The organism is Klebsiella sp. D5A (genome assembly GCF_001620885.1).
In the GTDB taxonomy this organism is placed as follows: Bacteria; Pseudomonadota; Gammaproteobacteria; order Enterobacterales; family Enterobacteriaceae; genus Klebsiella; species Klebsiella variicola.
Genome location: NZ_LOAR01000005.1, coordinates 285,157 through 377,309, shown reverse-complemented (window position 1 = coordinate 377,309; position 92,153 = coordinate 285,157). Strand labels below are relative to the sequence as shown.

At 57.4% G+C, this 92,153-nt stretch carries 85 protein-coding genes and 2 pseudogenes (1 of these 87 running past the window's edge); 30 read left to right on the top strand and 57 right to left on the bottom strand.

The window, feature by feature from the left end; translation table 11 throughout:
* From AS136_RS26615 to fkpA, 9 genes are all read right to left on the bottom strand, one after another.
* Positions 1–136, bottom strand: a 136-nt coding sequence (locus AS136_RS26615) for a GTP-binding protein (protein ID WP_009484166.1), incomplete at its 3' end; no start/stop codon positions are given.
* 69 nt (positions 137–205) lie between these two features.
* Positions 206–2,320, bottom strand: coding sequence for an elongation factor G (gene fusA / locus AS136_RS09665; protein ID WP_008807045.1), 2,115 nt, complete (start codon positions 2,318–2,320; stop codon positions 206–208).
* A 96-nt stretch (positions 2,321–2,416) separates the two neighbouring features.
* On the bottom strand, positions 2,417–2,887 hold the full coding sequence (rpsG, locus tag AS136_RS09660; RefSeq protein ID WP_008807044.1) for a 30S ribosomal protein S7: 471 nt from the start codon (positions 2,885–2,887) through the stop codon (positions 2,417–2,419).
* Between the two features lie 96 nt (positions 2,888–2,983).
* On the bottom strand, positions 2,984–3,358 hold the full coding sequence (gene rpsL / locus AS136_RS09655) for a 30S ribosomal protein S12 (protein ID WP_002920115.1): 375 nt from the start codon (positions 3,356–3,358) through the stop codon (positions 2,984–2,986).
* Between the two features lie 124 nt (positions 3,359–3,482).
* Complete coding sequence (gene tusB, locus AS136_RS09650; protein ID WP_008807043.1) at positions 3,483–3,770, bottom strand: sulfurtransferase complex subunit TusB; 288 nt, start codon at positions 3,768–3,770, stop codon at positions 3,483–3,485.
* Between the two features lie 7 nt (positions 3,771–3,777).
* On the bottom strand, positions 3,778–4,137 hold the full coding sequence (tusC, locus tag AS136_RS09645; RefSeq protein WP_008807042.1) for a sulfurtransferase complex subunit TusC: 360 nt from the start codon (positions 4,135–4,137) through the stop codon (positions 3,778–3,780).
* Complete coding sequence (tusD, locus tag AS136_RS09640) at positions 4,137–4,523, bottom strand: sulfurtransferase complex subunit TusD (RefSeq protein WP_008807041.1); 387 nt, start codon at positions 4,521–4,523, stop codon at positions 4,137–4,139. The genes tusC and tusD overlap by 1 nt, the downstream gene beginning before the upstream one ends.
* The gene (locus AS136_RS09635; RefSeq protein ID WP_002920130.1) at positions 4,523–5,245 is read right to left on the bottom strand and encodes a helix-turn-helix transcriptional regulator; all 723 of its coding nucleotides are present in this window, start codon (positions 5,243–5,245) and stop codon (positions 4,523–4,525) included. The genes tusD and AS136_RS09635 overlap by 1 nt, the downstream gene beginning before the upstream one ends.
* A 168-nt stretch (positions 5,246–5,413) precedes the next feature.
* Positions 5,414–6,244 (bottom strand): FKBP-type peptidyl-prolyl cis-trans isomerase, encoded by an 831-nt coding sequence (gene fkpA / locus AS136_RS09630; protein WP_012540430.1) that lies wholly within the window; start codon positions 6,242–6,244, stop codon positions 5,414–5,416.
* A 222-nt stretch (positions 6,245–6,466) separates the two neighbouring features.
* Between fkpA and AS136_RS09625 the strand changes: the two genes are divergently transcribed.
* Positions 6,467–6,685: a protein SlyX gene (locus tag AS136_RS09625; protein ID WP_002920136.1), complete on the top strand. Its 219-nt coding sequence runs from the start codon at positions 6,467–6,469 to the stop codon at positions 6,683–6,685.
* 58 nt (positions 6,686–6,743) lie between these two features.
* Here the strand turns inward: AS136_RS09625 and slyD are convergent, their stop codons facing one another.
* From slyD to kefG, 4 genes are all read right to left on the bottom strand, one after another.
* Positions 6,744–7,334 carry a peptidylprolyl isomerase gene (gene slyD / locus AS136_RS09620; RefSeq protein ID WP_008807039.1) on the bottom strand — a complete coding sequence of 197 codons (591 nt, stop codon included), beginning with the start codon at positions 7,332–7,334 and terminating at the stop codon, positions 6,744–6,746.
* 93 nt (positions 7,335–7,427) lie between these two features.
* Positions 7,428–7,628, bottom strand: a complete 201-nt coding sequence (locus AS136_RS09615) for a YheV family putative zinc ribbon protein (RefSeq protein WP_002920143.1) — start codon at positions 7,626–7,628, stop codon at positions 7,428–7,430.
* Positions 7,629–7,639: 11 nt separating this feature from the next.
* Positions 7,640–9,445 carry a glutathione-regulated potassium-efflux system protein KefB gene (kefB, locus tag AS136_RS09610; protein WP_023323333.1) on the bottom strand — a complete coding sequence of 602 codons (1,806 nt, stop codon included), beginning with the start codon at positions 9,443–9,445 and terminating at the stop codon, positions 7,640–7,642.
* Complete coding sequence (kefG, locus tag AS136_RS09605) at positions 9,432–9,995, bottom strand: glutathione-regulated potassium-efflux system ancillary protein KefG (protein WP_008807037.1); 564 nt, start codon at positions 9,993–9,995, stop codon at positions 9,432–9,434. Before kefG ends, kefB begins: the two co-directional genes overlap by 14 nt.
* Positions 9,996–10,168: 173 nt before the next feature.
* On the opposite strand from kefG, the gene AS136_RS09600 reads away from it, so the two are divergent.
* The 4 genes from AS136_RS09600 (at position 10,169) to AS136_RS09585 (ending at position 14,418) form a co-directional block, all read left to right on the top strand.
* Positions 10,169–12,073, top strand: a complete 1,905-nt coding sequence (locus tag AS136_RS09600) for an ABC transporter ATP-binding protein (protein ID WP_023323334.1) — start codon at positions 10,169–10,171, stop codon at positions 12,071–12,073.
* A gap of 225 nt (positions 12,074–12,298) precedes the next feature.
* Positions 12,299–13,297 carry a hydrolase gene (locus AS136_RS09595; protein WP_162823400.1) on the top strand — a complete coding sequence of 333 codons (999 nt, stop codon included), beginning with the start codon at positions 12,299–12,301 and terminating at the stop codon, positions 13,295–13,297.
* A complete protein-coding gene (locus tag AS136_RS09590; protein ID WP_002920151.1) occupies positions 13,294–13,512 on the top strand; it encodes a YheU family protein in 219 nt (72 codons plus the stop codon). Before AS136_RS09595 ends, AS136_RS09590 begins: the two co-directional genes overlap by 4 nt.
* Positions 13,513–13,548: 36 nt before the next feature.
* Entirely contained in the window at positions 13,549–14,418 is an 870-nt protein-coding gene (locus tag AS136_RS09585; protein ID WP_008807033.1) for a phosphoribulokinase, read from the top strand.
* A 55-nt stretch (positions 14,419–14,473) separates the two neighbouring features.
* Here the strand turns inward: AS136_RS09585 and AS136_RS09580 are convergent, their stop codons facing one another.
* Positions 14,474–14,878 (bottom strand): OsmC family protein, encoded by a 405-nt coding sequence (locus AS136_RS09580; protein ID WP_004202200.1) that lies wholly within the window; start codon positions 14,876–14,878, stop codon positions 14,474–14,476.
* 306 nt (positions 14,879–15,184) lie between these two features.
* Between AS136_RS09580 and crp the strand changes: the two genes are divergently transcribed.
* Together crp and AS136_RS09570 are read left to right on the top strand one after the other, a co-directional pair.
* Positions 15,185–15,817 carry a cAMP-activated global transcriptional regulator CRP gene (gene crp / locus AS136_RS09575; protein ID WP_000242758.1) on the top strand — a complete coding sequence of 211 codons (633 nt, stop codon included), beginning with the start codon at positions 15,185–15,187 and terminating at the stop codon, positions 15,815–15,817.
* A gap of 51 nt (positions 15,818–15,868) precedes the next feature.
* Positions 15,869–17,947 (top strand): YccS/YhfK family putative transporter, encoded by a 2,079-nt coding sequence (locus AS136_RS09570; protein WP_012540426.1) that lies wholly within the window; start codon positions 15,869–15,871, stop codon positions 17,945–17,947.
* Here AS136_RS09570 and argD read toward each other — a convergent pair.
* From argD to ppiA, 5 genes are all read right to left on the bottom strand, one after another.
* The gene (gene argD / locus AS136_RS09565; protein WP_008807030.1) at positions 17,937–19,157 is read right to left on the bottom strand and encodes a bifunctional acetylornithine/succinyldiaminopimelate transaminase; all 1,221 of its coding nucleotides are present in this window, start codon (positions 19,155–19,157) and stop codon (positions 17,937–17,939) included. The two genes, AS136_RS09570 and argD, sit on opposite strands and share 11 nt — an antisense overlap.
* A 90-nt stretch (positions 19,158–19,247) precedes the next feature.
* Entirely contained in the window at positions 19,248–19,811 is a 564-nt protein-coding gene (pabA, locus tag AS136_RS09560; RefSeq protein WP_008807029.1) for an aminodeoxychorismate synthase component 2, read from the bottom strand.
* Positions 19,812–19,843: 32 nt separating this feature from the next.
* A complete protein-coding gene (locus AS136_RS09555) occupies positions 19,844–20,446 on the bottom strand; it encodes a putative adenosine monophosphate-protein transferase Fic (RefSeq protein ID WP_008807028.1) in 603 nt (200 codons plus the stop codon).
* The gene (locus tag AS136_RS25985; RefSeq protein ID WP_012540423.1) at positions 20,436–20,603 is read right to left on the bottom strand and encodes a YhfG family protein; all 168 of its coding nucleotides are present in this window, start codon (positions 20,601–20,603) and stop codon (positions 20,436–20,438) included. Before AS136_RS25985 ends, AS136_RS09555 begins: the two co-directional genes overlap by 11 nt.
* Positions 20,604–20,709: 106 nt before the next feature.
* A complete protein-coding gene (gene ppiA, locus AS136_RS09550; protein WP_002920238.1) occupies positions 20,710–21,279 on the bottom strand; it encodes a peptidylprolyl isomerase A in 570 nt (189 codons plus the stop codon).
* Positions 21,280–21,556: 277 nt separating this feature from the next.
* Between ppiA and tsgA the strand changes: the two genes are divergently transcribed.
* Positions 21,557–22,744 (top strand): MFS transporter TsgA, encoded by a 1,188-nt coding sequence (gene tsgA, locus AS136_RS09545; protein WP_002920240.1) that lies wholly within the window; start codon positions 21,557–21,559, stop codon positions 22,742–22,744.
* On the opposite strand, the gene AS136_RS09540 is transcribed toward tsgA, so the two are convergent.
* Positions 22,741–24,063, bottom strand: a complete 1,323-nt coding sequence (locus AS136_RS09540) for a cytosine deaminase (RefSeq protein ID WP_008807026.1) — start codon at positions 24,061–24,063, stop codon at positions 22,741–22,743. The two genes, tsgA and AS136_RS09540, sit on opposite strands and share 4 nt — an antisense overlap.
* A gap of 238 nt (positions 24,064–24,301) precedes the next feature.
* Here AS136_RS09540 and nirB point away from each other — a divergent pair, with 238 nt between their 5' ends.
* The 3 genes from nirB to cysG all read left to right on the top strand — a co-directional run bounded on the left by nirB (position 24,302) and on the right by cysG (position 28,694).
* A complete protein-coding gene (gene nirB, locus AS136_RS09535) occupies positions 24,302–26,845 on the top strand; it encodes a nitrite reductase large subunit NirB (RefSeq protein ID WP_063266755.1) in 2,544 nt (847 codons plus the stop codon).
* Positions 26,842–27,168, top strand: a complete 327-nt coding sequence (gene nirD / locus AS136_RS09530; protein WP_012540420.1) for a nitrite reductase small subunit NirD — start codon at positions 26,842–26,844, stop codon at positions 27,166–27,168. Before nirB ends, nirD begins: the two co-directional genes overlap by 4 nt.
* A 152-nt stretch (positions 27,169–27,320) precedes the next feature.
* A complete protein-coding gene (gene cysG / locus AS136_RS09525; RefSeq protein ID WP_012967144.1) occupies positions 27,321–28,694 on the top strand; it encodes a siroheme synthase CysG in 1,374 nt (457 codons plus the stop codon).
* A 75-nt stretch (positions 28,695–28,769) separates the two neighbouring features.
* Here cysG and trpS read toward each other — a convergent pair whose 3' ends face one another.
* The 12 genes from trpS to AS136_RS09465 form a co-directional block, all read right to left on the bottom strand.
* Complete coding sequence (trpS, locus tag AS136_RS09520; protein WP_008807022.1) at positions 28,770–29,774, bottom strand: tryptophan--tRNA ligase; 1,005 nt, start codon at positions 29,772–29,774, stop codon at positions 28,770–28,772.
* Complete coding sequence (gph, locus tag AS136_RS09515; RefSeq protein ID WP_012540418.1) at positions 29,767–30,528, bottom strand: phosphoglycolate phosphatase; 762 nt, start codon at positions 30,526–30,528, stop codon at positions 29,767–29,769. Before gph ends, trpS begins: the two co-directional genes overlap by 8 nt.
* Complete coding sequence (gene rpe, locus AS136_RS09510; RefSeq protein WP_008807020.1) at positions 30,521–31,198, bottom strand: ribulose-phosphate 3-epimerase; 678 nt, start codon at positions 31,196–31,198, stop codon at positions 30,521–30,523. The genes gph and rpe overlap by 8 nt, the downstream gene beginning before the upstream one ends.
* A 17-nt stretch (positions 31,199–31,215) precedes the next feature.
* Complete coding sequence (dam, locus tag AS136_RS09505) at positions 31,216–32,043, bottom strand: adenine-specific DNA-methyltransferase (protein ID WP_008807019.1); 828 nt, start codon at positions 32,041–32,043, stop codon at positions 31,216–31,218.
* Positions 32,044–32,121: 78 nt separating this feature from the next.
* Positions 32,122–33,411, bottom strand: a complete 1,290-nt coding sequence (gene damX / locus AS136_RS09500) for a cell division protein DamX (RefSeq protein WP_032739008.1) — start codon at positions 33,409–33,411, stop codon at positions 32,122–32,124.
* Between the two features lie 84 nt (positions 33,412–33,495).
* Complete coding sequence (gene aroB / locus AS136_RS09495) at positions 33,496–34,590, bottom strand: 3-dehydroquinate synthase (protein ID WP_008807017.1); 1,095 nt, start codon at positions 34,588–34,590, stop codon at positions 33,496–33,498.
* Between the two features lie 55 nt (positions 34,591–34,645).
* Positions 34,646–35,167: a shikimate kinase AroK gene (gene aroK / locus AS136_RS09490; protein WP_002920267.1), complete on the bottom strand. Its 522-nt coding sequence runs from the start codon at positions 35,165–35,167 to the stop codon at positions 34,646–34,648.
* A gap of 270 nt (positions 35,168–35,437) precedes the next feature.
* Positions 35,438–36,679 carry a DNA uptake porin HofQ gene (gene hofQ / locus AS136_RS09485; RefSeq protein WP_032739009.1) on the bottom strand — a complete coding sequence of 414 codons (1,242 nt, stop codon included), beginning with the start codon at positions 36,677–36,679 and terminating at the stop codon, positions 35,438–35,440.
* On the bottom strand, positions 36,615–36,995 hold the full coding sequence (locus tag AS136_RS09480) for a HofP DNA utilization family protein (RefSeq protein ID WP_023323338.1): 381 nt from the start codon (positions 36,993–36,995) through the stop codon (positions 36,615–36,617). The genes hofQ and AS136_RS09480 overlap by 65 nt, the downstream gene beginning before the upstream one ends.
* A complete protein-coding gene (locus AS136_RS09475) occupies positions 36,985–37,413 on the bottom strand; it encodes a HofO family protein (protein ID WP_023323339.1) in 429 nt (142 codons plus the stop codon). The genes AS136_RS09480 and AS136_RS09475 overlap by 11 nt, the downstream gene beginning before the upstream one ends.
* Positions 37,403–37,936 (bottom strand): PilN domain-containing protein, encoded by a 534-nt coding sequence (locus AS136_RS09470; RefSeq protein ID WP_012540413.1) that lies wholly within the window; start codon positions 37,934–37,936, stop codon positions 37,403–37,405. Before AS136_RS09470 ends, AS136_RS09475 begins: the two co-directional genes overlap by 11 nt.
* Positions 37,920–38,720 carry a type IV pilus biogenesis protein PilM gene (locus tag AS136_RS09465; protein ID WP_012967139.1) on the bottom strand — a complete coding sequence of 267 codons (801 nt, stop codon included), beginning with the start codon at positions 38,718–38,720 and terminating at the stop codon, positions 37,920–37,922. Before AS136_RS09465 ends, AS136_RS09470 begins: the two co-directional genes overlap by 17 nt.
* A 118-nt stretch (positions 38,721–38,838) precedes the next feature.
* Here AS136_RS09465 and mrcA point away from each other — a divergent pair, with 118 nt between their 5' ends.
* A complete protein-coding gene (gene mrcA, locus AS136_RS09460) occupies positions 38,839–41,397 on the top strand; it encodes a peptidoglycan glycosyltransferase/peptidoglycan DD-transpeptidase MrcA (protein WP_008807011.1) in 2,559 nt (852 codons plus the stop codon).
* 53 nt (positions 41,398–41,450) lie between these two features.
* Here the strand turns inward: mrcA and nudE are convergent, their stop codons facing one another.
* Complete coding sequence (gene nudE, locus AS136_RS09455) at positions 41,451–42,011, bottom strand: ADP compounds hydrolase NudE (RefSeq protein ID WP_012967138.1); 561 nt, start codon at positions 42,009–42,011, stop codon at positions 41,451–41,453.
* Between the two features lie 319 nt (positions 42,012–42,330).
* Here nudE and AS136_RS09450 point away from each other — a divergent pair, with 319 nt between their 5' ends.
* From AS136_RS09450 to pckA, 5 genes are all read left to right on the top strand, one after another.
* A complete protein-coding gene (locus AS136_RS09450; protein ID WP_016161902.1) occupies positions 42,331–44,460 on the top strand; it encodes an intracellular growth attenuator family protein in 2,130 nt (709 codons plus the stop codon).
* Positions 44,461–44,520: 60 nt separating this feature from the next.
* Positions 44,521–45,204 (top strand): GMP/IMP nucleotidase, encoded by a 684-nt coding sequence (gene yrfG, locus AS136_RS09445; RefSeq protein ID WP_004181456.1) that lies wholly within the window; start codon positions 44,521–44,523, stop codon positions 45,202–45,204.
* A complete protein-coding gene (gene hslR, locus AS136_RS09440; RefSeq protein WP_008807008.1) occupies positions 45,201–45,602 on the top strand; it encodes a ribosome-associated heat shock protein Hsp15 in 402 nt (133 codons plus the stop codon). Before yrfG ends, hslR begins: the two co-directional genes overlap by 4 nt.
* Before the next feature lie 18 nt (positions 45,603–45,620).
* Complete coding sequence (gene hslO, locus AS136_RS09435; protein WP_008807007.1) at positions 45,621–46,505, top strand: Hsp33 family molecular chaperone HslO; 885 nt, start codon at positions 45,621–45,623, stop codon at positions 46,503–46,505.
* A gap of 359 nt (positions 46,506–46,864) precedes the next feature.
* The gene (pckA, locus tag AS136_RS09430) at positions 46,865–48,487 is read left to right on the top strand and encodes a phosphoenolpyruvate carboxykinase (ATP) (RefSeq protein WP_016161903.1); all 1,623 of its coding nucleotides are present in this window, start codon (positions 46,865–46,867) and stop codon (positions 48,485–48,487) included.
* Between the two features lie 77 nt (positions 48,488–48,564).
* Here pckA and envZ read toward each other — a convergent pair whose 3' ends face one another.
* Together envZ and ompR are read right to left on the bottom strand one after the other, a co-directional pair.
* Complete coding sequence (envZ, locus tag AS136_RS09425; RefSeq protein WP_008807005.1) at positions 48,565–49,920, bottom strand: two-component system sensor histidine kinase EnvZ; 1,356 nt, start codon at positions 49,918–49,920, stop codon at positions 48,565–48,567.
* Positions 49,917–50,636 (bottom strand): osmolarity response regulator transcription factor OmpR, encoded by a 720-nt coding sequence (gene ompR / locus AS136_RS09420; RefSeq protein ID WP_001157751.1) that lies wholly within the window; start codon positions 50,634–50,636, stop codon positions 49,917–49,919. Before ompR ends, envZ begins: the two co-directional genes overlap by 4 nt.
* A 227-nt stretch (positions 50,637–50,863) precedes the next feature.
* Between ompR and greB the strand changes: the two genes are divergently transcribed.
* The 5 genes from greB (at position 50,864) to feoC (ending at position 57,012) form a co-directional block, all read left to right on the top strand.
* Positions 50,864–51,337: a transcription elongation factor GreB gene (gene greB, locus AS136_RS09415; protein ID WP_008807004.1), complete on the top strand. Its 474-nt coding sequence runs from the start codon at positions 50,864–50,866 to the stop codon at positions 51,335–51,337.
* 100 nt (positions 51,338–51,437) lie between these two features.
* Entirely contained in the window at positions 51,438–53,768 is a 2,331-nt protein-coding gene (locus tag AS136_RS09410; RefSeq protein ID WP_023323342.1) for a Tex family protein, read from the top strand.
* A 420-nt stretch (positions 53,769–54,188) separates the two neighbouring features.
* A complete protein-coding gene (feoA, locus tag AS136_RS09405; protein ID WP_002920506.1) occupies positions 54,189–54,416 on the top strand; it encodes a ferrous iron transporter A in 228 nt (75 codons plus the stop codon).
* 28 nt (positions 54,417–54,444) lie between these two features.
* The gene (gene feoB, locus AS136_RS09400) at positions 54,445–56,763 is read left to right on the top strand and encodes a Fe(2+) transporter permease subunit FeoB (RefSeq protein ID WP_008807002.1); all 2,319 of its coding nucleotides are present in this window, start codon (positions 54,445–54,447) and stop codon (positions 56,761–56,763) included.
* A 9-nt stretch (positions 56,764–56,772) separates the two neighbouring features.
* The gene (gene feoC / locus AS136_RS09395) at positions 56,773–57,012 is read left to right on the top strand and encodes a [Fe-S]-dependent transcriptional repressor FeoC (RefSeq protein WP_004202151.1); all 240 of its coding nucleotides are present in this window, start codon (positions 56,773–56,775) and stop codon (positions 57,010–57,012) included.
* Between the two features lie 86 nt (positions 57,013–57,098).
* Here feoC and AS136_RS09390 read toward each other — a convergent pair whose 3' ends face one another.
* Both AS136_RS09390 and bioH read right to left on the bottom strand, forming a co-directional pair.
* Positions 57,099–57,368, bottom strand: a complete 270-nt coding sequence (locus tag AS136_RS09390) for a YdgH/BhsA/McbA-like domain containing protein (protein ID WP_002920510.1) — start codon at positions 57,366–57,368, stop codon at positions 57,099–57,101.
* A gap of 120 nt (positions 57,369–57,488) precedes the next feature.
* Positions 57,489–58,262, bottom strand: coding sequence for a pimeloyl-ACP methyl ester esterase BioH (bioH, locus tag AS136_RS09385; protein ID WP_023323344.1), 774 nt, complete (start codon positions 58,260–58,262; stop codon positions 57,489–57,491).
* 39 nt (positions 58,263–58,301) lie between these two features.
* On the opposite strand from bioH, the gene gntX reads away from it, so the two are divergent.
* The 3 genes from gntX (at position 58,302) to gntT (ending at position 61,262) form a co-directional block, all read left to right on the top strand.
* Positions 58,302–58,976, top strand: coding sequence for a DNA utilization protein GntX (gene gntX, locus AS136_RS09380; protein WP_023323345.1), 675 nt, complete (start codon positions 58,302–58,304; stop codon positions 58,974–58,976).
* A gap of 58 nt (positions 58,977–59,034) precedes the next feature.
* On the top strand, positions 59,035–59,610 hold the full coding sequence (gene nfuA, locus AS136_RS09375) for a Fe-S biogenesis protein NfuA (protein WP_002920540.1): 576 nt from the start codon (positions 59,035–59,037) through the stop codon (positions 59,608–59,610).
* A gap of 335 nt (positions 59,611–59,945) precedes the next feature.
* Positions 59,946–61,262, top strand: coding sequence for a gluconate transporter (gene gntT / locus AS136_RS09370; protein ID WP_008806999.1), 1,317 nt, complete (start codon positions 59,946–59,948; stop codon positions 61,260–61,262).
* 99 nt (positions 61,263–61,361) lie between these two features.
* On the opposite strand, the gene malQ is transcribed toward gntT, so the two are convergent.
* The 3 genes from malQ to AS136_RS28465 form a co-directional block, all read right to left on the bottom strand.
* Positions 61,362–63,458 (bottom strand): 4-alpha-glucanotransferase, encoded by a 2,097-nt coding sequence (gene malQ, locus AS136_RS09365; protein ID WP_008806998.1) that lies wholly within the window; start codon positions 63,456–63,458, stop codon positions 61,362–61,364.
* A gap of 10 nt (positions 63,459–63,468) precedes the next feature.
* Positions 63,469–65,859 carry a maltodextrin phosphorylase gene (gene malP, locus AS136_RS09360; RefSeq protein WP_023323346.1) on the bottom strand — a complete coding sequence of 797 codons (2,391 nt, stop codon included), beginning with the start codon at positions 65,857–65,859 and terminating at the stop codon, positions 63,469–63,471.
* A 343-nt stretch (positions 65,860–66,202) separates the two neighbouring features.
* Positions 66,203–66,352, bottom strand: coding sequence for a hypothetical protein (locus AS136_RS28465; RefSeq protein WP_012540400.1), 150 nt, complete (start codon positions 66,350–66,352; stop codon positions 66,203–66,205).
* A 131-nt stretch (positions 66,353–66,483) separates the two neighbouring features.
* Here AS136_RS28465 and malT point away from each other — a divergent pair, with 131 nt between their 5' ends.
* Positions 66,484–69,189: an HTH-type transcriptional regulator MalT gene (gene malT, locus AS136_RS09355; RefSeq protein WP_012967130.1), complete on the top strand. Its 2,706-nt coding sequence runs from the start codon at positions 66,484–66,486 to the stop codon at positions 69,187–69,189.
* 15 nt (positions 69,190–69,204) lie between these two features.
* On the opposite strand, the gene AS136_RS09350 is transcribed toward malT, so the two are convergent.
* The 3 genes from AS136_RS09350 to glpE are packed head-to-tail and all read right to left on the bottom strand — an operon-like array spanning position 69,205 to position 71,223.
* Entirely contained in the window at positions 69,205–69,963 is a 759-nt protein-coding gene (locus AS136_RS09350) for a DeoR/GlpR family transcriptional regulator (RefSeq protein ID WP_008806995.1), read from the bottom strand.
* A gap of 49 nt (positions 69,964–70,012) precedes the next feature.
* A complete protein-coding gene (glpG, locus tag AS136_RS09345) occupies positions 70,013–70,843 on the bottom strand; it encodes a rhomboid family intramembrane serine protease GlpG (RefSeq protein WP_008806994.1) in 831 nt (276 codons plus the stop codon).
* Between the two features lie 50 nt (positions 70,844–70,893).
* The gene (gene glpE / locus AS136_RS09340; protein WP_004202138.1) at positions 70,894–71,223 is read right to left on the bottom strand and encodes a thiosulfate sulfurtransferase GlpE; all 330 of its coding nucleotides are present in this window, start codon (positions 71,221–71,223) and stop codon (positions 70,894–70,896) included.
* A gap of 204 nt (positions 71,224–71,427) precedes the next feature.
* Between glpE and glpD the strand changes: the two genes are divergently transcribed.
* Positions 71,428–72,936, top strand: a complete 1,509-nt coding sequence (glpD, locus tag AS136_RS09335) for a glycerol-3-phosphate dehydrogenase (RefSeq protein WP_023298298.1) — start codon at positions 71,428–71,430, stop codon at positions 72,934–72,936.
* A 62-nt stretch (positions 72,937–72,998) separates the two neighbouring features.
* On the opposite strand, the gene AS136_RS09330 is transcribed toward glpD, so the two are convergent.
* The 8 genes and pseudogenes from AS136_RS09330 to asd all read right to left on the bottom strand — a co-directional run bounded on the left by AS136_RS09330 (position 72,999) and on the right by asd (position 84,637).
* Positions 72,999–73,298: a helix-turn-helix domain-containing protein gene (locus AS136_RS09330; RefSeq protein ID WP_008806992.1), complete on the bottom strand. Its 300-nt coding sequence runs from the start codon at positions 73,296–73,298 to the stop codon at positions 72,999–73,001.
* Positions 73,298–73,644: pseudogene (locus AS136_RS09325) on the bottom strand (type II toxin-antitoxin system RelE/ParE family toxin). The gene AS136_RS09330 and the pseudogene AS136_RS09325 overlap by 1 nt, the downstream one beginning before the upstream one ends.
* Positions 73,645–73,858: 214 nt before the next feature.
* Complete coding sequence (glgP, locus tag AS136_RS09320; protein ID WP_048268278.1) at positions 73,859–76,306, bottom strand: glycogen phosphorylase; 2,448 nt, start codon at positions 76,304–76,306, stop codon at positions 73,859–73,861.
* Between the two features lie 17 nt (positions 76,307–76,323).
* Entirely contained in the window at positions 76,324–77,757 is a 1,434-nt protein-coding gene (gene glgA / locus AS136_RS09315) for a glycogen synthase GlgA (RefSeq protein WP_004202133.1), read from the bottom strand.
* Positions 77,757–79,052: a glucose-1-phosphate adenylyltransferase gene (gene glgC, locus AS136_RS09310; protein ID WP_008806989.1), complete on the bottom strand. Its 1,296-nt coding sequence runs from the start codon at positions 79,050–79,052 to the stop codon at positions 77,757–77,759. Before glgC ends, glgA begins: the two co-directional genes overlap by 1 nt.
* A gap of 80 nt (positions 79,053–79,132) precedes the next feature.
* On the bottom strand, positions 79,133–81,109 hold the full coding sequence (glgX, locus tag AS136_RS09305; RefSeq protein WP_012967127.1) for a glycogen debranching protein GlgX: 1,977 nt from the start codon (positions 81,107–81,109) through the stop codon (positions 79,133–79,135).
* Entirely contained in the window at positions 81,106–83,292 is a 2,187-nt protein-coding gene (gene glgB / locus AS136_RS09300; protein ID WP_008806987.1) for a 1,4-alpha-glucan branching enzyme, read from the bottom strand. Before glgB ends, glgX begins: the two co-directional genes overlap by 4 nt.
* Before the next feature lie 238 nt (positions 83,293–83,530).
* Complete coding sequence (gene asd, locus AS136_RS09295; RefSeq protein ID WP_012540397.1) at positions 83,531–84,637, bottom strand: aspartate-semialdehyde dehydrogenase; 1,107 nt, start codon at positions 84,635–84,637, stop codon at positions 83,531–83,533.
* 103 nt (positions 84,638–84,740) lie between these two features.
* Between asd and AS136_RS28980 the strand changes: the two are divergent.
* Positions 84,741–85,103 (top strand): annotated as a pseudogene (locus AS136_RS28980) (hypothetical protein).
* Here the strand turns inward: AS136_RS28980 and gntU are convergent.
* The 5 genes from gntU to AS136_RS09270 form a co-directional block, all read right to left on the bottom strand.
* Positions 85,100–86,440: a gluconate transporter gene (gene gntU / locus AS136_RS09290; RefSeq protein WP_008806984.1), complete on the bottom strand. Its 1,341-nt coding sequence runs from the start codon at positions 86,438–86,440 to the stop codon at positions 85,100–85,102. The pseudogene AS136_RS28980 and the gene gntU overlap by 4 nt on opposite strands.
* On the bottom strand, positions 86,440–86,970 hold the full coding sequence (gene gntK / locus AS136_RS09285) for a gluconokinase (RefSeq protein ID WP_012540395.1): 531 nt from the start codon (positions 86,968–86,970) through the stop codon (positions 86,440–86,442). Before gntK ends, gntU begins: the two co-directional genes overlap by 1 nt.
* A gap of 180 nt (positions 86,971–87,150) precedes the next feature.
* The gene (gene gntR / locus AS136_RS09280) at positions 87,151–88,146 is read right to left on the bottom strand and encodes a gluconate operon transcriptional repressor GntR (RefSeq protein ID WP_002920777.1); all 996 of its coding nucleotides are present in this window, start codon (positions 88,144–88,146) and stop codon (positions 87,151–87,153) included.
* 114 nt (positions 88,147–88,260) lie between these two features.
* Complete coding sequence (locus tag AS136_RS09275) at positions 88,261–88,956, bottom strand: pirin family protein (RefSeq protein ID WP_002920779.1); 696 nt, start codon at positions 88,954–88,956, stop codon at positions 88,261–88,263.
* Positions 88,957–89,077: 121 nt separating this feature from the next.
* Positions 89,078–90,115: an oxidoreductase gene (locus AS136_RS09270; RefSeq protein WP_023323350.1), complete on the bottom strand. Its 1,038-nt coding sequence runs from the start codon at positions 90,113–90,115 to the stop codon at positions 89,078–89,080.
* A gap of 264 nt (positions 90,116–90,379) precedes the next feature.
* Between AS136_RS09270 and AS136_RS09265 the strand changes: the two genes are divergently transcribed.
* Both AS136_RS09265 and yhhY read left to right on the top strand, forming a co-directional pair.
* A complete protein-coding gene (locus AS136_RS09265; RefSeq protein ID WP_008806981.1) occupies positions 90,380–91,033 on the top strand; it encodes a bactofilin family protein in 654 nt (217 codons plus the stop codon).
* A 227-nt stretch (positions 91,034–91,260) separates the two neighbouring features.
* A complete protein-coding gene (gene yhhY, locus AS136_RS09260) occupies positions 91,261–91,749 on the top strand; it encodes an N-acetyltransferase (protein ID WP_012967123.1) in 489 nt (162 codons plus the stop codon).
* Positions 91,750–91,956: 207 nt separating this feature from the next.
* On the opposite strand, the gene ggt is transcribed toward yhhY, so the two are convergent.
* Positions 91,957–92,153 carry the 3' portion of a gamma-glutamyltransferase gene (ggt, locus tag AS136_RS09255; RefSeq protein WP_023323351.1) on the bottom strand. 1,546 nt of this gene lie beyond the right edge of the window, so only the last 197 of its 1,743 coding nucleotides appear in the window; the start codon falls outside the window, past its right edge — the gene reads right to left on this strand; it ends in the stop codon at positions 91,957–91,959.

Genomic DNA, 92,153 nt, shown 5'->3' with positions numbered 1-92,153 from the left:
CACGAGCAGAACCACCGTAGGTTTTAGCCAGAACGGTAGTGATGGCAGCAGTCAGGGTAGTTTTACCATGGTCAACGTGGCCGATAGTACCAACGTTGACGTGCGGTTTTGTACGTTCAAATTTTTCTTTAGACACGGCTATATTCCTTACTATAGTGCTCTCCCCACCGGAGAGAGCACGGGACTTAGGTTTTAATCCTGTGGATTATTTACCACGGGCTTCAATAACGGCCTGAGCAACGTTGTTCGGCGCATCATCATACTTCAGGAATTCCATGGTGTATGATGCACGACCTTTGGTCAGAGAACGCAGCTGAGTTGCATAACCGAACATTTCGGACAGCGGTACTTCAGCGTGGATCTTAACGCCGGTTACTTCGGATTCCTGACCGCGCAGCATACCGCGACGACGGCTCAAGTCACCGATAACGTCACCCGTGTTCTCTTCCGGAGTTTCTACTTCAACCTTCATGATCGGCTCAAGCAGAACTGGTTTTGCTTTCTTAAAGCCTTCTTTAAAGGCAATAGACGCAGCCAGTTTAAACGCCAGCTCAGAGGAGTCAACGTCGTGGTAAGAACCGAAGTGCAGACGGATACCCATATCAACTACCGGGTAACCTGCCAGCGGACCAGCTTTCAGCTGTTCCTGGATGCCTTTATCAACGGCCGGGATGTATTCGCCAGGAATTACACCACCTTTGATGTCGTTGATGAACTCGTAACCTTTCGGGTTAGAGCCCGGCTCCAGCGGGTACATGTCGATCACAACGTGACCGTACTGACCACGACCACCAGACTGCTTGGCGTGTTTACCTTCGATATCGGTAACTTTCGCGCGAATCGCTTCACGGTAAGCAACCTGAGGTTTACCGACGTTCGCTTCAACGTTGAATTCACGCTTCATACGGTCAACGATGATGTCGAGGTGCAGCTCACCCATACCGGCGATGATGGTCTGGTTAGACTCTTCGTCAGTCCATACGCGGAATGACGGGTCTTCTTTAGCCAGACGACCCAGAGCCAGACCCATTTTTTCCTGGTCAGCTTTGGTTTTCGGCTCAACGGCGATGGAGATTACCGGCTCAGGGAATTCCATACGCTCCAGAATGATCGGCGCATCCGGGTCACACAGGGTGTCACCAGTGGTTACGTCTTTCAGACCGATAGCAGCAGCGATGTCGCCCGCGCGAACTTCTTTGATCTCTTCACGTTTGTTAGCGTGCATCTGTACGATACGACCGAAACGCTCACGTGCAGCTTTCACGGAGTTCAGTACGGTATCACCAGAGTTAACCACACCGGAGTACACACGGAAGAAGGTCAGGTTACCAACAAACGGGTCGGTAGCGATTTTGAACGCCAGTGCAGAGAACGGCTCTTCGTCGCTTGCGTGACGCTCAGCCGGGGTATCTTTACCGTCGTCCAGAATACCGTTGATTGCCGGAACATCAACCGGGGATGGCAGGTAATCAATTACCGCATCCAGCATCGCCTGAACACCTTTGTTCTTGAACGCAGAACCGCAGGTTACCAGGATGATTTCGTTGTTCAGAACACGCTGACGCAGAGCTTTTTTGATCTCTTCTTCAGTCAGTTCTTCACCACCCAGGTATTTCTCCATCAGCTCTTCGGAAGCTTCCGCAGCGGACTCGATCAGGTTCTGGTGCCATTCGTCAGCCAGGTCCTGCATGTCAGCCGGGATATCTTCGTATTCGAAGGTAACGCCCTGGTCTGCATCGTTCCAGTTGATGGCTTTCATTTTCACCAGGTCAACAACACCGGTGAAACCTTCTTCAGCACCAATCGCCAGCTGCAGCGGAACCGGGTTCGCGCCCAGACGGGTTTTGATCTGACCAACAACTTTCAGGAAGTTCGCACCCATGCGGTCCATTTTGTTAACGAACGCAATGCGCGGAACTTTATATTTGTTTGCCTGACGCCATACGGTTTCAGACTGTGGCTGAACACCACCAACTGCGCAGTAAACCATTACCGCACCATCAAGAACACGCATGGAACGTTCTACTTCGATAGTGAAGTCAACGTGCCCCGGGGTGTCGATGATGTTTACACGGTGCGGTTCATACTGCTTAGCCATACCAGACCAGAATGCAGTAGTCGCAGCGGAAGTGATGGTGATACCACGTTCCTGCTCCTGCTCCATCCAGTCCATGGTAGCGGCGCCGTCATGAACTTCACCGATTTTGTGGTTTACACCGGTGTAGAACAGAATACGTTCGGTAGTAGTGGTTTTACCGGCGTCGATGTGCGCACTGATACCGATGTTACGGTAGCGTGCGATGGGTGTTGTACGAGCCATTTGATTCCTCGTTTATTTCTTTAGGCGTTCAGTTAAGTTATCCAGAGCGGGCGACTCATCTGAAGCGCCCGCCTGGTGACTATGACTCCGAAGGGATTACCAACGGTAGTGTGCGAACGCCTTGTTGGCTTCGGCCATACGGTGAACGTCTTCACGTTTCTTAACTGCAGTACCTTTGTTGTCTGCAGCATCAGTGAGTTCGTTCGCCAGGCGCAGAGCCATGGATTTATCACCGCGTTTACGAGCAGCTTCAACGATCCAACGCATTGCCAGAGCATTACGACGAACCGGACGAACTTCAACTGGAACCTGATAAGTAGAACCACCAACGCGGCGAGACTTAACTTCTACAGTCGGGCGCACGTTGTCGAGAGCGACTTCGAAAGCTTCCAGTTCATTTTTACCAGAGCGCTGAGCCAGGGTCTCCAGCGCGCTGTATACGATTGCTTCTGCAGTAGATTTTTTACCATCTACCATCAGGATATTGACAAATTTAGCCAGCAGTTCTGATCCGAACTTCGGATCCGGCAGAATTTTACGCTGACCAATGACGCGACGACGTGGCATGGAAATACTCCGTTGTTAATTCAGGATTGTCCAAAACTCTAAGAGTTTAGTATGACATTAAGGTAAATCAGTTTGGCCTTACTTAACGGAGAACCATTAAGCCTTAGGACGCTTCACGCCGTACTTGGAGCGAGCCTGCTTACGGTCTTTAACGCCGGAGCAGTCAAGCGCACCACGAACGGTGTGGTAACGAACACCCGGAAGGTCTTTAACACGACCGCCACGGATCAGGATCACGGAGTGCTCCTGCAGGTTGTGACCTTCACCACCGATGTAGGAGGTGACTTCGAAACCGTTAGTCAGACGCACACGGCAAACTTTACGCAGTGCGGAGTTCGGTTTCTTAGGAGTGGTGGTATATACGCGAGTACATACGCCACGTTTCTGCGGGCAGGCTTCCAGCGCAGGCACGTTGCTCTTTGCAACTTTGCGTGCGCGTGGTTTGCGTACCAGCTGGTTAATTGTTGCCATTAAATAGCTCCTGGTTTTAGCTTTTGCTTCGTAAACACGTAATAAATCGCCTCATATAATATGAGGACGCAGAATTTTAGGGCGGTGCCGAAAAGGTGTCAAGAAATATACAACGATCCCGCCATCACCAGGCCAGCTGACCGGCATGTTTTACCGTGAGTCTGACGAAATCAGTATAGCTAACCCTACCGACACTGTCCGCAATTTGACCAGCCAGCCCGCGGGCGTCAACGTCGTCTTGCAGCACATAGAGGGTTATGGGGGCGGATTGCAGGATCTCAAGGAAGCGACCGCCGGCGATGGCCGCCGTGACGCCATCAGACAGCAATAACAGATCGTCGCCGTGATCCATCACGCGAAGCATTGCTGCGATATCGGCATGCCAGGGAGAAACACTGAGCGTATGGAGCATGGGGACCTCAGAAACGCAAAATCACATCAAATTCATGCAGACGGGCGCGCAGGGCATCCGGCGCCAGGCATTCGACATCCACCGCCCACGGAGTAGCGGGGTCCAGACCGCGCTCCCGCGCGGAGTCGGCACACAGCCAGCACTGATCGATGTCATACAGTGACAGCAGTTTAAAGGTGGCTATGTAGTCGCGAGCCAGCACTGCACCCGGCCGTTGATCGGGCAGCAGTTGAAAAACGCCGTCGCCTACAAAGAACACGCCAATCTCGTCGGTGAGCGCGGAGGTTGCTAATAAGGCGTCGAGCCCTTCCCTGCCGGCGGCGCTGCCGTGCGGCGCGGAGGAAAAAATAAAAGCCACACGTTTCATCAGAACTGCACCATCCGATCGCAAGTGAGCGCGGCTTCCGCCAGCGCGCCGAGCCCGCTCAGCGTGAAGCCGGGTTGCAAATTGTGGCTGGCCAGCGCGAGCTGTTGCGCCTCACGCTCGTCCGTTACGCCTCGACGCAAGGCAGCCGCCACGCAGATGTGTAGTGCCACACCTTGTTCATCGTGCAATGATTGCCACGCGCGCACCAGATCGAACTCATCGCTGGCGGGCGCCGTCAGTTGGTTAGCGTTGAGCACGCCTTCGCGATAGAAAAAAACGCATGCCAGTTCATGACCTTCCTGCAATACGGCCTGGGCAAACTGCCAGGCGCTGCTCGCCTGCTGGGTCCCATAGGCAGGGCCAGTCACCGTGAGGGCAAAACGCATTACTTATCCAGCCCCTGGAAATCGCCGCTCTTGAACTGGCGGATATAGAGGTAGACGGTATGCTTGGAGATATTCAGACGATCGGCCACCTGGTTAATGGCGTCTTTGATATCGAAGATCCCTTTTTCGTAGAGATTCAGCACGATTTGGCGGTTTTTCGCATTATTAGACACGCTGCGATCGGCGTTCACCTCTTCAATGGTGAATTCCAGCGTCTGCGCGACCAGATCGTCAACCGAGGAAGCAAAGTTCACCGGTGAGTTGACCTCCGGCGTTTCTGGCGGAATAAAGGTGCTCATGATCTGGGAAAAAGGCACATCCAGATTCATGTTGATGCACAGCAGACCGATCACCCGATGATCGCGATTGCGAATGGCTATCGTCACCGACTTCATCAGTACGCCGCTTTTGGCACGGGTGAAGTAGCATTTGGAAACGCTGCTATCGGCGCCCGTCATATCGTGCAGCATGCGCAGCGCAAGATCGGTAATCGGTGAACCGATTTGGCGGCCGGTATGTTCACCATTGGCGATACGGATGGCAGAGCATTTAAGATCCTGCAAAGAATGCAGCACGATTTCACAGTGCGAACCGATGAGCATCGCCAACCCGTCCACCACCGCTTCATAAGATTTAAGAATATCGAAATCGGTCTGGTCAAAGGGACGTTGATCCAGCAGGTCAAGCTCGCTGGTTTCGTTGGTTAAAAGCGACCTGGACATGAAAAAAAGCACTCCTTTTCAGGAGCCTGTCGTTATTGTCAGGGCAGGCTCATCATCATTATTAAGCTATCTAAAGTAATACAGCGCCTGAGGATCTTTCCAGTTTTAATTATATCTGCGCTCAATAAAAAAGCCGCCGCCTCTGACGAGACGGCGGCCTGAACCCGATTACTTCTTAGCGTCAGCGTTCGCGTCTGCGGCTTTCGCGTCGCCAGCGGCTTCCGGCTGTGCATCCGCCTTCGGCGCCGGTTTGATATCCAGCAGTTCTACGTCAAAGACCAGCGTAGAGTTGGCCGGGATCCCCGGAACGCCGGTTTTGCCGTAAGCCAGATCCGGTGGAATGACCAGCTTGATTTTACCGCCTTTCTTGATGTTCTTCAGGCCTTCCGTCCAGCCCGGGATCACGCCGTCCAGGCGGAAAGAGAGCGGCTCACCGCGGGTATAAGAGTTATCAAACTCTTTACCGTCGATCAGGGTGCCTTTGTAGTTAACCACCACGGTGTCGCTGTCTTTCGGCGCATCACCAGTGCCTTCTTTCTCGACTTTATACAGCAGGCCAGTTTTCGAGGTTTTCACGCCCTTCTCTTTAGCAAAGCTATCGCGGAAGGTTTTGCCTTTGGCTTCGTTCTCAGTCGCGTCTTTTTCCATTTTCTGCTGAGCCGCGGTCTTCACGCGCGTTTCAAAGGCCTGCAGAGTCTGTTCGATCTCCTGGTCGGACAGCTTGCTCTTATCGGCAAACGCGTCCTGTACGCCGGCGATCAGCTGGGCTTTGTCCAGCTTAATGCCCAGCTTTTCTTGTTCTTTCAGGGAGTTTTCCATGTAACGCCCGAGAGAAGCGCCCAGTGCATAGGCGGATTTCTGATCGTCATTTTTAAATGCCGATTTACTCTCAGCCGCTGGGGCTGCCTTCGCCGCCGCATCTGCAGCAAAGGTCAGCGGTGCATTCAGGGCGACGGCCATTGTGGTCGCCAGCAGCGTTACTTTAAACAGTGATTTCATCCATTTCTCCAGGGCCGGGGCCTCTCACCCCAGGGTTATCGTAAAAAGCAAAAAACGTACTATAGAACGTTGCCGTTAAAATCTACATACGGACGTTCCTGAATATCGCCTCTTTTAGGACTATTTTTGTATGAATAAGTTTCCTGTCAGACGCAGTGATGCTGCGCGAAAAGAGAAACTTAAGTAGAATCCGCTCGCAGGATCAGACTAAAGAGGTTACCCATGCACGATAGCACATTAGAAACGCGCCTTGCAGAGCTGGAAAGCCGGCTGGCGTTTCAGGAAATCACCATCGAAGACCTCAATAAAACCGTGACCGCCCACGAGATAGAGATGGCGAAGATGCGGGAGCATATGCGTCTGATGATCGAGAAACTGAAGGCGACCCAACCGTCCCATATCGCCTCTCAGGCAGAAGAGACGCCGCCCCCCCATTATTGAGACGTAAAAAAAGCGGGTTTCCCCGCTTTTTTTGGCTATCCGCGCGAACGCGACGCCATTAGTGGCAACCGCAACCGCCGTTACCGCAACCACCTTTGCCGTGTTCATGGTCGTGACCATGATCGTGGCCGTGGCCGCCGCAGCAACCGTCATGACCATGGTCATGATCGTGATCGTGGCCATGCGCGCCATGCACGTGACCATGCTCCAGCTCTTCAGCCGTTGCTTCACGAATAGCGACAACTTCCACATTGAACTTCAGGTTCTGGCCAGCCAGCATGTGGTTGCCATCAACCACAACGTGGTCGTCTTCAACTTCAGTGATTTCTACCGGTACTGGACCCTGATCGGTTTCCGCCAGGAAGCGCATGCCAACCTGCAGTTCATCAACGCCCATAAAGACGTCTTTCGGTACACGCTGCACCAGGTTTTCGTCATACTGGCCGTAAGCGTCGTTAGCGCCGACGGCTACGTCAAATTTGTCGCCCACTTCGTGGCCATCCAGCGCGTTTTCCAGGCCGGAAATCAGGGAGCCGTGACCGTGCAGGTAATCCAGCGGCGCGCTTACCGGAGACTCATCAACCAACACACCGTCTTCTGTACGTACCTGATAGGCCAGGCTGACCACCAGGTCTTTTGCTACTTTCATGATATCTCCTGAGATGGGAAGAATAGTGGCGCAGATTGTAGCGGAATTCTGCAGCCGTGTACCCTCTAGCTTAAAAAAAGCCGACGGATAACGCTAGTCGGGATGAAAAATGCCAATCACCTGCTCCTCTTTGCGTACATGCTCACGGGCCTCTTTATCCGCCTCACGCATCTGATGACCGCACTTAACGCATTCAACGACATCGACATTATTCTCACGCCACATCGCCAGCGAATCCTGCGCCTGGCACGCCGGACATTTCGCCCCGGCAATAAAACGTTTACGCACTGCCATATGATTTACCTTTATTCAAACTCGTCCCAGCCGTCCAGCTGCCGGCTTTCTTTCTGCATTTCACGCTGAAAAATCTCTTCCAGTTCGCGTCGGGCTTCCCGCACGCGAGATACCTGTACCGTATCAGTATGCACTGGCATTAACTCGCGCAGCATTCGCATATCGAGCCGTCGGAAGTGCAGTTGCGCGCGCTGGGCCTGGTGAGGATGCATCCCCAGGGTGATGAGCGCTTTGCGCCCCAGTTCCAGTGCACTGGAAAAGGTTTCACGAGAAAACTGCGTCACACCGGCCTGCAGCAGCTCATGCGCCTCAACGCGACCGCGAGCGCGGGCCAGAATATGCAGATGTGGAAAGTGTTGTTGACACATTTCCACCAGCCGCATGGTGTCTTCTGGCTCATTACAGGTGATGACGATCGACTGCGCCTCTTCCGCTCCCGCCGAGCGCAGCAGCTCCAGCTGGGTGGCATCGCCAAAATAGACTTTATAGCCATAGTTACGCATCAGATTCACCGCGCTGATGTCCCGCTCCAGCACCGTAATACGCATCTTATTGGCCATCAGCAGGCGACCGATAACCTGACCAAAGCGACCAAACCCGACAATAATCACCTGCGGCTTGTCATCCTCCACCCACGGCGCCTCATCGGTATCATCTGCCGGATTCAGCCGTCGCGACAATAGCTTATCTATCCCCTTCATCAGCAGCGGCGTCGTCATCATCGATAACGTCACCGCCACCAGCAGCAGCGCCATCTGGTCATGCTGGAACAACCGCTGAGAGGCGGGCAGCGAAAAGAGGACAAACGCGAACTCACCGCCCTGGCTTAATACGCCCGCAAACTGCATCCGCTCTGAACTTCGCAGGCCATAGAAGCGGGCCAGGAGATAGAGCACCAGCATTTTTACCGCCACCAGCACCGCCACGCTCACCGCCACCCACAGCAGATGGGTATACAGCACGCCAAGGTTCAGCGCCATGCCGACGGAGATAAAGAACAGCCCGAGCAGCAGCCCCTTGAACGGATCGATAGCGATTTCCAGTTCGTGGCGATACTCGCTTTCCGCCAGCAGCACGCCGGCGATAAAGGTACCCAGCGCCATCGACAACCCCAGCGCCTCCATAAACAGCGCCGACCCAAGGACCAGCAGTAGCGTGGCGGCAGTAAACACTTCCCTGACCCCCGAGCTGGCGATAAAGCGGAACACCGGCCGCAGCAGATAGCGTCCGCCAATCAGCATCCCGGCAAAGGCCAGGACCTTCATACCGACCGTCAGCCAGTTAACATGCTCATCCGCGGAACCGGCCAGCAGGGGAACCAGCGCCAGCGCCGGGATCACCGCCAGATCCTGAAACAGCAGCACCGAAAAGCCTAACTGCCCCGATTCGCTGCGGCTCATTCCCTTCTCACGCATCAGCTGCAGCGCCATGGCGGTGGAAGACATCGCCAGGCCGATCCCGCCGACCACCGCCGCCTGCCATGAAAACCCGGTCGTCATCAGCAATCCACCGAGGATCGCCGCGCTGAGCATCACCTGCGCCGCGCCAACGCCGAAGATGGAGCTTCGCAGCCGCCATAGCTTGGCCGGATTAAGCTCCAGGCCAATGATAAACATCAGAAACACTACACCGAGCTCAGAGAAATGGAGAATTTCATCCACATCGCTGATAAACCCAAGTCCCCACGGGCCAATCGCAATCCCGGCCAGCAGATAGCCCAGCACCGCGCCAATACCCAATCTTGAGGCCAGAGGTACGGCAATAACGGCGGCGAACAAAAAAAGAACGCCCGCCAGCAGCAAATCAGATCCCGCCATGTATACCTCCGGCGGTAAGGGGATTGGCCAGCCAGTCCCGGTAGGCCCGAGCGCGGCTACGCAATTCCTCTGGCTGTTGCCGCCGGGCCCAGTAGACAATAATGGGGCTCATCCAGTGCATACGGCACATGCCGGCGGTCAGTTCAAAAGGACGTAAAATATCGTTCATCGGATAGCGATTGGCATCGCGACGGTAGGCGCTCTCAGGTTCGCCGGTGGTGATCACACTACGCCAGTACTTTCCCGCCAGTTCGTTCCCCCCGGCACCGCTGGCGAAGCCGCGGCTTAACACACGATCCAGCCACTCCTTGAGCAGCGCCGGACAGCTCCAGGTATATAAAGGATGCTGGAAAACAATCACCTCATGCTGGCGCAGCAGGTCCTGTTCATGAGCGATATCGATAAAAAAATCCGGATAGTGCGCGTAAAGATCGTGCACGGTGACGTTCGGCAACTGTAAGGCCGGCTCTAATAAAACCCGGTTGGCCACGGAATCATGAGATTCTGGGTGGGCATACAGCAGCAACACTTTCGCTGTCTGAGACATCATTCCCCTCCCGTAGGTCTTCTGGCGGCCTGCGCAGCCCCGGTGTTCTGACACCGCCAGAATGACTTTGTGTATCGTCTTCGTTTTGGGCTACCATGGCGGCCCGGTGAAGCGATTCGCTTCCACACTACATTATCATAATGACAAATTAACATAGTCTGAACATACGGCGCCTTATGATTGTTTTCTCCTCGTTACAAATTCGTCGCGGCGTACGCGTCCTGCTGGACAACGCCACCGCTACCATCAACCCTGGCCAAAAGGTCGGTCTGGTGGGGAAAAACGGCTGCGGGAAATCGACGCTGCTATCGCTTTTGAAAAACGAGATAAGCGCTGACGGCGGCAGTATGACCTTTCCAGGCAGCTGGCAGCTGGCATGGGTGAATCAGGAAACCCCGGCGCTGCCTCAGCCGGCTATCGATTATGTTATTGATGGCGATCGTGAATACCGCCAGCTGGAAGCCGCGCTCCAGCAGGCAAATGAGCGCAACGACGGCCATGCCATCGCCACGGTCCACGGCAAGCTGGACGCCATCGACGCCTGGACCATCCGTTCGCGCGCTGCCAGCCTGCTGCACGGTCTGGGATTCAGCAACGAACAGCTGGAGCGGCCGGTCAGCGATTTTTCCGGCGGCTGGCGTATGCGCCTTAACCTCGCCCAGGCGCTGATTTGCCGCTCCGATCTGCTGCTGCTCGATGAACCGACTAACCACCTCGACCTCGATGCCGTCATCTGGCTCGAAAAATGGCTTAAGGGTTACACGGGGACGCTGATCCTGATCTCCCACGATCGCGATTTTCTCGATCCTATCGTCGACAAAATTATCCATATCGAACAGCAGACGATGTTTGAGTACACCGGTAACTACAGCTCGTTCGAAGTGCAGCGCGCTACCCGTCTCTCTCAGCAGCAGGCGATGTACGAAAGCCAGCAGCAGCGCGTTGCGCATCTGCAAAGCTATATCGACCGCTTCCGCGCTAAGGCCACCAAGGCCAAGCAGGCGCAAAGCCGTATCAAAATGCTCGAACGGATGGAGCTTATCGCCCCGGCGCACGTGGATAACCCGTTCCACTTCAGCTTCCGCCAGCCGGAGAGTCTGCCTAACCCGTTACTGAAAATGGAGAAAGTCAGCGCCGGTTACGGCGAGCGTATTATCCTCGACTCCATCAAGCTCAATCTGGTGCCGGGCTCGCGCATCGGCCTGCTGGGCCGCAACGGCGCCGGGAAGTCGACTCTGATTAAGCTGCTGGCGGGTGAACTCCAGCCGGTGAGCGGCGAGATCGGTCTCGCAAAAGGTATCAAGCTCGGCTACTTCGCCCAGCATCAACTGGAGTTCCTGCGTGCCGATGAGTCGCCGCTGCAGCACCTGGCGCGCCTGGCCCCGCAGGAACTGGAGCAGAAACTGCGTGATTATCTGGGCGGCTTTGGTTTCCAGGGCGATAAGGTCAGCGAAGAGACCCGCCGCTTCTCTGGTGGAGAAAAAGCGCGCCTGGTACTGGCCCTGATCGTCTGGCAGCGCCCTAACCTGCTGCTGCTCGATGAACCGACCAACCACCTTGACCTCGATATGCGTCAGGCCTTAACCGAAGCGCTGATCGACTTTGAAGGGGCGCTGGTTGTCGTGTCGCACGATCGTCACCTGATCCGTTCCACCACCGACGATCTGTACCTCGTTCATGACGGTAAAGTCGAGCCGTTCGACGGCGATCTGGAAGATTATCAGCAGTGGCTCAGCGACTCGCAAAAACAGGAATCACAGAGCAGCGACGCGCCAAAAGAGAGCGGCAACAGCGCGCAGGCGCGCAAGGACCAGAAGCGTCGGGAAGCGGAACTGCGCAGCCAGACCCAACCGCTGCGCAAAGAGATCGCCCGTCTGGAAAAAGAGATGGACAAGCTCAACGCGCAGTTGGCCAGTGCGGAAGAAAAACTTGGCGACAGTGAGCTTTATGACGCCTCACGTAAAGCCGAACTAACCGAATGCCTGCAGCAGCAGGCCAGCGCGAAGTCCGGGCTGGAGGAGTGTGAAATGGCCTGGCTGGAGGCCCAGGAGCAGCTGGAGCTGATGCTTCAGGAAGGCTAATATTGACTTCCTCATCCTGCCTGCGCGTACGATGCCGCTGGCAGGGTGGGTTTCTGCCCTCTCCATGGCCTGCCATCAGTGACATCAATGATTTGTTTTTGCTGTAACCTGGCGTCGCTGGCCACAAGACCACATATTGGCTAACCCCTGTGCGCCCTGCGCGGTATAGTCATCATCACGTTTATTAATTGTTCTGGTGCTATGGTTGAAATCATCCCCACAGACATGACGCCCCCCGAAAACGATTCGCGTGAGTTCCATCCGATGCGCGGCGTGGGCAATCGTCATCTGCAAACCATGCTGCCGCGGCTGATCCGCCGTAAATTGCGCTTTACCCCGCACTGGCAGCGCCTTGAGCTGCCGGACGGCGATTTTGTCGATCTGGCCTGGAGCGAAGACCCGCATCAGGCGCGCCATAAGCCGCGCCTCGTCGTCTTTCATGGTCTCGAAGGAAGCCTGCACAGCCCGTACGCCCATGGTCTGATCCACGCGGCGATGCAGCGCGACTGGCTGGGCGTGGTTATGCATTTCCGCGGCTGCAGCGGCGAACCTAACCGCAATAACCGCATCTATCACTCCGGCGAAACAGAAGATGGCACCTGGTTTCTGCACTGGCTACAGCGCGAGTTTGGTCCCGCGCCGACTGCGGCCGTCGGCTATTCACTGGGCGGCAATATGCTGGGCTGCCTGCTGGCAGAAGAAGGCGACCGCTGCCCGCTGGATGCGGCGGTGATCGTCTCCGCGCCTTTTATGCTGGAAGCCTGCAGCTATCATATGGATAAGGGCTTCTCGCGGGTTTATCAGCGCTATCTGCTCAATCTGTTAAAAGCCAATGCCTCACGCAAGCTGAAAGCGTATCCTGGCTCACTGCCTGTCGATTTACGCCAGCTTAAAGGGATGCGCCGCATCCGGGAATTTGACGATATGATCACCGCCAAAATCCATGGTTTCGCCGATGCGCTGGATTATTACCGGCAATGCAGCGCCATGCCGCGGCTCAGCGATATCACTAAGCCAACGCTCATCATTCACGCGAAAGACGATCCATTTATGGATCACCACTCCATACCACCGCAGGAGCAACTGCCGGCGAACGTTGAGTATCAATTAACTGAGCAAGGCGGCCACGTTGGTTTCGTCGGCGGCACCCTGCGTAAGCCGGAGATGTGGCTGGAAAGACGCATCCCGGACTGGTTAAACCGTTGGCTGGAGGCCCCCGTATGATTATTCCCTGGCAGGATCTGGATCCCGAAACGCTGGATAACCTGATTGAAAGCTTTGTGTTACGTGAAGGCACCGATTATGGTGAACATGAACGTTCACTTGCCGATAAAGTCGCCGATGTAAAACAGCAGTTGAAACGCGGAGAGGCGGTTCTTGTGTGGTCGGAACTGCATGAGACGGTCAATATTATGCCGCGTGCGCTGTTTAACGGCTAAGGCGACGCCACTACATCGTTTAACCAGGGAGTTGTTATGTCTGCCAAACATCCGGTGATCGCCGTCACGGGCTCCAGCGGCGCGGGCACTACCACCACCAGCCTTGCCTTTCGCAAAATCTTCGCGCAGCTAAACCTGCACGCCGCGGAGGTGGAAGGCGATAGCTTTCATCGCTACACCCGCCCGGAAATGGACATGGCGATCCGCAAGGCGCGGGATCAGGGCAAACATATCAGCTACTTTGGCCCGGAGGCGAACGACTTTGGCCTGCTGGAGCAGACCTTTGTCGACTATGGCCGCCACGGAAAAGGCCAGTCGCGGAAATACCTGCACACCTATGACGAAGCCGTACCGTGGAATCAGGTGCCAGGGACTTTCACCCCCTGGCAGCCGCTGCCGGAGCCGACAGACGTACTGTTCTATGAGGGGCTGCACGGCGGGGTTGTCACGCCGCATCATGATGTCGCCAGCCATGTCGACCTGCTGGTCGGCGTAGTGCCTATCGTTAACCTCGAGTGGATCCAAAAGCTTATTCGCGACACCAGCGAGCGCGGCCACTCCCGGGAGGCGGTGATGGACTCAGTCGTCCGCTCGATGGAAGACTACATCAACTTCATTACCCCGCAATTTTCCCGCACCCATATCAACTTTCAGCGCGTGCCGACGGTAGACACTTCCAACCCGTTTGCCGCGAAAACTATTCCCTCGCTGGACGAGAGCTTTGTGGTGATCCATTTCCGTAACCTGCAGAATATCGACTTCCCCTGGCTGCTGGCGATGCTGCAGGGGTCGTTTATCTCGCACATGAACACGCTGGTGGTGCCGGGCGGTAAAATGGGGCTGGCGATGGAGCTTATCATGACGCCGCTGGTCGAGCGCCTGATGGAAGGCCGCAAGATCGGCTAACAGAAAAAACCCCGGCCAGGCCGGGGTTGAGATGCTTCACAACGGCAGGCGAAGACTACGCCTCGATCACTTCATAGGAGTGGGTGATCTTCACCGCTTTTTCCAGCATCAGCGCCACCGAGCAGTATTTCTCTGCCGACAGATCCACCGCCCGGGAGACCGCGGCATCTTTCAGCGCCTTACCGGTGACGATAAAGTGCAGATTAATATGCGTAAACAGACGCGGCGCCTCTTCGCGGCGCTCCGACGTCAGCTTCACTTCGCAGTTGGTCACCTCATGGCGACCTTTTTGCAGAATAGAAACCACATCGATCGCACTGCAACCGCCCGCCGCCATCAGCACCATCTCCATCGGGCTGGGTGCCTTATCCCCGGAGTTGCCATCCATCAGAATCTGGTGTCCTGACGCGGACTCCCCGATAAAGGTTAACCCTTCAACCCATTTCACACGCGCTTGCATAAAATTTAACTCCAGTATCGCAATTTTCCTGTCAGATTACGCGCACATAACAATTCTCGCAACGGAAGGCGACCTGCGTCATGCTGAAGCGAGACACCAGGAGACATGCGGCGAAAGCTATGCTAAAACAGTCTGGATGCTACAGTATTACATTGATGTACTGCATGTATGCAGAGGAGTTCACATTACGGGCTGTCGAAAAATCATCAGCCAGCTTCCCAGGTATAGGGAAACAATACGATTGCATGCCCGGACGCCGTGTAGTGTCGGCGCCCGGAGATAGCTTATAACAGAGGATAACCGCGCATGGTGCTTGGCAAACCGCAAACAGACCCTACCCTTGAATGGTTCTTGTCTCATTGCCACATTCATAAGTACCCATCAAAGAGCACGCTGATCCACCAGGGTGAAAAAGCAGAAACGCTGTACTACATCGTTAAAGGCTCCGTGGCTGTACTCATCAAGGATGAAGAAGGTAAAGAGATGATCCTCTCCTACCTCAACCAGGGCGATTTCATCGGTGAATTAGGCCTGTTTGAAGAGGGTCAGGAGCGTAGCGCCTGGGTACGGGCGAAAACCGCATGTGAAGTGGCCGAAATCTCTTATAAGAAATTCCGTCAGCTGATCCAGGTTAACCCGGACATTCTGATGCGTCTCTCTTCGCAAATGGCTCGTCGTCTGCAGGTCACGTCTGAGAAAGTGGGCAACCTCGCCTTCCTCGACGTGACGGGCCGTATCGCCCAGACGCTGCTGAACCTGGCGAAGCAACCTGATGCCATGACCCACCCGGACGGTATGCAAATTAAAATTACCCGTCAGGAAATTGGTCAGATCGTCGGCTGCTCTCGTGAAACGGTTGGCCGTATTTTGAAAATGCTGGAAGATCAGAACCTGATTTCCGCACACGGTAAAACTATCGTCGTCTACGGCACCCGTTAAGTTGCTAAGCGGCGTATTGCTCCTGCAGTACGCCGTTTTTGTTTTTCCCTCATGTGGCGCAGGCTGATTTACCACCCGGAAGTCAACTATGCACTGCGGCAAACGCTGGTGCTGTGTCTGCCTGTGGCCATCGGTCTTCTGCTCGGCCATCTCCAGCAGGGGCTGTTGTTTTCCTTAGTGCCCGCCTGCTGCAACATTGCCGGTCTTGATACCCCACATAAGCGCTTTTTCAAACGTCTGATTATCGGCGGCTGTCTGTTTGCCGGATGCAGTCTGGTGGTGCAGTTGCTGCTCGCTCAGGCCATTCCCCTGCCGCTTATTCTCAGCGGCCTGGCGCTATTGCTCGGCGTCACCGCGGAGATCAGTTCGCTGCACGCGCGCCTGCTGCCCGCGTCACTGATCGCCGCTATCTTTACCCTGAGCCTGGCAGGCAATATGCCCATCTGGGAACCACTGCTGATCTACGCTTTCGGTACGCTGTGGTACGGCGTGTTTAACTGGCTCTGGTTCTGGCTGTGGCGCGAACAGCCGCTGCGGGAGTCGCTCAGCCTGCTTTACCGGGAACTGGCTGACTATTGTGAAGCCAAATACAGTCTGTTGACCCAGCATACCGATCCGTCGACCGCCCTGCCGCCGCTGCTCACCCGCCAGCAGAAGGTAGTCGACCTGATTACCCAGTGCTATCAGCAGATGCATATGCTGGCCGCCAACCAACGCAACGACCACAAGCGTCTGCTGCGGGCGTTCCAGGTTGGGCTGGATCTACAGGAACATATTTCGGTTAGCCTGCATCAGCCAGAAGAGGTACAAAAGCTGGTGGAACGCAGCCATGCCGAAGCGGTGATCCGCTGGAATGCGCAAACCGTCGCTGCCCGCCTGCGCGTGCTGGCGGATGATATTCTCTATCATCGCTTTCCGCAGCGTTTTCAGATGGATAAACAGATTGAGGCTCTGGAAAAGATCGCCCGCCAGCATCCGGACAACCCGGTCGGTCAGTTCTGCGCCTGGCACTTTAGCCGTATCGCCCGGGTGCTGCATACCCAGCGCCCCCTGTATGCCCGGGATCTGATGGCCGACAAAGAGCGTCGTTTACCGCTGTTTCCCGCGCTAAAGAACTATCTGTCGCTGAAATCACCCGCACTGCGCAATGCCGCGCGAATCAGCGTCATGCTGAGCGTCGCCAGCCTGATGGGCAACGCCCTGCATTTGCCGAAGCCCTACTGGATCCTGATGACGGTGCTCTTCGTCACGCAAAATGGCTATGGCGCCACGCGGGTGCGAATTGTTCACCGGGCGGCGGGAACGCTCGCCGGCCTGGTCATCGCCGGGCTAACCTTGCACTTTCACGTTCCGGAGAGCTATACCCTGAGCGGGATGCTGCTGATTACCCTGCTCAGCTATCTGATCATCCGTAAACACTATGGCTGGGCGATGGTAGGCTTTACGGTGACGGCGGTGTATACCCTGCAACTGCTGACGCTCAACGGCGAACAGTTTATTGTCGCCCGGCTTATCGACACGCTTATCGGCTGCCTGATCGCCTTCGGCGGGATGGTCTGGCTGTGGCCGCAGTGGCAGAGCGGCCTGCTGAAAAAAAACGCCCACGATGCGCTGGAGGCCGACCAGCAGGCGATTCGCCTGATCCTCAGCGCCGATCCAAAAGCCCCCGCGCTGGCCTATCAACGCATGCGCGTCAACCAGGCGCATAACGCGCTCTACAACTCCCTGAATCAGGCGATGCAGGAGCCCGGTTTTAATACCCACTACCTGGAAGATATGAAGCTGTGGGTGACGCACAGTCAGTTTATCGTCGAACACATCAACGCTATGACCACCCTGGCCCGGGAGCATACGATGCTCACCCCGGATCTTGCCCAGCGCTATCTCGAATCTTGTGAGATTGCCTTGCAACGCTGCCAGCAGCGGCTGGACAGCGATGGTCCCGGCAGCGCAGGGGATGCCAATATTCTGGAGTCGCCGGAAACAGAGGTGCCGAACGGTCCGTTAAGTACCCTGGAGCAGCACCTGCAACGCATTCTGGGCCATCTGAACACCATGCATACCATATCGTCAGTAGCATGGCGTCAGCGGCCGCATCATGGCATCTGGCTGCGGAAAATCAGCCGTTAATCACCTTTGCCACTGCCTGGGCAAAACGCGCCATCCCCTCGGCAATATCCTGCTCGTCGATGATCAGCGAGGGAACAAAACGCATCACGTCCGGCCCGGCGTTGAGCACCATGACGCCGGCTTGCGCAGCGGCATAGAGGAAATCACGCGCGCGGCCCTTGTGCTGCGGCTTGAGTTCGGCGCCAATCAGCAGGCCCATCCCGCGAATATCACTGAACAGATCAAATTCAGCATCCAGCTGCTGCAGGTGTTTGACGAACAGTTCGCGCTTCGCGCTCACGCCATCCAGCACCGCCGGGGTATTGATTAGATCGAAGGCGGCGTTGGCGACCGCGCAGGCCAGCGGGTTGCCGCCGTAGGTTGAGCCATGGGAACCCGCATGGAAGGCGCTGGCGATCTCATGGGTGGTCAGCATGGCGCTGACCGGGAAGCCGCCGCCGAGCGCTTTGGCGCTGGTCAGAATATCCGGCGTCACACCGTAATGCATATAGGCGAACAGCGATCCGGTACGTCCCATACCGCACTGCACTTCATCAAAGACTAACAACGCCTGGTGCTGATCGCACAGCTCACGCAGCCCCTGCAGGAAGGCCGGCGTCGCTGCCGTCACGCCGCCTTCGCCCTGAATCGGCTCCACCACCACTGCGCAAGTGTGGTCATCCATCACCGCTTTTACCGCCTGCAGGTCGTTGAAGGGAACATGGACAATATCCGCCGGTTTCGGGCCGAAACCATCGGAGTACTTCGGCTGCCCACCGACGGAAACGGTAAACAGGGAGCGGCCATGGAAGGCATTATGGAAGGCAATGATTTTGGTTTTATACGGGCTATGGCGGGTCACCGCATAGTGACGCGCCAGCTTAAAGGCCGTTTCATTGGCTTCCGTACCGGAGTTCATAAACACCACGCGCTCGGCGAAGGTGGCCTCGACAAGTTTACGTCCCAGACGCAGCGCTGGCTCATTGGTAAAGACGTTGCTGGTGTGCCACAGCGTTTCGCCCTGCTCGTGGAGCGCCGCTACCAGCGCCGGGTGGCAATGGCCGAGCGCCGTCACCGCGATACCGCCGGCAAAATCAACATACTCTTTGCCCTGCTGATCCCAGACGCGGCTGCCTTTCCCTTTCACCGGGATGAATTCTGCTGGTGCATAAATCGGCAAAATAACTTCATCGAATGTGGCGCGGGTGATTGCCGGTTGTTCAGTTGCCATGTCTTGCCCATCCCTCTTCGTTATGCAGATGTAATCATGAAAATATAATCACAAAATATGCATAAAAAATCAGTCAATGGCAACTGAAAATCACCGCTTCAGAAAGTTTTCCAGCAATTGATGGCCCTGCTCGCTGAGGATGCTTTCCGGATGAAACTGCACGCCCTCAAGATCCCAGTCGCGGTGGCGGATCCCCATAATCTCAGCGCTGGCGCTGCGGGCGGTGACGATAAACTCGGGCGGGAGCGTCGGCGGGTCAATCACCAGCGAGTGATAACGGGTCACCGTCAGGGGATTATTCAGCCCCTGAAACACCCCTTCGCCGTTATGCTCAATAAGCGAGGTTTTACCATGCATCACCTGTGCCGCCCGTACGATGGTCGCGCCAAACGCCTGGGCTATCGCCTGGTGCCCGAGACAGACGCCCAGTAGCGGCGTTTTCCCCGCATAGTGGCGGATAACCGCGAGGGAAATCCCCGCCTCATTCGGCGTGCAGGGGCCTGGCGAGATCACGATTTTCTCCGGCGCCAGCGCCGCTATCTCCTCCAGCGTCAACGCATCATTGCGCCTGACCAGTACTTCCGCACCCAGTTCGCAGAAGTACTGATACAGATTCCAGGTGAAAGAGTCATAGTTATCGATAAGCAGGATCATAGCGGCTCCGGAACAATCAAAACCGGGCTATTCTACTCAGATTCCCGCGCTTCGCTTACCACTTTGCGAAAGATCGCCACCAGCGGAGCCGGATCGCCCATCGCGCTCTGCTGGCAGGCCGCGCTCCAGCCGGCGGGGTCGACGTCACGCCAGTCAAGCAGGTAGCCGGCATGTATCGCCAGCTGTTCAAAGAAAATGCGCTGGGTCAGGCCATTGCCAAGACGAAAAGGATGCAGCACATTAATTTCGCCATAGAACCAGCTCAGGCGTTCGATAAAGGTCTCGCGCGGCAGGCCATTGAGATAATCCTCCTGCTCAAGGGCCTGCATCAGGGCGTTCCCCTCCTCCTCGATCCGGGCAAAGTGGCAGAACGGCGTATCGCCCAGATAGAGGTTCACTTCACGCAACCGGCCGGCCCAGTCAAACAGATCCTGATACAGCTGATGATGAATCGCGCACAGATAGGGTAAGCCACGCACCCGCGGCCCCAGCGGCAAGGTTGCCGCCCGCAACGCCGTCATCTCAAAGGCGGCCTGTTGCAGATTTTTAGCCTGCCGGATGCCGAGGCGGTTGCGCAGGACATTCAGCGCCGGGTAGAGGTAAGGATCGCGTTCATCGCCGAATTTATCGCTCATACTCCCTCCGCAGCGTCGCCAGACGCGCCAGCGCCTCTTCGGCAGTCAGCGTAACCAGCGGCACCGTCACACCTTCAAGGCGACGACTGGCCTGAAAATTGGTATTGCGTGTCTGTTCCCAGAGTCGGGATTTTTGCTTTTCGGTGAGTGGACGCATCGTCGCCCCCCTTATCGTCCCCTGTGTGCCACAAGTATAAGCAGCAATTTCAGGTTATGCCGGGAGGCAACCGGGCGCGGCGATAGCACACCGCGCCGTGGAAGGATTAGGGCAGCACTTTCGCAGAGAGGATAACAACCGGTTTGGTCGGCACATTCTGGTATGGGCCGACGTTATGGGTCTGGACCTGGGAGATCTTATCCGCGACGTCCATACCTTTCACTACCTTGCCAAACACCGCATAGCCAAAGTCGCGCTGACCATGGTCAAGGAAGGCGTTATCCGCCACGTTGATGAAGAACTGGCTGGTGGCGCTATCCTGGTCGGCGGTACGCGCCATCGCGATGGTCCCGCGGGTGTTGCGCAGGCCGTTGTCTGCTTCATTCTTGATCGGCGGGTTAGGCTGTTTCTGCTGCATCTGCTCGTTAAAGCCGCCGCCCTGCACCATGAAACCCGGGATCACGCGGTGGAAGGTGGTGTTGTTGTAGAAGCCGCTGTTGACGTACTTCAGGAAGTTATCCACGGAAATCGGGGCTTTCTGACTGTTTAACTCAAGCTCAATGTTCCCTGCCGAGGTGGTCAGCAGCACATGCGGATCGCCCTTTGCCGCCATGGCCGGGGAGAACGCTGAAATGGCGAAAACGGCAGCCATCGCCGCCAGTGTTGATTTGAGCATGGAAATTCCTTAACGGAGCAGAATAAAAGCGAGTGCCTTGATTCTAAAGAGCCTTTGCATCCTGGGCCAGCCTTTTACCAAATTTTACTTAGCTGTAATAATTGTAACCGCGCAAACGTTCTCCTGTGCGGCGAATAAAGTGTGATGCATGTCACATTAAACCATGCAAAAGATAACCACTTTCACAATAAACATTTGATTACATCACCTGAACGAATAAAATCTGTCCGCCCCGCGCAGCGTCAACGCGCTTTACCTTTCTATTCACAGGCCAGTCATGACTAACAGCAACCGTATTAAGCTCACATGGATCAGCTTCTTCTCCTACGCCCTGACCGGCGCGTTGGTGATCGTCACCGGGATGGTGATGGGTAACATTGCGGATTATTTCCATCTGCCCGTTTCCAGTATGAGCAACACCTTTACCTTTCTGAACGCCGGTATTCTGATCTCAATCTTCCTCAATGCCTGGCTGATGGAAATCGTGCCGCTGAAAACTCAGCTGCGCTTTGGCTTTATTCTGATGGTGCTGGCGGTGGCCGGCCTGATGCTCAGCCACAGCCTGGCGCTGTTTTCCGCGTCGATGTTCGTTCTCGGCCTGGTGAGCGGGATCACCATGTCGATCGGGACCTTCCTGATCACCCATATGTATGAAGGCCGTCAGCGCGGAGCGCGTCTGCTGTTTACCGACTCCTTCTTTAGCATGGCGGGAATGATTTTCCCGATGGTCGCCGCCGTCCTGCTGGCGCGCAGCATCGAGTGGTACTGGGTCTACGCCTGTATTGGTCTGGTGTATGTCGCCATTTTCGTCCTGACTTTCGGCTGTGATTTTCCGGTGTTGGGCAAAAAAGCGCAGAGCGAAAACAGCCAGCCGGTAGTGAAAGAGAAGTGGGGCATCGGCGTGCTGTTCCTCTCCGTTGCGGCGCTGTGCTACATCCTCGGTCAGCTGGGCTTTATCTCCTGGGTACCGGAATATGCGAAGAGCCTGGGCATGAGCCTCGGGGATGCCGGTAAACTGGTGAGCGATTTCTGGATGTCCTACATGATCGGCATGTGGTCATTCAGCTTCATCCTGCGCTTCTTCGACCTGCAGCGTATCTTAACCGTCCTCGCCGGGCTCGCGACGGTGCTGATGTATCTGTTTATCAATGGTTCCCCGGAGCATATGCCGTGGTTTATTCTGACCCTGGGCTTCTTCTCCAGCGCCATCTACACCTCGATCATTACGCTCGGCTCGCAGCAGACGCGGGTCGCTTCGCCGAAGCTGGTGAACTTTATCCTCACCTGCGGCACCATCGGCACCATGCTCACTTTCGTGGTCACCGGCCCGATTGTGGCTGCCAGCGGTCCACTGGCAGCGCTGCACACCGCTAACGGCCTCTATGCCGTGGTATTCGTGATGTGCTTTATCCTCGGCTTCGTCTCCCGTCACCGCCAGAACAACGCTCAGGCGGCGTCTCACTAAGCCTTCGGCCCCTTTGCGTCCGCAAGGGGGCTGTTCCTCATAAAAGAGAGCTCCTCGCCACCGCGGTCGGTCTGGATCCAGGTTTGCGCCAGCTGGGTGGTCGCGATCACCCTTCCCTGGCGAATTGACCAGCGCACAGGCACCTGGCAGCGGACGGCCTCAAAGCCATTCTCCGCCGGGAGAATGATCAGGTTAGCCGGGTTGCCGCTGACTATGCCGTAATCCTCCAGGCCAAATGTGCGGGCGCTGTTGTCGGTGATAAGCTTCAGGCCGTCGTTGATCTGCTGGTAGCCCATCAGCTGGCAGACGTGCAGCCCCATATGCAGGACCTGCAGCATATTGCCGGTCCCCAGCGGATACCACGGGTCAAAGACGTCATCATGACCAAAGCACACATTGATCCCCGCCGCCATCAGCTCCTTCACTCGGGTAATCCCCCGTCGCTTCGGATAGTCATCAAACCGGCCCTGCAGATGAATATTCACCAGCGGATTGGCGACAAAGTTGATACCGGAGAGCTTAAGCAGGCGGAACAGGCGCGAGGTATAAGCGCCATTATAGGAGTGCATGGCGGTGGTATGGCTGGCCGTCACCCGCGCCCCTATCCCCGCCTTTAACGCCAGCGCGGCAACGGTTTCAACAAAGCGCGACTGTTCATCGTCAATTTCATCGCAGTGAATATCCAGCGGGCGATCATATTTTTGCGCCAGCCGGAAGGCGATATGCAGCGACTCCACCCCATATTCACGGGTGAACTCAAAATGCGGGATGGCCCCAACAACATCCGCCCCCAGCTTGAGGGCCTCCTCCAGCAGCGCTTCGCCGTTGGGGTAAGAGAGGATCCCCTCCTGTGGAAAAGCAACTATCTGCAACTCGACCCATGGCGCGACCTCCCGTTTGACCTCCAGCATCGCCTTCAGCGCCGTTAATGTGGGATCGGAGACGTCGACATGAGTGCGGACAAACTGCACGCCATTGGCGATCTGCCACTTCAGGGTTTTCCACGCCCGGGCTTTGACGTCCTCATGGCTGAGCAGCGCTTTTCGCTCCGCCCAGCGCTCAATCCCCTCGAACAGGGTGCCGGACTGGTTCCAGTGCGGCTCGCCGGCCGTCTGGGTGGTATCCAGGTGGATATGCGGCTCAATAAAAGGCGGGATCGCCAGCCCGCCGCGAGCGTTCAACACCTCGTAGCTTTCGTCGCGCGCCTCGCCCATCGGCGTGATCTCGCCAAAGCGGCCCTTATCAATCGCTATTTGCCACAGGCCGTCGCGGTCTGCCAGGCGTACGTTCTGAATTAACCAAAGCGGCGCTGCTGTCATATCACCTTCTCCATTCAATATGGCTAGTTTTCTGCCCAACCCCAATCGCGGCCCATCCAATTCTTGTACACAAAATCAGCAAAAAGGAAAAGCCAGCGTTTTCCATAACTTAGAAAAATACAGACAAATCAATTATATACCCATTAAGTGGTAGGTGAAGTTGTCATTGATTTGCATCAATAAGCCTGATGGCTGAATCGTTAAGGTAGGCGGTAATAGAAAAGAAATCGAGGCAAAAATGAGCAAAGTCAGAATCGCTATCATCGGTAACGGCATGGTTGGCCATCGCTTTATCGAAGAGCTTCTCGATAAGGCGCCTGCCGGACAGTTCGACATTACCGTGTTCTGTGAAGAACCGCGTATCGCCTACGACCGTGTCCACCTGTCGTCTTATTTCTCCCACCATACCGCAGAAGAGCTGTCGCTGGTGCGCGAAGGTTTCTATGAGAAACACGGCGTCAAGGTGCTGGTCGGCGAACGGGCGATCACTATTAACCGCCAGGAGAAGGTGATCCACTCCAGCGCCGGGCGCACCGTGTTCTACGACAAGCTGATTATGGCGACCGGCTCATACCCCTGGATCCCGCCGATTAAAGGCGCGGAAACTCAGGATTGCTTCGTTTATCGCACCATTGAAGATCTTAACGCGATTGAATCCTGCGCCCGTCGCAGCAAACGCGGCGCGGTGGTCGGCGGCGGCCTCCTTGGCCTGGAAGCCGCAGGCGCCCTGAAAAACCTCGGCGTGGAAACCCACGTGATCGAGTTCGCGCCGATGCTGATGGCCGAGCAGCTCGACCAGATGGGCGGCGAGCAGCTGCGGCGCAAAATTGAAAGCATGGGCGTGAAAGTTCACACCAGTAAAAATACCAAAGAGATCGTCCAGCAGGGCACCGAGGCGCGTAAAACCATGCACTTCGCCGACGGTAGCGAGCTGCAGGTCGATTTCATCGTCTTCTCAACCGGGATCCGCCCGCGCGATAAGCTGGCCACCCAGTGCGGGCTGGCAGTCGCCCAGCGCGACGGCATCATGGTCAACGATAGTTGCCAGACTTCCGACCCGGACATCTACGCCATCGGGGAATGCGCCAGCTGGAACAACCGCGTGTATGGCCTCGTCGCGCCGGGCTACAAAATGGCCGAGGTGGCCGTCGACCATCTCCTCGGCAGTGAAAACAGCTTCACCGGCGCCGACCTCAGCGCCAAGCTGAAGCTGCTGGGCGTGGATGTGGGCGGGATCGGCGATGCCCACGGCCGTACGCCGGGCGCCCGCAGCTACGTCTATCTCGACGAAAGCAAAGAAGTCTACAAACGTCTTATCGTCAGCAAAGACAACAAGACCCTGCTCGGCGCGGTACTGGTCGGCGACACCAGCGATTACGGCAACCTGCTGCAGCTGGTGCTCAACGCTATTGAGTTGCCGGAAAATCCGGATTCGCTGATCCTCCCGGCCCACGCCGGCAGCGGCAAGCCGTCGATCGGCGTCGATAAACTGCCGGACAGCGCGCAGATTTGTTCCTGCTTTGACGTCAGCAAAGGCGACCTGATCGCCGCCATCAACAAAGGCTGCCACACCGTCGCGGCGCTGAAAGCGGAAACCAAAGCCGGTACCGGCTGCGGGGGGTGTATTCCGCTGGTCACCCAGGTGCTCAACGCCGAGCTGGCGAAACAGGGCATCGAGGTCAACAACAACCTGTGTGAACACTTCGCTTACTCCCGCCAGGAGCTGTTCCACCTGATCCGCGTGGAAGGCATTAAAACCTTCGACGAACTGCTGGAAAAACACGGTCAGGGTTATGGCTGCGAGATCTGTAAGCCGACCGTCGGCTCTCTACTGGCCTCCTGCTGGAATGAGTACATCCTCAAACCGCAGCACACGCCGCTGCAGGACACCAACGACAACTTCCTTGCCAACATTCAGAAAGATGGCACCTACTCGGTGATCCCGCGCTCCGCTGGCGGCGAAATCACGCCGGAAGGGCTGGTCGCCGTGGGCCGCATCGCGCGTGAATTCAATCTGTACACCAAAATCACCGGCTCCCAGCGCATCGGCCTGTTTGGCGCGCAGAAAGACGACCTGCCGGAGATCTGGCGTCAGCTGATTGAAGCGGGCTTCGAAACCGGCCACGCCTACGCCAAAGCGCTGCGGATGGCGAAAACCTGCGTCGGTAGCACCTGGTGCCGCTACGGGGTCGGCGACAGCGTCGGCTTCGGCGTGGAACTGGAAAACCGCTACAAAGGCATCCGCACCCCGCACAAAATGAAGTTCGGCGTCTCCGGCTGCACCCGCGAATGTGCGGAGGCCCAGGGCAAAGACGTGGGGATCATCGCCACCGAGAAAGGCTGGAACCTGTACGTGTGCGGTAATGGCGGGATGAAGCCGCGCCACGCCGATCTGCTGGCCGCGGACCTTGATCGCGAGACGCTGATTAAGTATCTCGACCGCTTTATGATGTTCTACATCCGCACCGCCGATAAGCTGACCCGCACCGCGCCGTGGCTGGACAACATGGAAGGCGGCATCGACTATCTGCGCAGCGTCATCATCGATGACAAGCTGGGCCTGAACGACCATCTGGAAGAGGAGCTGGCTCGCCTGCGCGCCGCCTTCGCCTGCGAGTGGACCGAAACCGTCAACAACCCGGCGGCGCAGACCCGCTTCAAACACTTTATCAACAGCGACCAGCGCGACCCGAACGTACAGGTGGTGCCGGAACGTGACCAGCACCGCCCGGCCACGCCCTATGAGCGCATCCCGGTCACGCTGGTGGAGGAAAACGTATGAGCCAGTGGGTAAACATCTGCAAAATTGACGACATCCTGCCGGCCACCGGCGTCTGCGCGCTGCTCGGCCAGCAGCAGGTGGCAGTCTTCCGTCCCTACCAGGACGACAGGGTATTCGCCATCAGCAACATTGACCCGTTCTTCAACGCCAGCGTGCTGTCTCGCGGGATTATCGCCGAACATGACGGCGCGCTATGGGTTGCCAGCCCGCTGAAAAAGCAGCGCTTCCGCCTGAGCGACGGCCTGTGCATGGAAGATGCCAGCCACTCCATCGCCCGCTTCGACGCCCGGGTGAAAGACGGCCAGGTGCAGCTTAAAGCGTAAGTCCTCTTCCTCCCCCCGGCTACGGGGGGAGACATAAGCAACACTTCTGACCGACAACGCATGAGTGCGGGATAAGTCGCATGTTTTGTATTACCTTTGCTGCTATTCTACGACCACGCATTTTCTACCCCTTATTTTCATGAGGTTATTCTGTGGATCACTTACCCATATTCTGCCAGTTGCGCCAGCGGGATTGTTTACTGGTTGGCGGCGGGGATGTCGCCGAACGCAAGGCCCGTCTGCTACTGGATGCTGGCGCAAACGTCACGGTCAATGCGCTCGACTTCACCCCGCAGTTTCAGGTGTGGGCCGATTCACAGATGCTAACCCTGGTGCAGGGGGAGTTTATCCCCTCGCTGCTGGACACCTGCTGGCTGGCCATTGCCGCTACCGATAATGAGACGGTGAACCAGCAGGTCAGCGATGCAGCCGAAGCGCGGCGTATCTTCTGTAACGTGGTGGATGCCCCGCGCCAGGCCAGCTTTATTATGCCGTCCATCATCGACCGCTCGCCGCTGATGGTCGCCGTCTCTTCGGGCGGGACATCGCCGGTGCTGGCGCGCCTGCTGCGCGAGAAGCTGGAGTCAGTCTTACCCCTGCATCTCGGCCAGCTGGCCCGCTATGCCGGCCATCTGCGCGCGCGCGTTAAGCAGCAGTTTGCCAGCGTGGGCGAACGCCGCCGCTTTTGGGAGAAGCTGTTTGTGAACGACCGGCTGGCGCAGTCGCTGGCCAATGACGATCGGCAGGCGGTGGCGGATACCACCGAGCAGCTACTGACGGAGCCGTTGGAGCATCGCGGCGAGGTCGTCCTGGTTGGCGCCGGTCCCGGTGACGCCGGGCTGCTCACGCTCAAAGGTCTGCAGCAGATCCAGCAGGCTGACGTGGTGGTTTATGACCGGCTGGTTTCCGACGACATCATGAATCTGGTGCGTCGCGATGCCGACCGGGTGTTCGTCGGCAAACGTTCTGGCTACCACTGCGTCCCGCAGGAGGAGATCAACCAGATCCTGCTGCGTGAAGCGCAAAAAGGAAAACGCGTGGTCCGGCTGAAAGGCGGCGATCCCTTTATCTTTGGCCGCGGAGGGGAAGAGCTGGAAACCCTTTGTGAGGCGGGCATCCCCTTCTCCGTTGTTCCAGGCATCACCGCCGCCTCCGGCTGCTCCGCCTACTCGGGGATCCCGTTAACACACCGCGATTTCGCCCAGGGCGTCCGCCTGGTCACCGGCCACCTGAAAACCGGCGGCGAGCTGGACTGGGCGAACCTGGCGGTGGAGAAGCAAACCCTGGTGTTCTACATGGGTCTGAACCAGGCGCCGGCGATCCGCGAGAAGCTCATTGCTCACGGCATGGCTGAAGATATGCCCGCCGCCATCGTCGAGAACGGCACCGCCGTGTCGCAAAAAGTGGTCAGCGGCACCTTAGGGCAACTGGATATCCTGGCGCAGCAGATGGCTAGTCCGGCGCTGATCATCGTCGGTCGCGTGGTTGGCCTGCGGGATAAACTGAACTGGTTCTCGAACCACTAACCTTCGCCTCCCCCGCGTGGACGACAGACATAAAAAAAGCGGGATAATATCCCGCCTTTTTAGCTGTTGCGTCGCTTACGGCCTGGCGACAAAACCAATCGCTTCGTATACCGCTTTCAGGGTCTGAGAAGCGCGCGCGCTGGCTTTCTCTGCGCCGTCTTTCATTACCTGGTTGAGAAACGCTTCGTCGTTACGGAAACGGTGATAGCGCTCCTGCAGCTCAGTCAGCATACCCGACACCGCTTCAGCGACTTCACCTTTCAGGTGGCCATACATTTTGCCTTCAAAATGCTGCTCCAGCTCAGGAATGGTTTTCCCGGTGACCGCGGAGAGGATATCCAGCAGGTTGGAGACACCCGCTTTTTCTTTCAGGTCGTAGCGTACCACCGGCGGCTCGTCGGAGTCGGTCACCGCGCGTTTGATCTTCTTGACCACCGATTTCGGATCTTCCAGCAGGCCGATGACGTTGTTGCGGTTGTCGTCGGACTTGGACATCTTTCTGGTCGGCTCCAGCAGCGACATCACGCGTGCGCCGGACTTCGGAATAAACGGCTCAGGCACTTTAAAGACATCGCCATAGATGGCGTTAAAACGCTGGGCGATATCGCGGCTCAGTTCCAGGTGCTGTTTCTGATCTTCCCCTACCGGAACCTGGTTGGTCTGATACAGCAGAATGTCAGCGGCCATCAGTACCGGGTAATCAAACAGACCGGCGTTGATGTTCTCCGCGTAGCGCGCGGACTTGTCTTTAAACTGGGTCATGCGGCTCAGTTCGCCGAAATAGGTGTAGCAGTTCAGCGCCCAGCCTAACTGGGCGTGTTCCGGCACGTGCGACTGAACGAAGATAGTGCTTTTCTGCGGATCGATGCCGCAGGCCAGATACAGCGCCAGGGTATCCAGCGTCGCCTTGCGCAGCTGCTGCGGATCCTGACGCACGGTAATGGCGTGCTGGTCCACGATGCAATAGATGCAGTGGTAATCGTCCTGCATGTTTACCCACTGACGCAGCGCACCCATGTAGTTGCCAATGGTCAGTTCACCTGAGGGCTGTGCGCCACTAAAAACGATGGGCTTAGTCATGTTTCAATTCCTGAGTTTCACTGTGCGGTAACCCGAGAGCGGGTAAGAGTTCATTAAACTGGTCGAAGAGATAGTCCGGCTCGCTCAGCGCAAGCGGTTCGCCATAGTTATAACCGTAGGTCAGGCCGACAGAGCAGCAGCCTGCCGCTTTGGCCGCCTGAATATCATTGCGCGAATCGCCGACGAACAGCAGCTCGGCAGGAGCCAGAGAGAGCTTTTCCGCTACCAGCAGCAGCGGTTCCGGATGCGGCTTTTTGTTCTGCACGTCATCGCCGCCAATCACCACGGTAAAATATTTCGCGATATCGAGCGCGTCCAGCAGCGGGGCGACAAACGGCGTCGGCTTATTGGTGACCAGCGCCAGCGGCAGGCCTTTGGCATGCAGCGCGCCGAGCGTATCGGCCACCGCCGGGAACAGGAAGCTACCCTCTTCCGCCGTTTCGGCGTAATAGCGATCAAACAGTTTACGCAAAATGCGCAGCTGTTCGTCTTGCGGAATATCATGATCGTCGACGGAAGGCTTACCCATCGCCGCCCGTAACGTCGCACGCTCCTGACGAGCCCAGGTCAGCGCCCGCTCCATCAGGACATCGGCGCCGTTGCCGATCCAGGTGACAACGCGTTCTTCTCCCGCCACCGGCAACTCCAGGGCGTAGAGGGCGTTATCAACCGCCGAGGTTAGACCCGGCGCACTGTCCACCAGCGTGCCGTCGAGATCAAACGCGATGCCGCGGATCGCCTGTAATTTATCCATGACTCACCTTCGCTAATTCACTACGCATTTGATCAATCACTTTCTTGTAGTCCGGCTGACCGAAGATCGCCGAACCGGCAACAAACATATCCGCACCCGCCGCGGCGATTTCGCCAATATTGCTGGCTTTCACGCCGCCATCCACTTCCAGGCGAATATCGTAGCCAGAAGCATCGATGCGCTGGCGTACTTCACGCAGTTTATCCAGCGTCTGGGGAATAAAGGACTGGCCGCCAAAGCCCGGGTTAACCGACATCAGCAGGATCACGTCCAGCTTATCCATCACGTAATCGAGGTAGCTCAGGGACGTCGCCGGGTTAAACACCAGGCCCGCTTTACAGCCGTGCTCTTTAATCAGCTGCAGGCTGCGATCGACGTGTTCGGAGGCTTCAGGATGGAAGGTGATGATGCTGGCGCCGGCTTCGGCAAAATCAGGAATGATGCGGTCGACCGGCTTTACCATCAGGTGGACGTCGATTGGCGCGGTAATACCGTAATTGCGCAGCGACTTCAGCACCATCGGGCCAATCGTCAGATTCGGCACGTAGTGGTTGTCCATGACGTCGAAGTGCACGACATCCGCACCCGCCGCCAGCGCCTTCGCGGTATCCTCACCCAGACGGGCAAAATCAGCTGACAGAATCGAAGGGGCAATCAAATACTGCTTCATCCGCATCTCCTTGAAATTTATTTGGTCTTAGGCGGACGGTAGAGCGCTAACAGCTCATCCACCTTTTTACGCGTACCACCGTTGCTGCTGATGCTGCGCCGAACCTTCACAATATGTGTTTCTGCCGCGTTTTTATACCATTCCTGCGTCAACGGTGTGCGGTGGTTGGAAATCAGCACCGGGATCCGCTTTTTCATCAGCGATTCCGCCTTTTGCGCCAGCAGTACCTGTTGTTCCAGATTGAAGCTGTTGGTGTGGTAGGCGGTAAAGTTCGCCGTCGCCGTCAGCGGCGCATAGGGTGGATCGCAATATACCACCGCGCGGCTATCTGCACGTTGCATGCACTCTTCATACGATTCGCAGTAAAACTCGGCGTTTTGCGCTTTCTCGGCGAAATGATAGAGCTCTGCCTCGGGGAAATAGGGCTTTTTATAGCGGCCAAACGGCACATTAAACTCGCCGCGCAGATTGTAGCGACACAGGCCGTTGTAGCCGTGGCGATTCAGATACAGGAACAGCACCGCGCGACGCAGCGGATCCTGGCTTTGGTTGAATTCATCACGATACTGGTAGTAGCGCTCAGCGACGTTGTTTTCCGGGACAAACATCTCACGCGCAGCGGCGACGTATTCGTCGGTACGCAATTTAACGATGTTGTACAGGCCAATTAAGTCACTGTTGATATCCGCGAGGATATAACGAGAAAAGTCGGTATTGAGAAATACCGACCCGGCGCCCACAAAGGGCTCGATTAAGCACTCGCCTTCCGGCAAATGCTTTTTAATATCGTCAAGCAGGGGGTACTTCCCCCCTGCCCACTTCAGAAAAGCGCGATTCTTTTTCATGCTGCCTAACTAATTACACGTTCTCCGGCTGTGGAGAAAGCTCCGACAGCATCCTGCGCTTAAGACTACCCCACGGCATTATTTCAGGTCAGCCTGTACCTGATGCAGTGGTTTTGCCCATGGATTTTTCGCCTGCACGTCCGCCGGCAGCGAGGTGACAGCGCGTTTCGCTTCTTCTTTCGAAGCATAGATACCGCTCACCAGCACGTACCACGGTTGGCCGTTACGCGACGTTTCATAGACAACATATCTATCCAGCTTCTCTTTCTTCGCCCAGTTGTTCAGGTTGTCGTAGTTAGAGGAGCTGCTGAGCTGCAGGGTATAGTTACCCGACGGCGCAGATTTCATTGAGCTCACGTCACCTGCCGTTTTACCGCTCTTCGCGGCTGGCGCTGCCGTTGCGGCTGGCGCGGCAGTGGTGGTGGACGCTGTTGCTACCGGTTTGCTCTGCGCTGTTGCCACCGGTTTGCTTTCGGTTACGGTGGTTTTCGCCGGGGCGGTAGTCGCCGCGCTTTCAACATGCTTCGGCTGAACCGGCTTCGTTTCTACCGGCGCTTTTGCCACGGCCTGAGGCTTCGTCTGCGGCTTCGCTTCGATAACGGTGTGCTTACGCTCTGCCGGACGCGGCGTTGCAGCCGTCTGACGCTCGGTCGCCTGGCGCGGCGCCGCAGTGCTATTGGCGCCATTACGGATCGGCGCGACGGTTGCCGGTTCAGTTGGCAGCGTCGAGTTAGCCACGGCGCCGTCCAGCTGGCCCTGCTGCTGGGTCAGCGCATTGTTCAGATCGCCCTGAACTTCAATACGCTGCTGGCCCTGCGGCTCTGATACTGCCTGGCCCTGCGTCGGGTTCGCGGCAATAGGCGGAACCGTTACGTCCTGCTGTGGGGTGGTGTTGACAGCAGCAGTCTGATCCTGACCGGCAGCAGGCGTGCTGGTGGACTGATCGTCAGACAAATTAATGCTCTTCTCGCCGGAAGCGGTCTGCTGGCTGGACGAGGATGGCGATTTCAGCGCAGAACCAATACCCACGATTAACAGCAGCAGCACCAGAATCCCCACGCCCATCATGATGTACTGACGGGAGGCAGGTTTGGCCGGCGCTTTTTTACGCTTGCGCGGACGACGCTCTACAGGCTGCTCTTCGAGCAGTTCCTCGTCTTCCGCATCCAGTTCTTCTTCGAACTCTTCCTCTTCACGCTCGCGACGGGCCTTACCGGCGCGCGTCGGACGGCCTTCATCGGCATCAAGATCGACGTCGTCAAAATTGATCTGCGGATCGGCATCACGCTCGGAAGACTGACGGGAACGACCAGCACGACGATCGTTGCGATCGGCTTTCATATCGTCTTCTGGTTTGAAATCATCCATTTAACACCCCACTAAAAGGCTTATGCTCACGATTATTGCACATCACCCGAAATGATAACGCCGCGCGAACGCGGCCAGACCTTCTTATTGTTGCGCCTGCTGAGTATCAGCAATCGCGCCAAGAACCACATCATGCGGCACTCCGCCGCGCAGCTCGCTGCTTCCTATTGCGAGCGGGAGCACCAGCCGCATGTCGCCCGCCAGTACTTTTTTATCGCGCATCATATGGGGCAAATACGCCTGCGCACTCATCTCCTGCGGGCCGCGTACCGGTAAGCCTGCACGCTTGAGCAGATCGATAATGCGCTGTGTATCCTGCGCGCGGAACTGCCCCAGCCGTTCGGACGTATGCGCCGCCATCACCATACCTGCCGCCACCGCTTCGCCGTGCAGCCAGTTACCGTAGCCCATTTCCGCCTCGATAGCATGGCCGAAGGTATGTCCAAGATTGAGTAAAGCACGTAACCCGGTTTCACGCTCGTCGGCAGCCACAACTTCCGCTTTCAGCTCACAGCAACGGCGAATACAGTACGCCATCGCTTTTTCATCCAGCGCCAGCAGCGCATCAATGTTGTTTTCCAGCCAGCTGAAGAATTCGCCGTCGAGGATCACACCGTACTTGATGACCTCAGCCAGTCCGGAAGCGAGTTCACGCGCCGGGAGGGTCTTCAGACAGTTAAGATCAACCACCACCGAAACCGGCTGCCAGAAGGCGCCAATCATATTTTTGCCGAGAGGATGGTTCACTGCGGTTTTGCCGCCGACCGACGAATCGACCTGTGACAGCAGAGTGGTAGGGACCTGGATAAAACGCACCCCGCGCTGATAGCTTGCCGCGGCGAAACCGGTTAAATCACCGATTACGCCACCGCCAAGCGCCACCAGCGTGGTGTCGCGGCCATGCGGTTTTTGCAACAGCGCGGTAAAAACAGTATCCATCACCGCCAGGCTTTTATACTGCTCGCCATCGGGCAGGATCACGCTGTCAACGTTGACCCCTGCCTGCTCCAGCACAGAGCGGACGGTATCCAGATAAAGCGGCGCCAGCGTTTCGTTGGTGACCAGCATAGCCTGGTCGCCCGACTTGAGTGGCAGGAAGGAAGCTGGATCGTTAAACAAACCAGCCGCGATGGTAATCGGGTAACTACGTTCCCCGAGGGTAACAGTAAGCCTCTCCATAACGCGACGTCCACCTCAGTGACTTTTACTCTGACGCACTTTTATTAAGCCAGAATCAATTGCTTTCCAGCATATGAATAATCTGGTTCGCGACGACTTTCGCACTCTGATCGTCTGTGCGGATAGTCACATCGGCGATCTCTTCATACAGCGGGTTACGCTCGTCAGCCAGCGCTTCCAGCACTTCACGAGGCGGCGCATCGACTTGTAGCAAAGGACGCTTTTTATCGCGCTGCGTACGGGCCAACTGCTTCTCGATTGTCGTTTCCAGGTAGACCACCACGCCGCGGGCGGAGAGACGGTTACGCGTTTCACGGGATTTTACAGAGCCGCCGCCAGTCGCCAGCACAATCCCCTGTTTTTCCGTCAACTCATTGATAATTTTTTCTTCACGGTCGCGGAAGCCTTCTTCGCCTTCAACATCGAAGACCCAGCCCACATCAGCGCCAGTGCGTTTCTCAATTTCTTGATCGGAATCGTAAAATTCCATGTTGAGCTGTTGGGCTAACTGGCGCCCAATAGTGCTTTTGCCGGCACCCATAGGCCCAACCAGAAAGATATTGCGTTTCTCTGCCATTTTTTCGGTACTACTAAGACTATTCGTTAATGATAAACCCGCTTCGCAGACACCCAGCGCCGCAGGGCATGAACTGAAACCTCATATGCAATAGAGCGAGAGTCAGACTAAAAATTATCTCAATACTCCGGCTGGTTTGGCAACTGAATAAAATCGCCGGACAATAAAGGGAGGATTGATGTCGTACCCGACTCTCAAATCGGTACCCCTTGTATGCTAAATCCGTCCTCACGTCAAACACCTGAAACGTGTTTAGCATGAAAAACCTGCTTAACGTACCGCCAGAATCCGTGGCGTAATAAAGACAACCAGTTCACGGCGTTCATTATCTTTCCCGTCGCGACGAAACAGACGCCCCAGCACCGGGATATCGCCAAGCAGCGGGACGCTGTCGCGGGCGGTTTTGTTTTTCTGCGAAAAGATGCCGCCCAACGCTAACGTCTCGCCGCTGCGAACTTCCACCAGGGTTTCTATCTCCTGTTTATCGATGGCCAGCGCCTCGCCATTATCCTGCTTCAGCACCTGACCCGGCGTATTTTCGCTGATCCTCAGCTTCAGCCGCACTCTTCCCTGCTGCAGCACCGTCGGCGTCACCTCCATGCCCAGCACGGCCTCTTTAAACTCCACCGACGTGGCGCCGCTTTCACCGCTGGAAACCTGATAGGGGATCTCGCTCCCCTGCTTGATGCTGGCGGGCTGCATATGCGAGGCCAGCAAACGAGGGCTGGCGATAATATCGACCTGCTGCTTGCGCTCCAGCGCGGAAAGTTCCAGTTCGAGTAAGCGACCGTTAATCTTACCGATGTTAAACCCCGCACGGGTGCTGGCATCGTTCACCGACATATCGCTGCTCAGGGTGGTGATTTGTCCTGATCCCGGCGAGCCTCCGGCCTCCGCCAGCCGCCACTTCACCCCCAGCTCGCGAAGGCTGGTTTCGCTCATCGACACGATATGAGCGGCCAGCTCCACCTGTCCGACGGGCAAATCCATCTCCTGCGCCCAGTCTTTCAATGCCGGCAGATGCCGGGCATCATCGCGGATCAGCAGCCGGTTGGTCCGTTTGTCCGCCATCAGGTGCCCCCTGGCGCTCAGCAACTTACCGCCCGTTTTAGCCAGCTCCTCGGCATCGGCATAGTGCAGGGTCACGTTCTCGGCCTGCAGGGGCAGGTTCTGCAGGCGTTTCTCCTGTTCCGCTTCACGCTGCGCCTGATTCGCCTTTTGCCAGGCCTGGGTATGCGCGTAGATGACCGTCCCCTGCTGTTGCAAAGAGAGGCCTGCGCTATCCGCCACCGCCCGCAGCGCCTGGGTCCAGGGGACCGTTTGCAGATGCAGGGAGAGCGTACCGCTAACGTCCGGCGCCACAACAAGGTTCTTGTGGTTCATTTCGGCCAGCGCTTGCAGCACATGAGCCACCGGCGCGTCATCAACCACTAGCGAAATTGTCTTTTCATTTCGGGCGGCGGGCGCCGCCAGCGGCAGCAGCAGAAGCAGTAGGCTTATCCATCGCATCATATTGTTTCCCTTCACGTTGCCAGCGCCACGCTGGCGGTTCACACCCCGCAGGCGTGACGATCTCCAGCTCGCCGGTCGTCAGCCGGCTCACCCGCCAGCCCGTGGGCAATTGATCATCCATGCGCACCCGCCGCCATTTGCCGCTCCCGTCCTGCAGAAACCCCGTCCAGCCTGCGCCATCCCCGGCCGCGCCGCCATAGCGCCATTGTGATAGTTGTGCCGTGCGGCAGGGATCCTCTACCGGCTGAAAAGGATCGCGCTCGGCCGCCAGCAGCGACAGCGGCAGCCACAGTAAAGCCCAGCGTTTACGTCCCATCTTCCGCCTCCAGTTGCAAACGCAGGCGGAGCACCTGCGCCTCACGCTCCAGCGAGAACGATCGCGGGTTCATCCCGCAGCGCGCCAGCCAGGAAAAAAACGCGGGCAGCGTCTGCCAGGGCAGGGTCAGCTCCATCTCGCCCCCGCTTCCCTGAGGTCGCCAGGCGATAAGCTTCACCCCGGCAAGCGGAATGGCTATCGGCGAAAACGGCTGCTTGTCGATGCCCTCCACTGGGATTTCACCGGCGGGTATGCGCAATGCCATCACCCGACGCCATTGCATCTGCAGGACGGGGTCGCGGGACACTGCCGCCAGCGGCGGCCCGTCAGCGCACCAGAGCGTAACGCCGAAGCCCAGCCCCCCCATCGCGAACAGGGTCAGCAGCACCGCCTGGCTGCGCCGGCTGCTAATCCACATCGGCACGCTCTTCTGCAAGGGTAAAACTGAACTGCCAGCGTCCCTCGGCGTCGCGCTGCGTTCCGCCCGCTTTTGCCGGCGCGAATCCCGCCACATTGGTCAGAATGCGCTCCAGTCCGGCCAGCGCCTGAAGGTTGAGGGCCAGGCCGTTCACGGTCAGAACCGCGCCCTGGTAATCCAGCCGCGTCAGCCACGCCTGCGCGGGCAGATCTGCCGCCAGCGCCAGCAGCCTGGGTTGCCAGGCGGCGATCGCCGCTCTACGCCGTTGCTGTTGACGATGACGCTGGTGCTGCTGCCACGCCTCGCGCATTGGAAGCTCGCGCTGTTTAAGCGAGGCGAGCAACTGCGCGTCGGCCGTCGCGTGGAGTGTCGCCAGGGCGAGATGCTGCAGACGGACCGTGCGACATACCTGCAGGATCATCAATCCCAGCAGCATAATGCCGGTAGCAATCAGCAGGATGAAGCGCAGGCGCTGGCGCCGCCGCAGGTCGCGCCAGGGGAGAAGATTAACGGCATGCGTCATGGTGTTCACTCCCCAGCGCCAGCCCAAGGGCGATAGCGTAGCGATCGCCATCGACCGGCAGAGGAGGCTGCCGGCGGTGAATGACCTGCCAGACATCTAAGTTGCTGGCCTCGTCGCCAGCGTCAGCGCACAGACGCAAAGGAACCTGAAGCTGCTCCGCCAGCTGGCTTAACGACTTCACCTCATCGCAGGTGACACAACCCCAGGCCTCCTGCGTCGCCCATAGCCAGTGATTTTCATCCCGCCACGCGAGGCCCTGCGACTGCGGGTTCAGCAAGGGGACAAACGCGCCGAGCGCGCTGGCATCCGGCACGATGGCCGCTACCCGCAGTCGTAGCCGTCCTGCCAGCGCCCGCAGGACATTGATGTCCAGCCGCTGCGCCGCCGTGACCTGCCAACCGTCATCCCGCGAGGTGGGAGCATAATCAATGCTTAAGGAGGCGGCGGGCATCGCCAGTTGCTGGGTCATCGCGCTGGCTATCCACGTCGCCTGTTCACGATCCCGCAGGGCGAACTGGGGATAAGGCAGGCGCTTTTGCAGCGTGCGAACGGCGGGGAAAGCGATACTGACCTGATGCTGCACCGGTAGCTCCCGCCGCCAGGCGCTAAGCTGTGCGCCAAGGGCGCTGACGTCCACCACCATCCCCTGCCGTACCAGGCCTGGCGGCAGCGGAATACGCCACCAGCGGCGCAGCGCCCAGTGTGAGCGTTCATGCAATAGCGCGACAATGGCGATGCTATCCTGCTGGATATGCATCCCGATCCGCCAGTTTCTGAAAGCCATGCTTACGATCTCCTTATCCGGCAAAACTGTCCGGCTATATCAATGCACCTGGCTTGCCTTTATACTACCGCGCGTTTGTTTATAAACTGCCCAAATAAAACTAAATGGGAAAACACCGGTGAAGTTCGTAAAGTATCTATTGATCCTTGCAGTCTGTTGCGTACTGCTGGGAGCAGGCTCGATTTTTGGCCTCTACAAATACATAGAGCCGCAACTCCCCGACGTCGCAACCCTGAAGGATGTGCGTTTGCAGATCCCGATGCAGGTCTATAGCGCCGACGGTGAGCTTATTGCGCAATATGGCGAAAAACGCCGTATCCCTGTGACGCTGCAGCAAATTCCCCCCGAGCTGGTGAAAGCGTTTATCGCCACTGAAGACAGCCGTTTCTATGAGCACCACGGCGTCGATCCGGTGGGTATTTTCCGCGCCGCCAGCGTGGCGATGTTTTCAGGCCATGCCTCCCAGGGCGCCAGCACCATCACCCAGCAGTTAGCACGTAACTTCTTCCTCAGCCCCGAGAAGACGTTGATGCGTAAGATTAAAGAGGCCTTTCTGGCTATCCGCATCGAGCAGTTGCTGAACAAAGATGAAATCCTTGAGCTGTATCTGAACAAGATCTACCTCGGCTACCGCGCCTATGGCGTCGGCGCCGCGGCGCAGGTCTATTTTGGCAAACCTATCGACCAGTTGACCCTGAGTGAGATGGCGGTGATTGCCGGTCTGCCGAAAGCGCCTTCTACCTTTAACCCGCTCTATTCCATGGATCGCGCGACCGCCCGTCGCAACGTGGTGCTGTCGCGTATGTTGAGCGAGGGGTACATCACCCAGGCGCAATATGATGAGGCGCGCAGCGAAGCGATCGACGCAAGCTATCACGCGCCGAAAATCGCTTTCTCCGCCCCTTACCTGAGCGAAATGGTGCGCCAGGAGATGGTGAATCGCTACGGCGAGCAGGCCTATGAAGATGGCTACCGGGTTTACACCACCATTACTCGCAAGAATCAGCAGGCAGCCCAGCAGGCGGTACGCAATAACGTGCTGGATTACGATATGCGTCACGGCTACCGCGGCCCGGCCAGCGTGCTGTGGAAAGTCGGTGAAACGCCGTGGGAGACGAAGAAAATCATCGACTCGCTGAAGCGTCAGTCTGGCTACGGCCCGCTTTTCCCGGCGGTGGTCACTTCCGCGAATGCCCAGGAGGCCGTCGCGCTGTTGGCTAACGGCGACTCGGTTTCTCTGACGATGGACGGCGTGCGCTGGGCCCGGCGCTTTATCTCGGATACGCAGCAGGGGGCGACCCCGCGTAAAGTCAACGACGTCCTGCAGGCCGGGCAGCAGATCTGGGTTCGTAAAGTGGCTGACGGCTGGTGGCTGTCACAGGTCCCGGACGTCAACTCAGCGCTGGTCTCCATTAATCCGCAAAACGGCGCGATTATTGCTCTCGTCGGCGGGTTTGACTTTAACCAGAGCAAGTTCAACCGCGCCACTCAGGCGCTGCGTCAGGTCGGCTCCAACATTAAGCCGTTCCTCTATACCGCCGCGATGGATAAAGGCTTAACGCTGGCCAGTATGCTCAACGATGTGCCGATCTCGCGCTGGGACGCAGGCGCAGGATCCGACTGGCGGCCGAAGAACTCGCCGCCGCAGTATGCCGGTCCGATTCGTTTACGCCAGGGGCTTGGACAGTCGAAAAACGTGGTGATGGTGCGCGCTATGCGCGCCATGGGCGTTGACTATGCCGCCGAGTATCTGCAGCGCTTTGGCTTCCCGGCGCAAAACATTGTCCACACAGAATCGCTGGCCCTGGGCTCCGCCTCCTTTACGCCCCTGCAGGTTGCCCGCGGATATTCGGTGATGGCCAACGGCGGCTTCCTGGTCAACCCGTTCTTTATCAGTAAGATTGAGAATGATCAGGGCGGCGTTCTCTTCGAAGAACGTCCGAAAATCGCCTGCCCGCAGTGTGATTTACCGGTCATTTACGGTGATACGCCAAAATCCAACGTGCTGGAAAATAAAGATGTGGAAGATGTCGCCACCTCGACGGAACCGCAGAACGGCAACGTGCCGCCACAGCCGCAGCTGGAGCAGGCCAACCAGTCGCTGGTTGCACAGAGCGGCGCCCAGGAATACGCGCCGCATGTGATTAACACGCCGCTGTCGTTCCTGATAAAAAGCGCACTGAACAGCAACATCTTTGGCGAACCGGGCTGGATGGGAACCGGCTGGCGTGCCGGACGCGATCTGCAGCGGCATGACATCGGCGGGAAAACCGGGACCACCAACAGCTCGAAGGATGCCTGGTTCTCAGGCTACGGCCCAGGTGTAGTGACTTCGGTATGGATCGGCTTTGACGATCATCGTCGCGATCTTGGCCGCACCACCGCCTCCGGGGCGATTAAAGATCAGATCTCCGGCTATGAGGGCGGTGCTAAAAGTGCCCAGCCGGCCTGGGACAGCTTTATGAAGAGCGTGCTGGAGGGGGTGCCGGAAGAGCCGTTAACCCCGCCGCCGGGGATCGTCACGGTGAATATCGACCGCAGCACTGGTCAGTTGGCTAACGGGGGCAACAGCCGCGCGGAATACTTCATTGAAGGAACCCAGCCCACGCAGCAGGCGGTCCATGAGGTGGGCACCACCCTGACTGACGGCGGTGGTGAAACCCACGAACTGTTCTGACAAAAAAAGCGCCTGCGGGCGCTTTTTTATTGCTGCTAACGGCGCGCTTTCTCTCAGAGTCGGCCCTGAGCCAGCAGCCACTCGCGCACCAAAAACAGCGCGCTGACGTTACGGGCTTCGTTAAAATCTTCTTCATCCAGCAGCGACATCAGCTGCGCCAGCGGCCAGCGCACCTGCGGCAGCGGCTCAGGTTCATCGCCCGGCAGTGACTCAGGATAGAGGTCTTCCGCCACCAGGATATTCATTTTGCTGGAGAAGTAAGAGGGGGCCATACTGAGCTTCTTCAGAAACGTCAGCTTATTGGCGCCAAAGCCAACCTCTTCTTTCAGCTCGCGATTCGCTGCTTCATCCACGGTTTCACCCGGGTCAATCAGCCCTTTGGAGAAACCCAGTTCGTAGGATTCCGTGCCGACGGCATACTCGCGAATCAAAATAATGTGATCATCAACAATCGGCACAATCATCACCGCTTCACGGGTGGATGGCCGCATACGTTCATAAACGCGACGCACACCGTTGCTGAATTCCAGATCGACGCTTTCGACATTAAAGAGGCGCGAACGGGCGACAGTTTCAACATTGAGAATGGTGGGTTTTTGTAATGATTTGCTCATTGTCATCGGTCTATGCTGTGATTAAGCAGTCATTGTGCGATACGCAACACGCTTTCGGCAATCCAAATCGCTACTTATTTACAGAGTTGTAACCTTTTACCGGCAAAGGGGAAAGTAATAAAGATAAAAAAGTCAATAGCTTGAATTCTGTTTGAGAATTTACCGATTTCTGCGCATTAACGTTTTTGGTAAGCTTATACGTTGCTGCATGACATATTCACTACCCTGTAACCAGGTGCGCCACTAACACTGCAGCTTGACGTTAGTCTTCACGTTCACCGACGATATCGTAAGAAAAAATAACTATGATGGGATGGGCATGGGCACCTTTCTGATTTTCCTTACAGCTCTGCTAATCTGCGTATTGCTCATCGGATGGTGGTACCGCGCTCACGCCAGACGCCGACGCCTTCCTCTACTGCACGCCTTTAGCGACGCCACTACGCGGCCGCTTCCTGCCGATGAGCGTCAGGCTATCGAAAAGTATCTTGCGGAGCTCAGTCGCACCCTGCAGGTCCCGGCGTCCGGCGCAACGACCGCGCCCGTCGCTTTGGCGCTGAATGAACAGAGTGATACGGTCTACGCGGTGACGCGAGCCATCACTCGCTACGGGATCACTACCGACGCGCCGAATAAATGGCGCTACTTTCTCGATTCGGTGGAAGTCCATCTGCCGCCGTTCTGGGAACAGCATATCAACGACGAAAACAGCGTTGAGCTGATCCCAACCGACAGCCTGCCGCTGGTTATCACCCTTAACGGACATAGCCTGAGCGACTATCGTCAGGAGGCGCAAAGCTACGCCCTGGAACGCGCATCGGCCACCCAGGCCTCCATTCGCGGCGAAGAGAGCGAACAGGTAGAGCTACGGCAGATCCGTCGGGAAAGTCGGGAAGAACACGCCCTCAACCGGCCGGATGGGCTGCGCGAAGCGATCCTGATTGTCGCCTCCTTTCTGTTCTTTTATTTCAGCCTGATTGGGCCAGCCGTTTTTACCCCCTGGCTGGTGGCCGCGGGGGTACTGCTTCTCGCCGCTGGCGTGGGGGGGATCTATGCCCCGCCGCGCCGCGCCGCGTTGCGCGAAATTCACTGCCTGCGGGGCGTTCCCAAACGCTGGGGTCTGTTTGGCGAAAACGATCAGGAACATATCAATAACATCTCGCTGGGTATTATCGATCTCATCTATCCGCGCCACTGGCAGCCATGGATCGCCCAGGACCTGGGACAGCAGACCGATATTGATATCTATCTCAACCGTCACGTGGCCCGCCAGGGACGCTACCTGTCGCTCCATGATGAAGTGAAAAACTTCCCACTACAGTACTGGCTGCGCAGCGCGATTATCGCCGCCGGCGCGCTGGTAGTGGTGATCATGCTGTGGGTCAGCGTACCGCTAAATATGCCGTTTAAGTTCACCCTGTCGTGGTTGAAGGGCGCCCAGACGATTGAAGCGACAACCGTCGACCAGCTGGCAAAAGCCCATGTGCGCATTGGCGATACGCTGCGCCTGACAGGCACCGGGATGTGTAATATCCGTACGCCGGGTAGCTGGTCGGCCAAAGAGGATTCGCCGTTCCTGCCTTTCGATTGTTCACAGATTGTATGGAACGACGCCCCTCCTCTGCCGCTGCCGGAGTCTGATATTGTCAGCAAAGCGACCGCCCTGATGCAGTCCGTCCAGCGCCAGCTGCACCCGGAAACCGACGATGACTCCCGCGTCAGCCCGGCGCTGCGCTCCGCGATTCAGAAATCAGGCATGGTGCTGCTGGATGATTTCGGCGATATCGTCCTGAAAACCAACGATCTCTGCTCGGCAAAGGATGACTGCCTGCGCCTGAAGAATGCGCTGGTCAACCTCGGAAATACCCGTAACTGGGAGGCGCTGACCAAGCGCGCCACCGCCGGAAAACTGGACGGCGTGAACGTGCTGCTGCGCCCGGTCAGCGCGGAGTCGCTGGAGAATCTGGTGACCACTTCCACCGCCCCCTTTGTAATGCGTGAAACTTCGCGAGCCGCGCAGGCGCTAAACAGCCCGGCGCCCGGCGGTTTCTTGATCGCCAGCGATGAAGGCAGCGTGCTGGTCAATCAGCCGTGGCCGGCGGTGAGCCTGTATGATTATCCGGCACATGAGCAGTGGAGCGAGCTGCGGCGACTGGCCGGTATGCTCATGCATACCCCTTTCCACGCCGAAGGGATCGTCACCAATCTGTTTACCGACGCCAACGGCACCCAGCATATCAATCTGCACCGCATCCCCGACCGCAGCGGACTGTGGCGCTATCTGGGCATTACGCTGCTGCTGTTGTCGATGCTGGGATGCATGGCTTACCACGGCGTACAGGCGCTGCGTCGTTATCAACGCCATCGCCAGCGTATGGAAGAGATTCAGAAATATTACGAAAGCTGCCTGAACCCGGTACTGCTCCCCGCGTCTGACCCGCAAGATTAATTTTCCCGGCGACAGGGTATGATACCCTGTCGCCCATTTTCTGCTCGCTGGAGAGTCATCATGCATTTTGATATCGCCTGGCAGGAGGTCGATACCGTTCTGCTGGATATGGACGGCACGCTCCTGGACCTCGCTTTCGACAACTATTTCTGGCAAACGCTGGTGCCTGAAACCTGGGGAGCCGCCCGCGGCCTCAATCTGCAGGAGGCGAAAGACGCCATGCGCCAGGAGTATCACGCCGTGCAGCATACGCTAAACTGGTACTGTCTGGATTACTGGAGCGAGCGCCTGGGTTTGGATATTTGTGCGATGACCAGCGAACAGGGTCCGCGCGCCACGCTGCGCGAGGATACGGTGCCGTTCCTTGATGCGCTCAAGGCCTGCGGTAAGCGACGCATTCTGTTGACCAATGCCCATCCCCACAATCTGGCGGTGAAGCTCAAACACACCGGCCTGGATGCGCACCTTGATTTATTACTTTCCACCCACACATTTGGTTATCCGAAAGAGGATCAGCGCCTGTGGCGCGCCGTGGCGGAGGAGACTGGCCTTGAGGCCCATAAAACGCTGTTTGTCGACGACAGCGAGGCGATTCTGGATGCCGCGAGGGAATTTGGCATTCGTTACTGCCTGGGCATTACCAATCCCGACTCCGGGCTGGCGGAAAAGCAGTATCTGCGCCACCCAGGATTGAATGATTACCGGCGACTGATCCCTTCGCTTACCCCGAAGGAGAGGCGATGAAAGAGAAGCCCAGCGAAACCGTCAGACTGGACAAATGGCTTTGGGCCGCCCGCTTTTACAAGACCCGCGCGCTGGCGCGGGAGATGATTGAAGGCGGCAAGGTGCATTACAACGGACAACGCAGCAAACCCGGGAAAATTGTCGAGCTGGACGCCATGCTGACGCTGCGCCAGGGCAATGACGAGCGTACGGTACGGATTGTCGGTATTACCGAACAGCGCCGCCCGGCAAGTGAAGCCGTCGCCCTGTATGAAGAGACGGCGGAAAGTATCGAGAAGCGTGAAAAAGTGGCCCTGGCGCGCAAAATGAACGCCCTGACCATGCCGCACCCTGACAGACGTCCGGACAAGAAAGAGCGCCGCGACCTGATGAGATTTAAACACGGCGAGAGTGAGTAACTCGCGCCAGAAAGAGAGATGATTATGACTCAACACGATCAATTACATCGTTATCTGTTTGAAAACTATGCCGTACGCGGCGAGCTGGTGACGGTGTCGGAAACCCTGGAACAGATTCTGGCGAATCACACCTATCCACAGCCGGTGAAAACGGTGCTGGCGGAGCTGCTGGTCGCCACCAGCCTGCTGACCGCGACGCTGAAGTTTGCTGGTGATATTACCGTTCAGCTGCAGGGCGATGGCCCTTTACAGCTGGCGGTGATCAACGGCAATAACCAGCAGCAGTTGCGCGGCGTCGCGCGCGTGCAGGGCGATATTGCGGACGATGCGGATCTGAAAACGATGGTCGGCAACGGCTATCTGGTCATTACCATCTCCCCGAAAGAGGGTGAACGTTATCAGGGTGTGGTCGGTCTGGAAGGCGATACGCTGGCCGCCTGCCTGGAAGATTACTTCCAGCGTTCAGAGCAGCTGCCGACGCGCCTCATCATTCGCACCGGGGAACATGAAGGTCAGCCGATGGCCGGTGGGATGCTGCTGCAGGTGATGCCGGCGCAGGATACCCAGACGACCGACTTCGAGCACCTGGCGACGCTCACCGAGACCATCAAGGCGGAAGAGCTGTTCACCCTGCCGGCGAACGATGTGCTGTGGCGCCTGTACCATGAGGAAGAGGTCACGGTCTACGAGCCGCAGAGCGTCGAGTTCAAATGTACGTGTTCTCGTGAACGCTGCGCTGGCGCGCTGAAGACCCTGCCGGATGAAGAGATAGATAGCATCCTCGCCGATGAAGGCGAGATTGATATGCACTGCGACTACTGCGGTAACCACTATATCTTCAATGCCATGGATATTGCCGAGATCCGTAATAACGCCTCTCCGGCCGACCCACAGGTCCATTAATCCCCGCGTCTTCCACAGGTACAGGGTGGCGATGTTGTTCGTCGCCTTGTGCCTGACTTTTATTTATTCACGAGTTGAATCGATTTTCCCTGAAAGAGTTACGTAATTTTATTCCAGGAAAGCGATTACATTCACAATTCAGTAGTTTTTTTAATTACTTTTTAACCATTAATAAACATCTACCCCCAACATCCGTCCATTTCCTGAGATAATCCACTTCACTTCGTGACAGGAGTCACCGTTTTTTTCGTCATTCTGAGGAATGTCGAGATACGTAAATCTATGAGCCTGGTCGCGGTCAATACCCGGTAAGAAACCCTACAATTTACAGCAGTACATCTTGGCTAAGGAGCAGTGACATGCGCGTTAATCATGGTTTAACCCCGCAGGATCTCAAGGCTTATGGTATCAATGACGTTCAGGATATCGTCCACAACCCCAGCTACGATATGTTGTTTCAGGAAGAGCTCGACCCCAGCCTGGAAGGTTACGAACGTGGCGTATTAACCAGTCTGGGTGCTATCGCCGTCGACACGGGCATTTTTACCGGCCGTTCTCCGAAAGATAAGTATCTCGTTCGCGACGACACCACCCGCGATACCGTCTGGTGGTCCGATAAAGGCAAAGGTAAAAACGACAACAAGCCGCTTTCACAGGAAACCTGGCAGCATCTGAAAGGGCTGGTGACCCAGCAGTTGTCCGGTAAACGGCTGTTTATCGTCGACGCCTTCTGCGGCGCCAACGCCGATACCCGTCTCAGCGTGCGCTTTATTACCGAAGTGGCCTGGCAGGCGCACTTCGTTAAAAACATGTTCATCCGCCCGAGCGATGAAGAGCTGGCGGACTTCGAGCCCGACTTCATCGTGATGAACGGCGCGAAGTGCACCAACCCGCAGTGGAAAGAGCAAGGTCTGAACTCGGAAAACTTCATCGCCTTCAACCTCACCGAGCGCATCCAGCTGATCGGCGGCACCTGGTATGGTGGCGAAATGAAGAAAGGGATGTTCTCGATCATGAACTACCTGCTGCCCCTGAAGGGCATCGCCTCCATGCACTGCTCAGCCAACGTCGGCGAAAAAGGCGATGTCGCTATTTTCTTCGGCCTCTCAGGCACCGGCAAAACCACCCTCTCCACCGATCCAAAACGCCGCCTGATTGGCGATGATGAACATGGCTGGGATGACGACGGCGTGTTTAACTTCGAAGGGGGCTGCTACGCCAAGACCATCAAGCTCTCTGAAGCGGCCGAGCCGGATATCTATCACGCCATTCGCCGCAATGCTCTGCTGGAAAACGTGGTGGTGCGCGCCGATGGCACGATCGATTTCGATGACGGTTCGAAGACTGAAAACACCCGCGTCTCCTACCCCATCGACCATATCGACAACATTGTTAAACCGGTTTCCAAAGCGGGTCACGCCACCAAAGTGATCTTCCTGACGGCCGATGCGTTCGGCGTCCTGCCGCCGGTCTCCCGCCTGACCGCCGATCAGACCCAGTACCATTTCCTGTCCGGGTTTACCGCCAAACTGGCCGGCACCGAACGCGGCGTGACCGAGCCCACGCCAACCTTCTCCGCCTGCTTTGGCGCCGCCTTCCTGTCGCTGCATCCGACACAGTACGCCGAAGTGCTGGTTAAACGTATGCAGGCGGCCGGCGCGCAGGCTTATCTGGTCAATACCGGCTGGAACGGCACCGGCAAGCGTATCTCGATTAAAGATACCCGCGCCATCATCGACGCCATCCTCAATGGCTCGCTGGACAACGCGGAGACCTTTACCCTGCCGATGTTTAACCTGCAGATCCCAACGGCGCTCCCGGGTGTGGATACCCAGATCCTCGATCCGCGCAGCACCTATGGTTCCCCGGAGCAGTGGCAGGAAAAAGCCGATCAGCTGGCGAAGCTGTTTATCGAGAACTTTGAGAAGTATACCGATACGCCAGCGGGCGCCGCGCTGGTGGCGGCAGGGCCGCAGCGCTAACGGGCGTAGAGGTGAAAAAGCCGGGCTTGCCCGGCTTTTTGTTGTGCAACGTCCTGATTAGCCAACCTCGGCCGCACTCAGCTCTCTTTGGTGGGTTTCATCGGCGCCAGCATCCGGTGCACCGGCAGCCAGGCGCGGATCAGTAATCCGCCGCGTTCGCTGGAGCCAATCTCCAGTCGGCCGTTGTGATTGTCGATAATACGCTGAACAATCGCCAGCCCCAGCCCGGTGCCGCTGGTACTGCGGGCGCTATCGCCGCGTACAAACGGCTGGAACAGATGTTCGCGCTGCTCAGGTTTGATCCCCGGCCCGTCATCTTCCACCTGGAACCAGGCCCGACTCGCTTCGCTGCCGCTGCTGACCTTGATCCAGCCATTGCCGTAGCGGGCCGCATTCACCACCATATTCGCCAGCGCACGCTTGATAGACAGGGGATGCATGCGTACCGGGATTTCACCGGCCTGCAGGGCAGTGGCGATCTCACGTTCATAGCCGCTCTCTGCGGCGATCACTTCCCCCAGCACCGCATTGAGGTCCGCCAGCTCCATCGGCATCTCCTGCCCGGTGCGCAGATAATCGATAAACTGCTCGATGATGGCGTTGCACTCTTCGATATCTTTGTTAATCGACTCCGCGAGATACCCGTCCTGCTCGCCCATCATCTCGGTGGCCAGACGAATGCGCGTCAGCGGAGTACGTAAATCGTGGCTGACCCCGGCCATCAGCAACGTACGGTCGTCAGCCAGCTGCTTCACGCCCGCGGCCATATGGTTAAAGGCGCGGGTCACCGAACGCACCTCAGAGGCGCCGTACTCTCGCAGCGGCGGCGGGATAATACCGCGCCCGACCTGCAGCGCCGCGTGTTCGAGATCTACCAGCGGACGGTTCTGAATACGGATAAACAGCCAGGCGCCGCCTATCGCCAACAGCATGATCGCCAGGGTATAGCGGAACAGCGGCGAGAAGTCGCCCTGATGGATCTCGGTCAGCGGTACCCGCACCCAGATATTGGGCGACAGCCAGGTCTTCAGCCACACCACGGGGGAGCTTTTATTGACCTCCACCCGCACCTCAGTGGGGCCGCCGAGCTGATGCGCCATCTGCTGGCTTAAGAATTCATAATGCTGCGCCCAGCGCAGCCCTGCGTCTTCCGCCGCTTCATTGGAATAGAGCGAAATCCCCAGCTCACGATAAATTTCACGACGAAACGCCGGGGGCACCACCAGCTGGGTGCCATCCTCCAGCTGCAGTTTGTCGGTCATCAGCATACGGACTTCGTAGGCCAATACTTTATTAAACTGCTGGAGACTCGGCAGGATCGCGAAATTCAGTACCACCAGATAGGTCGTCACCAGGCTGACGAACAGCAAGGTGACGATCAGGAGCAGCGTGCGAGCAAAGGAGCTGCGCGGCGAAAAGCGCACGCGTTTCATGCCTTAGAGCCGTCCGGGACGAAGACGTAGCCCAGACCCCAGACGGTCTGGATATAGCGCGGATGCGCCGGGTCCTCTTCCACCATGCGGCGCAGGCGGGAGATCTGAACGTCGATGGAGCGCTCCATCGCTGAATATTCGCGGCCGCGGGCGAGGTTCATCAGCTTATCGCGCGACAGCGGTTCGCGAGGATGACTCACCAGCGCCTTCAGGACCGCAAATTCGCCGCTGGTTAACGGCATCGGCTCGTCTTCACGGAACATCTCGCGGGTGCCCAGGTTCAGTTTGAATTTACCAAAGGCGATAACCGCCTCTTCCTGCGATGGCGCGCCCGGCAGTTCATTCGCCTGACGACGCAGCACGGCCCGAATACGGGCCAGCAGTTCACGCGGGTTAAACGGCTTCGGAATGTAGTCGTCAGCCCCGATTTCCAGGCCAACGATCCGGTCAACCTCTTCACCTTTCGCCGTCACCATAATGATCGGCATCGGGTTGCTCTGACTGCGCAGACGACGGCAAATCGAGAGACCATCTTCCCCAGGCAGCATCAGATCCAGCACCATCAGGTGGAAGGATTCACGGGTTAACAGACGATCCATCTGTTCGGCGTTCGCCACGCTACGAACCTGGAAGCCCTGCTCGGTCAGATAACGTTCGAGCAGCGCACGCAGGCGCATGTCGTCATCCACAACCAGAATCTTATAATTCTCTTGCATTGTTTGTACTCCCAAAGGTTCACTGCAATAGTCAGTGCGTATTCTCAAAAAAGCCCGGCGCGCTCACCAGCTAAATCTGGTATATATTCCAGGCTAAATTGTTACAAAGCATATTTAACAGCAGGTTAAGTATACATTTAATCATAAGACACAGTATTTATCCTGTCGGTATTATTACGCGCTACAAATTGTGCGCAACGACAGACTGTCAGAAGGTTGAACTCACGATGAAAACGCCGCTGATCACCCGCGAGGGATATGAAAAACTGAAGCAGGAAATGGACTACCTGTGGCGCCAGGAGCGCCCGGAAGTGACCAAAAAGGTCACCTGGGCCGCCAGCCTTGGCGACCGCAGCGAGAACGCGGACTACCAGTACAACAAAAAGCGCCTGCGGGAGATCGATCGCCGGGTCCGCTATCTGACCAAATGTCTGGAACAGTTAAAGATCGTCGATTATTCCCCGCAGCAGGAAGGCAAAGTCTTCTTCGGCGCCTGGGTAGAGATCGAAAACGACGAGGGTGACACCAAACGCTTTCGCATCGTCGGCTACGATGAGATTTTTGGCCGCAAAGACTACATCTCCATCGACTCACCGATGGCGCGGGCCTTGCTGAAAAAAGAGGTCGGCGATCTGGCTATCGTTAACACGCCGGCGGGCGAAGCCAGCTGGTATGTCAACGAGATCGAATACGTAAAATAGACAAGAACTTTCCGAGAGACACCGAGCGCGACTGGCATTTTCAGCCGTCAGTCCGTATAACTAGTCCCTGATTTTTGACCCTAAAGATGAATTAAAAGCCATGATGAATGATTCGCTCTGCCGCATTATTGCGGGTGAACTTCAGGCCAGAGCCGAACAGGTAGAAGCTGCCGTTCGCCTGCTTGATGAAGGGAACACCGTGCCGTTTATTGCACGTTATCGTAAAGAAGTCACCGGCGGTCTGGATGACACGCAGCTGCGTAATCTGGAAACCCGCCTTGGCTATCTGCGCGAACTGGAAGACCGTCGTCAGGCGATCCTCAAATCCATCGCTGAACAGGGCAAACTGACCGACGCGCTGGAAAAAGCCATCACCTCCACGCTGAGCAAAACCGAACTGGAAGACCTCTACCTGCCGTACAAGCCGAAGCGCCGTACCCGCGGGCAGATCGCCATCGAAGCCGGGCTGGAGCCGCTGGCTGACCTGCTGTGGAACGAACCGTCCCACGATCCGGAAACGGAAGCCGCAAAATATATTGACGCCGATAAAGGCCTGGCCGACAGCAAAGCGGCGCTGGATGGCGCGCGCTATATTCTGATGGAGCGGTTTGCCGAAGACGCCGCGCTGCTGGCGAAGGTCCGTGACTATCTGTGGAAAAACGCCCACCTGGTCTCCACCGTCGTCAGCGGCAAAGAAGAGGAAGGCGCCAAATTCCGCGACTACTTCGATCACCATGAACCGATCGCCACCGTGCCGTCGCATCGCGCGCTGGCGATGTTCCGCGGTCGCAACGAAGGCGTGCTGCAGCTCTCTTTAAACGCCGATCCGCAGTTTGACGAGCCGCCGAAAGAGAGCCACGGCGAGCAAATTATTATCCACCACCTTGGCCTGCGCCTGAATAACGCCCCGGCGGACAGCTGGCGTAAAGGTGTCGTCAGCTGGACCTGGCGTATCAAAGTACTGATGCACCTCGAAACCGAGCTGATGGGCACCGTGCGCGAGCGCGCGGAGGACGAAGCCATCAACGTCTTCGCCCGTAACCTGCACGACCTCCTGATGGCCGCGCCCGCCGGGCTGCGCGCCACCATGGGACTCGATCCGGGCCTGCGCACCGGGGTGAAAGTGGCCGTCGTCGACGCCACCGGTAAACTGGTCGCCACCGATACCATCTATCCCCATACCGGCCAGGCCGCCAAAGCGGCCGTCGTCGTCGCCGCGCTGTGTGAAAAGTACAATGTTGAGCTGGTGGCCATCGGCAATGGTACCGCCTCGCGTGAAACCGAGCGTTTCTTCCTCGACGTGCAGAAGCAGTTCCCGAAAGTCACCGCCCAGAAGGTGATCGTCAGCGAAGCCGGGGCTTCCGTTTACTCCGCCTCCGAGCTGGCGGCCCAGGAGTTCCCGGACCTCGACGTGTCGCTGCGCGGCGCGGTCTCCATCGCCCGCCGTCTGCAGGATCCCCTGGCCGAGCTGGTGAAAATCGACCCGAAATCGATTGGCGTCGGCCAGTATCAGCACGATGTCAGCCAGACCCAGCTGGCGCGTAAGCTGGACGCGGTGGTGGAAGACTGCGTGAACGCCGTCGGCGTTGACCTGAACACCGCCTCCGTTCCGCTGCTGACCCGCGTCGCCGGCCTGACCCGCATGATGGCGCAGAACATCGTTGCCTGGCGCGACGAGAACGGCCAGTTCCAGAATCGCCAGCAGTTGCTGAAGGTCAGCCGTCTGGGGCCGAAAGCCTTTGAACAGTGCGCCGGCTTCCTGCGTATCAACCACGGCGACAACCCGCTGGATGCCTCCACCGTGCACCCGGAAGCCTATCCGGTGGTCGAGCGCATTCTGGCCGCCACCCAGCAGGCGCTGAAAGATCTGATGGGCAACAGCAGCGAACTGCGTCATCTGAAGGCCGTGGATTTCACCGATGAGAAGTTCGGCGTTCCGACCGTCACCGACATTATCAAAGAGCTGGAAAAACCGGGCCGCGATCCGCGTCCGGAGTTTAAGACGGCGAAGTTCGCCGACGGCGTAGAGACCATGAACGATCTGCTGCCGGGGATGATCCTGGAAGGCGCCGTCACCAACGTCACCAATTTCGGCGCGTTTGTCGATATCGGCGTCCATCAGGATGGACTGGTACACATTTCGTCGCTTTCTGACCGGTTTGTTGAAGATCCGCACACCGTGGTGAAAGCGGGCGACATCGTGAAGGTCAAAGTCATGGAAGTCGATCTGCCGCGTAAACGTATCGCTCTGACCATGCGTCTCGACGAGCAGCCAGGCGACAGCAACGCCCGCCGCGGCGGCGGTCAGGATCGCCCCCAGGGCAACCGCCCGGCCGCGAAAGCCGCCAAACCCCGCGGTCGCGAGGCACAGCCTGCCGGTAACAGCGCAATGATGGATGCCCTCGCTGCGGCGATGGGTAAAAAACGCTAATCTCTCCCTGCCCCTTTTCAGGGGCAGTTTTCATTTTTCATCCCCTGGCGATACGGCCGCCATTACGCGCAAAACGGGTTCAGTCATTTCTGATAACCTGCATTAATTCCGTTAAGGAAAGGTCGCGAAATTATTATTTTCATTTCGTTAACTTAAGAAACCTTAATTAAACATTAGATCGCCGAAATAATATTTTGCGCCTATTTGATCACCGACTGGATTTTGCGGCATATCAATAAAAAGGTGATTTTCGCTATAAAAATAGCGCGAAGCGCATCATATGTATTGATGATAAAAACCATTCTCATTATCATCACTTTCAGAACGTTTTTTCCTTTTTCGTTGGCTACGGTCCCCGGCGCAGCTGCCTCCAGGCGTCCGGAAAATTCTTCTTCGGTTAGCGATAGACAAGTAGGCCCTATGCAATTCACACCTGATAGTGCGTGGAAAATTACCGGATTCTCCCGCGATATTAGCCCAGCATACCGTCAGAAATTACTCTCCCTCGGCATGCTGCCCGGTTCCTCTTTTCATGTGGTTCGCGTAGCGCCGCTCGGCGATCCTGTTCATATTGAAACCCGACGCGTCAGTCTGGTATTACGCAAAAAAGATCTCGCCTTAATCGAACTGGAAGCGGTTGCACAATAACGGCTGGCCCGGCACAAGAGTCTGAAATATGAAAAAATTAACCGTTGGTTTAATTGGTAATCCTAATTCTGGCAAGACCACCTTATTTAATCAGCTGACCGGCGCCCGCCAGCGCGTAGGCAACTGGGCCGGGGTCACCGTTGAGCGTAAAGAGGGCGTTTTCGCCACCACTGACCATCAGGTCACGCTGGTCGACCTCCCGGGAACCTACTCCCTGACCACCATCTCTTCGCAGACCTCGCTGGACGAGCAGATTGCCTGCCACTACATCCTGAGCGGCGATGCCGACATGCTGATTAACGTGGTTGATGCCTCCAACCTTGAGCGAAACCTCTATCTGACGCTGCAGCTGCTCGAGCTGGGGATCCCCTGCGTCGTCGCGCTGAACATGCTGGATATCGCCGAAAAGCAGCAGGTGCGTATCGATATCGACGCCCTCGCCGCCCGTCTCGGCTGCCCGGTCATTCCGCTGGTCTCAACCCGCGGACGCGGAATCGAAGCGCTGAAGATTGCCCTCGACCGTCATCAGGCGAACAGCGATATTGAGCTGGTTCACTATCCGCAGCCGCTGCTGCGCGAAGCTGACCTGCTGGCGCAGCAGATGTCAGCGCAGATCCCGACCCGGCAGCGGCGCTGGCTGGGTCTGCAGATGCTGGAGGGCGATATCTACAGCCGGGCCTATGCCGGCGACGCCGCCGATAAACTGGATATTGCTCTGGCGAATCTCAGCGACGAGATCGACGACCCGGCGTTGCATATCGCAGACGCACGCTATCAGACCATCGCCGCCATTTGCGACGCCGTCAGCAACACCCTGACCGCCGAGCCGAGCCGCTTCACCGCGGCGATGGACAAAGTGATCCTCAACCGCTTCCTCGGGTTGCCGATTTTTCTCTTTGTCATGTACCTGATGTTCCTGCTGGCGATCAACATCGGCGGCGCGCTGCAGCCGATTTTTGATGCCGGCTCGGTCGCGGTCTTTATTCACGGTATTCAATGGCTGGGCTACACCCTGCACTTCCCGGACTGGCTGACCGTGTTCCTCGCCCAGGGGATCGGCGGCGGTATCAACACCGTGCTGCCGCTGGTGCCGCAGATCGGCATGATGTATCTGTTCCTCTCCTTCCTCGAGGACTCCGGCTACATGGCGCGCGCCGCCTTTGTCATGGACCGCCTGATGCAAGCCCTCGGCCTGCCGGGGAAATCCTTTGTCCCGTTGATTGTCGGTTTCGGCTGCAACGTGCCGTCGGTGATGGGCGCCCGCACCCTTGACGCACCGCGCGAGCGTCTGATGACCATTATGATGGCGCCGTTTATGTCCTGCGGCGCGCGGCTGGCGATCTTCGCCGTCTTCGCGGCCGCGTTCTTTGGTCAGAACGGTGCGCTGGCGGTCTTCTCGCTCTACGTACTGGGCATTGTGATGGCCATTCTCACCGGCCTGATGCTGAAGCACACCATTATGCGTGGCGAAGCCTCGCCATTCGTGATGGAGCTGCCGGTGTACCACGTCCCGCACATCAAGAGCCTGATTATCCAGACCTGGCAGCGCCTGAAAGGCTTTGTGCTGCGCGCCGGGAAGGTGATCGTCATTGTCAGCATCTTCCTCAGCGCGCTGAACAGCTTCTCGCTGAGCGGTAAGGTCGTCGACAACATCAACGACTCCGCGCTGGCCTCGGTGAGCCGGGTCATTACGCCGGTGTTTAAACCGATCGGCGTGCATGAAGATAACTGGCAGGCCACCGTCGGCCTGTTTACCGGCGCGATGGCGAAAGAGGTGGTGGTCGGTACGCTGAACACCCTCTATACCGCCGAAGATATCCAGAATGAGGAGTTCAATCCGCAGACCTTCAGCCTCGGCGAAGAACTGCTGGCCGCTGTCGACGAGACATGGCAGGGACTGAAAGACACCTTCAGCCTCAGCGTCCTGGCCAACCCCATCGAAGCCAGCAAAGGCGATGGCGAGATGGCCACCGGCGCCATGGGCGTGATGGGCAGTAAATTTGGCAGCGCGGCGGCGGCATACAGCTACCTGATCTTCGTCCTGCTCTATATCCCCTGCATCTCGGTGATGGGCGCCATCGCCCGCGAATCGAGCCGCGGCTGGATGACCTTCTCCATCCTGTGGGGGCTGAATATCGCCTATTCGCTCTCGACGCTTTATTACCAGACCGTCAGCTTTAGCGACCATCCGCGCTACAGCCTGGTGTGTATCCTGGCAGTGGTGTTGTTCAACGTGGTGCTCTTCGGCCTGCTGCGCCGGGCGCGCAGCCGGGTGGACGTCTCGCTGCTGGCCACCCGAAAAACGCCGGCCTCCTGCTGTTCCAGCCCGGCTGGCGATTGCCACTAAGGAGGGTCTGTGGCGTCGTTAATGGAAGTCCGCGATATGCTGGCCCTGCAGGGCCGCATGGAGGCGAAACAGCTCAGCGCCCGCCTGCGGACGCCTCAGCCGCTGATTGACGCGATGCTGGAACGGATGGAAGCCATGGGTAAGGTGGTACGGATCAGCGAAACGAGCGAGGGCTGTCTCTCAGGCAGCTGTAAAAGCTGTCCTGAAGGGAAAGCGGCGTGCCAGCAGGAGTGGTGGGCGCTGCGATGAAAGGAGTCAGGCCTGGTCGTGCAACGGGTAAAACGAGTAAGAAAGCAGTGAAAAACGGGCCAACAGGCCCGTTTTTTATGACTGGATTATTTATAAACGTCAGCGTTAGCGTGTACGGTTTTTTCGTTTTTCTGCCCGGCAATCACCACAAAGTATTTCCCACCCAGCTCATCGGCTTTTTTAGACAGATCGCGTCGGGCGTCCATCGGTGACGTCGTCCTGGAGGTCGTGATGCTGCCGACCTTGGTCAAATTCATCTTCGCCACGTCTTCTTTTTGGATCTCTTTCGCGGCAAATGCGCCAAAAGACAGGGTGCCAATCACCAGAGATGCAACCATTCCTGTAACAAGTTTCATAGCCTCTACTCTCCATAAGGTTGTTATTGTAGGTCACGGTGGCGGAATGAAATAATCAACCACCGTAACAACCTAAGTATTGCTAGGAATGGCCCATTTACCATGGCGTGGCAAAAAAAATTACCCCAGCTGCGTTTTCAACGCCAGCAGCGGCTCGCAGAAGGCCGCGGGATGGGAAACAAACGGCGCATGCGCCGCCTTATCGAAGAGGATTGACTCGCTTTCCGGCCACAGCTCATCCAGCAGCGGGACAATCTTGCGCGGCACCAGTCCGTCCAGCCGGCCATACAGCCGCAGAAACGGTATCGGCAACCCAACCAGCGCCTGGCGCAGATCGACGGTTCTGAGGATCTCCAGTCCGCCGTTCAGCGCCTCGGCGGAAGGCATCGGCAGCGAGAGCACGGCCTGCTTTAACGCCCGCGCATCCTGACGCGCGCTCTCTGTGCCCATGGTTTGCAGGGCGAGGAATCGCTCGACGGTGCGCTGGAAATCGTCGCTCAGCTGCTGCTGAAACCCGGCCAGCACCTCGGGCTTGATGCCGGGCCAGTCGTCACGAGCCGCGAAACAGGGGGAAGAGGCAACCGTCACCAGCGCCTGCACGCGTTCCGGGTGCATCATCGCCACCTGGCTTGCCACCAGCCCACCCAGACTCCAGCCCAGCCATACCGCCTGAGGAGGAGCCAGCTCCAGCACCCGCTGCGCCATCGCCTCCAGCGACATCGCCCCATACCCGCCGCTGCGGCCATAGCCAGGCAGATCCACCAGGTGCAGGGTAAAATGCGAAGCCAGCTGCGGCGTGATGCAATCCCATACCTGAGCGTTCAATCCCCAGCCGTGCAGCAGCACAAGATGACAATCCCCTTCGCCGATTGTTTGCCACCAGATGTCGTTCATCCGTTACCGTTCTCTTTTTTACTGGACAGAAGGCCAAATATGCTAACAGCACACAGCTTATGCTGGCTATGCCAAATGCCGCTGGCGGTCGCCTGCTGGGGGATCTGCTCCCGCTGCAGCCGCGCCCTGCTCGCCTGCCCCCCGCTCTGCCCCCAGTGTGGCCTGCCGGCGGCGACATCCCATCACCCCTGCGGCCGCTGCCTGCAAAAACCACCTCCCTGGCATTGGCTGTTGGCAGTCAATGACTATCGCCCGCCGCTGAGCGGTCTGGTCCAGCAGTTGAAGTTTCACCATCGTCCGGAGCTGGGGCCCGCCCTCGCGCGCCTGCTGCTGCTGCGTCTTCTGCAGCGGCACGATTTGCCGCCGGTGGACGGTATGGTCGGCGTACCGCTGTGGCATCGCCGCCGCTGGCGCCGGGGTTATAATCAGTGTGACGAACTGTGCCGACCGTTAGCCCGCTGGCGAGGTTGCGTCTGGCATCGGGAAGGCCTGACGCGCCAGCGAGCCGGCGCCGTCCAACATTCGCTCAATGCCCGCCAGCGCAGGCAGAACCTGAAAAATGCCTTTCAGCTTGAATTTGCCGTGGAGGGACTCCATATCGCTATCGTGGATGATGTCGTCACGACCGGCAGCACCGTCGCCGAGATATCCCGCCTGCTTTTGCGAAACGGCGCCGCGACGGTTCAGGTATGGTGTTTGTGCCGTACCTTGTAGACCCCCGCTGATGGGCGTATTATAACCCAGTAAAATAGTCAACTATTAGGCCAACGCTATGATCCGTATTTCCGATGCTGCACAAGCGCACTTTGCCAAACTGCTGGCAAATCAGGAAGAAGGGACGCAAATTCGCGTATTTGTGATTAATCCCGGCACCCCAAACGCTGAGTGCGGCGTATCTTACTGCCCACCGGATGCGGTGGAAGACACCGACACGGCGCTGAAATTTGAACAGCTGACCGCCTATGTCGATGAGCTCAGCGCGCCCTATCTGGAAGACGCTGAAATTGATTTCGTCACCGACCAGCTTGGCTCGCAGCTGACGCTGAAAGCACCGAACGCCAAGATGCGCAAAGTCTCTGACGATGCCCCGCTGATGGAGCGCGTCGAGTACCTGCTGCAGTCGCAGATTAACCCGCAGCTGGCGGGCCACGGCGGCCGCGTGTCGCTGATGGAGATCACCGACGACGGTCTGGCTATTCTGCAGTTCGGCGGCGGATGCAACGGCTGTTCGATGGTTGACGTGACTCTGAAAGAAGGCATTGAAAAGCAGCTGCTGAACGAGTTTCCGGAGCTGAAAGGGGTTCGCGATCTGACCGAGCATCAGCGCGGCGAGCACTCCTACTACTAAGCCTTCCTCCGGCGGCACCCTGCCGCCGGTCCTCCCTGGCCCTTTCTGTGTTACCGCGCAACATCTCCCGCTAAATGACCGGCAAAAACCGGGGAAAGAGTATGACTTAAGTCTCATATTTAACATTTTCCCCCGTCAGGTGATTCTCAACCCTCATATGTTACCCGTATCATCCACTTCAGGCACCACCGGCAAAAAAATAGCCAGCTATCCTTTCTCTGGGTAAGGATAATGCAAGTATTTACGGTGCCAGACTATTTTGCTCCCACATGGGGCAGATGTCTTACAGGTTGAATCTTTGACGTTACCCATAACAAATTAAGGCCAGGTAAATCATGCCATTAATCATCGTTGCTATCGGGGTTGCCCTGTTATTGCTGTTAATGATCCGTTTCAAAATGAACGGCTTCATTGCGCTGGTTCTGGTGGCGCTCGCCGTCGGATTAATGCAGGGTATGCCGCTGGATAAAGTGATCGTCTCTATCAAGAACGGCGTTGGCGGCACCCTTGGCAGCCTCGCGCTGATCATGGGCTTCGGCGCTATGCTCGGTAAACTGCTGGCAGACTGCGGCGGCGCCCAGCGTATCGCCACTACCCTTATCAATAAGTTCGGTAAGAAGCATATTCAGTGGGCCGTGGTCCTGACCGGCTTCACCGTCGGCTTCGCGCTGTTCTATGAAGTAGGCTTCGTGCTGATGCTGCCGCTGGTATTTACCATCGCCGCCTCGGCCCGCATCCCGCTGCTGTACGTCGGTGTCCCGATGGCCGCCGCGCTCTCTGTCACCCACGGCTTCCTGCCGCCGCATCCGGGTCCGACCGCGATTGCCACCATCTTCCATGCCGATATGGGCAAAACGCTGCTCTACGGCACCATTCTGGCTATCCCGACGGTTATCCTGGCAGGGCCGGTGTTTGCGCGCTTCCTGAAAGGCATTGATAAGCCGATCCCGGAAGGCCTGCATAACCCGAAAGTGTTCACAGAAGAAGAGATGCCTGGCTTTGGCGTCAGCGTCTGGACCTCGCTGGTACCGGTGATCCTGATGGCGATGCGCGCCGTGGCCGAGATGATCCTGCCGAAGGGCCACGCCTTCCTGCCGATTGCTGAGTTCTTCGGCGACCCGGTGATGGCCACCCTGATTGCGGTACTGATCGCCCTGTTCACCTTCGGTTTGAACCGCGGCCGCTCCATGGAGCAGATCAACGATACCCTGACTTCTTCTATTAAAATCATCGCGATGATGCTGTTGATCATCGGCGGCGGCGGCGCCTTCAAACAGGTGCTGGTGGATAGCGGCATGGATAAATACATCGCCTCTATCATGCACGAATCGAACATGTCTCCGCTGTTTATGGCGTGGTCTATCGCCGCAGTACTGCGTATCGCGCTGGGTTCGGCGACCGTTGCCGCCATCACCGCAGGCGGGATTGCCGCGCCGCTGATCGCCACCACCGGCGTCAGCCCGGAACTGATGGTTATCGCCGTTGGCTCCGGCAGCGTTATCTTCTCTCACGTCAACGATCCGGGTTTCTGGCTGTTCAAAGAGTACTTTAACCTGACCATCGGCGAGACCATCAGGTCCTGGTCGGTGCTGGAAACCATTATCTCAGTATGCGGCCTGGTAGGCTGTCTGCTGCTGGGGATGGTGGTGTAAGGAGACTCCCGCCACAGAAAAAGGCCGGTCCGCATAATGCGGACCGGCCTTTTTTATCGGACATGCTCATCGCCGCGCAGCAAACGACGCGGCGGGAAGTCATCTGGCGGCGGCTTTCTTGCTCGCCGCCTTGCGCCGTTTATCCAGATCCTTAATCAGCTTATTGACCTGTTCATCGGCAAACATCTGCTCCAGGGTGACGGATAGCTTCCGGCGCCAGTTCGGGTACTCAGTGCTGGTGCCCGGAATGTTAACCGGCGACGCCATCTCCAGCCAGTCTTCCGGCTGCAGGCCCAGTAGCGCACTGTTACTGTCGGCAATGTAACGCTGCATCCCCCGGTTGAGGATCCCGGTCATGCTCATCAGAGAGGCCTTATGCCCGGCACGTTTGGGCAGACAGCCGTACTTATGCAACGCATCCAGCAGCCCTTGCTTCGCCAGCTCGCGGTCCTGGTACAGCCCGCGCAGCACCACCTCATCAGGATAGAGCCCCAGTGCTTTACCTAGCGTCAGATCGCCGCTTTCCCAGTAGCCGCGGAGGGTGGGCAGGTCGTGCGTCGTCGCCACAGCCATTGATTGCTCCGGGTACAGCGCCGGCGCGCGGAACGTTTTCTCTGCATCACTCTCAAAATAGAGCACCTTATAAGAATAGACGCCGCTGTTGCGTAACTTGCTGACAATCTCCACCGGTACCGTGCCCAGGTCTTCGCCGATCACCATGCAGCGATGACGCTGGCTTTCCAGCGCCAGAAGCGACAGCAGATCGTCGACGGGATACTGAACGTAAGCGCCATGGTCGGCGGTTTCACCATAGGGGATCCACCACAAACGCAGCACCGACATCACGTGATCGATGCGCAGCGCGCCGCAGTTCTGCATATTGGCGCGCAGCAGATCAATAAACGGCTCATAGGCGCGAGCGGCAATAATATGCGGATCCATCGGCGGCAGGCCCCAGTTCTGGCCCAGCGGGCCCAGAATATCCGGCGGCGCGCCCACGGACGCTTTCAGGCAGTACAGCTCACGGTCGCACCAGGTCTCCGACCCGCCTTCGGCGACGCCCACCGCCAGATCGCGGTAGAGGCCAATCGGCATCCCGTCGCGCTGGCTGGTTTCCCAGCAGGCGGCGAACTGGCTCCAGGCCAGCCACTGCAGCCAGAGATAGAAACTGACGTCGTCCTCATGCTCAATGCAGAAGGCTTTCACCTCCGGGCTGTCGATATCCTGAAAGGCCTTCGGCCAGGCCGGCCAGCCCCAGCGCAGCGGGTCCTGTTGTACCTGCCAGGCGTGCAGCGCATCGAAAGCGGCCTGCCAGTAGAGGCTTTCCCCTTCGCGCAGAACAAACTCGCGGAACGCCGTCATCTGCTCATCTTCACGACGAGAGAATCGTTTCCACGCCATACGCAGCGCGGTCATTTTCAGCGTGGTGACCGCGGTATAGTCGACATCATCCGTTTGCCGCGCCGCCTGCAAGGCCTGCTGGGTCGCTGCGGACTGCCACCACGCCTGCGCCTCTTCGCTACGCTGGAAATCTTCAACCGCATTAACGTCGATGTAGATGACGTTTAGCCAGCGACGTGAAGACGGGCTATACGGACTGGCGCTCTCCGGGTTCGCCGGATAGAGAGCATGTATCGGGTTAAGGCCAATAAACGACCCGCCGCGGCGGGCGATTTCCGGCAACATGGCCCGCAGATCGCCAAAATCGCCGATCCCCCAGTTTTTCTCCGAGCGCAGGGTATAAAGCTGCACGCAGGTGCCCCACAGCTTTTTCCCCTCTTTCAGCGGCTGCGGTTCGTAGCAGCGCGCCGGCGCGACAATGGTCCGGCAGTGCCAACGCTCTCCCTCCTGGGTGAGCGTCAGGGAGTGGTACCCCTCCGGCAGTTTAGCCGGCAGCGGCAGCGTCTCGCCGCCGCGGGTTTTCCCTTGATACTGCTTACCGTCCTCAGTGGTCAGGATCCACTGATACTCACCGCGTCCTGCCACCGGCAGCGACATTTTTTTGCCGTGGGTGAAAATTTTCACGTTCGGCAGCGGGTTAACCGCCACTTTCGTGGCGGCGGTAGAGCGATGCATCGCATCCAGCAGGCGCTGTTTGGTGACAGCCGCGATAGACTGCGGCTTGCCGTGCGCATTGATATAGCTGGGGCTGATGCCCGCCGCCAGCGCGGCATTATCGAGGCGTTTACTCTCCATAGGCCTTCCTTTAGCGTTTCGCCTGCCAGATACGTTGCTGATAATCGCGGATCGAGCGGTCGGAGCTGAACATGCCGCAGCGCGCGGTGTTGAGGATAGCCGCGCGGGTCCAGGCCTCCTCGTCGCGATACAGCTCATCTACCCGTTTTTGCGCCGCTACGTAGGCTTCGAAATCGGCCAGCACCAGGTACGGATCGCCGCCCTGCAGCAGGCTGTGCAGCATCTGATCGAAGGCATGCTTGTCGCCGTTGCTGTAGGTGCCGTTCTCCAGCTCTTTAAGCACCGCATCGAGCAGCTTGTCTTTTTTACGCCATTTCAGCGGATCGTAGCCTTTCGCTTTCAGGGCTTTCACCTCTTCAACCGTGTGGCCGAAGATAAAGATGTTTTCCTCGCCCACCTGCTCAGCGATTTCCACGTTAGCGCCATCCAGCGTCCCGACGGTCAGCGCGCCGTTCAGCGCCAGCTTCATGTTGCCGGTGCCAGAGGCTTCTTTACCCGCGGTGGAGATCTGCTCGGAGATATCCGCCGCCGGGATCAGTTTTTCCGCTGCCGATACACAATAGTCCGGCAGGAAGACCACCTTCAGCTTATCGCCGACTTTCGGGTCATTGTTGATCGCTTCCGCTACCTTATTGATGGCAAAAATAATGTTTTTCGCCAGATAGTAGCCCGGCGCCGCTTTCGCGCCGAACAGGAAGACGCGCGGCACGCGGTCCGCCTGCGGGTTTTCGCGGATCTCTTTGTACAGCGCAAGAATATGCAGCAGGTTAAGGTGCTGACGCTTGTACTCGTGCAGGCGTTTGATCTGAATATCGAAAATCGCCTGCGGGTTGATCTCAATCCCGGTACGCTGCTTCACAAACTCGGCCAGATGAACTTTGTTGGCCTGCTTGATATCGCGATAGGTCTGACGGAATGCCGCATCGTCAGCGTATTTTTCCAGATTGATCAGCTGGTCGAGGTCATTGGCCCACTCTTTTTTCAGCGTCTCATCCAGCAGCGAGGCCAGCGCCGGGTTGCACTGCTTGATCCAGCGGCGCGGCGTGATGCCGTTGGTCACGTTATGGAATTTGTTCGGCCACAGCTGGTTATATTCCGGGAACAAATCTTTTACCACCAGGTCCGAGTGCAACGCCGCCACGCCGTTGACAGCAAAGCCGCCCACCACGCACATGTTGGCCATCCGAACCTGCTTGTCATGCACCACCGCCAGCTTCGCCCAGACCTGCTTATCGCCCGGCCAGGTTTTGTCCACCAGCTGTTTAAAGCGGTCGTTGATCTCTTTAATGATCTGCATATGGCGCGGCAGCAGCGCTTTCACCAGCTTCTCATCCCAGCACTCCAGCGCTTCCGGCATCAGGGTGTGGTTGGTGTAAGCAAAGGTTTTGCTGGTGATCGCCCAGGCGTCGTCCCAGCTCAGCTGGTGCTCGTCGATCAGCACGCGCAGCAGCTCCGGAATGGCGATGGTCGGGTGCGTATCGTTCAGCTGGATCACTTCGTAATCCGCCAGCTCGGCCAGCTTGCGGCCTGCCAGATGATGACGGCGCAGGATATCGGCCACTGAGCAGGCGCACTGGAAGTACTGCTGCATCAGGCGCAGTTTTTTACCGGCCTGATGGTTGTCGTTCGGGTACAGCACCTTGGTCAGTTTTTCCGCGTCGATGCCCTGCTGCTCGGCGCGCAGGAAATCGCCATCGTTGAATTTGGTCAGGTTGAACGGATGAGCGTGTTTGGCCTGCCACAGACGCAGTGGCTGGGCGACGTTGTTGCGATAGCCAAGTACCGGCAGGTCCCAGGCTTCGCCGGTAATGACGAACGCCGGCTGCCATTCGCCGTTTTTGCTGACTTTCCCGCCGATGCCGACCTGGACATCCAGCGCCTCGTTATGGCGGAACCACGGGTAGCTGTTACGCCCCCAGTCGTCCGGGGCTTCCATCTGCTGGCCATCGTCAAAGGACTGGCGGAACAGACCATACTGATAGTTGAGGCCGTAACCGGTCGCCGACTGCCCCACCGTCGCCATGGAGTCGAGGAAGCAGGCTGCCAGACGTCCCAGGCCGCCGTTACCCAGCGCCGGGTCTGTCTCTTCTTCCAGCAGATCGGTGAGGTTGACGTTGTAGCCTTTCAGTGCGTCGCTGACGCCCTCGTACCAGCCCAGGTTGAGCAGGTTGTTGCCGGTCAGGCGACCAATCAGAAACTCCATCGAGATGTAGTTAACGTGACGCTGTCCTTGCGCCGGTTTCGCTACCGGCTGCGCCGCCAGAAGTTCCGCCAGCGCTCCGCTGACCGCGCGCCACCATTGACGCTGTGTCATCTCGGAAGCGGACTGTAAACCAAAATGCTGCCACTGACGCGTCAGTGCAGCCTGAAACTGAGCTTTGTTAAATGAAGTCTGTGACATAATGAGATCCGGGTCCTTTACTAAAACGATGGCGCTAGTGTGCCGACCTCCCGATTCATCGTCCTCATCCCGACGGGGATTAGACAGGGAGGAGTGGCGGGGATGAGCGAAAAGTGTGATCCTGGACACTATAGTGTGGGTGAGAAGGCAAAAATATGCTGTAAAAATCACCGCGATATGACAATCGAGAGGTTACGTCCGCAGGGAAAAAATTTGTTACAGGCCAATACGCGCTAAAAATCTTTCCGCCTCTCGCCAGGTTATTAAAAAAATAAATAGAGAGCTCTGGAGAAATAAGCACATTTCATCACATTGATCCGCAAAAAAGATTACTTCTAAGAAATCACTGACAATAATTTAATAAAAACAAACAACTACTCTTCACATAAAATAAATCTCTCCCCGCTCCGCCAGCCGCCGCCTGAAAACCGCTGGCGGCGAGTTCTGCCTGCGATTTTTCCCCATTCTCAACCAATGTCAAAATTTGTGACATAGAGCAAATTCAAGAGCATAAAGTTCGGACATAACTTGCAATAAATTTCATAATCACCGACCTTATTAGATATTAATTACGAAGCGCAAAAAAAATCGCAACCTCTCTCTTGCACAGCGAAATGTAGAACTATGTTGATTCCGTCCAAATTAAGTCGTCCGGTCCGCCTTGAACACACTGTGGTTCGTGAGCGTTTACTGGCGAAACTTTCCGGCGCGAACAATTATCGTCTCGTGCTGATCACCAGCCCTGCCGGGTACGGTAAAACAACGCTCATTTCTCAGTGGGCCGCGGGTAAAAACGATCTCGGGTGGTTTTCGCTGGACGAAGGCGACAATCAGCAGGAGCGTTTTGCCAGCTATCTGATCGCGGCGATCCAGCAGGCCACCGGCAACCACTGCGGGGCCAGTGAAGCGATGGTGCAAAAGCGCCAGTACGCCAGCCTCTCCTCTCTTTTTGCGCAGCTGTTTATTGAACTCGCCGACTGGCAGCGCCCGCTGTACCTCGTCATTGATGATTATCACCTGATCAATAATCCGGTGATCCATGACGCGATGCGCTTTTTCCTGCGCCATCAGCCGGAGAATATGACCCTGGTGGTGCTGTCGCGTAACCTGCCGCAGCTGGGCATTGCCAACCTGCGCGTCCGCGATCAGCTTCTGGAGATTGGCAGCCAGCAGCTGGCCTTTACCCACCAGGAAGCGAAACAATTTTTCGACTGCCGTCTGACGTCGCCAATCGAAGCCGACGACAGCAGCCGGCTGTGCGACGATGTCGCCGGGTGGGCCACCGCGCTGCAGCTCATCGCCCTCTCCGCCCGCCAGAATAACTCTTCCGCCCAACACTCCGCCCGCCGCCTCGCCGGGATTAACGCCAGCCATCTGTCGGATTATCTGGTGGATGAAGTACTGGATAACGTCGACGCCCGCACGCGTAACTTTTTGCTGAAGAGTTCTCTGCTGCGCTCGATGAACGACGCGTTAATCGTGCGCGTCACCGGCGAAGAGAATGGCCAGATGCAGCTGGAGGAGATCGAACGCCAGGGGCTGTTCCTGCAGCGGATGGATGATTCCGGTGAATGGTTCCGCTATCACCCGCTGTTTGGCAGCTTCCTGCGCCAGCGTTGTCAGTGGGAGCTGGCGGTTGAACTGCCGGAGATCCACCGCGCTGCGGCGGAAAGCTGGATGGCGCAAGGGTTCCCCAGCGAGGCCATTCATCATGCTCTGGCCGCTGGCGATGCCAAAATGCTGCGCGATATCTTACTCAACCACGCCTGGGGCATGTTTAACCATAGCGAACTGGGGCTGCTGGAGCAGTCGCTGTCGGCGCTGCCCTGGTCAAATCTGCTGGAAAATCCGCGCCTGATCCTGCTGCAGGCCTGGCTGATGCAGAGCCAGCATCGTTACAGCGAAGTCAACACCCTGCTGGCGCGCGCCGAGCAGGAGATGAGTGTGGAAATGGACACCGCGATGCATGGCGATTTCAACGCGCTGCGCGCACAGGTAGCGATTAACGACGGCGACCAGGACGAAGCGGAACGTCTGTCGATGGTGGCCCTGGAAGAGCTGCCGCTGGCCAACTATTACAGCCGCATCGTCGCCACCTCGGTGCATGGCGAAGTCCTCCATTGCAAGGGGAAACTGACCAAATCCCTCGCCGTGATGCAGCAGACCGAACAGATGGCCCGCCGTCACGACGTGTGGCATTACGCGCTGTGGAGCATTATTCAGCAAAGTGAAATTCTCTTTGCCCAAGGCTTCCTGCAGGCTGCCTGGGAGAGCCAGGAGAAAGCCTTCCAGCTGGTGCGTGAACAGCACCTTGAGCAGTTGCCGATGCATGAGTTCCTGCTGCGCATCCGTTCTCAGCTGCTGTGGGCATGGGCGCGCCTCGACGAAGCTGAAGCCTGCGCCCGCCAGGGAATGGACGTTCTCTCAACTTATCAGCCGCAGCAGCAGCTGCAGTGTCTGGCGCTGATGGTCCAGTGCTCGCTGGCGCGCGGCGATCTCGATAATGCCCGTAGCCACCTGAACCGGCTGGAAAACCTGCTCGGTAACGGTCACTATCACAGCGACTGGGTCTCCAACGCCGATAAGGTGCGGGTGATCTACTGGCAGATGACCGGCGATAAAACCGCGGCGGCCAACTGGCTGCGCCAGACGCCGAAGCCGGAATTCGCCAACAACCACTTCCTGCAGAGCCAGTGGCGCAACATTGCCCGGGCGCAGATCCTGCTGGGCGATTTCGAACCGGCGGAAATGGTGCTGGAAGAGCTGAACGAAAATGCGCGTTCGCTGCGTTTGATGAGCGATCTCAACCGCAACCTGCTGCTGCTCAATCAACTGTACTGGCAGGCGGGACGCAAGAGCGAAGCGCAGAAAGCCTTGCTCGAAGCCCTGACGCTCGCCAACCGCACCGGCTTTATCAACCACTTTGTGATTGAAGGCGAGGCGATGGCTCAGCAGCTGCGCCAGCTGATCCAGCTGAACACTCTGCCGGAGCTGGAGCAACACCGCGCCCAGCGTATTCTGCGCGACATCAACCAGCATCATCGCCACAAATTCGCCCACTTTGACGAAGGGTTCGTCGAGCGGCTGCTGAATCACCCGGAGGTGCCGGAGCTTATCCGCACCAGCCCGCTGACCCAGCGCGAATGGCAGGTGCTTGGCTTAATCTATTCCGGTTACAGCAACGAGCAGATTGCCGGCGAGCTTGACGTGGCGGCTACCACCATCAAGACCCACATTCGCAACCTGTATCAGAAACTGGGCGTCGCCCACCGGCAAGACGCGGTGCAGCATGCTCAGCAGTTACTCAAAATGATGGGATACGGCGTCTGACGACGCCGTTGCCGTTTAGCACAACTCCAGCTGGAGGTTGTTATCGGTGATGACCTTCAGCACGCCCGCCGGCGGCAGCACGTCGGTATAGACCGCATCGACCATACTGATACTACCCATATTGACCATCGCATTGCGGCCAAACTTGGTATGATCCACCACCAGCATCACGTGGCGTGAATTCTCAATGATCGCGCGCTTGGTGCGCACTTCATGATAATCAAACTCCAGCAGCGAGCCATCGCTGTCGACGCCGCTGATGCCAAGAATGCCGAAGTCGAGACGGAACTGCGAGATAAAATCCAGGGTCGCTTCCCCAATGATCCCGCCGTCGCGACTACGCAGTTCACCACCGGCGAGAATAATGCGGAAGTCCTCTTTAACCATCAGCGTGTTGGCCACGTTCAGGTTATTGGTGACAATGCGCAAATCGTGGTGATCGAGCAGGGCGTGCGCCACCGCTTCCGGCGTGGTGCCGATATCAATAAACAGCGTCGCCCCGTCGGGGATCTCGCTGGCTACCCGCCGGGCGATACGCTCTTTTTCCGCCGTCTGGGTCGCTTTGCGATCGTGCCAGGAGGTGTTCACCGAGCTGGAGGGCAGCGCCGCGCCGCCGTGATGGCGGAGGATCATTTTCTGTTCGGCTAAATCATTCAGGTCGCGGCGGATGGTCTGCGGGCTGACCGCGAACTGCTCAACCAGCTCTTCCGTGCTGACGTAACCCTGTTTTTTTACCAGCTCGATAATCGCGTCATGACGTTGTGTTTGTTTCATGAAATATCCCTGGAAAAATATCGCCTACCCGACCCCTGTCGGTAAGTCTTTATGCGCGTTTTCGCCCATGCAAGGTATCAACAAACGCCATCGCCAGGCCGGTCGCCAGACCAGCCACATGCGCGCCGTTAGCGATCGCCATGCCGAAAACGTCAAACCAGCCAGCAATTAACCACACTAAAGAAAAGAGTATCAACCCGCGCTGCAGATAAATACCGCTCTGCGGATCGCGCTCGCCCCGCAGCCAGACGTAGCCCATCAGCGCATAGACCACGCCCGATAAGCCGCCAAACCACGGGCCGCTAAACTGATGCTGCACGAAGCCGCTCAACAGGGCGCTGATAACGGTGATCACCACCAGTTTGCCGCTGCCGATGCGTTTTTCCACCGCGCCGCCGAGATACCACCACCATAGCAGGTTGAAGAGAATATGCATCAGCGAGAAATGCATGAAAGCATGGCTGAAATAGCGCCAGGCTTCGAACTGCAGCGAAGGATCGTAGGGCCAGGCCAGCCAAATCATCACCGGCTGATCGCCCAGCAGATTTTGCAGGATAAACACCGCGATGCAGATGAGCAGAATCGCCCAGGTGAACGGGCCGGCGTTATGCCGCAGCGTGGCAAAGAAAGGAAAGCGCTGATAGCGCAACCCGCTATTGGTCTGTCCGGACTGCCAGCTCGCCGCCAGATAACGCGGGTCCGCCGGGTTCTCAAGGAAGCGGGCCAGCTCAGCCCTGACACGCCCGGCCTGACTCTCATCAGCCAGCCAGACGTCGCTCTGGGCGTGCTGCTGAATGGTCAGGATAATCCCCTGCGTCGCCATATAATCGACAAACGCCTGGGCCACCCGTGGATTGGCAAAAGAGGTAATCATTAACATGCAGCGAATCGCTTATTCCACACAAAGGGGGATAGTATACCTGCCAGCCGTTAAAACGTCCCGTGCGCCACTTCCGCCGGGAAATGGCGATGCCAGGCGTCGAACCCGCCATCAACGCTGTAGACCTTATCAAACCCCTGCTGTAGCAGATACTGCGCGGCGCCCTTGCTGCTGTTGCCGTGATAGCACATCACCATCACCGCCGTGTCAAAGTCGTGGTCACGCATAAACGCGCCCAGCGTATCGTTGGTCAGATGAAACGCGCCCGGCGTATGGCCCATCGCATAGCTTTGCGGATCGCGGATATCCACCAGCACCGCCGTCTGCTGATGCAGCTTCTGGTGCGCTTCTTCAACGTTGATACATTCAAACTGTTCCATGATTCTCTTCTCTTTCTCGTCATGACGGGCGATGGCCGGCCCAATTTTACCCTGTAGTGTACCGTCAGGCGGTAAAGAAACGCCAATATGTTACACCCATCACTCCAAAATGTTTTTTTGATGTTACCAAAAGCGCGTTTGTTTGCTATAGTGAGCGATATCGAGCATTTGTGAGCTTAAACGAAAGTGTGAGAGGGTAAGAACGTGGAAACCAAAGATCTGATTGTGATAGGCGGAGGCATCAATGGTGCCGGTATCGCGGCAGATGCCGCCGGGCGGGGTTTATCCGTACTGATGCTGGAAGCGCGCGATCTCGCCTGCGCTACCTCCAGCGCCAGTTCCAAACTTATCCACGGCGGGCTACGCTACCTCGAACACTATGAGTTCCGCCTGGTCAGCGAAGCGCTGGCCGAGCGTGAAGTGCTGTTAAAAATGGCTCCGCATATCGCCTTCCCGATGCGCTTTCGTCTCCCGCATCGTCCGCATCTGCGTCCGGCATGGATGATCCGTATCGGCTTGTTTATGTACGATCATCTGGGCAAACGCACCAGCCTGCCGGGCTCCACCGGCTTGCGTTTTGGCGCAGAATCGGTACTTAAGCCGGAAATTGTGCGCGGTTTCGAATATTCCGACTGCTGGGTCGACGATGCCCGCCTGGTGCTGGCCAACGCGCAGATGGTTGTCCGCAAAGGCGGCGAAGTGCGGACCCGCACTCGCGCCATCTCGGCAAAACGAGAGAACGGCCTGTGGGTGGTGGAAGCGGAAGATATCGATAGCGGCGAGAAGTTTACCTGGAAGGCGCGCGGTCTGGTCAATGCCACCGGTCCATGGGTCAAACAGTTCTTCGACGAAGGGATGCATCTGCGCTCGCCTTACGGTATCCGCCTGATCAAGGGCAGCCACATCGTGGTGCCGCGAGTGCATACTCAGAAGCAGGCCTACATTCTGCAAAACGAAGATAAACGTATTGTGTTTGTTATCCCGTGGATGGATGAGTTCTCCATCATCGGCACGACGGACGTCGAGTATAAGGGCGATCCGAAAGCGGTGACCATTGATGATAAAGAGATTAATTACCTGCTGAACGTCTATAACGCGCACTTTAAAAAGACTCTCAGCCGGGACGATATCGTCTGGACCTACTCCGGCGTCCGTCCGCTGTGTGATGACGAGTCGGATTCGCCGCAGGCGATCACCCGCGACTACACGCTGGATATTCACGATGAGAACGGCCAGGCGCCGCTGCTCTCCGTCTTCGGCGGGAAGCTGACCACCTATCGCAAACTGGCCGAGCATGCGCTGGAAAAACTGACTCCCTATTACAAAGGGATCGGCCCGGCATGGACCAAAACCGCGGTGCTCCCCGGCGGCGATATCGGCGGCGACCGCGACGACTATGCAGCAAAACTGCGCCGTCGCTTCCCGTTCATCAGCGAATCACTGGCCCGCCATTATGCCCGCACCTACGGGAGCAATAGCGAGTGGATCCTGAAGGAAGCCAGCGCCCTGAGCGATCTGGGGGAAGATTTCGGCCATGAGTTTTATGAAGCCGAGCTGAAGTATCTGGTTGAGCACGAATGGGTGCGCAGCCTGGATGACGCCATCTGGCGTCGTACCAAACAGGGCATGTGGCTGAATGGCGAGCAGCAAGCGCGCATCAGCGAATGGCTGGCGCAGCATGCGGGAAAGTCTGAACTGTCGTTAGCGTCCTGACATCGCGTGGCGCCAGGAGAGAAATACCCGGGCTATGGCTTGCGCTTGGCCCGGATACCTGTTCACAAATTAAACGAGACTTTTTTTCCAGTCGGCAACGTGACATTTATACTGAGTTCTCCCCCCAATGCCGCAATGTAGCGTTTTAGGGTCGAAAGCCGCGGATCGTTATCAGCCTGTTCCATTTTAGCGATCGTTGGCTGCTTTACCCCCATAGCCGCAGCCATCTCTGTTTGCGACATTTGCAACTCTTCTCGAAGCAAGTTTAAAGCGACAGACTGGCGTATCTCTGCCGCTTTCGCTGCAATACGCTGCTGGCTTTCAGGACTCTGTTTCGCCATGAGTTCTTTTAGCGTGGCCATTATCGCTCCTTAGTCAGGTGTTGGCTGAATTCTCTGTCAGCCAGAGTAATCATCTCTTTGTAAAAACGTTTCTCATTCATGCCATCCTTATTGCCCGCACATAAAACGATAGCTTTCCGCAGAGGATCAAAAGCAAAAAAGCGCGGATGGGGAGCCCATGATGCTGAACCCGGAGTTCTTTCATATTCTGAAACGTTGAATCTTTCACCGTATCAACATACGGGCGCCCAAGCTGCGGACCAAAATCAGATAAGATGAGCATCGTGGCCAACATATCCTCTTTTAAAGCTCTACTTTGTAATTCGAACCAGGCATCAAACGTATCCGTCGTTTCTACATCCCACATAGGCGATCCCTCATAGCCTAAAGGCTATCATCCATATTATAGCCATTAGGCTATGAACGTAAACTTATTGAGCATTTATCGTACTGCTGGCGAATTCACGTCAATAGTATATTCCCGCAATAGCCTGAATCCTCCCCGGCACTTTTCCGAATAAAACGTTCTCCGCACAGACAGAAACGGGGCCAAATGGCCCCGTTGAGTTGCATTGACTGGCTTACAGCCTTACCGGGTCGATATGCCAGATATATTTCGCGTACTCCTGGATCGTCCGGTCAGAGGAGAAGTAGCCCATGTTGGCAATATTCAGCATCGCCTTATAGGCCCACTCTTCCGGATGTTGATACAGCTCGTCGACGCGATCCTGACAGTCCACATAGCTGCGATAGTCCGCCAGCACCTGGTAGTGGTCGCCAAAGTTAATCAGCGAATCCAGCAGGTCGCGGTAGCGCCCCGGTTCCGCCGGGCTGAACACGCCGGTACCGATCTGCGTCAGCGCCTGGTGAAGCTCTTCATCCTGCTCGTAGTATTCGCGTGGTTTATAGCCGCTGCGACGTAGCTCCTCCACCTCTTCCGCGGTGTTGCCGAAGATAAAGATATTCTCTTCGCCCACGTGCTCCTGCATCTCCACGTTCGCCCCGTCGAGGGTGCCGATAGTCAGCGCTCCGTTAAGGGCAAACTTCATATTGCTGGTGCCGGAAGCTTCAGTGCCTGCGAGGGAGATCTGTTCCGACAGGTCTGCCGCCGGAATAATCAGCTGCGCCAGGCTGACGCTGTAGTTGGGGATAAAGACCACCTTCAGCTTGTCGCCAATCTGCGGATCGTTATTGATCACCGCGGCCACATCGTTGATCAGGTGAATAATATGCTTGGCCATGTAGTAAGCCGAGGCCGCCTTACCGGCGAAAATGTTCACTCGCGGCACCCACTCCGCCTGCGGATCGGCTTTGATCCGGTTATAGCGGGTAATGACGTGCAGCACATTCATCAGCTGGCGTTTGTACTCGTGGATGCGTTTGATCTGCACATCAAACAGCGCCTTCGGATTCACCACCACATTAAGCTGCTGCGCAATATAGCTGGCCAGCCGCTGTTTGTTTTCCAGTTTAGCCTGACGCACCGCCTGATTGACCGTCGGATAGTCGATATGCTGCTTCAGCTCGTCAAGCTGGCTCAGATCGGTCCGCCAGGTGCGGCCGATATGCTCATCCAACACTTTCGACAACGGCGGGTTGGCCAGCGCCAGCCAGCGGCGCGGCGTGACGCCGTTGGTGACGTTGGTAAAGCGCATCGGGAAGATTTTAGCGAATTCGGCAAACAGCGACTCCACCATCAGCCGCGAATGCAGCTCCGACACGCCGTTGACCTTGTGGCTGACCACCACCGCCAGCCAGGCCATCCGCACGCGACGGCCGTTGGACTCGTCGATAATCGAGGTTCGGCTGAGCAGCGCGGTATCATTGGGATACTGCTCCTGCAGGGTCTTGAGGAAGTAATCGTTAATCTCGAAGATAATCTGCAGATGGCGCGGCAGAATTTTGCCCAGCATATCCACCGGCCAGGTCTCAAGCGCCTCGCTCATCAGCGTATGGTTGGTATAGGAGAAGACCTGACAGGTCACCTCGAACGCCTCGTCCCAGCTGAATTTATGTTCGTCGATAAGCAGGCGCATCAGCTCCGGTATTGACAGCACCGGGTGGGTGTCATTGAGGTGAATGGCAATCTTGTCCGCCAGGTTGGCAAAGGTCTTATGCAACATGTAATGGCGGCTCAAAATATCCTGTACCGTCGCCGACACGAGGAAATACTCCTGGCGCAGACGCAGCTCGCGTCCGGAGTAGGTCGAGTCATCCGGATAGAGCACGCGGGAGACGTTTTCGGAGTGGTTTTTATCCTCTACCGCAGCGAAGTAGTCGCCCTGGTTGAATTTACCAAGGTTAATTTCGCTACTGGCCTGCGCGCTCCACAGACGCAGCGTGTTGGTGGCGTCGGTGTCAAAGCCGGGGATGATCTGGTCGTAGGCTTCCGCAATAATCTCTTCCGTCTCAATCCAGCGGGTTTTCTTTCCTTCCTGCTGAATGCGGCCGCCGAAACGCACTTTGTAGCGGGTGTTGTGGCGCTCAAACTCCCACGGGTTACCGTACTCCAGCCAGTAGTCAGGGGACTCTTTTTGTCGGCCATCGACGATATTCTGTTTAAACATCCCGTAGTCGTAGCGGATCCCGTAACCGCGTCCCGGCAGACCCAGCGCCGCCAGGGAATCCAGGAAGCAGGCCGCCAGACGGCCCAGACCGCCGTTGCCAAGACCGGGGTCATTCTCTTCATCGATCAGCTCTTCCAGATCGAGCCCCATCTCCGCCAGTGCGCTGCTCACATCGTCATAAATGCCCAGCGACAGCAGCGCGTTAGAGAGGGTACGGCCAATCAGGAACTCCATCGACAGATAGTATACCTGGCGCACTTCCTGCGAGAGCTGCGCGCGGTTGGAGCGCAGCCAGCGCTCCACCATGCGATCGCGGACGGCAAACAGCGTGGCGTTAAGCCATTCATGCTTGTTGGCGATGGCCGGATCTTTACCGATGATAAACATCAGCTTATAGGCAATAGAGTGCTTTAACGCCTCAACGCTCAGCGTCGGTGATGCATAGCTAAAGGGTACATTCATAACAATGACTCCAGTGGTTACATCAAGCGTTGATAAAGTTCGCGATAGGAGTTCGCGGCAACCTGCCAGCTAAAATCCATATTCATCGCCTGACGCTGCACATAGCGCCAGAGCGACGGGCGCGACCAGAGAACAAAGGCGCGACGGATAGCGCGCAGCAATGACAGCGCATTGCTGTCCTCAAAGACAAACCCTGTCGCCAGACCATCGGCAAGGTTCTCCAGCGAACTGTCAGAGACCGTGTCCGCCAGCCCCCCGGTGCGGCGCACCAGCGGCAGCGTGCCGTACTTCAGACCATACAGCTGAGTTAAGCCGCACGGTTCAAAGCGGCTCGGCACCAGAATGACGTCGGCGCCGCCCATAATGCGATGGGAGAAGGCCTCATGGTAGCCAATCTGCACCCCCACTTTGCCCGGATGTTCGGCGGCGGCGGCGAGGAAACCTTCCTGCAGCACCGGATCGCCGGCGCCCAGCAGCGCCAGCTGGCCGCCCTGCTCAAGCAGACCCGGCAGCGCTTCGAGCACCAGATCCAGCCCTTTCTGGCTGGTCAGGCGGCTGACCACGGCAAACAGCGGCGCTTTGTCATCGACCTTCAGGCCCATCGCAATCTGCAGCTGACGCTTGTTCTCCGCCTTCTCCTCCAGCGTGTCGCGATCGTAGCGCATCGGCAGCAGCAGATCGTTTTGCGGACTCCAGATACCGTCGTCAACGCCGTTGAGGATCCCCGACAGCCGTCCTTCATGATGGCGCTGGCGCAGCAGCCCTTCCATGCCGTAGGCGTATTGCGGTTCGGTGATCTCGCGCGCGTAGGTCGGGCTTACCGCCGTAATATGGTCGGCGTAGTAAAGACCGGCCTTCAGAAACGAGATCTGACCGTTAAACTCGAGGCCATGCATGTTGTAAAACGACCACGGCAGCTCGATATCATTCATATGCCAGGAGTAAAACATCCCCTGGTAGGCCAGGTTGTGCACGGTAAAGACCGATTTAGCCGGGCGTCCGCGCGCCGCCAGGTAGGCCGGCGTCAGGCCGGCGTGCCAGTCATGGGCATGCACCACATCCGGGCGCCAGAATGGATCCAGTCCGCTGGCCATTTCGCTTCCCACCCAGCCCAGCAGCGCAAAGCGCAGGACGTTGTCGGTATAAGCGTGCTGGTTGGTATCGTGGTATGGGCTCCCCGGCCGGTCATAGAGATGCGGGGCATCTATCAGGTAGATCCCCACGCCGTTAAAGTGGCCGTACAGCAGCGTGATCCGCCCGGCGAAGGTATCGCGGCGGGTTACCACCTGGGCATCCACCACGCCGCGGCGGATATCGGGAAACGCCGGCAACAGCACGCGGGTGTCGATACCCTCCGCAATTTGCGCCGCCGGCAGTGCGCCGATGACGTCCGCCAGACCGCCCGTCTTTAACAGCGGGAACATCTCAGAACATACATGTAAGACCTGCATTAGCGCTCCTGTTTGTGCCCCAATTTCCGCAGCATGTCGCGGGTCACCAGCACGATACCTTCCTCTGAGCGATAGAAGCGGCGTGCATCCTCTTCCGCGTTCTCACCAATCACCATACCTTCCGGGATGACGCAGGCGCGGTCAATCACGCAGCGACGCAGGCGGCATGAGCGCCCCACCCAGACATCTGGCAACAAGACTGCCGAATCAATGTTACAGAATGAGTTCACCCGCACGCGCGGGAACAGCACCGACTGCACCACCACCGACCCGGAGATAATGCAGCCGCCGGAAACCAGCGAGTTCAGGGTCATGCCGTGGCTACCGGAGCGGTCCTGGACGAACTTCGCCGGCGGCAGCGATTCCATATGGGTGCGGATCGGCCAGTTCTGGTCGTACATATCCAGTTCCGGCGTGACTGACGCCAGATCGAGGTTGGCCTTCCAGTAGGCCTCCAGCGTTCCCACATCGCGCCAGTACGGCTCAGCGTTCGGGTCAGACTGCACGCAGGAGAGCGGGAAAGGATGTGCATAAGCCATGCCAGCTTCGGTGATCTTCGGAATGATATCTTTGCCGAAATCGTGGCTGGAGTTTTCGTTGCGATCGTCTTCTTCCAGCAGCTCATAAAGATAGGCGGCGTCAAAGATATAAATGCCCATACTGGCCAGTGATTTGGTCGGGTCGGTTGGCATCGCCGGCGGGTTAGCGGGTTTCTCGACGAATTCAATGATTTTTTCGTTTTCATCGACCGCCATGACGCCGAAGGCGGATGCCTCTTCAATGGGCACCGGCATGCAGGCCACGGTGCAACGCGCCCCTTTTTCGACATGGTCAATCAGCATGCGCGAGTAATCCTGCTTATAAATATGATCGCCCGCGAGGATCACCACGTACTCCGCTTTGTAGCGGCGGATGATGTCCAGGTTCTGCGTCACTGCGTCCGCCGTGCCGCGATACCAGTTTTCGCCGTGCACGCGCTGCTGGGCTGGCAGCAGATCGACAAACTCATTCATCTCTTCGCTGAAGAACGACCAGCCGCGCTGGATATGCTGCACCAGCGTGTGCGACTGATACTGGGTGATGACGCCGATACGGCGGATCCCTGAGTTAATGCAGTTAGATAATGCGAAATCGATAATACGGAACTTGCCGCCGAAGTGAACGGCAGGTTTCGCACGCTTAATGGTGAGATCCTTGAGCCGGGTGCCACGCCCGCCCGCGAGGATCAACGCCACGGATTTGATGGGTAATTGACGCGCCAGCATCAGCGGATCGTTTTTTTCAAGCCTAACCATGATTAACTCCTTTTTACACCCCAGCTTTCCTTCTCATCCCGCCGCGCCGCCGCCACGAGTTCAACCGGAAGCTTCAGGGATTACGACCTTTGAAATACGCACACTCCGTGCGCGGGCCCATGCCAGACAGCCATGATGACCGGATTATCCTCTCCGGCGAAGGGAGGAACGGCGCGCCATTCCCCCTCAGGTAAAACCATATCGACCACCTCTGCGGTGGCGTTCAGCGTGAGCAGCCAGCGATCAGACAACTGGATCTGCATACACGCTGCGCCCTGCTGCCACTCCCCGGCAGTCAGCGGCTGGGCGTTGCGATTAAGCCAGCGGACATTGCCATCGCCCTCCTGCCACCAGCGGTTGCGGGTGAGCGCTGGAATGCGACGGCGCAGGTGGATCAGCGCCGCGGTAAACGCGGTTAACCCCGGGTTCGCCTGACGCCAGTCCAGCCAGGTCAACGCGTTATCCTGGCAGTAGGCATTATTGTTGCCGTGCTGGCTGTGGCCCTGCTCATCGCCCGCCAGCAGCATTGGCGTCCCCTGAGCCAGCAGCAGCGTCGTCAATAGCGCATGCACGCTGGCGCGCCGCCGTTCAATCACCGCAAGATTGGCGTCTAATCCCTCTATACCATGATTGTTGCTGTAGTTATTGTTAGTCCCATCGCGATTCTCCTCCCCGTTTGCCTCATTGTGTTTCTGATTGAAACAGACGCAGTCGCGGAGCGTGAAGCCATCGTGGGCCGTCACCAGGTTCACCGTCGCCGATGGCCGTTTGCCATCGCGAGCAAAGAGATCGCTGGAGGCCGCGAAGCGTTGCGCAAAGTCACCGAGGGAGACGTTTTGCTGCAGCCAGAAACGACGGGAAATATCGCGAAAATGGTCATTCCATTCGGCGAACAGCGGTGGGAAATTAGCCACCTGATAGCCGCCCGGGCCGATATCCCAGGGTTCCGCAATCAGTTTCACCTGCGACAGCACGCTGTCGCGGCGGATAGCCTCGAACAGCGGCGCATCCTGGCGGAATTCCGGCGTCCGCCCCATCACTGAGGCGAGGTCGAAGCGAAAGCCGTCGACATGGCACTCATCCACCCAGAAGCGCAAACACTGGCGCGCCCATTCCACCACCCCGGGGTGGCTGAGATTGAGCGTATTACCGCAGCCGGTCCAGTTGTGATAATCGCCATCCTCCCTTACCCAATAATAGCTACGGTTGTCGATTCCGCGCAGGGAGACGGTGGGCCCTTCGAGATCAATTTCCGCGCTATGGTTGAGCACGATATCCAGAATCACCTCGATGCCGGCGGCATGAAGCGCCTTAACCGCATCACGAAACTCATCGAGGGCACGCGCGGGATCGTTGGCATAGCGCGGATCCAGCGCGAACCATGCCAGCGGGTTGTAGCCCCAGTAGTTGCTCAAGCCCATCCGCTGCAGTCGCGGCTCGCTGGCGAACTGCGCTACCGGCAACAGCTCGAGGGCGCTGATGCCCAGCGATTTGAAGTAAGCGATCATCACCGGGTGGCCCAGCGCCTTATAAGTTCCGCGAATGGCTTCCGGCAGCTGCGGGTGCAACAGGGTGAGCCCTTTCACGTGCGCTTCATAAATCACCGTTTCCCCCCACGGGGTACGCGGCGGCTTATCGCCCCGCCAGTCGTAATGCAGATCCACCACTTGCGATTTTGGCGCGATTGCGGCGCTGTCGCGATGATCCGGCTCCCACATTCCACCATGCAGGCGTTCGTCATCCGGCAGATCGCCCTCGACCCGATACGCGCAGGGATCGAGCAGCAGCTTCGCCGGGTTAAAGCGGTGCCCCTGCGCCGGGTCCCAGGGACCATGCACCCGATAGCCGTAGCGCAGGCCCGGCCCGGCAGCGTCCAGCCAGCCGTGCCAGATGTCGCCGCTGCGCGCCGGGAGATCGACGCGTTGCTCGTTACCCTGCTCGTCGAATACGCACAGCTCCACCCGCTCCGCATGGGCGGAGAAGAGGGCGAAATTCACGCCCTTGCCGTCATAGCTGGCGCCCAACGGCGCAGGTTTGCCTGCCGCCAGTGAGGTCATTGCGCCTCCCGGACCAGCCAGATCGTCGCCAGCGGAGGCAGGGTCAACGATAGCGAATGTTCGCGGCCATGGCTGGCGATCGCGTCGCTCTCCACCACACCGCCGTTACCCTGGTTGCTGCCGTGATAGTGCATGGAGTCGGTATTCAACGCCTCGCGCCAGCGTCCCGGCTGGTTAATGCCGAAGCGGTAGTCATGGCGCGGCACCGGCGTGAAGTTGCTGGCGACGATAATCTCATTCCCGGCCCGGTCGCGGCGCACAAAGACAAACACCGAACGCTCATGGTCGTCGACCACCAGCCATTCGAAACCGTAGGGGTCAAAATCCAGCTCGTGCAGCGCTTTATGGTGACGGTAGGTATGGTTCAGGTCACGCACCAGTCGCTGGACGCCATGGTGCCAGTTGTCGCCGCCCTCCAGCAGATGCCAGTCGAGGCTGCCGTCGTGGTTCCACTCGCGGCCTTGAGCGAACTCATTGCCCATAAACAGCAGTTTTTTACCCGGGAAGGCGAACAGCCAGCCGTAGTAGGCGCGCAGGTTGGCAAACTTCTGCCAGGCATCCCCCGGCATGCGGTCGAGAATCGATTTTTTGCCGTGCACCACTTCATCGTGGGAGAGCGGCAGCACAAAATTTTCGGTGTAGTTGTAGAGCATGCCGAAGGTCATTTTGTCATGATGGTAGCGGCGATGCACCGGATCGAGCTTCATGTAATCCAGGGTGTCGTGCATCCAGCCGAGGTTCCATTTGAACCAGAAACCGAGGCCGCCGCCGGCTGGCGGACGGGTCACCCCGGCAAAATCGGTGGACTCTTCCGCCATCGTCACCGCGCCCGGCGTCTGTTCACCGAGGATGCGGTTGGTGCTGCGCAGAAACTCAATAGCTTCCAGATTTTCCCGGCCGCCGTATTCGTTGGGGATCCACTCACCTGCCTTGCGGCTGTAATCGCGATAGATCATTGAGGCCACCGCGTCGACCCGCAGGGCATCAATACCGAAGCGCTCGATCCAGTACAGCGCGTTACCGACGAGGAAGTTGCTGACTTCGCGGCGACCATAGTTGTAGATCAGGGTATTCCAGTCCTGGTGATATCCCTCGCGTGGATCGCTGTGCTCATACAGCGAAGTACCGTCAAACGAGGCAAGGGCAAAATCATCCGCCGGGAAGTGGCCGGGCACCCAGTCAAGAATGACGTTCAGCCCGGCGGCGTGCGCGGCGTTGATAAAGTAACGGAAATCGTCGCGGGTGCCGAAACGGCGGGTCGGCGCATAGAGCCCGGTGGGTTGATAGCCCCAGCTGCCGTCGAACGGGTGCTCGTTAACCGGCAGCAGTTCGAGATGGGTGAAGCCCATCCATTTCGCGTAGGGCACCAGCTGGTCGGCCAGCTCGCGGTAGCTCAGCCAGAAATTATTATCGGTATGACGGCGCCAGGAGCCGAGATGCACTTCATAGATAGAGATCGGGGCATCAAACTGGTTCGCCGCTTTGCGGTCCGCCGGCTGTTCCACTTTGGGCGGCAGGTCGCAGATAAGCGAGGCGCTTTCCGGACGCATTTGCGACTCAAAGGCGTAAGGGTCGGCTTTGACCCGCAGATGGCCGTGGGCGTCAATCAGTTCGAATTTATACAGCTGGCCATTATGCGCGCCGGGAACGAACAGCTCCCAGATCCCGGACTCTTTGCGGAATCGCATCGGGTGGCGTCTGCCATCCCAGTAGTTAAACTGCCCCACCACCGACACGCGGCGGGCATTCGGCGCCCACACCGAGAAACGGGTACCGGTGACGCCGTCCATGGTGGCAGCGTGCGCGCCCAGCGTTTCGTAAGGGCGCAGGTGGGTCCCTTCGGACAGCAGCCAGACATCAAGATCCTGCAACAGCGGACCAAAGCGATAAGGGTCATCAATCAGATTCTGCTGCCCGTGCCAGGTGACGGCCAGCTGATAGCGAAAGGCGTTTTTGCGACGTGGCAGGACGCCGCTGAAGAAACCACGCGAGTCGAGGCATTCGAGCTTGCCGACTTTGCGTCCGGTTTTCGGTTCAATAACCCACACGTCGGTGGCATCGGGTAATAATGCGCGCACTTCCAGCCCGGCGTCAGTTCGGTGCATGCCGAGCACGGAAAAGGGATCCGCGAAATGACCGGCGATTAGCGCATTAATCACGTCTCTATCAATATGATTAGACATGCTTTCATCCTGTTGTAAGTGTCGCTCATTCCTGTAACTGGCGACTTTTTTTGACCTGAACGGCGCAGTGCTCTCAGCATCCTCCTGCTCCGTCCCACCTTCAGGTAAGGAATTCCTTACTTAAAGCATAGCCAAGGCTGAGTTACCTCCGTGGGGAAAAATCTAACATCCGCGTTTACTCCTTGTATTACGCAAAAAAAAAGGGGGCTTGAAGACCCCCTTTATGTTCATCCTGCGCTTACGCCAGCTGGCGAAGCATCCGGCGCAGCGGCTCCGCAGCGCCCCACAACAGCTGGTCGCCAACGGTAAAGGCCGACAGATACTCCGGCCCCATATTCAGTTTACGCAGGCGCCCGACCGGGGTGGTCAGGGTGCCCGTCACCGCGGCTGGGGTCAGCTCGCGCATGGTAATCTCACGATCGTTCGGGACCACTTTGGCCCACGGGTTGTGCGCGGCCAGCAGCTCCTCAACGGTCGGGATAGACACATCTTTCTTCAGCTTGATGGTGAACGCCTGGCTGTGGCAGCGCAGCGCGCCAACGCGGACGCACAGGCCGTCTACCGGGATAACGGACGAGGTGGCGAGGATCTTGTTGGTCTCCGCCTGGCCTTTCCACTCTTCGCGGCTCTGACCGTTATCCAGCTGTTTGTCGATCCATGGGATCAGGCTGCCCGCCAGCGGTACGCCGAAGTTATCCACCGGCAGCTCGCCGCTGCGGGTCAGCGACGTCACTTTGCGCTCGATATCCAGAATGGCGGAAGCCGGGTTCGCCAGCTCTGCCGCAACATGGTTGTGCAGCTGACCCATCTGGCTCAGCAGCTCGCGCATATGACGCGCGCCGCCGCCGGAAGCCGCCTGGTACGTTGCCACGCTGACCCACTCCACCAGATCCTGGGCAAACAGGCCGCCGAGGGACATCAGCATCAGGCTAACGGTACAGTTGCCGCCGACAAAGGTTTTGACGCCATTATTCAGGCCGGCGGTGATCACGTCCTGGTTAACCGGGTCGAGGATAATGATCGCATCGTCCTTCATGCGCAGCGAAGAGGCGGCGTCAATCCAGTAACCCTGCCAGCCGCTTTCGCGCAGCTTCGGGTAAATCTCGTTGGTGTAATCGCCGCCCTGGCACGTGACAATAATGTCCAGTGCCTTCAGCGCGTCCAGATCGAACGCATCCTGAAGCGTGCCACCGGTGCTACCGCCGAATGACGGCGCTGGCTGTCCCAGCTGGGAGGTAGAGAAGAACACCGGGCGAATGGCGTCGAAATCGCGCTCTTCAACCATGCGTTGCATGAGAACAGAGCCGACCATTCCGCGCCAGCCGATAAAACCAACATTTTTCATAACGTATTCCTGCGAGGTGTGTGCTGTTTGTGCCTGGCCAGTTTCCAACTGGATTATCCCTCACCTTACAAAATGCAGCTAAAGTCGCAAGTGAAATTAATCAATGATTGCTGAACAATCAGAAAAGCAACTTATCCTGCACATTGTCCACCGTCGCTGGTTGTCGTCAAAAACGCAACGATTATCGGGGAAATCCCCTGCGCAATGGAATATTTTCCGTTGCTATTTTATTGATCCTGATTATGGATTGAGCGCGAAATCAGGTGATTTACCGCTTGCCAAATAAACGCATCAAACCCAGGCACAGCAAGGGATGACGAGGGATACGAGCATCGTCGTAGCGCTAATAAGGGCGAATAGCAGGCAAGGAAAAGGGGGAAAAAGGGCGGCTTATTACAAAGAAGCCAGGGTAAGCAGCGTTACCCTGGCTTTTTATACCCCGCGAGCGGGAGGTGAGCGGGCTTAGCTCAGCAGCTGGAAAGCGATCATACCGACAATCGCCCCGGTGGTACCCAGGATGGTTTCCATCATGGTCCAGGTTTTCAGCGTCTGGGCTTCCGTCGCACCGGTAAATTTACCGAACAGCCAGAAGCCGGCATCGTTCACGTGGCTCACCACAATCGAGCCGCCGGCGATACAGATAGACAACGCTGCCATCTGCGCGCCGCTGTAGTTCAGTTGCTCAATGACCGGCATCACCAGGCCAACCGCCGTTAGACAAGCAACGGTGGCAGAGCCCTGAATGATACGGACGGCAGCCGCCAACACGAAGCAGGTAATCGCAATCGGCAGACCCAGGCCTGTCAGCGCTTCGCCGAGCGCCGGGCCGACGCCGGAGTCAACCAGCACCTGCTTGAAGACGCCGCCGGCGCCGATCACCAGCAGGATAATCCCCGCCGGCTGCAGCGCGTGGCCACAGATCTCCATCACGCGGTCTTTCGCCATCCCCTGGCGCATCGCCAGGCCGTAGATCGCGACCAGGCAGGCAACCAGGATCGCGGTGAACGGATGGCCGATAAACTCGAACCATTCGTAGGCAGTGGAACCCACCGGCACAAAGCGCGCGGCGATGGTTTTTAGACCCACCAGCACCAGCGGCAGCAGGATCAGCGACAGGCTAAAGCCGAAGGAGGGCATTTTTCCTTCGCCGAGATGCGGTTCGCTGATATCGTCAGGAATATGCAGCTCAACGTAGCGGCTAATGAAGTTACCCCACAACGGACCGGCGATAATCATCCCCGGGATCGCGGCGCACAGGCCAATCAGGATCATCCAGCCAAAGTCGGCGTGCATTTGCGACGCCAGCAGCATCGGCGCCGGCCCGGGAAGCAGGAACGCGGCGGCGGCGGCCACCCCTGCAAACAGCGGGATCACCAGCTTCACGAGGTTAGTGCCGGTATGGCGCGCCATCGAGAAAGCGACGCTGATCAGCAGGACAATGGCCACTTCGAAGAACAGCGGCAGCGCGCAGATAAGACCGGCAAGACCAATCGCATAGTGCGCGCGGTTGTGGCCGAAGGATTTGAGCATCTTGACGGCAATCTGATCGACCGCCCCCGTTTCATGCAGGATCTTACCGAACATCGCGCCGAGCGCGACGACGATCGCCAGGAAGCCCAGCGTACCGCCCATCCCTTTCTCCATCGTCGCCGCGATTTTATCCAGCGGCATGCCGGAGAAAAGACCTGCACCAATAGAAACCACCATCAAAGCCACGAAGGCGTGCATCCGCGCTTTCATGACTAAAAACAGCAGCAGCAATACCGAGCCGACTGCTGTTAAAACAAGCGTTAAAGTACTCACTAGTGACTGCCTTTGTTGATCACCTCGATGGTGCTGGCCACCACGCCTTCCAGCGGCTGGTCGATATCGACGATAAGCACATCGCTCTCGTCGGCGCCTGGTTCCTGCAGCGTTTCAAACTGCGTCACCAACATTTGGGTTTTGAAGAAGTGTCCTTTGCGTGCCTTCAGACGGTTTTCGATCACGTCGAAATCGCCTTTCAGATAGATGAAGGAGAGGTTCGGGTTGCCCTTGCGCAGAATGTCGCGGTAGCTCTTCTTCAGCGCCGAGCAGACGATCAGCGACACCTTGTTGGTACGCTGCATAGCAAACGCGGCGTCATTCAGCGCCTGCAGCCACGGCGTGCGGTCATCATCGTTCAGCGGCTCACCGGAGGCCATCTTGGTGATGTTGCTGCGCGGATGCAAAAAGTCGCCGTCGAGAAACGCGGCATGCAGTTGATGCGCCACTTCGCTGGCGACAGCGGATTTCCCGCTGCCGGAAACGCCCATCAGAACATAGACGTGGTGATCATGATTAGTCGTGCTCAAAGCATCCTCCCACCGGACAGGTACGCCGCGCCATGGCTGACTCATCCAGCGCGAAGGCGGCGTATCGGTTAATTGTTACGGGTAACTGTTATCGGTAACATTGTCATGCCGGACCTGTGGAGAAGCAATATCCATTCGTGCCAGATGTGAATATGTGTGATCTACTTCAAACTTGTCAGTTTAAATTGATCCGCCCGGTGACAATGTGAAACCTAAATCTAACATCTTAGGGGTAATCGCTTCACCACGAATGCGCGCCAGCAGCCGTTCGGCGCCGATGCGTCCCATCCGCTCGCGCGGGGTCAGGACGCTGGCCAGCCGCGGCTCCATCACCTGGCCGATATCATGGCCGTGGAACCCGGCGATCGCCATATCATCGGGGATCTTCAGCCCCAGGCGCTGGCATTCAAACGCCGCGCCGACCGCAAGGTCATCGTTGGTACAGAAGATACCGTCAAGCTGCGGATATTCGCGGCGCGCCTGACGCATCAGCTCAATACCCGACGAGTAGGACGAAGACTGCTCCACCATCACGCTATAGGGCGTCATCCCGGCGTCGAGCATCGCCTGCTCGTACCCCTTCTGTTTGATGATAGTTCGTTCATCGAGACGCGCCCCCAGATAGGCGACGTGGCGGTGGCCGCGGGCGATAATCGCTGCGGTCATCTGCCGGGCGGCTTCAAAGTTATCAAACCCGACGGCGATATCGAGGCACGGCGACCGGCTGTCCATCAGCTCCACCACCGGAATGCCGGCGACTTCAATCATCTTCAGGGTGCGAGGCGTATGAGTTCGTTCGGTGAGGATCAGGCCGTCAATGTTCCAGGAGAGCATCGATTCCAGGCGTTTCTCTTCCATTTCCGGCTTATAGCCGTAGTGCGCCAGCATGGTTTGATAGCCGAAGGCGTCGGTGACGCTTTCGATACCGCGCAGCACTTCCGAGAAGACCTGGTTAGTTAACGACGGTAGCAGCACGCCGATGGCGCGGCTGGTCGCGTTGGAGAGAATGTCAGGGGCGCGATTGGGAATATAACCCAGTTCATCGAGGGCAACGGCAATCTTGCCACGCAGCGCTTCGGAGACCTGCTCCGGGTTGCGTAAATAGCGACTGACCGTCATTTTGGTCACGCCGACAAGATCGGCTACATCCTGAAGTACGGGTCTTTTCTTTTTCATCGTCCTGACTGTGATCAACGGGGAAACATTTTCTCAGTTTATCACGGACAAAGCGCAACCTTCGCCGATGTTGGAGAAGGTTGCGCAATTTATTTAACCTGGCTCAGATAACTATCAAACCGGCGGCAGATCGAACAGCAGGATCTCGCTATCGCTGTCGGCATGAACCGAAATCGCCTGCTCGTCCCAGATGGCCAAACCGTCGCTGGTGGTGGCTTTGGTACCGTTGATGGTCACTTCGCCTTTGACCACCTGGATCCACACGCGGCGTTCCGCGGCAATCTGGTGAACCGACTGCTCATCTTTCAGCAGCGCCCAGCGATAGAGTTCCATATCCTGGTACACCTTCAGCGAGCCATCTCGCGCATCTGGCGACAACACCAGCTGTTTGCCCTGGGCGGCGTCGAAGCGGCGCTGCTCGTAGCGCGGGGTAATGCCGGTTTCTTCCGGAATAATCCAGATCTGATACAGACGCAGACGATCGGTTTTGCTCGGGTTGTACTCAGAGTGGCGCACCCCGGTACCCGCACTCATGATCTGGAACTCGCCTGCCGGCACCTGCTCTTTGTTGCCCATGCTGTCCTGGTGCTCCACCGCCCCTTCCAGCACATAAGTCAGGATTTCCATGTCTTTATGTGGATGGGTACCGAAGCCCTGACCAGCGTCGATGACGTCGTCGTTAATCACCCGCAGGGCAGAGAAGCCCATAAAATTCGGGTCATAATAGTTGGCGAAAGAGAAAGTATGCCAGGAATCCAGCCAACCATGGTTAGCGTGGCCACGTTCGTTCGCTTTGCGTAAGTAGATCATGTTGCACCCCCGTATGTTTTCGATGGAGTCAGTGTGGACTCATTTCGCCGTCGATCATAGAGGGTGAAAATTGACTCCTCTGTTCAAAAAATATGAACAAGCGTCGAGGAGCCCGTTTTGCTTATTTTGCCAGGGTGATGGTGGCCGGAGAAGGCTGCTCAAAGCCGCGCTCCAGGATCTCCATATTGGTGAGAACGTCAGATTCCTTGACGTAATTCGGCTGGCCGTTGACGAGAGTGTCGTACAGCGCGTCGTACACCCGACCGTAGTCGCCGGTCTCCAGCGGCACCGCTTCACGCACCGTCTCCCCCGCCTCGTTGACGTACACCAGCTCGCCGACGCTGTCGTCCGCGCCAAAACCCGGCTCGCCCGGCATGATATTGGCCTTCAGGCTGGTCTCCTGCTGGTCAATGCCGTACTTCACAAACGAACCTTTATGGCCGTGAACGATGAATTTCGGGTAGTCGATCTGCACCAGGTGGCTGGTTTTGACGATGGCCTTCAGATCGCCGTAGAACAGTTGGGCCTCAAAGGTGTCATCCGGGTTGGCTTTATTGCGCAGCGAGCGCAGATCGTAAGAGACATGATCCGGACGGCCGAACAGCGAAATGATCTGATCCAGGGTATGTACGCCAAGGCCATAGAACTCGCCGTTTTGCGGGCCGCCGGGGTTGGTCTCCGCCACCGGGCGGTAGTTATCGAAATGGCTTTCGATCTCCACCAGTTCGCCGAGTTTCCCGCTCTCAATCACCTTTTTGGTGGTCAGGAAGCAGGAGTCGAAGCGACGATTCTGGTAGGGCGTCACCGTGAGGCCCTTGCTGTTTGCCAGGGAAAACAGGGTTTTTGCTTCCTCAAGCGTCGGGGTGAACGGCTTTTCCACCAGCACGTTTTTCCCCGCCTCCAGCGCCTTTTTCGCATATTCGAAATGGCTGTCGGCGTGGGTGCAGACCACCACCAGTTTGACCTGTGGGTCGCTTAACACGTCATCAAGATCGCTGGTGAAATGGATATGGGAATATTGCGGCGCCTGCTCCTCGGGCTTCGCCCGGCGGCGGTAGATATGCGCCACATGCCAACGGTCTTTGCGGTGCAAAACGTAAGGAAGATGGTAGCGGGTGGTACTTTTGCCGAAGCCAATAAATGCGCAGTGCAGAGTCATAACGCTGTCCTTAGTTGATGAGCTACCTTCAACCATAGCGCAAGCCGGGCCATCACTTCATCCTCTCTGTCCGCTTTCCTGGAAGATTCGCCAGCAAAATAGTTCAAGCATCACTTATACGAAAATATTAATAACCAATTGATTAACCAGGAATTAATTCGCCATTTTCCAGCTAAAAAACTTGATCCTAACGGCGAAACTACGGATAAGTGGAGGGCAAACCAGGACGTTGCTGATGACTAACGGAGTAGCCAGCCGCTGCTAATGGACAAACAGTATTTCGCCATAAACGGCACCCTTTTTTTCTGGCTTCTTGGACTGATCGCCTGGTCTGTCGATGCCATCGCGCTGGCGCGCCTGGCGGCCGCCTGCGCGCTTGTCGCTTTCCTCCTCCATAGCCAACGGAACAAGATTAACGCGATGTTTATTAAGAAAAATAAAACGGAACCTCAAGCGTCAGAAGCAGCCACACTTCCGGCAATAAACCCAGAACCCGAAGCGGTCGCCAGCAAAAAACACGAGACCACGATCATCGCCAGCGGGGTACATTTCGTCGGCAATATCGTCGCCAGCGGCCATGTCTATATTCACGGCCAGTTGACCGGCAACATTGAGGCCAAAGAGCATCTGATTAAGGTAATGCGTGAAGGCCAGGTGGAAGGCAACATCAGCTGCCGGGAGCTGATTATTGACGGCAAGGTGCAGGGCCAGTGTCATGGCGATAGCATCACCATCGAGGAGCACGGCCATCTGGATGGTACCCTCGCCTATCGCGCGCTGGCGATCAAGAAAGGCGGGGTTTTTAGCGGTCGCGCTGAAATGCTGGCCGCAGCGGAGAACAAAAGTCATATTCTCGGTCTGGTAGCAGACACGCCATCCAAAGCCGACGCGGAGCCCGCCAGGCCGCAGAGCGCCTGAGATAGCGGCAAAAAAAAAGCCAGCACCCGGCTGGCTAAAGTAATACTGGAAGCAATGTGAGCAATGTCGTGCTTTCAGGCTTTCCGCAAGGGTCTCCCTGAATGCAGGACAATAATAATCATTCTCATTCGCACTTGTCTACTTTTTTTTGCAAATAATGCGTGTTGACTCGAACGCCGTAGTCAGTGATGTTTAAAGGGACTTTTCACCTGAATGAGGAACAAGGAATGAGTGACATCGTGATACGCCATGCTGAACCGAAAGATATTGACGCGATTCGTCAAATTCACGCCCAGCCGGAGGTGTATCACAACACGCTACAGGTCCCTCATCCATCCGAACATATGTGGCGGGAGCGGCTAGCCGATACGCCCGGCGTGAAGCAGCTGGTGGCCTGTATCGATGAGCAAGTCGTCGGCCATTTAAGCATTGCCGTCGTCCAACGTCCTCGCCGTAGCCACGTCGCCGATTTTGGTGTCAGCGTGGATTCGCGCTGGCACAACCGCGGCGTCGCCAGCGCGCTGATGCGTACCATGATTGATATGTGCGACAACTGGCTGCGGGTCGAGCGTATTGAGCTGACGGTGTTCGCCGATAATGCCCCGGCAATTGCGGTGTATAAGAAGTACGGCTTTGAGATCGAAGGCACCGGCAGGCGTTACGCGCTGCGCAACGGTGAGTATGTGGATGCGTATTATATGGCGAGAATGAAGTAGCGTGTTGCCGGGTGGCGGCGACTGGCCGCCCTCTGTGCGCTCCCTGCGTCATGAGAGTCATAACGCAGAAGAAATATCGGGAGCGCAATGTGCTCTGAATTAACACAAAGCACATATTTTTCCCGGACCAAAAAGTTGCAAACCGATAACAGTATCTACGTTCGCACAGTTGTAGGCCCGGTAAGCGCAGCGCCACCGGGCAACACATCAATACCCCGCCGTTAAATCATCCGGCGAACGCGGATCGGAGGCGCCATACAGCATGCCGTCCGGCCCTACCATGATGCTTTGGGTACTGCCCATCGCCTCTTTCAGCGCCACTTTCTGCCCCTTCGTCTCGAGCAGCTTCAGGGTATCCGGGCTAAAGCCTTTCTCCACCCGCAGCTCATCCGGCAGCCATTGAT

Excerpts from the sequence above, each read along its gene's own strand:
- fusA (WP_008807045.1), bottom strand. The coding sequence starts at position 2,320 with ATGGCTCGTACAACACCCATCGCACGCTACCGTAACATCGGTATCAGT.
- rpsG (WP_008807044.1), bottom strand. The coding sequence starts at position 2,887 with ATGCCACGTCGTCGCGTCATTGGTCAGCGTAAAATTCTGCCGGATCCG.
- rpsL (WP_002920115.1), bottom strand. The coding sequence starts at position 3,358 with ATGGCAACAATTAACCAGCTGGTACGCAAACCACGCGCACGCAAAGTT.
- tusB (WP_008807043.1), bottom strand. The coding sequence starts at position 3,770 with ATGCTCCATACGCTCAGTGTTTCTCCCTGGCATGCCGATATCGCAGCA.
- tusC (WP_008807042.1), bottom strand. The coding sequence starts at position 4,137 with ATGAAACGTGTGGCTTTTATTTTTTCCTCCGCGCCGCACGGCAGCGCC.
- tusD (WP_008807041.1), bottom strand. The coding sequence starts at position 4,523 with ATGCGTTTTGCCCTCACGGTGACTGGCCCTGCCTATGGGACCCAGCAG.
- AS136_RS09635 (WP_002920130.1), bottom strand. The coding sequence starts at position 5,245 with ATGTCCAGGTCGCTTTTAACCAACGAAACCAGCGAGCTTGACCTGCTG.
- fkpA (WP_012540430.1), bottom strand. The coding sequence starts at position 6,244 with ATGAAATCACTGTTTAAAGTAACGCTGCTGGCGACCACAATGGCCGTC.
- AS136_RS09625 (WP_002920136.1), top strand. The coding sequence starts at position 6,467 with ATGCACGATAGCACATTAGAAACGCGCCTTGCAGAGCTGGAAAGCCGG.
- slyD (WP_008807039.1), bottom strand. The coding sequence starts at position 7,334 with ATGAAAGTAGCAAAAGACCTGGTGGTCAGCCTGGCCTATCAGGTACGT.
- AS136_RS09615 (WP_002920143.1), bottom strand. The coding sequence starts at position 7,628 with ATGGCAGTGCGTAAACGTTTTATTGCCGGGGCGAAATGTCCGGCGTGC.
- kefB (WP_023323333.1), bottom strand. The coding sequence starts at position 9,445 with ATGGCGGGATCTGATTTGCTGCTGGCGGGCGTTCTTTTTTTGTTCGCC.
- kefG (WP_008807037.1), bottom strand. The coding sequence starts at position 9,995 with ATGATGTCTCAGACAGCGAAAGTGTTGCTGCTGTATGCCCACCCAGAA.
- AS136_RS09600 (WP_023323334.1), top strand. The coding sequence starts at position 10,169 with ATGATTGTTTTCTCCTCGTTACAAATTCGTCGCGGCGTACGCGTCCTG.
- AS136_RS09595 (WP_162823400.1), top strand. The coding sequence starts at position 12,299 with ATGACGCCCCCCGAAAACGATTCGCGTGAGTTCCATCCGATGCGCGGC.
- AS136_RS09590 (WP_002920151.1), top strand. The coding sequence starts at position 13,294 with ATGATTATTCCCTGGCAGGATCTGGATCCCGAAACGCTGGATAACCTG.
- AS136_RS09585 (WP_008807033.1), top strand. The coding sequence starts at position 13,549 with ATGTCTGCCAAACATCCGGTGATCGCCGTCACGGGCTCCAGCGGCGCG.
- AS136_RS09580 (WP_004202200.1), bottom strand. The coding sequence starts at position 14,878 with ATGCAAGCGCGTGTGAAATGGGTTGAAGGGTTAACCTTTATCGGGGAG.
- crp (WP_000242758.1), top strand. The coding sequence starts at position 15,185 with ATGGTGCTTGGCAAACCGCAAACAGACCCTACCCTTGAATGGTTCTTG.
- AS136_RS09570 (WP_012540426.1), top strand. The coding sequence starts at position 15,869 with ATGTGGCGCAGGCTGATTTACCACCCGGAAGTCAACTATGCACTGCGG.
- argD (WP_008807030.1), bottom strand. The coding sequence starts at position 19,157 with ATGGCAACTGAACAACCGGCAATCACCCGCGCCACATTCGATGAAGTT.
- pabA (WP_008807029.1), bottom strand. The coding sequence starts at position 19,811 with ATGATCCTGCTTATCGATAACTATGACTCTTTCACCTGGAATCTGTAT.
- AS136_RS09555 (WP_008807028.1), bottom strand. The coding sequence starts at position 20,446 with ATGAGCGATAAATTCGGCGATGAACGCGATCCTTACCTCTACCCGGCG.
- AS136_RS25985 (WP_012540423.1), bottom strand. The coding sequence starts at position 20,603 with ATGCGTCCACTCACCGAAAAGCAAAAATCCCGACTCTGGGAACAGACA.
- ppiA (WP_002920238.1), bottom strand. The coding sequence starts at position 21,279 with ATGCTCAAATCAACACTGGCGGCGATGGCTGCCGTTTTCGCCATTTCA.
- tsgA (WP_002920240.1), top strand. The coding sequence starts at position 21,557 with ATGACTAACAGCAACCGTATTAAGCTCACATGGATCAGCTTCTTCTCC.
- AS136_RS09540 (WP_008807026.1), bottom strand. The coding sequence starts at position 24,063 with ATGACAGCAGCGCCGCTTTGGTTAATTCAGAACGTACGCCTGGCAGAC.
- nirB (WP_063266755.1), top strand. The coding sequence starts at position 24,302 with ATGAGCAAAGTCAGAATCGCTATCATCGGTAACGGCATGGTTGGCCAT.
- nirD (WP_012540420.1), top strand. The coding sequence starts at position 26,842 with ATGAGCCAGTGGGTAAACATCTGCAAAATTGACGACATCCTGCCGGCC.
- trpS (WP_008807022.1), bottom strand. The coding sequence starts at position 29,774 with ATGACTAAGCCCATCGTTTTTAGTGGCGCACAGCCCTCAGGTGAACTG.
- gph (WP_012540418.1), bottom strand. The coding sequence starts at position 30,528 with ATGGATAAATTACAGGCGATCCGCGGCATCGCGTTTGATCTCGACGGC.
- rpe (WP_008807020.1), bottom strand. The coding sequence starts at position 31,198 with ATGAAGCAGTATTTGATTGCCCCTTCGATTCTGTCAGCTGATTTTGCC.
- dam (WP_008807019.1), bottom strand. The coding sequence starts at position 32,043 with ATGAAAAAGAATCGCGCTTTTCTGAAGTGGGCAGGGGGGAAGTACCCC.
- damX (WP_032739008.1), bottom strand. The coding sequence starts at position 33,411 with ATGGATGATTTCAAACCAGAAGACGATATGAAAGCCGATCGCAACGAT.
- aroB (WP_008807017.1), bottom strand. The coding sequence starts at position 34,590 with ATGGAGAGGCTTACTGTTACCCTCGGGGAACGTAGTTACCCGATTACC.
- aroK (WP_002920267.1), bottom strand. The coding sequence starts at position 35,167 with ATGGCAGAGAAACGCAATATCTTTCTGGTTGGGCCTATGGGTGCCGGC.
- hofQ (WP_032739009.1), bottom strand. The coding sequence starts at position 36,679 with ATGATGCGATGGATAAGCCTACTGCTTCTGCTGCTGCCGCTGGCGGCG.
- AS136_RS09480 (WP_023323338.1), bottom strand. The coding sequence starts at position 36,995 with ATGGGACGTAAACGCTGGGCTTTACTGTGGCTGCCGCTGTCGCTGCTG.
- AS136_RS09475 (WP_023323339.1), bottom strand. The coding sequence starts at position 37,413 with ATGTGGATTAGCAGCCGGCGCAGCCAGGCGGTGCTGCTGACCCTGTTC.
- AS136_RS09470 (WP_012540413.1), bottom strand. The coding sequence starts at position 37,936 with ATGACGCATGCCGTTAATCTTCTCCCCTGGCGCGACCTGCGGCGGCGC.
- AS136_RS09465 (WP_012967139.1), bottom strand. The coding sequence starts at position 38,720 with ATGGCTTTCAGAAACTGGCGGATCGGGATGCATATCCAGCAGGATAGC.
- nudE (WP_012967138.1), bottom strand. The coding sequence starts at position 42,011 with ATGAGCAAATCATTACAAAAACCCACCATTCTCAATGTTGAAACTGTC.
- AS136_RS09450 (WP_016161902.1), top strand. The coding sequence starts at position 42,331 with ATGGGCACCTTTCTGATTTTCCTTACAGCTCTGCTAATCTGCGTATTG.
- yrfG (WP_004181456.1), top strand. The coding sequence starts at position 44,521 with ATGCATTTTGATATCGCCTGGCAGGAGGTCGATACCGTTCTGCTGGAT.
- hslR (WP_008807008.1), top strand. The coding sequence starts at position 45,201 with ATGAAAGAGAAGCCCAGCGAAACCGTCAGACTGGACAAATGGCTTTGG.
- hslO (WP_008807007.1), top strand. The coding sequence starts at position 45,621 with ATGATTATGACTCAACACGATCAATTACATCGTTATCTGTTTGAAAAC.
- pckA (WP_016161903.1), top strand. The coding sequence starts at position 46,865 with ATGCGCGTTAATCATGGTTTAACCCCGCAGGATCTCAAGGCTTATGGT.
- envZ (WP_008807005.1), bottom strand. The coding sequence starts at position 49,920 with ATGAAACGCGTGCGCTTTTCGCCGCGCAGCTCCTTTGCTCGCACGCTG.
- ompR (WP_001157751.1), bottom strand. The coding sequence starts at position 50,636 with ATGCAAGAGAATTATAAGATTCTGGTTGTGGATGACGACATGCGCCTG.
- greB (WP_008807004.1), top strand. The coding sequence starts at position 50,864 with ATGAAAACGCCGCTGATCACCCGCGAGGGATATGAAAAACTGAAGCAG.
- AS136_RS09410 (WP_023323342.1), top strand. The coding sequence starts at position 51,438 with ATGATGAATGATTCGCTCTGCCGCATTATTGCGGGTGAACTTCAGGCC.
- feoA (WP_002920506.1), top strand. The coding sequence starts at position 54,189 with ATGCAATTCACACCTGATAGTGCGTGGAAAATTACCGGATTCTCCCGC.
- feoB (WP_008807002.1), top strand. The coding sequence starts at position 54,445 with ATGAAAAAATTAACCGTTGGTTTAATTGGTAATCCTAATTCTGGCAAG.
- AS136_RS09390 (WP_002920510.1), bottom strand. The coding sequence starts at position 57,368 with ATGAAACTTGTTACAGGAATGGTTGCATCTCTGGTGATTGGCACCCTG.
- bioH (WP_023323344.1), bottom strand. The coding sequence starts at position 58,262 with ATGAACGACATCTGGTGGCAAACAATCGGCGAAGGGGATTGTCATCTT.
- gntX (WP_023323345.1), top strand. The coding sequence starts at position 58,302 with ATGCTAACAGCACACAGCTTATGCTGGCTATGCCAAATGCCGCTGGCG.
- nfuA (WP_002920540.1), top strand. The coding sequence starts at position 59,035 with ATGATCCGTATTTCCGATGCTGCACAAGCGCACTTTGCCAAACTGCTG.
- gntT (WP_008806999.1), top strand. The coding sequence starts at position 59,946 with ATGCCATTAATCATCGTTGCTATCGGGGTTGCCCTGTTATTGCTGTTA.
- malQ (WP_008806998.1), bottom strand. The coding sequence starts at position 63,458 with ATGGAGAGTAAACGCCTCGATAATGCCGCGCTGGCGGCGGGCATCAGC.
- malP (WP_023323346.1), bottom strand. The coding sequence starts at position 65,859 with ATGTCACAGACTTCATTTAACAAAGCTCAGTTTCAGGCTGCACTGACG.
- AS136_RS28465 (WP_012540400.1), bottom strand. The coding sequence starts at position 66,352 with ATGTCACAAATTTTGACATTGGTTGAGAATGGGGAAAAATCGCAGGCA.
- malT (WP_012967130.1), top strand. The coding sequence starts at position 66,484 with ATGTTGATTCCGTCCAAATTAAGTCGTCCGGTCCGCCTTGAACACACT.
- AS136_RS09350 (WP_008806995.1), bottom strand. The coding sequence starts at position 69,963 with ATGAAACAAACACAACGTCATGACGCGATTATCGAGCTGGTAAAAAAA.
- glpG (WP_008806994.1), bottom strand. The coding sequence starts at position 70,843 with ATGTTAATGATTACCTCTTTTGCCAATCCACGGGTGGCCCAGGCGTTT.
- glpE (WP_004202138.1), bottom strand. The coding sequence starts at position 71,223 with ATGGAACAGTTTGAATGTATCAACGTTGAAGAAGCGCACCAGAAGCTG.
- AS136_RS09330 (WP_008806992.1), bottom strand. The coding sequence starts at position 73,298 with ATGGCCACGCTAAAAGAACTCATGGCGAAACAGAGTCCTGAAAGCCAG.
- glgP (WP_048268278.1), bottom strand. The coding sequence starts at position 76,306 with ATGAATGTACCCTTTAGCTATGCATCACCGACGCTGAGCGTTGAGGCG.
- glgA (WP_004202133.1), bottom strand. The coding sequence starts at position 77,757 with ATGCAGGTCTTACATGTATGTTCTGAGATGTTCCCGCTGTTAAAGACG.
- glgC (WP_008806989.1), bottom strand. The coding sequence starts at position 79,052 with ATGGTTAGGCTTGAAAAAAACGATCCGCTGATGCTGGCGCGTCAATTA.
- glgX (WP_012967127.1), bottom strand. The coding sequence starts at position 81,109 with ATGACCTCACTGGCGGCAGGCAAACCTGCGCCGTTGGGCGCCAGCTAT.
- glgB (WP_008806987.1), bottom strand. The coding sequence starts at position 83,292 with ATGTCTAATCATATTGATAGAGACGTGATTAATGCGCTAATCGCCGGT.
- asd (WP_012540397.1), bottom strand. The coding sequence starts at position 84,637 with ATGAAAAATGTTGGTTTTATCGGCTGGCGCGGAATGGTCGGCTCTGTT.
- gntR (WP_002920777.1), bottom strand. The coding sequence starts at position 88,146 with ATGAAAAAGAAAAGACCCGTACTTCAGGATGTAGCCGATCTTGTCGGC.
- AS136_RS09275 (WP_002920779.1), bottom strand. The coding sequence starts at position 88,956 with ATGATCTACTTACGCAAAGCGAACGAACGTGGCCACGCTAACCATGGT.
- AS136_RS09270 (WP_023323350.1), bottom strand. The coding sequence starts at position 90,115 with ATGACTCTGCACTGCGCATTTATTGGCTTCGGCAAAAGTACCACCCGC.
- AS136_RS09265 (WP_008806981.1), top strand. The coding sequence starts at position 90,380 with ATGGACAAACAGTATTTCGCCATAAACGGCACCCTTTTTTTCTGGCTT.
- yhhY (WP_012967123.1), top strand. The coding sequence starts at position 91,261 with ATGAGTGACATCGTGATACGCCATGCTGAACCGAAAGATATTGACGCG.